General features: G+C 61.1%; 82 protein-coding genes, 1 tRNA gene and 1 pseudogene (1 of these 84 cut by a window edge). 38 read left to right on the top strand and 46 right to left on the bottom strand.

Translation table 11 applies throughout. The annotated features are described in order from the left end of the window. Both G489_RS22745 and G489_RS0108130 read right to left on the bottom strand, forming a co-directional pair. The coding region (locus tag G489_RS22745; protein WP_051332420.1) for a methyl-accepting chemotaxis protein at nucleotides 1-1,857 on the bottom strand (1,857 nt) is incomplete at its 3' end. A 480-nt stretch (nucleotides 1,858-2,337) separates the two neighbouring features. Beyond that, complete coding sequence (locus G489_RS0108130; RefSeq protein ID WP_155889340.1) at nucleotides 2,338-6,030, bottom strand: DUF7933 domain-containing protein; 3,693 nt, start codon at nucleotides 6,028-6,030, stop codon at nucleotides 2,338-2,340. A gap of 833 nt (nucleotides 6,031-6,863) precedes the next feature. Here G489_RS0108130 and G489_RS0108125 point away from each other — a divergent pair. The 5 genes from G489_RS0108125 to G489_RS0108105 all read left to right on the top strand — a co-directional run bounded on the left by G489_RS0108125 (nucleotide 6,864) and on the right by G489_RS0108105 (nucleotide 10,350). After that, nucleotides 6,864-7,376, top strand: coding sequence for a phage tail protein (locus G489_RS0108125; protein WP_029041125.1), 513 nt, complete (start codon nucleotides 6,864-6,866; stop codon nucleotides 7,374-7,376). A gap of 11 nt (nucleotides 7,377-7,387) precedes the next feature. Then, complete coding sequence (locus G489_RS0108120; protein ID WP_029041124.1) at nucleotides 7,388-7,906, top strand: phage tail protein; 519 nt, start codon at nucleotides 7,388-7,390, stop codon at nucleotides 7,904-7,906. Between the two features lie 9 nt (nucleotides 7,907-7,915). Further along, nucleotides 7,916-8,443 (top strand): phage tail protein, encoded by a 528-nt coding sequence (locus G489_RS0108115; RefSeq protein WP_029041123.1) that lies wholly within the window; start codon nucleotides 7,916-7,918, stop codon nucleotides 8,441-8,443. Between the two features lie 117 nt (nucleotides 8,444-8,560). Continuing rightward, nucleotides 8,561-9,796 (top strand): hypothetical protein, encoded by a 1,236-nt coding sequence (locus G489_RS0108110; protein ID WP_029041122.1) that lies wholly within the window; start codon nucleotides 8,561-8,563, stop codon nucleotides 9,794-9,796. A gap of 74 nt (nucleotides 9,797-9,870) precedes the next feature. Then, entirely contained in the window at nucleotides 9,871-10,350 is a 480-nt protein-coding gene (locus tag G489_RS0108105; RefSeq protein WP_245578851.1) for a GNAT family N-acetyltransferase, read from the top strand. Between the two features lie 6 nt (nucleotides 10,351-10,356). Here G489_RS0108105 and G489_RS0108100 read toward each other — a convergent pair whose 3' ends face one another. Beyond that, on the bottom strand, nucleotides 10,357-10,710 hold the full coding sequence (locus tag G489_RS0108100) for a DUF6916 family protein (protein WP_407059827.1): 354 nt from the start codon (nucleotides 10,708-10,710) through the stop codon (nucleotides 10,357-10,359). Nucleotides 10,711-10,954: 244 nt separating this feature from the next. Here G489_RS0108100 and G489_RS0108095 point away from each other — a divergent pair. Further along, a tRNA-Arg gene (locus G489_RS0108095) sits at nucleotides 10,955-11,031 on the top strand. 695 nt (nucleotides 11,032-11,726) lie between these two features. Here the strand turns inward: G489_RS0108095 and G489_RS0108090 are convergent. Both G489_RS0108090 and G489_RS22740 read right to left on the bottom strand, forming a co-directional pair. Beyond that, nucleotides 11,727-12,107, bottom strand: a complete 381-nt coding sequence (locus G489_RS0108090; protein WP_029041119.1) for a hypothetical protein — start codon at nucleotides 12,105-12,107, stop codon at nucleotides 11,727-11,729. Beyond that, the gene (locus G489_RS22740) at nucleotides 12,104-12,688 is read right to left on the bottom strand and encodes a nuclear transport factor 2 family protein (RefSeq protein WP_245578849.1); all 585 of its coding nucleotides are present in this window, start codon (nucleotides 12,686-12,688) and stop codon (nucleotides 12,104-12,106) included. The genes G489_RS0108090 and G489_RS22740 overlap by 4 nt, the downstream gene beginning before the upstream one ends. On the opposite strand from G489_RS22740, the gene G489_RS0108080 reads away from it, so the two are divergent. Beyond that, the gene (locus G489_RS0108080) at nucleotides 12,650-13,372 is read left to right on the top strand and encodes an MmyB family transcriptional regulator (protein ID WP_245578848.1); all 723 of its coding nucleotides are present in this window, start codon (nucleotides 12,650-12,652) and stop codon (nucleotides 13,370-13,372) included. The genes G489_RS22740 and G489_RS0108080 overlap by 39 nt on opposite strands. Before the next feature lie 305 nt (nucleotides 13,373-13,677). On the opposite strand, the gene G489_RS19630 is transcribed toward G489_RS0108080, so the two are convergent. From G489_RS19630 to G489_RS0108065, 3 genes are all read right to left on the bottom strand, one after another. After that, nucleotides 13,678-15,102: an MFS transporter gene (locus G489_RS19630; protein ID WP_210162593.1), complete on the bottom strand. Its 1,425-nt coding sequence runs from the start codon at nucleotides 15,100-15,102 to the stop codon at nucleotides 13,678-13,680. After that, nucleotides 15,050-15,385 carry a transcriptional regulator domain-containing protein gene (locus tag G489_RS22895; RefSeq protein ID WP_407059825.1) on the bottom strand — a complete coding sequence of 112 codons (336 nt, stop codon included), beginning with the start codon at nucleotides 15,383-15,385 and terminating at the stop codon, nucleotides 15,050-15,052. The genes G489_RS19630 and G489_RS22895 overlap by 53 nt, the downstream gene beginning before the upstream one ends. Nucleotides 15,386-15,502: 117 nt before the next feature. Further along, nucleotides 15,503-15,766, bottom strand: a complete 264-nt coding sequence (locus G489_RS0108065; RefSeq protein ID WP_029041117.1) for a DNA -binding domain-containing protein — start codon at nucleotides 15,764-15,766, stop codon at nucleotides 15,503-15,505. 172 nt (nucleotides 15,767-15,938) lie between these two features. Between G489_RS0108065 and G489_RS22225 the strand changes: the two genes are divergently transcribed. After that, nucleotides 15,939-16,157, top strand: coding sequence for a helix-turn-helix domain-containing protein (locus G489_RS22225; RefSeq protein ID WP_013500677.1), 219 nt, complete (start codon nucleotides 15,939-15,941; stop codon nucleotides 16,155-16,157). Nucleotides 16,158-16,219: 62 nt separating this feature from the next. On the opposite strand, the gene G489_RS0108055 is transcribed toward G489_RS22225, so the two are convergent. Beyond that, entirely contained in the window at nucleotides 16,220-16,540 is a 321-nt protein-coding gene (locus G489_RS0108055) for a DUF736 domain-containing protein (protein WP_029041115.1), read from the bottom strand. Nucleotides 16,541-17,263: 723 nt separating this feature from the next. On the opposite strand from G489_RS0108055, the gene G489_RS0108050 reads away from it, so the two are divergent. The 3 genes from G489_RS0108050 to G489_RS0108040 are packed head-to-tail and all read left to right on the top strand — an operon-like array spanning nucleotide 17,264 to nucleotide 20,414. Further along, on the top strand, nucleotides 17,264-19,384 hold the full coding sequence (locus tag G489_RS0108050; RefSeq protein ID WP_081691461.1) for a tetratricopeptide repeat protein: 2,121 nt from the start codon (nucleotides 17,264-17,266) through the stop codon (nucleotides 19,382-19,384). Next, nucleotides 19,353-19,865, top strand: a complete 513-nt coding sequence (locus tag G489_RS0108045) for a hypothetical protein (RefSeq protein WP_155889339.1) — start codon at nucleotides 19,353-19,355, stop codon at nucleotides 19,863-19,865. Before G489_RS0108050 ends, G489_RS0108045 begins: the two co-directional genes overlap by 32 nt. 6 nt (nucleotides 19,866-19,871) lie before the next feature. Next, nucleotides 19,872-20,414: a dCTP deaminase gene (locus G489_RS0108040; RefSeq protein WP_029041112.1), complete on the top strand. Its 543-nt coding sequence runs from the start codon at nucleotides 19,872-19,874 to the stop codon at nucleotides 20,412-20,414. 141 nt (nucleotides 20,415-20,555) lie between these two features. Here the strand turns inward: G489_RS0108040 and G489_RS0108035 are convergent, their stop codons facing one another. The 5 genes and pseudogenes from G489_RS0108035 to G489_RS0108010 all read right to left on the bottom strand — a co-directional run bounded on the left by G489_RS0108035 (nucleotide 20,556) and on the right by G489_RS0108010 (nucleotide 26,569). After that, the gene (locus tag G489_RS0108035) at nucleotides 20,556-21,476 is read right to left on the bottom strand and encodes a DUF2493 domain-containing protein (protein WP_029041111.1); all 921 of its coding nucleotides are present in this window, start codon (nucleotides 21,474-21,476) and stop codon (nucleotides 20,556-20,558) included. 324 nt (nucleotides 21,477-21,800) lie between these two features. After that, nucleotides 21,801-22,865, bottom strand: a complete 1,065-nt coding sequence (locus G489_RS0108030) for a DUF7146 domain-containing protein (RefSeq protein ID WP_029041110.1) — start codon at nucleotides 22,863-22,865, stop codon at nucleotides 21,801-21,803. A 68-nt stretch (nucleotides 22,866-22,933) separates the two neighbouring features. Then, nucleotides 22,934-25,065 (bottom strand): annotated as a pseudogene (locus G489_RS19620) (ParB/RepB/Spo0J family partition protein). Nucleotides 25,066-25,235: 170 nt separating this feature from the next. Further along, a complete protein-coding gene (locus G489_RS0108015; RefSeq protein ID WP_029041109.1) occupies nucleotides 25,236-25,607 on the bottom strand; it encodes a DUF2958 domain-containing protein in 372 nt (123 codons plus the stop codon). Then, the gene (locus G489_RS0108010; protein ID WP_029041108.1) at nucleotides 25,604-26,569 is read right to left on the bottom strand and encodes an ArdC family protein; all 966 of its coding nucleotides are present in this window, start codon (nucleotides 26,567-26,569) and stop codon (nucleotides 25,604-25,606) included. Before G489_RS0108010 ends, G489_RS0108015 begins: the two co-directional genes overlap by 4 nt. Nucleotides 26,570-26,880: 311 nt before the next feature. Between G489_RS0108010 and G489_RS0108005 the strand changes: the two genes are divergently transcribed. The 9 genes from G489_RS0108005 (at nucleotide 26,881) to G489_RS0107965 (ending at nucleotide 43,584) form a co-directional block, all read left to right on the top strand. Beyond that, nucleotides 26,881-27,498, top strand: coding sequence for a type IV toxin-antitoxin system AbiEi family antitoxin domain-containing protein (locus G489_RS0108005; protein WP_029041107.1), 618 nt, complete (start codon nucleotides 26,881-26,883; stop codon nucleotides 27,496-27,498). Beyond that, nucleotides 27,491-28,360: a nucleotidyl transferase AbiEii/AbiGii toxin family protein gene (locus G489_RS0108000; protein WP_029041106.1), complete on the top strand. Its 870-nt coding sequence runs from the start codon at nucleotides 27,491-27,493 to the stop codon at nucleotides 28,358-28,360. The genes G489_RS0108005 and G489_RS0108000 overlap by 8 nt, the downstream gene beginning before the upstream one ends. Nucleotides 28,361-28,418: 58 nt before the next feature. Continuing rightward, a complete protein-coding gene (locus G489_RS19615) occupies nucleotides 28,419-29,651 on the top strand; it encodes a Druantia anti-phage system protein DruA (RefSeq protein WP_035871991.1) in 1,233 nt (410 codons plus the stop codon). A gap of 39 nt (nucleotides 29,652-29,690) precedes the next feature. Next, complete coding sequence (locus G489_RS0107990) at nucleotides 29,691-32,519, top strand: hypothetical protein (protein WP_210162592.1); 2,829 nt, start codon at nucleotides 29,691-29,693, stop codon at nucleotides 32,517-32,519. Next, complete coding sequence (locus G489_RS0107985) at nucleotides 32,516-33,592, top strand: hypothetical protein (RefSeq protein ID WP_029041104.1); 1,077 nt, start codon at nucleotides 32,516-32,518, stop codon at nucleotides 33,590-33,592. The genes G489_RS0107990 and G489_RS0107985 overlap by 4 nt, the downstream gene beginning before the upstream one ends. 22 nt (nucleotides 33,593-33,614) lie before the next feature. Next, a complete protein-coding gene (locus tag G489_RS0107980; protein WP_029041103.1) occupies nucleotides 33,615-39,179 on the top strand; it encodes a DEAD/DEAH box helicase in 5,565 nt (1,854 codons plus the stop codon). 5 nt (nucleotides 39,180-39,184) lie between these two features. After that, the gene (locus tag G489_RS0107975; RefSeq protein WP_029041102.1) at nucleotides 39,185-41,149 is read left to right on the top strand and encodes an AAA family ATPase; all 1,965 of its coding nucleotides are present in this window, start codon (nucleotides 39,185-39,187) and stop codon (nucleotides 41,147-41,149) included. A 402-nt stretch (nucleotides 41,150-41,551) separates the two neighbouring features. Next, nucleotides 41,552-42,886 (top strand): hypothetical protein, encoded by a 1,335-nt coding sequence (locus tag G489_RS0107970; protein WP_029041101.1) that lies wholly within the window; start codon nucleotides 41,552-41,554, stop codon nucleotides 42,884-42,886. 14 nt (nucleotides 42,887-42,900) lie between these two features. Further along, the gene (locus G489_RS0107965) at nucleotides 42,901-43,584 is read left to right on the top strand and encodes a hypothetical protein (protein ID WP_029041100.1); all 684 of its coding nucleotides are present in this window, start codon (nucleotides 42,901-42,903) and stop codon (nucleotides 43,582-43,584) included. A gap of 35 nt (nucleotides 43,585-43,619) precedes the next feature. Here the strand turns inward: G489_RS0107965 and G489_RS0107960 are convergent, their stop codons facing one another. Beyond that, nucleotides 43,620-44,942, bottom strand: coding sequence for a tyrosine-type recombinase/integrase (locus G489_RS0107960; protein WP_029041099.1), 1,323 nt, complete (start codon nucleotides 44,940-44,942; stop codon nucleotides 43,620-43,622). 314 nt (nucleotides 44,943-45,256) lie between these two features. Between G489_RS0107960 and G489_RS0107955 the strand changes: the two genes are divergently transcribed. Beyond that, a complete protein-coding gene (locus G489_RS0107955; RefSeq protein ID WP_051332418.1) occupies nucleotides 45,257-45,766 on the top strand; it encodes a GNAT family N-acetyltransferase in 510 nt (169 codons plus the stop codon). Nucleotides 45,767-45,826: 60 nt separating this feature from the next. On the opposite strand, the gene G489_RS21725 is transcribed toward G489_RS0107955, so the two are convergent. After that, on the bottom strand, nucleotides 45,827-48,733 hold the full coding sequence (locus tag G489_RS21725) for a caspase family protein (RefSeq protein ID WP_051332417.1): 2,907 nt from the start codon (nucleotides 48,731-48,733) through the stop codon (nucleotides 45,827-45,829). 71 nt (nucleotides 48,734-48,804) lie between these two features. After that, the gene (locus G489_RS0107945) at nucleotides 48,805-49,491 is read right to left on the bottom strand and encodes a winged helix-turn-helix transcriptional regulator (RefSeq protein ID WP_029041097.1); all 687 of its coding nucleotides are present in this window, start codon (nucleotides 49,489-49,491) and stop codon (nucleotides 48,805-48,807) included. Between the two features lie 166 nt (nucleotides 49,492-49,657). Here G489_RS0107945 and G489_RS0107940 point away from each other — a divergent pair, with 166 nt between their 5' ends. Beyond that, nucleotides 49,658-50,488, top strand: a complete 831-nt coding sequence (locus tag G489_RS0107940; RefSeq protein WP_029041096.1) for an SAM-dependent methyltransferase — start codon at nucleotides 49,658-49,660, stop codon at nucleotides 50,486-50,488. A 33-nt stretch (nucleotides 50,489-50,521) separates the two neighbouring features. Here the strand turns inward: G489_RS0107940 and G489_RS0107935 are convergent, their stop codons facing one another. The 6 genes from G489_RS0107935 to cutA form a co-directional block, all read right to left on the bottom strand. Next, nucleotides 50,522-51,373: a metal ABC transporter permease gene (locus G489_RS0107935; protein ID WP_029041095.1), complete on the bottom strand. Its 852-nt coding sequence runs from the start codon at nucleotides 51,371-51,373 to the stop codon at nucleotides 50,522-50,524. Beyond that, a complete protein-coding gene (locus G489_RS0107930) occupies nucleotides 51,370-52,233 on the bottom strand; it encodes a metal ABC transporter permease (protein ID WP_029041094.1) in 864 nt (287 codons plus the stop codon). Before G489_RS0107930 ends, G489_RS0107935 begins: the two co-directional genes overlap by 4 nt. Further along, nucleotides 52,230-53,162 (bottom strand): manganese/iron ABC transporter ATP-binding protein, encoded by a 933-nt coding sequence (locus G489_RS19605; protein ID WP_035872038.1) that lies wholly within the window; start codon nucleotides 53,160-53,162, stop codon nucleotides 52,230-52,232. The genes G489_RS0107930 and G489_RS19605 overlap by 4 nt, the downstream gene beginning before the upstream one ends. Before the next feature lie 11 nt (nucleotides 53,163-53,173). Then, nucleotides 53,174-54,079, bottom strand: coding sequence for a metal ABC transporter substrate-binding protein (locus G489_RS0107920; RefSeq protein ID WP_407059826.1), 906 nt, complete (start codon nucleotides 54,077-54,079; stop codon nucleotides 53,174-53,176). Between the two features lie 293 nt (nucleotides 54,080-54,372). Next, nucleotides 54,373-55,158 (bottom strand): coniferyl-alcohol dehydrogenase, encoded by a 786-nt coding sequence (locus G489_RS0107915; protein WP_029041092.1) that lies wholly within the window; start codon nucleotides 55,156-55,158, stop codon nucleotides 54,373-54,375. 117 nt (nucleotides 55,159-55,275) lie between these two features. Further along, entirely contained in the window at nucleotides 55,276-55,617 is a 342-nt protein-coding gene (gene cutA, locus G489_RS0107910; protein ID WP_029041091.1) for a divalent-cation tolerance protein CutA, read from the bottom strand. A gap of 299 nt (nucleotides 55,618-55,916) precedes the next feature. Between cutA and G489_RS19600 the strand changes: the two genes are divergently transcribed. After that, entirely contained in the window at nucleotides 55,917-57,032 is a 1,116-nt protein-coding gene (locus tag G489_RS19600; protein ID WP_051332416.1) for a saccharopine dehydrogenase family protein, read from the top strand. An 86-nt stretch (nucleotides 57,033-57,118) separates the two neighbouring features. Here the strand turns inward: G489_RS19600 and G489_RS0107900 are convergent, their stop codons facing one another. The 10 genes from G489_RS0107900 to hmgA all read right to left on the bottom strand — a co-directional run bounded on the left by G489_RS0107900 (nucleotide 57,119) and on the right by hmgA (nucleotide 67,364). Continuing rightward, nucleotides 57,119-57,991: a D-amino-acid transaminase gene (locus G489_RS0107900; RefSeq protein WP_029041090.1), complete on the bottom strand. Its 873-nt coding sequence runs from the start codon at nucleotides 57,989-57,991 to the stop codon at nucleotides 57,119-57,121. A 19-nt stretch (nucleotides 57,992-58,010) separates the two neighbouring features. Beyond that, nucleotides 58,011-59,069 carry a dipeptidase gene (locus G489_RS0107895; RefSeq protein WP_035871987.1) on the bottom strand — a complete coding sequence of 353 codons (1,059 nt, stop codon included), beginning with the start codon at nucleotides 59,067-59,069 and terminating at the stop codon, nucleotides 58,011-58,013. A 125-nt stretch (nucleotides 59,070-59,194) separates the two neighbouring features. Next, nucleotides 59,195-60,577, bottom strand: a complete 1,383-nt coding sequence (locus G489_RS19595) for a sensor histidine kinase (protein WP_035871986.1) — start codon at nucleotides 60,575-60,577, stop codon at nucleotides 59,195-59,197. Beyond that, nucleotides 60,574-61,239 carry a response regulator transcription factor gene (locus G489_RS0107885; protein WP_029041088.1) on the bottom strand — a complete coding sequence of 222 codons (666 nt, stop codon included), beginning with the start codon at nucleotides 61,237-61,239 and terminating at the stop codon, nucleotides 60,574-60,576. The genes G489_RS19595 and G489_RS0107885 overlap by 4 nt, the downstream gene beginning before the upstream one ends. A 46-nt stretch (nucleotides 61,240-61,285) precedes the next feature. Continuing rightward, nucleotides 61,286-61,939, bottom strand: coding sequence for a PepSY domain-containing protein (locus G489_RS21720; RefSeq protein WP_155889337.1), 654 nt, complete (start codon nucleotides 61,937-61,939; stop codon nucleotides 61,286-61,288). Between the two features lie 242 nt (nucleotides 61,940-62,181). Then, on the bottom strand, nucleotides 62,182-62,373 hold the full coding sequence (locus tag G489_RS0107875) for a DUF2783 domain-containing protein (protein ID WP_029041086.1): 192 nt from the start codon (nucleotides 62,371-62,373) through the stop codon (nucleotides 62,182-62,184). A 31-nt stretch (nucleotides 62,374-62,404) separates the two neighbouring features. Beyond that, on the bottom strand, nucleotides 62,405-64,003 hold the full coding sequence (locus tag G489_RS0107870; RefSeq protein WP_029041085.1) for an FAD-dependent oxidoreductase: 1,599 nt from the start codon (nucleotides 64,001-64,003) through the stop codon (nucleotides 62,405-62,407). A 29-nt stretch (nucleotides 64,004-64,032) separates the two neighbouring features. Next, nucleotides 64,033-64,983, bottom strand: coding sequence for an MBL fold metallo-hydrolase (locus G489_RS0107865; protein WP_029041084.1), 951 nt, complete (start codon nucleotides 64,981-64,983; stop codon nucleotides 64,033-64,035). 2 nt (nucleotides 64,984-64,985) lie between these two features. Then, nucleotides 64,986-66,005 carry a fumarylacetoacetate hydrolase family protein gene (locus G489_RS0107860; RefSeq protein ID WP_029041083.1) on the bottom strand — a complete coding sequence of 340 codons (1,020 nt, stop codon included), beginning with the start codon at nucleotides 66,003-66,005 and terminating at the stop codon, nucleotides 64,986-64,988. Next, the gene (gene hmgA / locus G489_RS0107855; protein WP_029041082.1) at nucleotides 66,006-67,364 is read right to left on the bottom strand and encodes a homogentisate 1,2-dioxygenase; all 1,359 of its coding nucleotides are present in this window, start codon (nucleotides 67,362-67,364) and stop codon (nucleotides 66,006-66,008) included. Between the two features lie 142 nt (nucleotides 67,365-67,506). Between hmgA and G489_RS0107850 the strand changes: the two genes are divergently transcribed. Further along, nucleotides 67,507-68,022: a MarR family winged helix-turn-helix transcriptional regulator gene (locus G489_RS0107850; RefSeq protein WP_081691458.1), complete on the top strand. Its 516-nt coding sequence runs from the start codon at nucleotides 67,507-67,509 to the stop codon at nucleotides 68,020-68,022. Between the two features lie 23 nt (nucleotides 68,023-68,045). Here the strand turns inward: G489_RS0107850 and G489_RS0107845 are convergent, their stop codons facing one another. Continuing rightward, nucleotides 68,046-70,601, bottom strand: coding sequence for a hypothetical protein (locus G489_RS0107845; RefSeq protein ID WP_029041080.1), 2,556 nt, complete (start codon nucleotides 70,599-70,601; stop codon nucleotides 68,046-68,048). A 168-nt stretch (nucleotides 70,602-70,769) separates the two neighbouring features. Between G489_RS0107845 and G489_RS0107840 the strand changes: the two genes are divergently transcribed. The 3 genes from G489_RS0107840 to G489_RS0107830 all read left to right on the top strand — a co-directional run bounded on the left by G489_RS0107840 (nucleotide 70,770) and on the right by G489_RS0107830 (nucleotide 73,747). After that, nucleotides 70,770-71,369, top strand: a complete 600-nt coding sequence (locus tag G489_RS0107840) for a response regulator (protein WP_029041079.1) — start codon at nucleotides 70,770-70,772, stop codon at nucleotides 71,367-71,369. A gap of 613 nt (nucleotides 71,370-71,982) precedes the next feature. Beyond that, complete coding sequence (locus G489_RS0107835; protein ID WP_035871984.1) at nucleotides 71,983-73,143, top strand: MFS transporter; 1,161 nt, start codon at nucleotides 71,983-71,985, stop codon at nucleotides 73,141-73,143. Between the two features lie 127 nt (nucleotides 73,144-73,270). Further along, on the top strand, nucleotides 73,271-73,747 hold the full coding sequence (locus G489_RS0107830) for an MmcB family DNA repair protein (protein WP_029041077.1): 477 nt from the start codon (nucleotides 73,271-73,273) through the stop codon (nucleotides 73,745-73,747). 21 nt (nucleotides 73,748-73,768) lie between these two features. On the opposite strand, the gene G489_RS0107825 is transcribed toward G489_RS0107830, so the two are convergent. The 3 genes from G489_RS0107825 to G489_RS19585 form a co-directional block, all read right to left on the bottom strand. Continuing rightward, a complete protein-coding gene (locus G489_RS0107825) occupies nucleotides 73,769-75,373 on the bottom strand; it encodes an MBL fold metallo-hydrolase (protein ID WP_035871982.1) in 1,605 nt (534 codons plus the stop codon). Nucleotides 75,374-75,683: 310 nt separating this feature from the next. Then, nucleotides 75,684-76,235: an ActR/PrrA/RegA family redox response regulator transcription factor gene (locus G489_RS0107820; protein WP_029041075.1), complete on the bottom strand. Its 552-nt coding sequence runs from the start codon at nucleotides 76,233-76,235 to the stop codon at nucleotides 75,684-75,686. A gap of 52 nt (nucleotides 76,236-76,287) precedes the next feature. After that, a complete protein-coding gene (locus G489_RS19585; RefSeq protein ID WP_051332415.1) occupies nucleotides 76,288-77,622 on the bottom strand; it encodes an ActS/PrrB/RegB family redox-sensitive histidine kinase in 1,335 nt (444 codons plus the stop codon). A 173-nt stretch (nucleotides 77,623-77,795) separates the two neighbouring features. On the opposite strand from G489_RS19585, the gene G489_RS0107810 reads away from it, so the two are divergent. After that, on the top strand, nucleotides 77,796-78,275 hold the full coding sequence (locus G489_RS0107810; protein ID WP_029041074.1) for a DUF2852 domain-containing protein: 480 nt from the start codon (nucleotides 77,796-77,798) through the stop codon (nucleotides 78,273-78,275). Nucleotides 78,276-78,546: 271 nt separating this feature from the next. Further along, on the top strand, nucleotides 78,547-79,281 hold the full coding sequence (locus G489_RS0107805; protein WP_029041073.1) for a M48 family metallopeptidase: 735 nt from the start codon (nucleotides 78,547-78,549) through the stop codon (nucleotides 79,279-79,281). A 3-nt stretch (nucleotides 79,282-79,284) separates the two neighbouring features. Here G489_RS0107805 and G489_RS19580 read toward each other — a convergent pair whose 3' ends face one another. Beyond that, nucleotides 79,285-81,372, bottom strand: a complete 2,088-nt coding sequence (locus tag G489_RS19580) for a transglycosylase domain-containing protein (protein ID WP_051332413.1) — start codon at nucleotides 81,370-81,372, stop codon at nucleotides 79,285-79,287. A 334-nt stretch (nucleotides 81,373-81,706) separates the two neighbouring features. Between G489_RS19580 and G489_RS0107795 the strand changes: the two genes are divergently transcribed. Both G489_RS0107795 and G489_RS0107790 read left to right on the top strand, forming a co-directional pair. Beyond that, nucleotides 81,707-82,309 (top strand): TetR/AcrR family transcriptional regulator, encoded by a 603-nt coding sequence (locus G489_RS0107795; protein WP_029041072.1) that lies wholly within the window; start codon nucleotides 81,707-81,709, stop codon nucleotides 82,307-82,309. 38 nt (nucleotides 82,310-82,347) lie between these two features. Continuing rightward, nucleotides 82,348-83,037 (top strand): DUF1295 domain-containing protein, encoded by a 690-nt coding sequence (locus G489_RS0107790; RefSeq protein ID WP_029041071.1) that lies wholly within the window; start codon nucleotides 82,348-82,350, stop codon nucleotides 83,035-83,037. A gap of 109 nt (nucleotides 83,038-83,146) precedes the next feature. On the opposite strand, the gene gyrB is transcribed toward G489_RS0107790, so the two are convergent. The 6 genes from gyrB to mutM all read right to left on the bottom strand — a co-directional run bounded on the left by gyrB (nucleotide 83,147) and on the right by mutM (nucleotide 92,406). Next, on the bottom strand, nucleotides 83,147-85,606 hold the full coding sequence (gene gyrB, locus G489_RS0107785; protein WP_029041070.1) for a DNA topoisomerase (ATP-hydrolyzing) subunit B: 2,460 nt from the start codon (nucleotides 85,604-85,606) through the stop codon (nucleotides 83,147-83,149). A gap of 112 nt (nucleotides 85,607-85,718) precedes the next feature. Next, nucleotides 85,719-86,867, bottom strand: a complete 1,149-nt coding sequence (gene recF / locus G489_RS0107780; protein ID WP_029041069.1) for a DNA replication/repair protein RecF — start codon at nucleotides 86,865-86,867, stop codon at nucleotides 85,719-85,721. 34 nt (nucleotides 86,868-86,901) lie between these two features. Then, a complete protein-coding gene (gene dnaN, locus G489_RS0107775; RefSeq protein WP_029041068.1) occupies nucleotides 86,902-88,023 on the bottom strand; it encodes a DNA polymerase III subunit beta in 1,122 nt (373 codons plus the stop codon). Between the two features lie 681 nt (nucleotides 88,024-88,704). Continuing rightward, nucleotides 88,705-90,300, bottom strand: a complete 1,596-nt coding sequence (dnaA, locus tag G489_RS0107770; protein WP_245578847.1) for a chromosomal replication initiator protein DnaA — start codon at nucleotides 90,298-90,300, stop codon at nucleotides 88,705-88,707. An 822-nt stretch (nucleotides 90,301-91,122) separates the two neighbouring features. Next, nucleotides 91,123-91,389 (bottom strand): 30S ribosomal protein S20, encoded by a 267-nt coding sequence (gene rpsT, locus G489_RS0107765; RefSeq protein ID WP_029041066.1) that lies wholly within the window; start codon nucleotides 91,387-91,389, stop codon nucleotides 91,123-91,125. A gap of 144 nt (nucleotides 91,390-91,533) precedes the next feature. After that, nucleotides 91,534-92,406, bottom strand: coding sequence for a bifunctional DNA-formamidopyrimidine glycosylase/DNA-(apurinic or apyrimidinic site) lyase (mutM, locus tag G489_RS0107755; protein ID WP_029041065.1), 873 nt, complete (start codon nucleotides 92,404-92,406; stop codon nucleotides 91,534-91,536). A 134-nt stretch (nucleotides 92,407-92,540) separates the two neighbouring features. On the opposite strand from mutM, the gene ubiE reads away from it, so the two are divergent. The 7 genes from ubiE to G489_RS0107720 are packed head-to-tail and all read left to right on the top strand — an operon-like array spanning nucleotide 92,541 to nucleotide 98,653. After that, on the top strand, nucleotides 92,541-93,302 hold the full coding sequence (gene ubiE / locus G489_RS0107750) for a bifunctional demethylmenaquinone methyltransferase/2-methoxy-6-polyprenyl-1,4-benzoquinol methylase UbiE (RefSeq protein ID WP_029041064.1): 762 nt from the start codon (nucleotides 92,541-92,543) through the stop codon (nucleotides 93,300-93,302). Between the two features lie 11 nt (nucleotides 93,303-93,313). Then, nucleotides 93,314-94,858 carry a 2-polyprenylphenol 6-hydroxylase gene (gene ubiB, locus G489_RS0107745; RefSeq protein ID WP_029041063.1) on the top strand — a complete coding sequence of 515 codons (1,545 nt, stop codon included), beginning with the start codon at nucleotides 93,314-93,316 and terminating at the stop codon, nucleotides 94,856-94,858. Beyond that, nucleotides 94,855-96,069, top strand: coding sequence for a bifunctional phosphopantothenoylcysteine decarboxylase/phosphopantothenate--cysteine ligase CoaBC (gene coaBC, locus G489_RS0107740; RefSeq protein WP_029041062.1), 1,215 nt, complete (start codon nucleotides 94,855-94,857; stop codon nucleotides 96,067-96,069). The genes ubiB and coaBC overlap by 4 nt, the downstream gene beginning before the upstream one ends. A gap of 18 nt (nucleotides 96,070-96,087) precedes the next feature. After that, the gene (locus tag G489_RS0107735) at nucleotides 96,088-96,672 is read left to right on the top strand and encodes a hypothetical protein (RefSeq protein ID WP_029041061.1); all 585 of its coding nucleotides are present in this window, start codon (nucleotides 96,088-96,090) and stop codon (nucleotides 96,670-96,672) included. Between the two features lie 21 nt (nucleotides 96,673-96,693). After that, nucleotides 96,694-97,146 carry a dUTP diphosphatase gene (dut, locus tag G489_RS0107730; protein WP_035871978.1) on the top strand — a complete coding sequence of 151 codons (453 nt, stop codon included), beginning with the start codon at nucleotides 96,694-96,696 and terminating at the stop codon, nucleotides 97,144-97,146. A gap of 20 nt (nucleotides 97,147-97,166) precedes the next feature. Beyond that, the gene (locus G489_RS21715; protein WP_051332412.1) at nucleotides 97,167-97,904 is read left to right on the top strand and encodes a DUF2259 domain-containing protein; all 738 of its coding nucleotides are present in this window, start codon (nucleotides 97,167-97,169) and stop codon (nucleotides 97,902-97,904) included. Beyond that, nucleotides 97,904-98,653 (top strand): HesA/MoeB/ThiF family protein, encoded by a 750-nt coding sequence (locus G489_RS0107720; RefSeq protein ID WP_029041059.1) that lies wholly within the window; start codon nucleotides 97,904-97,906, stop codon nucleotides 98,651-98,653. The genes G489_RS21715 and G489_RS0107720 overlap by 1 nt, the downstream gene beginning before the upstream one ends. 115 nt (nucleotides 98,654-98,768) lie before the next feature. On the opposite strand, the gene fabB is transcribed toward G489_RS0107720, so the two are convergent. After that, nucleotides 98,769-99,992 carry a beta-ketoacyl-ACP synthase I gene (gene fabB / locus G489_RS0107715; protein ID WP_029041058.1) on the bottom strand — a complete coding sequence of 408 codons (1,224 nt, stop codon included), beginning with the start codon at nucleotides 99,990-99,992 and terminating at the stop codon, nucleotides 98,769-98,771. A gap of 57 nt (nucleotides 99,993-100,049) precedes the next feature. Next, nucleotides 100,050-100,194 carry the final stretch of a 3-hydroxyacyl-[acyl-carrier-protein] dehydratase FabA gene (gene fabA, locus G489_RS0107710; RefSeq protein WP_035871975.1) on the bottom strand. 383 nt of this gene lie beyond the right edge of the window, so only the last 145 of its 528 coding nucleotides appear in the window; the start codon falls outside the window, past its right edge — the gene reads right to left on this strand; it ends in the stop codon at nucleotides 100,050-100,052.

Below are 100,194 nucleotides of genomic sequence, written 5' to 3'. Positions count from 1 at the left end.
TGCCGCTTCGACCGACGCGTTGAGGGCCAGCAGATTGGTCTGGAAGGCGATGTCGTCGATCATGCCGATGATGTTGGAGATCTTGGCCGAGGAGTTGGTGATCCGCTCCATGGCTTCGGTCGCCTGCTGCATGACCTGGCCGCCGGTCTCTGCGGTTACCCGGACATTCTCTGCCCCTTCGGAGGCGTCCTGGGCTTCCTTGACGTTCTCGAGCACGGTTGCGGCGATGTTCTCCATGGCTGCCGAGGTCTCTTCGATCGTTGCCGCCTGCTTGGTGGTGCGTTCGGATAGATCGTTCGCCCCGCTCAGGATCTCTCCCGTCGCCGTCTTCAACGCACGTGAGGTGTCGCGGAGCTGGGCGACCACATCGGTCAACCGGTCCGCAACGGCGTTCGTATCGTTTTTCAGTTTGAGGAAGGCGCCCTTGAAGTCGCCTTCCACGCGGTGGGTCAGATCCGTCTGGGCCAGGGCGGCCAGCACGTCGCCGGATTCGGCGAGTCCGCTTTGAACCGAAGCCATGAGATCGTTCAGGCTATGGGCAACCGCATTGAGATTGTCGTCCTCGAATTCGCGGGTGATGCGGGCCGAGAAGTCGCCATTGGCGGCCGCGCGGACAACACGGGCCACCTCGGCCTGCATGTCATCGCTCATCTGCCGGGCGGCACGGTCGCGCTGGCGCTCGTCTTCCTTGACCGCGTTCATCGATTCGATCTCGATGGCGTTTTCGCGGAAGACCTGCAGGGCGCGGGCCATCTCGCCGATCTCGTCCTTGCGCTCTTCATGCGGGATGGCGGATTGCGAATCCCCTTCGGTCAACGCAATCATGCGGGCAGACAGTCCGCGCATGGCGCGCGACAGGGCGCGGATCACGGCAAGGCAGAGCGCGCCGATCAGGATAATCGAGCCCACGGAAAAGGCGATGTTCTGCCAAAGGGCGGTGCGCGCTTCGGCAAGCTTGCTGGCGGCGAGCTGATCGAGGGCGGTGCTCGTCTTGGCAATGGCTTCGCCGACCAGCCCGATCTTGACCCCGGCGGCCGCTTCCCAATCGGCGACCGAGTACCCGATATCGCCATCGTTCACATTGGCGAACATGGCCTGATGGACCTCTCCGAGAATTCGGCCGGGCTGAGTGTCGGGGAAATCGGTGATTGGCTTGGTGATCTCGCCGGGCAGGTATTCGCGCATGGGCGGACCGTAGAGATCCCGCAAATCCTTGGCGTGCTGGACATAGGCGAATTCGGCAGAGCCCAGCGGGCCGGTGGCGATCAGCTTGGAGCCGAGATTGAATTCGATCAGGCCGGCATCATTGACCTGCATGAGGGCGTGGAAGCCATCGATGAAACGTGCCAGCTCAAGATCGTCGATCATGGCGCCGGCGCGGCGGGTGAGGCTCAGCCCGGCCGCGGAAATCGGCTGCAGGATAAACAGGGATTCATCCGGGTTCGCCGTTCCATTGTCCTTCTTGGCCCGGTAAGGCGGGATCTTGTCGTGTCCCGCGCGGATGGTGTCGACCGCCGCGGTCATGGTGGAATCGCCCATGCCCATGGCGACCAGCGCGTCATAGGCGTCGAAGAGTTCGGCGAAGCGTGCATCGGTGTTGGCGCGCTGATCGGGCCATTCCGCCTCGGGCGCCATGTCTTCGCCTGGCAGGGCGATCGCCAGCATGGAGCCGGCATTGGCGACGCGCTGCACGGCGATGGCCTGCTGCAGCTCGGTAAAGTGCCGGTAGTGGGTGCTTGCCTGATTGATCCCGAACGCCGTCAGCGCGGCGAGCGGGACCAGCGCGAGCATGAACAACATGGTGCGAAGCGAAAGCCTCGACATGAGCGGCTTTTTGCCGAAAAGGAGCGACGCCATCTGGTGGTCCCCAAAGTCCTTGATCTTGCTGATGCGGCGACGGTGAAATCCGTGCCGGTTTTGACCAGATCATTAGGGGGCGCTGCTTAAGTATTGATTGATGGTCCGCGCGCTCGGTTGCGGCGAAAGCCCTGCTCAGCGGGCGTTTTGCCGCATCAAAGGTCAGTGGTACTGACTAAGTGTATGAAGTATCAGCAAAACTTTTCTACGTCCGGCGACAAACCCAGGAGCGACAATTGGCCGCTTTTTCGATCGGACGGATTCCCCGCCTCTCGTTGCCCTGTTGCGGCGGCTCGATATCCGTTCGAAATTCGTCGAAAATTGCGCGGGCCGGATATGGTCCGGCGCATCAATTTCGATGTTGAGTGCCGACTTGGATATCGAGAGCCTCCGGCTCCGGCCGACCTGAAAACACCAGGAGCAGCCGACGCGGTTTCGGGGCGCATCTCCCGGACGCCCGCCAGGGACGTCGATGCCCGATCAGAAAGGCACCAGCACGCTCAGATTGCCGCCATAGGCAAGGTAGTCACCGGTGCCGATACCATCATAGAACCCCTCGCCCTTGATCTGTGCATTGGAATTGGGCAGCCGGATCTCGGTATCGACGCTGAGTTTGCCGCGCAGATCCTGGTCCGATGAGGCAAGGCCCGGATTTGAGGCCGGGGCGTCGACCAGCTTGTCGAAATCGTAAATGCCGGTCAGTCCGACCCCGAGCGCCATATCAAAGTGTTGCATCGGGATGACTGTCGACAAATGCGGTCCGAACTCGATGCGGCCGAGATCGAATTCCTGGCTCGGGATCGTGTTCGACAGGGAGTCGACATAGGCGTTCTGGCGCTCCCAGTAGTAGGTGCCCTTCACGAAGGGTGCAAAGACGAAATTCCCGATGTCGAAATCGCCGGTCAGCCCGGCCTGCACCAGCATGCGCTCGGTGGTGAACTCGTCAGTGAACAACCCGAGGGGATCGACCTGGTTGTATGACCGTCCAAAGGTCGCCCGGCCATCGAGATAAAGATTGTCGCCGAGCCGGACCACCGCATAGGGGCCCGCCATCCAGCCAGTGCCGCTGGCCGAGCTATTGGTTGTCGCGTTGGATTCGGCAGCGATATCGATCTCGCCCATCACCCCGATCAGGGCCTGATCGCCGAAGCGATAGTCGACACCGCCAAAGACAATCCCGGTCAGACTGTCATTGTCGCGATTTTCGACGGCTGCGAACGACCCTTCAATCCAGAGATCGAAACCGGAGAGCTCCTGGGCGCCAGCCACAGGATCAGCCCCTGTCGACTTGGCGGGATCATTGGCCGCGTAACCCAGCGCGTGGGTCGCCTCGCCACTATCGAAGAGGTCAAAGGCGGCGAAAGGATCCTCCCCGGCCACTGTTGCCGGCGGCGCCGCGGCCTCAAGCCGGCGCTGTTCTGCATAAGCTCTGAGGCTCAACCGCAAGTCGATCGACTGGCTCGTGGGATCGAGCGAGATATTGGCACCGTTGCGCTGACCGAACGGGCCGCCGCTCAGGCGGTTGACCAGGTTCGGCTGGCTCGAGACGATCCGGTCAGCCCGGTTGGTGACAAAGGCCGCGATGACATCCTGGGTCTGGGCGATGTCCGCCGCCGCCTCCCTGGTGTTGGTCATCGAGAAGGTGGCCGTGAACGGCCCGGCAATGCTGGCAGTCACGTCATAGGGGGTATAGCTGCCGCCAGCGAAGGGCGAAGCGCTGGCATTGGCCGTGAGGGCCGAGCTGGTGGCTACCCCACCGGCGTCGGTCAGCACAGTCTCGGTATTTGTGCCGGTCAAGGCGAAGGTCAGCGAGGCTCCGCTGGCCGGCGCGGTGAACGTCACCAACTCTCCGGGTACGCCAGTGCCGTTCGTGTCGGTGACCTTGACCGCAAAGGGACTGCCAAAAGCGGTCGAAACTTCGGTCGATTGCCCATCTCCAGAATCGATGGCAACGCCGGTCGGCAGGCCGATGGTCGAGCCCAATACCGTGATGTTGAACGGGTTCTCATCCGCATCGGTGTTGGCGAAATTGAAATCGAAGCTGAAGGCGCCGCTGGCGGTCGGGGTATAGTTGACGGTCAGGGTTTGCGTTCCGCCGCCGGCTGCGATCGAGGTCGAGGACAGACTGAACGAATCGACCGAAGCATTGGTGGTGCCGGTGACGTTGGCGCCCACGGTGGGCGTCGTCACATTCAGCGGCGCAGCGCCGGTATTGGTGATGGTGTAGATCACAGACGTCGGCACACCGGCCGCGGGGGCGCCGGATATATTGTCGGTACCACCGTCGGCAACAGCACCACCGTCGGAAGACACGGAAATCTCGGGTGCGGTCACGGTCAAGGTATCGGTCGCACTGCCTGAATTGCCCATGCTCGATGTCAAATCGCCACTTGTATTCACCAGCGCTCCGGTGGTCGTGGGCTCGACGTCGAGCTGAACCGTGCAGGTCGCCCCGTCGCCGACTGTGCCTCCGGTGTACGACACGGTTCCCGAACCCGCCGTGGCGGTCAATGTTCCGCCCGTGCAGGTGGTGCTCGCATTGGCCGGCGACCCGACGATCAGACCGGCGGGCAGGTTGTCTGTGAAATCAAGGCTCGTTGCGGCGACCGCGTTGGCGGTGTTGTCGATGGTGAAGGTCAGGGTCGAGGTGCCGGACTCGGTGATGGTATCGGGCGAGAAGGCCTTGGAGAACAGCGGTGGCGTTGTCGCAACGACCTCGAATTGCGAAATGCCGAGCGGGGTTGAAATGTTGCCCAGACCGTCGGTGACCTGAAGCGTACAGTTATAGGTGCCGGGGTCGAGCGCCGAAGTGTTGTCCGGTTTGGTCAGCGTGATGGTCTGGTCGCCGGTCGACGTGATGGTCGTCGACGAGCTGGTGCCACAGCCGCTGCCCACAGAGAGTGTGCCGGTCTCACTGGTCGAGAAAGTGTAGTCCGGTGTTCCGTCGTCAGTCGGGTCTGGCACAGCTGTCTTTTCGGCCAGGACTGGGCCGGCGTTGTCGACCGTGTATGACTGGTTCGACGGTATCACTGTGTCGGTCAGTGCGTTGCCCGCCAGATCAGCGATATCCTGCCCGCCCGAGAGACCGAGGCCGACGATGCCATTGTAGCTGGCGAGATCGCCGCCCGAGACGGTGACGTCATAGGTGTTGGCGCTGCCGGTCACACCTGTCGGCGCGCCCGTGGTACCGCTCGCCGTGAAATCTGCGGTGCCGACATTGGCCACGCTTTCACTGAAGGTCACCCGAAACACCAGTGAGTCGGCACCAGTTGGGGAACTCGACGGGTTCTGGCGCGCGATCGAGGTCACGGTCGGGGCGGTGTTTTCGATGGTGAAGCTCTCATCGGCACCGGTCGGCGTGGTGTTGCTCAAGGCATTGCCAGCGGAATCGGCAATGTTCTGGACCACGGCGAAGCCGAGACTGACAGTACCATCCAGGCCAGCCAGATTGCCGCCCGAGACGGTGACGTCATAAGTGTCGCCGGTACCCGATACACCTGTCACCGTTGCCGTTGTGCCGCTGACAGCGAAGTCGACCGTGCCGACATTGACCACGCTTTCGCTAAAGGTCACGCGGAACACCAGTGAGTCGGCGTTGGTTGGCGATGTGGCGGGTGTCTGGCGCACGATCGAGGTGACGGTCGGCGCGGCATTATCGACGGTGTAGCTCTCATTGGCGCCGGTCGGCGTGGTGTTGCTCAAAGCGTTGGCAAGGGCGTCCTGAATGTTCTGCCCGCCCACAAAGCCCAGTCCGACCGTGCCGTCGAAGCCCGCGAGATCACCACCGGAGACGGTGACGTCATAGGTATCGCCGCTGCCCGAGACGCCTGTAGGCGTGCCTGTGGTGCCACTGGCGGTGAAGTCCGTCGCGTCGACATTGACCACGCTTTCGCTAAAGGTCACGCGGAACACCAGTGAGTCGGCGTTGGTTGGCGATGTGGCGGGTGTCTGGCGCGCGATCGAGGTGACGGTCGGCGGGGTGGTGTCGCCGGTGGAGACCGACCCCGAGGTGGTTCCTGAGCCGACATAGGTGAAGCTCGGAAATGGCGTTCCGCCATGAGTGCCCGAAATCGTACAGCCTGGTGCGGAGCAGTCGACGTCCCCAATCACAACGTCACCACCGTTCGACAGCGTTCCCTGTGGATCACCGTTGCGGTCTACGATTGAGAACACCAGAGCTCTGGGGTCACTTACATGATCGAAGACCCCGAAATTCGTGGCACCATCACCAGTTGGGCGAATATCGCTGGATCCGCGTATTTCGATCTGTATGAGGTCGTTGTTGATATCGGCGCCCGTCTCCAGGGTGCAGACATCGTCTGTGAGATCGAGGTAAATCGGGGTACCCAACACAGGGCTGGGGCAATCGGTGAAGGCGGCCTGGACAGGAGCCGTGGCACCGAGCACCCAGAGTATCGTGCTCAGGAGCAACCAAAGGACGAGCCCAACAGATCGTCGCGATGGACCTGTTGTTCCTCCATTGTGTTTGCCCATACCCATACGCCCACCCTCTCGGACACTGGCAGTGCCCGCCCCGCTCCGTGTCGGGTTGGCCCAGCCCATTTATGAATTGGCCCCGCGCCGATGCCGGACAGCTGCCGCGTCGCGAATCCAAACGTCCTTAACGCATCGTTAAACCGATGACCCTTAACGCATTGTTAAAGGAGGTTTTCCCGGCTTGTAGTACTGTCCCACAATCGACACAACTAAGTATTTTTACAGTACAAATTCACGGAAAATGACTTAGTCGCCGACGCAAGTTTTCATGACAGAAATTCAGGTGCAAGCATTTTTTCTTTTTTCTTCAATGATTTGATTCAATCGATCACAAGCTTGTGATCGCGTTGCCGACTCCAATGGCCCGTGTAAGGCTGACTTTCCAATTGTCGCAATTCTGTAACAATCGAAGTTTTTTAATTACAAAACAGAATCAACAAGCCCGGTAATAAGTATAAACCCGTATATATTGCTTACTGTCGACTTCACCGATGTCGACCGGAGGGGACATGTCAGAGCCATTTCTCGCTGAGATCCGCATGGTGGGTTTCAATTTTGCACCGCGCGGCTGGGCCTTCACGGACGGGCAGATCCTGCCCATCAACCAGAACCAATCGCTCTATTCGCTGTTGGGCACGACCTATGGCGGGGACGGACGCACCAGTTTCGCCCTGCCCGATCTGCGCAGCCGCACCCCGATCCACAACGGTGACGGCTATCAGCTCGGGCAAAAGAGCGGCGCCGAAACGATCACACTGACCACAGCGGAAATCCCAAACCATACCCATACAGTCAAAGCGTCCGGCCAGGATGGCGATCAAGCCAGCCCGACCGATCATCTGCTGGCAAGCGAGATTGCTCCGGACCTGGTCTACCGTGATTACGCTGTTGCCAATCAAACGGCCTTGCGCAGCGGAACCGTGACCAATGCCGGTGGCGGGCAGGCACACAACAATATGCAACCCTATTTGACCGTGAGCTTCTGCATCGCCTTGCAGGGGCTTTTCCCCTCGCGCAACTAAGGAGTATCGAGATGTCCGAACCCTTTGTGGGCGAGATCAGGATGTTCGCGGGCAATTTCGCGCCACGCGGCTGGGCGTTTTGCGATGGCCAGCTTCTTGCGGTCTCGCAAAACGATGCCTTGTTTTCGCTGCTCGGTACGATCTATGGCGGCGATGGGCGCACGACCTTCGGCCTGCCCGACATGCGAGGCCGCATTCCCCTGCAGCAGGGGACCGGGCCGGGCCTCAGCCCGCGTCGACTGGGCAGCAAGGGCGGCAGCGAACATGTAACGCTGACCACCAATCAGCTCGCCAGCCACAGCCATGATTTCAACACCAATACACAGCCGGCGTCCGAACTCGGGCCGCAGGGCCGTATCTTGGCGGAGGGCGTCAATATCCGGCCATATCGCGCCGAAACGCAAAACAGCAGCATGGCGTCCAACATGATCGCCAATACGGGCGGATCGCAGCCGCACACCAATTTGATGCCGACGCTTTGCGTGAACTTCATCATCGCCCTGTTCGGCATCTATCCGAGCCGGCACTAGGAGGCGAAAATGTCAGAACCCTTTGTTGCGGAAATCCGTATTTTCGCCGGCAATTTCGCCCCGCGCGGCTGGGCTTTTTGCGATGGTCAGCTTCTGCCGATTTCCAACAATACGGCCCTGTTCTCCCTGATCGGGACCACTTATGGCGGCGATGGGCGCACGACAACGGCCCTACCCAATCTGCAAGGCAGGGCGCCGATGCATCCAGGAAGAGGGCCGGGCCTCACCTCTCGCCGATTGGGGGAAAAGGTCGGAGTTGAAACGGTGACGCTCGTTGAAGCGCAGATGCCAAGCCACAATCATACCGCGCGGGCAACGACCAATTCGGGCGATGTCGAGGGGCCGACGAACACCGGATCGATGGCCAGCACCAGTTTCGACAGGCTTTATCACACCGATACCACAACCAACCTGGTCGACATGGCCTTCGAGACGCTTTCGGAGACGGGTGGCGGGCAGTCCCATAGCAATATGCAGCCCTATTTGACGCTGAATTTCATCATCGCGCTGGTGGGGCTCTACCCGTCGCGCGGTTGACCTCGGAATGGGCTGGCGCCTCGCCTTCAGGGCCAGTTTGGCGCCGCCACCGCAATGACCATCGCAAGCGGCCTGACCCACCGGTGGTTCGGCGCTGTCCAGGAGAGGACGACAGACATGTCCGTTGATGACACCAATCCCGAAGCCGTCGAAGAAACCATGCCTGAGACATCGTTTCTCGACACGCTGAAAACATCCTATTTCCGGCTGTTCGTGGCGACGATCGATACCAAAGGCGATCTCGCCTACAAGGATCAAGCCAGCGAGAACGGGCCGTTTGCCGCCGATTTCACCACGCTGGCGACCAATTTCGATCTCGGGCCGCTGGCTGCATCGACGACCATGGACGGCTATGTCTCGGTGATCGCACAGCAGAACGACACCCAGGACATTCTTTATTACGCCGAAAGCCCGAGCGGAGGCGAAACGCGGTTCGCCGATCCGGTCAATCTCGGCATGCCGGCACCGGTTTCCGCATTCCAGGCCGCAGCAGCGGCCCGCGGGCTCGACGGGTTGCCGAATGTGTTCGGCGTCTCGGACAATGACCAGTCGATCTGGTGGCGCTACCAGAACACCTACACGGTCGGCACCGAAACCATGGAGGTCATCCCCCCGGGCACCGACACCCCGATTTCGGTGACCGCGAATGTACCCCAGCCGCCGACCGAGGCGTGGTCCGACTGGGTACAGATCCCGGGCAATCTCGAGACAGTTTCATCGACCAACAATGCCGATGGCCGATTGGTCCTGGTCGGGCTCAATGCCGACAAGGTGCCCTATATGAATTTTCAGTCCGGCAAGGATCCATTCGACCCCGAACAATGGAAAGGCTGGACCGACATCTCGGGCGGGCTGAGCGGTTTCAACAAGATCACAATCGCCTTCGACGGCAATGACTTCGTCTATATCTTTGCCAGCATCGGCTCGAAAATCTACATGATGGCGCAGACCCGAACCGGGGCCGACGTGTTTACCGGCTGGGTGCTGCTGGCTTCATTTGCAGACACGGTGAGCGAATTCGCCGTGGGGCTTGGTGCGAATAGTGGGCTCTATGTGGCCGCGCAGGTCGGCACGGGGACCGATGCGCCGATCTACGGCATGCGGCAGACCCAGAGCGACCCTGCGATCTGGGGGGCGCCGACCATCATCGCTCACCTCACCGGCGCCCACACGCTTGACTTGCACCCGCAGGCCAATCGGCAATTGGTGCTGTTTGCGCTTGATGTGGATTCCCATGACCTGCGTTGCATCGGGCAGGTGCTGCCCGATCATTGGGACGCAAACTGGACCGTGCTGGGATCAGGCATTGCCAGCTTTGCCGTGACGACCGATATCACGCCAAACGCCGGCTGACGGGCGGCGTGGCTGACCGGGCACCCCACGACACCAGGAGTTGGCCGCCGAACAATCGGAGCCGTAGACTTGGGTTGGGCTACCGGGTTGAGACTGAGGCCGACCAGGATATTCTGATCGCGCTCTACCGTTCGACACGGGAAAGCGAATTGGCGCAAACGCCGTGGGACGAGGCCGAAAAGCAGGCCTTTGTCGCCATGCAGTTTCGTGCCCAGCACACCCATTACCGTGCCCATTATCCAGATGCGCTCTGGCTCATCATCGAGCGCGGGTGCGAGGCGATCGGCCGGCTCTATCTCGAGCGCTGGTCCGATGAACACCGGATCATCGACATCGCGCTGATACCGGCGGCGCGAGGGCATGGCTTTGGCGGTGCGATTCTTGCCGATCTGATCGAGGAGGCCGAAGCAGTGGGCAAGCCCGTCAGCATTCACGTGGAAAAGACCAATCCGGCGATGTCGCTGTACCGGCGCCTGGGATTCGCGGTGGTCGAAGACAAGGGGGTGTATGACCTGTTGCGCCGTCCGGTCGGCGCTGCGAACACTACGGCCTGAGCACGCTCAGGCGAAGACCGCCTCGTAGCGAAAACCATCCTCGAATTGGGCGACCGGCACCAGGAACAGGTCGATCTCGCCCAGCTCAGCCTGGGTTACGCGATAGGTGGCCTGGGGGAGCGCCGGCTCATTGGGCCCGCGCCAAAGCAATGAGAACGCGCCGCCTTCACGCATGCCGGATCCCATCGCCTTGACCTCGATGAGTTCGAGCGGCACTTCGGGCTCAACCGAGGTAACCGTGAAGCTCTTGTCGCCAAGGCCTTCGAAGTCGCTGGCAGAGGCGTTGAGCGGATCGAACATGGCACGGGCCTCCAGGTATTTCGCATAAGCTGGCGCATTCGGCGCGATGGCACAGGTCATCGGCAAATGGAGATCACATGACCGGACCCCCGCGGCGCGGCGCCATCTCACCATCGTTCCCAGCCAGGGGCAACCGGATTTTCGTCAGTACTTTCCGCAGGTTAGGTTCTGCTCCAACCGATCGGAGCGCGGATGCGCTGCCATCACGGCCCCGAGGTGCATTGCGCGTTGCCAGCCCGGGCCAATTCGGTTAGGTTCCGCCTCGCTTCGCGCGATCGCCATCGGGCGATCCACCGCGCTTCGGGCACCCGTAGCTCAGCTGGATAGAGCGCTGCCCTCCGAAGGCAGAGGTCATAGGTTCGAATCCTATCGGGTGCGCCATTATATAAATTAAACCAGTGACTTGCGCCGCAGCCGGCTGATGCATCAGCGGGCGACGAGCCCGAAGCTATCAGGGCGACGTTGGGATCGGGATTGGCGCTAACCAGCCGCCGACATCGCGGTACTTCTTGGCTTCGCGCACCGGCTACCTTCGGAAAAGGGGCCGTCACCGCACTGTCGGCAACTGATACAGAAATCCGGTATTCCCGCTTAGCTTGGCTTCAGTTGCTGCGACATGGACGGTATCCGCGCAGGAAATCAGGCTAGATGAGATTGTTCCGCGATGGTCGGCCTTATCCGAGCTACCTTGGCCTAGTATGGGACATACTCACCGTAGTAGGCCGATCCGTGGCCCAGGACGCGCTCTGTTGGATCCGGTCGATTAGCGCGAAAACATTCCCCCTCCCCGAGTTCAAGACTCAAAGCGGTTAAACAACCCAGGTGCGATGGAAGCGGATCCGCTGCTTGACACCGTCATGCAGAAGATTGGGCCAAGGCGGAACGCCCTGACCCAAGCCCCGACAAGACGGACACGGCAAACGCATGCTTGGTCTTCTCCTTGTCCGCCCGGTGTTTATTGGAAGCCGGGCAGCATCCAGTCACCGTGACGCATCTTACGGTTTGTCCGGCAGTCAAAGGACAAAATCACCCACAGATCAAAGACGAAGGATGACTCTACTTTTCAAGCCTCGTTCTCACGCCAAACCGCGTGTCGAACGAAGCGCCCACTCCTGCCATGCCAAGACCGCGACCGCTGCGGCCTGGACAAGAAGGAAAGTTCGTCCCAATGGCGTCAGAGCGAAGGGTACGCCGGCGGCTAGAATGACGCTGGCAACAACCCAGGCGACATTTCCGAACACGATGAGGAGCACGAGTGCCGGGTGAGGTCTCTCAGACCTCGCCGCAATCAGCATCATTGCGGCGGATGGAAAAAGAAGCAGCCCGGCCCAGAAGATCAAGGGGGCCGGCAGGCCGAGAATGCTTTCAAGCGGCGCCGCCCAGCCGAAGAGCACTGCTCCTATCAGAACGCAGCATGCGGCATCCAAATAAAGCACGCTGCGAAGAGAAAAGGTCATGCCTGTTCTCCTTCCGGAAGTCGATCCAAGAAACCGATCACGCGGGCTATCGCGCCGGAATGATCCAGTTCAATGACATCAGTTCCCGCGATCGGCGCTTCGCCTCCTTCCGGGCCCATTTCCCAAGAAAACCGGACGCAATCGCCGGAACTGTCGCTCGCCCCAGCACGTCTAAACCGAAATTCGGGGAACTGAGCCTGAATTCCTGCAACAAGCCCCGAGAGTTCGGTCCGGCCCTTCGCATGCATTAGGGGATCACGATACGCGACCTCCGCACTCCATGATCGGCGGAGCATCGCTTGACGTTGCGCTTCGTCGGTTTCGTTCCAGAGGTCGATATAGGTGTTGGCGATTGTCTCTGTATCCATCTTCATCGTCTCCTTTTCACGATGGACGAAGGATGGCGAGGACGCCGTCGCAATGCGATTACCTTCGAAGTAATAGTTTTGCTGGAGCAGCCGGTGTAGTTTTGCGACATGCAGGAGACCCGATCCTTTGGAGAACTCGTCCGGTTTTGGCGCAAAGCCAGGAACCTCAGTCAATTGAACCTTGCGGCGGATGCGGAAATTGCGCAGCGCCACCTGAGCTTTCTCGAAAGCGGACGTTCCAACCCGTCGAAAACAATGGTGCTGCGGCTGGGAGAGCACCTGCAACTGCCTCTGCGCGACCGAAATTCAATGCTACTGGCAGCTGGCTTTGCGCCGGTCTACGACGAGTTTGACTGGAACGATGGAGAGGTGCGGCCCGTTCGCGACATGATCGGGCTATTTCTGGAGCGCCATGCACCGTTTCCGTCTCTTGCATTCGACAGACACTGGAACATCCAGTTCGCAAACAGCCCGGTTCAGCCGCTCCTTGCGGGCGTCTCGAAGGAAATAATGAAGTCTCCCATCAACATCGTCGAGCTGAGCTTGTCGCCAGACGGCTTGGCGCCGAGAATCGTGAACTTCGCGGAATGGTCGGGCCACCTGCTAAGGCGCCTCGACGTTCAGATGCAGCGTACCCTGGATCCAAAAATCGCAGAGATGATCCGGCGCGCTCGGAGTCTTGGCGCGAAAAACGCGCACGCCTCCGCCTCTGGGCCTGAACTCATTCTACCGTTGCGGTTGCGCGTTGGAGACAGGACACTATCTTTCTTCTCCACGACCACGATATTCGGCAGCGCCGGAGAAGTTTTATTGTCGGAACTCACGATCGAGACCTTCGTGCCGGCGGATCAGGAGACGTCGGATCTGCTTCTGGCTCAGATGCCCGTGCCGGATTAATGAATAGTCTTTCGGCTGAGCGGATGCCCGGAACTCCCGTAAACAATCATAATATCGACTGCCGCGAAGTTGTGATGCAAACCACGGCTAGGAACGCGCGGCCGTGGGCGTCGACCAGAGCCCGGCGCTGCTTGTGCGCTTTGCGCGCCACTAGAGCGCCGCAGTCAACCAAGTCGGCACGTCTGCGAAAGCCGAAGTCAGTTTGAAGGGTTACGGAACGGCGCTGCGCAACCATATGGGGCGGTGAGAAGAGTGTTGCGAGCGTAGCCCCGTCTTGTGCAGATAGCTTATCAGCCCACGTTGTTCTAGCGGCGCACAGCAACGCGGGTTGCGACCAGCATTGCACCGACTGAAATGACAGCCAGAGCTCCGAACGCGATCTGATAGGCCTTCACCGACGCGGAGTCGCCGAACTGTTCAATGACAGCGACCATGGCAATTGCGCCCAATGCGCCTCCCAAGCGCTGACCGATATTGATCAAAGTCGCGGCGTCACCGGTTTCAGCCTCGTCAACTGCATTATAGGCGGCTGTAATCGCGGGCATCTGCGCCAAGGCCAGCGCCGCTCCGCGTGTAACGAGAAGAATGACGACCGCCGCAAAGGCGAGTGGCACTGGGGAGACGAAAGGGATTGTTGTCAAAATCAGCAATCCTCCTCCGCCGAGAGATATCCTTCTCGGTCCATATCGATCCGTCAACGCTCCCGCTACTGGCAGAATAAAGGCGGAGCCAAGCCCCATAGCCATGAGCATAAGGCCGGCTTCGGTTGGCGTTTGTCCCAGGCTGCGTTGTAAAAATAACGGCAGAAGGAGCAATCCGCCGTACATGGCGGCGCCGGTCAATCCGGCGGTCACGACTGGGGCAGAAAAACCTGACCGCAATAGAAGGGCGACATCGATCAGGGGATCGGGACTTTGGACTGCGTGGAAAACAAAGAGCGCCGTCAAGCCAATCCCGATGCCAGCACTGGCTATGGAGAGCATGCTGATAGTGCTCGATCCGATCTCCGCGGCACCGTAGAGCAGCAGAGGAAGGCCGAAGCTGATCAGGATCAATCCGCGAAAGTCGATCCGGGCCTCCGGCGTCGTTTCACCGGACGGTACGAGGCGCGCGGCACCAATCAGAGCGGCGAAGCCTACTGGCACGTTTATCAGGAACAACCACCTCCAAGAGGCTGCATCGATCAGCATGCCACCGAATGCCGGTCCCAATGCTGGTCCGAGCGCGACTGCGAAACCCACGACGCCCATGAGCCGACCCAATTGGCGTCGATCAGCGGTGGACGCCAGGACCGCCTGACCGGCGGGCACCATCAGGCCGGCGGCGACGCGGCGCATTACGGTGTCGCGCAGCGGTGCTGATTTCCACGTGATGGCGTTGACTGGAGCGGCGCCGAAGACGGCCTCGGCGATTTGCTGATAGGTGGCCCCTGCACGTCGACCGTCGATCGCGCGGAGGCTTTCGATGAGGCGTTGCCTGCGTTGCGGCGTCAATCGCGTGTCGGGCGATATTCGGTGATGGAGTACAGCATCTCGGAACCGAACAATCGCATCGACTCTATCCTGCAGGAACTGGTCGATAAGCGTAACGGCCGCGACCGGTCCGTCGGGCGCTCTGCCGTCGAGGCAGATTGCCACGAAGTGCTCTGTGTCGATCACGAAGTGAATATAGAGACCTTCATCCGATGTTCGGGCATCGGCCGGAACGACCTTGAAGTTCACGGTGGTCATGTTTGGCCCTTGCTGAGGGGCGAAGATCAGGACGCTCGGGTCGACAGCAGGGCTCCAGAAGATGTCGGCATTGGGTGCGTACAAGTTCGGCGCTATCGGGAAAGCGTAACCCCCAGTGCGCCGTCAGCGCGGTCGAGGCGTGATCGTCTGCCGGATTGGAAGCCGAGACCTCCTTTTCATACTCGGGATTGCGCCTGAGGAACTCCCAGGCGAGTTCGGAAGGGTTCAGACCGTCTAGATATCGATAGTTTGTCGGGTCTCGCCAGTTCGTTTCTGCCACCATGCCGATTTCCTCCCCGACTCTACGCGGTGGTTCGCAGGTCGTTGGAAGATCGCGTCAAAATTGAAACTTAGATAGCCGGGCAACCGGCATATGGAGATGCGTGTTGCGCATCACCTGTCAGTGATAGGCGGATCGAAGAAGATCGCGGTAGCCGTTCTCTGCCATCCAGCGCGCGCGGGCGAGATGCGTCTCGTGAACGTGCTGGGCGCGATCGGGTTGTTCGTCGGGATCGAGGCCGAAGATGACGCGGACCGCTTCGGCCCAATGGGCGGCGTCCGCCTCTGCGTCCAACAGGCGCAGATAGGTTGCGAAATGGGCGCGGTCGTAGTCGGTCAGGTGCGCACTGTCCGGGGGCTCGTCCAGAAAGTCAGCTTTGCCCATCTGCATTCCCTTGTCTCGGCGTGGTGCTGTGCAGTCTATGGTTAACGCAATGCGACTGAATTGTTGAGCCGCATTCCTAGATGCGATGCAACTTCCTCGCCATCCGTGATGGGGGCCGATTTACATACCATAGTTGATAAACTTAAAGTATGTAAATCGCGATCTTCTGCGTATGGATATGCGCAAACTGGTCGGCCGGAACTTCGCCCGCCTGCGTCGGGAGAAGGGCCTGACCCAGGAGGAAGTCGAAGCGCGTTCCGGATTTAGCCAGCAATATCTCAGCAGTTTGGAGCGCGGCCGCAGAAATCCGACCGTTATTACGCTCTACGAGCTTTCCCAGGCTTTGGGCGTCAGTCACGTCGAACTCGTTCAGCCAGATGATCAGGCGTAATCGGTCTTGATGGAGGCAAGAAAGGTCCCGCCCGGACCTGCCGGGCGGGACCGTGTCGGGCCTCATTCGCCGTTGCGACGAGTGGGACGGGACCAGATGAGGCTGTAACCGCCGTCCTCGTCGTCGAAGAGGTTGGCGTAGATCGGAGCGGTGAAGCTCGGGTCGTCGAGCTTGAGGCCGAGATAGTCGCGGCCCTCGTTCGACTGCTTGGACCAGGCTGCCCCGATTTCGGCGCGGCCGACAAGGACGCGGTGGCTGGGGGCGTTCGCGCTGGTCTGGTTGGTTTCGGGAACGATGCGGACGTTCTTGGCCTGCACGTTGAGGGTGACGATTTCGCCGGTGAATTCGTTGCCGGACTTCTTGAAGGTGCCGATGGTTGCCATGGTAGCTCTCCTTGATCACTGGTTTCGAGCCCGCACCATGCGGCCTCGATGGCGATCGGAGGGGCCGGAGGCGATCGACGGCGCATCGCTTGCGACCGCAGCGTCAGCGGAGGATGGCGATCCGGCGGGTTTGTTGCCTCGCGAGGAATGACGGCGCAGCCGGCAGGGGAAGAAACTTGGCGGGCGTCATTGCGCGCCATAGGCGATCGAGGCGCAGCCGGTCTTCGGCCAGATCAGCCCATTGAAGAGGCCGTTTGGAGCGGTCGGCTCACAGGGATCGCTCAAGGAGACAGTGGCGACACCGTGCGCTCAAGTTCCTGCCTGGCAAAGGTACGCGGATCATCCGCTACCGAGCAGTCCAGCCGGCATCGTATCCAGCACCATTAAACGCAAACCCGGAGCCAGTCCCGTGCATTGCCGGTTGCACGGAGTTCGAGGCAACTTCGACTATGCCGCCTACGAGCTCCGATCCTCGACCGAAATCGTCGGCTTGGCACTTATCCCGCTCTACGTAATCAGCCTACGATATGGGTGAGACAGCGTGGAGCGACTTTCTGCTAGCGCCGAACGCATCAGGAAAATCCGGATCGGCCGACAAGTCTTGTCGATCGGGGCCTTGTACAAGCGAGAAATAGGGTAATAGTCTTGCGTTGTTGTCCCGAGCAAATGTCGTAGATTAAGGTAAAATCTCGAGTAATCCCATTTTAGAAAGGGACCGAGGATTTGGAAGCAATCATAGCGGTATGCGCGGCAATTGCTGCTGTGACTGGTGCCATTATCGGTATCTGGCAAATCGCCGAAAGGCTTCCACGCAGCTCAAGACTTCGCCGGTCCCTGGACACCCTGCCAGTTTGGCGCAGACTGCATGCACCAGATGAACGCGTTGTGCCGCCGCCCGCCGAGCCCCTTATTGGACGCACAACTGAAATCCGTGAAATCGTCGACGCACTGCAAGGCGACACGCAAGCTGTTCTGATTGAAGGTATTGGTGGCGTTGGCAAGTCTACTCTGGCCACGAGTGTCGTCGCTGCGATGCGTGACCTGAGCAGCTTTGGCGCAATTTGCTGGGTAAGCTCCAAAGAAGAACGCATAAACAGGTCTGTCTTACTGGACCGCATATTCCTCGCGCACGGATACGCTTCATACACGCAGCTGGAATCGGACAAAAAACCGGACGCTGCCAGGAAGCTGCTGAGGGACCACGCGACCTTACTGATCGTGGATAATTTCGAGAGCATCGAATCCACGGAGCGCCAATGGACCATCGCATTTCTGAACACCGTTCAGGGAGCTTCCAAGTCTATTGTAACATCCCGACCGATACCAGGCATCGAGCGAGAATTAGGCACACACTTCCTCATCAAGCAGTTGGAAGGACTGGAACCCGCAGAAGCCCGGAAACTAGCGGGACGCGAATTGAGCCGTCTTGCCCTTTCAAGAGATTCGTCGCCGGAAGAGCGTCATTTCGGCGAACTATACGATCTCACTAAGGGTAATCCCCTTGCGATCATTATGGCGATTTCCTCTCTGCGGAGCGACGGCCTCGGTTTTGAGGAAATGCTCTCGTCTCTTCGTGCAGCGCAGGGGGAGCTGTTTGAGTTTTTATTCTCACACAAGTGGAGCGACCTGTCCGACTTCGCGAGATTGACCCTCGCCGCTGCCACCTTGTTCCCGTCCACTTTCTGCTCGGACGCGATCATGGCAACGAGCGGCCTATCGCCATCTCTTTCATCGTCTTCTTTGAAGGAACTCCTGTCTCACCGGCTTGCAGAACGGGCGAACGGCCTTTCGGAGCGGGTGACGCGTTACGCTATGCACCCCTTAACACTAGCATATGCAGGCGCTCGGCTGCATCTTTTCGAGTCGGACCACTCGTTTCACCGCAACCTCTACCAATTCTATCTGCGCCTGCTCGGCAATAGAGAGACGGGATATTGGGAGGGCCGCAGGGTTTATGATGATGTTGACTACGAACGGGCGAACATCCTGTTTCTGCTCGACTGGTGTTGGGAAGAGCAGCAGTTTGAACAATTTGCCGTGCTGGCAAAATCAATTGCAGAGTACCTGTATATGAAAGGTTATTGGGGGACCTGCCTGGAATATGGAGAGCGGGCTGCTCTTGCAGCGCAGATGGCCTCTGACCAGCGACTTGAAGCCTGGATCACGACCCACATGATCGGTCATCTGTACTCGAATCGACACGAGTTCGGGAAAGCTATCGCGGCATTTAAAAAGGCGGTGGTTTTGTATGAAGAATGCGGCGATCGGGAGGGACTGGCTGTGGCGCACCGAAACGCTGGCCGTGCATTTCGAAAGAATCGGCAGTTCGATTTGGCGGACGACGCTTATGAACGCAGCCTAGAGCTTTCCCGTGCAACTGGCATTGCACAGCATGTCGCTCTTACGCTCAATGAGATGGGCAAGCTTGAACGGGATCGAAGCGATCTAACTGCTTCTCTGAAGCGCTTTGACGAGGCGCTGGAGGAGTTGGGGGGCGAGAGCAACGCCATAGAGGCCGGTATCCAATGCAACATTGCCGGTGTGGCGACAATGATGGGAGACGCTGATCGCGCCGTAAGGGCATGCGACGCGAGCTATGAGTACTTCCAGCGCGTCGGCAATCAAGAAGGCTTGGCAACAACAAAGTGGCGCTTGGCGCAAATTAGAAAGATCTCGGAGGAGCCGGGGTGCCAGAAGCTCGCGCGCGAAGCGCATGATATTTTCGAACGGTTGGGTATGCCAGTGGAGTGCAGACTCATAAGCGATGAATTCCAAATCGGCGGTGAACCGAATGAGACAAAGACCTCACTGCTTGTCGCTGATCGGGCCAACCGGCTCGGGTAAATCAACGATAGCCAACCATCTTGTGACAAGGCTGAACGGCCGGTTGCTGAAAATCGCTGCGCCGCTTTATGAGCTTCAACGCCACTTTTACGCGACGATAGACAAGAACATCAGCGGCCAAGACGGGGAGTTGCTACAGTTCCTCGGCGGAAAAATTGAACGCGAGCAGCCGGGCTGGCTCTGCGATCAGTTCCTGAAACAGCTTCATTCGGTCGACAGAGAAATTGTCGTGAACGACGACTGCCGCCCCAACTGTTACGACGCATTGCGCCATGTGGGGACTGTCTTTGTCCATGTGCGTACAAGTGAGAAAAATAGGCATGAGCGCGCGCGTACCGACCACGTGCCGATCGATCCCAATCATCCCGTTGAGCGCGGAATAAATCGAGAAATTTGCCAGTTCGTTATCGACAACAACGGTTCGTTTGAAACAACAATAGCGCAATGTGAAGACATGATTTCAGAGCTAGAGTTGGATTAAGACAATATGGGTTGGCTGACGGGAAATGAAATTGAGCGGGAGGTGAAACGGGACCGAATCCTGATCGATGAGTATTTCGAAGGGCGACTCAACTCCAATTCTTACAACTATAGACTAGCGCCCGAACTCCGGCGCATGACCAATGAGGTCATCGACTGCGCGCTCGAAGACAGTTTTGAGGAACTGACAATCCCGGAGAGCGGCATGAGACTGGAGCCAAGCGAATGCTACTTGGGAACGACGGCAGAACGCTTTGGGTCTGAGGTCTACGCTTCTCTAATAACCGGAAGGAGCTCTGTGGGCCGCAAGTTCATAACCAATCATGTCTGTGCCGGCCTCATCGACCAAGGCTTTTTCGGCCGAGTAACCTTGGAGATCACGGTGGCCAAGCCGACTATTGTCTATCCGCTGATGCCGTTTGGTCAAATATTTTGGTTTACAACAAGCGGAGAATTTCGCCCCTATACGGGTAAGTATCAGGGGCAACATTCGCCGACTGCATCATTGCTTCACTTGGACCGTCTAAAAGGGCGGCAAGATGATGTATGAGGAGCATAGCCGTCAGAGATTGATGCCTCGCGATTGCGGATACGGGCGCCTTCGGTTGTGGTATCGGCGCTCGCTGAGGCAGCACTGATGAATCGGGAATGTGCGATACCTTCGTCTCCCAAAGTGCCCATTGGCTGCGCCTTACTGGAACCGCCAGACTGGAATGCCGAGTTTCCGAGCCTTATCGGCGAGGTTTTCCTGAATCCCCGTGCCGGGGAACACCATGACCCCGATCGGCAGGATATCGAGCATCTGGTCATTGCGCTTGAAGGGCGCGGCGCGGCCGTGCTTCGTCCAGTCGGGCGCGAAACCGATTTGGGTGACGTCGCGGTGATCGGCCCAGCGGGCGGCGATCTTCTCGGCGCCCTTCGGCGACTTGCCGTGCATCAGCACCATATCAGGGTGCTTGGCCTGCACCTGGTCGAGCTTGTCCCAGATCAGCTTGTGATCGTTGAAGTCTGCTCCACCGGAGACGGCGACCTTCGGACCTGCGGGCAACAGCACTTCGCGGTTGGCGCGTTTGCGCTCGGCGATGAAATCCCGGCTGTCGATCATCGCCGATGTCAGGGCGCGGTGGTTCACCTGCGAGCCGGTGCGCGGGGACCAGGGTGAGCCGGTGGTGCGCAGATAGTGTTCGGCGGCGCTGTCGCGGAAGACCTCAAGGCTGTCGCGGCGTTCGATGAGGTCTTGTCCGGTCTCGATGAGGCGTTCGAGCTCGACCGCCTTGATTTCGGAGCCGTCCTGCTCGCGCTGCCCGCGCTTCTGAGCCTGCTCGTTGTCGTCTAGCTTGCGTTCGAGCCGGTCGGCGGCGCGATGGAACATGTTGACCGTCGACCAGAGGAGATCGTCGAGTTCGCCATCGAGGGCGGTATCCGCCATGGTGGCGATCAGGGCGTCGAAGATGTCGGAGACGGCACCCGCGATAACGTTGTCCTCCGGGACGAGGCGGGGATCCGGGCCGTGCCCGTCGTGGCGGTAGCCGTGGAGTTCCAGTTCGCTCAGTGCGTGCTCGGTTGGCGAGGATTCGTGATGGGGTTCGAAGGTGTCGTCGTCGGGTGTCATTGGGTGGCTCCCTTTGTCGGTTGGCCGCGCCCGCCGCGGCCTTCATGGCGCCGAAAGACGGCAGGCGGGCCGGGCCTGCATCCTGGAGCGGCTGCGGAAGGACCGGAGCGTCAGCGGAGGATGGCGAAGGCCGGCGATTTTGTTTCGCGATGGAAAGGCCCGAAGGGCCGAGGGAAAATCGTTGGCCGCAGCCATTGCCGGACCGGGCCGCCTGCTGTCCGGTCGCCCTCTGAAGAAGGCCGGGGCGCGGCCCTCTCCGACATTCACTGGGAGCCGTTGAGGAAGGCTGCGACATCACCGCCATAGCCCGCACCGCTGCCCCGTTCAGGCGGACAGAACGGACTCCATGAACCTGGCGACATCCTGCGGGGCGAGTTGGACCCGGATCGAGGCCCGGAATGCATGGATGCTACGCAGGCGCAGATCCTCGTTGAGATCGCCCAGCATCGGCGAGAGTGGCAGCGCTTCGATGCCGAGCGCGTCTGCCCGTTCGACGAGCGTATCCCGTGCACCGTCGCCCGCCGGGTCGTCATCGCGCACGATATAGAGCCGGCGCAGCGTGTCAGGGAACAGGATGGCGGCGAGATGGGCTGCGGAGAGTGCGGCGGCCATCGGCATCTCGGGCAATACGCATCGCAGCGACAGCATGGTCTCGATGCCTTCGCCGGCCGCCATGACCTCGCCGGTCACGCCAAAGCGCACCGCATGGCCGAGCAGGTCGCCCATTGCCCGTCGCGGCGTCTCGATCGGCGCCTTGCCGAGCGCCGCCTCGCTGAACCCGTTCGGATCGAGCCAGGTGCGATGCGCGCCGGTCTGGTGACCGTCGAGATCGGTGACCGAGGCGATCAGCGCTGGCCAGGTCTCGGTCGCGCTGTGCTCGTCGGGGCGGTAATAGCAGCGTGGATGAAACCGCAGCGATCCGGTTCCGTGCAAAGCCGTAATGCCGCGCCTACGGAAATAAGCTTCCGCGAGCGTGCCCGTGATCGGCAGAGCCAGCGAAAACAGCCGCTTCGCCGCGAGTGGCGAACCCGTCGGTGCGGGCGCCTTCCGTCGATATGCTGATGCCGGTTCCGGTTCGGGATGCGGTAGGGCGAGGAAGCGCCTTGCCTCGTCGGCAACGTCCTTGAAATCGATCAGGCCGCAGCTCTCGCGGATGACATCGAGGAGATCGCCATGCTCTCCCGTCGCGGCGTCGGTCCATTTGCCCGCCACTCCCTTGCCGCGCTCTGATCCCTTAAGGCGCACGAACATCGATCGGCCCGGCGCGTTGCGCACATCGCCCACCATCCAGTAACGGCCTTCGCGCCGTCCGGCAGACAAGTATTCGCGACACACCGCCTCGGCCTGTCGGGCGAGACGCTGCGCCAGATCGGATGCGTTCTCCGGCATCGTGTCCTCCGAAACGAAAAAGGAGCCGCCATCGCTGGCGGCTCCTGACAGTGCGGTTGGCTCCTTGGTTATTCGGCCGCGGTCGCGAGGCGTTCGAGCGCGACCGAGTCATCCTCGGCCATGTCCTCGTCTTCGACCATGGCCGTTTCGCCGCCGTCCGCCGCCGTTTCTTCGACCGTCGTATCGGTGCCCGCTTCGACGAGATCTGTGGCGTCGGGTTCGACGGCCTCCGGCACATCGCGGCCCGGCGTGCGCAGCGGCTCCGGGAGCCAACCGGTTTCGGCCAGTAGCGCCTCGGCCTGCTCGGCCATCTCAACCTTCTTCAAGTGCTCGATCCGGTCGGCGTCGCGCTGGCCTTTGGCCTCGGCGACAGCCTGGAGAATGCGGGCCTTGGTCACGCGGCCAAGGAACGTATCGACCGTCGGCCGCCACCCCGCCGCAGCCATGTCGAGCCCGACAGCTTGCACCAGTTGGTCGGCGTGAGCGAGCGCGCGCGGCCGCCGGTGCCAGGCCTCGTGCACGGCGTTGACCGACAGGCTGACGACATGGGCAAAGAGCATCGCCTGGCTGTCGCCATCCCACTCCTGGAGCGCGTCCCAGAGGTCGGCGGAGTCTTTCGGCAGAGCCTTCGCCCAGGTCTCGTGCCGGACCCGGATCGCCACGGCCGAGGCGCTGTCGTTCAGCCCCGGTGCCTGCGTCCCAAAGCTGACGCTCTTCAGGTCCAGCTCCAGGCAACTGTCCGAGCCGTAGTGGTAGAAGACCTTGAGCGTCAGAGCGTGCAGGGCCGCGTGGAAGGCGATCTGCGGCTGCTCGCCGAGCGCGTGCCGCAAGCCGAGCGTGCGATGAGCGGTAAGTTCCGTCATCAGCCGGTCGGAGATTGGCGACAACCTCTCGTCCTCGTCCTCGGGCTCCGGCGCGGAGGCATCGGCCTCGGTCTCAGGATCCTCCTCGCCGTCATTGCGGGATTCGGCCCCAGAGCCTTGGCCACGATCGTCCTCCTCGGGATCCTTCCCGACCGGCCGTTCGTCCTCCGGGCGAACATAGCCGCGCTCGACGCGCAACCTCCCATCGGGCGCAATGCTGACGAACGCGCCGGCCCGGCCGATCTCGTCGGGATCGAACGACAGTGGCCGCTCCGCGAAGGCCTCGAGCGCCGTTTCCAGCTCGCCGAGCCGTTCATCGACATCGTCCGGCAGTTCGTCGGCGTCTTCGTGCTCGGCGACCAGGCGATCGTATTCGGTCTGAAGCGCGTCGCGCGTGGATTGCTCCTCGGCCGTGAGCGGCACGGGCTCGCCGCGTAGCTGACGAAGGCCGAAAGTATGGCCGTAGGCGAAGTCCGGGGCGACCTCGATCCACTTCCAGCCTTCCGCAGCGACCGCCTCGGATTCCGCCTTCAGCTTGGCCGCAACCATCTCGTCGACCAGCGCCACGTCCTGAAGCCATCCGCCGTCGTCGCCCTGGAACAGGTCACGAAGCATGGTGCCGCCGGCCTCGATGTAGGCATCGACGCCGATGAACTCGGCGCGCTTGTCGGACGCGCGCACCGCGCCCTCTGTCAGCATGCGGCGGATGACGTAAGGCTGCTTGTCGTAAGACGCCTTCAGCCGCTCGAACACCTGTTCCTGGCGCTCGTGGTCGCCCGAAACGGTGAAGGCCATGAGTTGGTCGAGCGTCATGCCGTCCTCGGCGTAGATGTCGAGCAGCGCCGGCGAGACTGAGGCGAGCTTCAGCCGCTGCTTGACCACGTTGACCGAGACGAAGAACGCGGCGGCGATCTCCTCCTCGGACTGGCCCTTCTCTCGAAGCGCGAGGAAGGCGCGGAACTGGTCGAGCGGATGCAGCGGCGCGCGCGCTGGACGTTCTCGGCCAGCGAGTCCTCCTCGGCGATGCCGCCTTCACGGATCACGCAGGGCACCGGCGCCGTCTTGGCGAGCCGCTTCTGTTTTACCAAGAGTTCGAGGGCGCGATAGCGTCGGCCGCCGGCGGGGATCTCGAACATGCCGGTCTCGGCGCCCCCTTCGTCGACAACGGCCCGCACGCTCAGCCCTTGCAGCAGCCCGCGCCGGGCAATATCCGCCGCCAGTTCCTCGATCGAGACGCCGGCCTTGACGCGCCGGACGTTCGACTGGCTGAGCACGAGCTTGTTGAAGGGGATGTCGCGCGAGGACGACAGGGCGATCTTCTTTGCAGCAGTAGCCATGGGGATTTACTCCGCGACGGGCGCCGAGAGCCTCTCTCTCGACCTCCAACCCGTCACGAAGCGAAGCACCGCCCTCTTACGGCGCCGCCTGCCGGCGATCCGGGGACGCGCAGAGCCGGAGACGCGGACACGCGCATCTCCGGCTTTGCGGATTTCAGGAAGAAAGGGCGTCATCCGCCATCACGAGAAGGCTGCGCCGCGCGATAGAGGATGCGTTCGGCTGCGCGGATGCTCCCGGCGTCGCGGGCCGCTTCGATCCAGACCGAGATCGGGAAATCGCCGGTGAAGAGGATGTCGCGCTCGATCCGCATGCCGAACGGCAGACGGATCGAGGTCAGTTCCTCGAGCGAGAAACAGCCCAGCTCGGGATAGCCGGTATCGGCGAGGCCGAAGAGTGTATCGCCGTCCGCGTCGAGCTCGGTCGCGAGCCAGACGCCTTCGCCCAGCGGGTTGAAGAACTTGACCACCGGCAGGTGGTCGACATCGCGCTGCCGACCATTGGCGAGCAGGAGATCGCGCTGGTCGTCGGTCAGCAGGATCATGCCACCCTCCTATCGAAAGAGAGATCTTCCTCATCGCGCCGCCGCTGCTCGTCTTCAGGCAGGAAGGCCAGAAGCCAGTCGGCGGCCTTGCTTGCCTGGCTGGCGGCGCGGACGATGGCGCGATTGTCCTCGCGCAGCATCTCCAGCCAGGACCCGATGTAGTCGGCATGCCGGACCGTAGGCTCGATGCCGAGCGAGGCGCAGCAGAAGGCGGCGTTGATCTCGGCGACGAGTTCCTCGAAGGCGTATTTCTTCGATCCGAACGATCCGGAGAGATCACGGTTGAGCCGGTGGGGCGCGCCGCTGGCGTGACCGAGCTCGTGCAGCGCCGTGCGATGCCAGTTGATCGGTTCGAAATAGGCCTGCGGCGGCGGCACCTGCACATAGTCATGCGCCGGGACATAGAAAGCCCGGTTGCCGCCGATGCGGAAGTCGACGCCGGTGGCTTCGATCAGCGCCTCGACGCGCGGTTCGATCAGCCCCGTCGGGACCGGCGGCGCTGCGGTCGCCACATCCTCGGGCAGGTTTTCGCACTGATCGGTGTTGAAGACGGTGAAGCGCTTCAGGAACGGGATCGCCTGGGCTTCGTCGCCGGTCTCGCGCGCGCGCCGCTTCTCGTCCTCCGGCACGAAGCGGTCGGCATAGACCACGGTGGTGCCGCGCTCGCCCTTCATGACATTGCCGCCGAGCGACAGAGCCTGGCGGAAGGTGAGCCAGCTCTGGCCAGTAAAGCCACGTTCGATCACCGCGCCCCACAGGAGAAGCACGTTGATCCCGGAATAGGTTCGGCCGGTCGAGGCGTTCTTCGGAAGGCCGAGCGGCGCTTTCGCCGCCGCCGTGCCCCATGGCTGGACCCAGGGCACGCGGCCCGCGTCCAACTCGGTGATGATCTTGTCGGTGATCTCGGAATAGAGACTGGTCCGGTCGCGCCTGATGCCGGACCTGCGGTTCATTCTGGACATCGCGGTTCTCCGCGACGGGCGCCAAGGGCCTCTCCCTCGGCTTTCAACCCGTCACGGCAAACCGGTCCGCACTCTCACTCTCGGGGCGTTGCGGGGTGTCCCCGCAGAAGGGGTCGGTCGAGACGACAGGCTCGGCCGCAGGGGAAGGCTTTCCCCTCCCGGGCTTTCCACGTCGCGGTTCATACGCTTCCAATCAGCGGCACGGTGGCTTCCAATCAGCCGATCCAACAACCTCGTTGGTCTTTTCCTTTACTGCTCCATATGATACAAATCCTCACACTATGGATATTGAAGTGCGAGAGTATGTATCTATGCCCCGGACCCGGTCCCAGCGCGAGATAGCCCGCGATCTCCTCGCGGCCCGTGGGATTCTGCGCCTTGCGGAACTGAGGGATACCGGCGTGACCGCCGCAACCGTCAGCCGCATGGAGAAGGATGGCGAGGTCATCCGACTGGCGCGCGGGCTCTATCAGCTTGCCGACGCAGAACTCGACGCAAACCACAGCCTTGCCGAGGCGGCCAAGCGTTTCCCCAAGGGCGTGATCTGCCTCGTTTCGGCGCTCGCCTTTCATGGAATCACGGATCAGCTCCCCAAGAAGGTGTGGATGGCGATCGGCCGGAACGACTGGACGCCGAAGCCGAGCGACATGCCGATCCGCGTGCTGCGATTCTCGGACGACCTGCTTGCCGACAGCGTCGAAACCCATGTGATCGAAGGCGTGTCGGTAAAGGTGTTCAGCGTGGCAAAGACCGTCGCGGACTGCTTCCGCCATCGCGGCAAGATCGGTCTCGCCGTCGCGCTCGAAGGTCTGCAAGAGGCTCTGCGCCAACGAAAGGCCACGCCGGCAGAGATCGCGAGGGCGGCGGATACAGGCGGGGTCGGCACGGTGATCCGCCCCTATCTGGAGGCGCTGACCGCCAATGGCTAAGGAGATCAGGAATATCGGCGCCTCGGTGCGCGCCCGGCTCCTCAACCTCTCCAAGGCGAGCGGACAGAGCTTCGATCTGGTGCTCACGCGCTTCGCGCTGGAGCGCCTCCTGTTCCGGCTCAGCCAGTCACCCCATGCCGAGCGCTTCGTGCTGAAAGGGGCCATGCTGATGATGAGCTGGTTCGACGATCCGCACCGCGGGACGCGCGATCTCGATCTGCTGGGTTTCGGCGACCCGAGCGAAGCCGCGATGCTGGCGACATTCCGGGACATCCTCGCTCAGGACGCCGAAGACGGCGTCGTGTTCGATCCGGACACGCTGCGTGTCGATCGCATTCGCGAGGAGCTCGACTATGGGGGTCTCCGGCTGCGTGCGATCGCTTCGGTCGGCGGCGCCCGGATCAACCTCACGATCGACATCGGCTTTGGCGATGCGCTGGAACCTGGGGCGGAAGTCGTCGACTACCCGGTCATGCTCGATCTCCCCGCGCCGAGACTGCGCGCCTATGCGCGGGAGACGGTCATCGCCGAGAAATTCCAGGCGATGGTGGCGCTGGGCCGGGCCAACAGCCGGATGAAGGACTTCTACGACATCTGGCTTCTCAGCCGGTCGTTCACCTTTAATGATGATAGGCTCGCCCGCGCGATTGCAGCGACCTTTGCGCGACGCGAAACGGTGATCCCGACTGAGTTGCCGGATGCCCTTACGCTGGAATTTGCGACCGATGCACAGAAGCAAAAGCAGTGGCGAGCTTTCGTTGAGGATGTAGACTTCAATGCAGTAGATTTATCGGCGGTCGTTGAAGACCTTGCCATCTTCCTCTTGCCGCATGCTTCGCGGGCTAGAAAACTGATTTCTTGAAACGTCGTAATATGTACGCGACAAAAGACATTGCAAATTTCGGGGGGCACAACTGAGAATGTCAATAAGCAAAGGAAATGTCGTTAGCATTGCTTCTCGTGAAGCCCACATTAAACGAAAACTGCGCCGACATCTGCATGCACTAGGTTTCGAGAAGTCTGAAGAAGGTGCGCTTCGCATTCAAGGGTCCGGAAAGGACATTGTTCGCACGCTACACCGCGCGCAGCGGCAAGAGCGGCTCCATCTAAACCGCGACTTCATTGCAGCCAAGGCCGAGAAGCTGTTGAGGCATTTTGCTTCTGGCAAGGAAATTGATCCCGATAGAATTTCGCCGGTACTCGAACGTGTATCAGCGGGGACTCCGCAAGGTGATCTGTTTCGCCTCGCATCGCTGACATGGTCGGTTCCAGTTTCAAATGGCTTCGGCAGGCGGCTGCGGTATCTCGTCTGGGATGAAAACAATGGCAAGCTCATGGGCCTCATTGCCATCGGAGATCCGGTCTTCAACCTCGCGGTGAGGGACAAACTCATTGGTTGGGATACCCATGACAGAAGTGCCCGCCTCGTCAACGTGATGGATGCCTACGTTCTTGGAGCCATCCCCCCCTACAACGAATTGCTGGGCGGGAAACTTGTAGCCTGCCTGCTTCGAAGCCGCGATTTATATGACGATTTTGCGCGCACCTATGGCGGTTCCACCGGAATAATCTCGAAAGAGGAGAAAAAAGCGCGTCTGCTCGCTGTTACCACATCGTCTTCAATGGGGCGATCGTCGGTCTACAATCGCCTCAAGCTCGGGGGTCAACAGTATCTGAAATCTATCGGCTATACGGGTGGATGGGGACATTTTCACATACCGGATCGGTTATTTGCGGATTTGCGCGATTATCTACGCGATATCGACCATACCTATGCAGACCAGCACCGTTTTGGCCAAGGACCAAACTGGCGTTTGCGAACGACAAGGGCAGCACTTTCGGCGCTCGGTTTCAAAGAGGACATGTTGCGACACGGAATTCAGCGCGAGGTCTTCATTTGTGAACTCGCCAAGAACGCAGCCAAGATATTGCACACCGGCAAGGGGACGCCTGACGTCGGAGAACTCCTTTCGGCCAAAGAAATATCTGAACTGGCGCTCGAGCGGTGGATGGTGCCTCGCGCCAAGCGCAGGCCTGAGTTCAAGGACTGGGATTCGAGTGACCTCATCGATCTCTTCGGAAATCAGACCCGTATGCTGCGCAACCAGTTAAAGTGCTCAGATCTGCTCAAGGACATGGCCTCAGGGTCATAGTTGGCCATGGCTGTGCCTTTGGACCAATGGCAGGAGCGAATGGAGCGGCATTTTGCGGCGCTTGCAGAGCGTCGCGCGGCGTCCGGCTTTCCTCTTTTTGCTCTGGAGCACGGTCTTGATGATGGTGAACTGGAGGAAATTGCCGAACAGCTACGGGCGCGCCTGAACACCGGACTGAGACTAGCGCCACACTGGTTGCTCTGGACAATCTACGCAGCAGAGAGAGGATACACCTATGAAGGCGGTGAATATTGGCAGTCTTTCGAAGATGTCACACCCGGCTGGGATTCCCGAGACCGGTACCGGGTTACGGCTTGGTTCTCGAAATTCCATTCAACCTACAATGGCGTAGTTCCTTCCGGACCGTGGGCGTCGCATTTCAGCATAATCGCCTGGCCGATTACCCATGCCGTTTTGCCCCGCTATTTGCAGCAGCAATTTGCCCGGACATTATATGACTTGCGCTTCACGCTCGCGCGGCTGACGACGATCGAGCCTGCGGTAATTGGCCGTTTGATCGCGAGTAATGTCTATTACGCGTCGACACGTTTCGAGCAGTTTCTTCAGCAAGAGGAACTGGTCGGCCGTATCGTCCTTGCGCTTCTCCACCAAGATCCACGTGAAGGTGAAGAGCCGCTTCTGCCCGCTACGCTCGATCGGATCGTCGCCGATCTTGAGCAGATGCGTCACGCCCGCGGTTGGCTCAGAGAGGCAAGTCGCGTTGTGGCTGACCGCTTCAAGGGCATCGGTCGGGGTGCGGCGCCTCGATCTTTCGGAGACGGCCTGGATTCCGTCGAGCGAAGGCTGCGGGAAGCCAGGCCCGATGTTCGGCCCGATCTGCGCTTGCGATATGCCGGCGACGGGCGTTGGACGCTCGTGATCGACGTTCCCAATTTCAAGCCAATTGCCGCTCTCAACCCGGAGATCCAGCAGTTTCTTCGGCGAACCCGTTCGAAGTTAAATGGCGATGATGTCAGACGGCCGGCCGGCTGGGTCCTGTCCGGTAACCGCCGTGCGGTTCTCAAAGCATGGCCTGACCCATCCAGACCGCTGGTCAGTTTTGAGTCCTCCAACGGAATCGTCGATCATCTTCTTGAGAGCGAATGCCGGATTAGCCCGGGTCCGATCTGGCTCTTCCGCATTGGCGCCGACGGCATCGCCCGCGAGATTGCCAGCCGCCTGATGCGTCCCGGTAATGATTACATCTTGGCGTCACCCGATGAATTCGAAGACCTGCAAGAAGGCATGACAGGCTGCGCCATCGAATGCAGCGATATCCGCGCCATCCGAGTTTCGGTGCCTTCCGATGTGACCGCCGCATATATTCAATGGCTGCGGATACGAAATCTCGAACTTGCCAGAACCATCCGTGTCTGGCCTGCCGGTTTGCCCGGCCGGAACTGGGATGGAGAAGGGCGAAGCGAATGGCTGACGACCGAAAAACCGTGTTTCGGGATCGTTCCCGATCATCCCGTGGACTCCTACCGGGTCACGCTCGGTGATGTCGCGACCGCTACCTTTCCGGCCGGAAAGCCGGGACAGCCAACCTTCATTCAACTACCGCAATTGGCGGCCGGGACATATCGCCTCAACGTCAAAGCGCACCGAAGTGCGGCTCTGGATGAAACCACAGCACCGCCCTCAAATGAAGGTTTCCTGGAACTCAGAATACGTGAGCCTGAGCCATGGATACCCGGAGCGACCTCGCATGTAGGCCTTGTGGTCAATAGCAATCCGCATGACGCCACGCTGGACGTGTTTTGGGAGAATCAGTTGGACCTAACGGTTTTCGGTCCCGAAGGTCGTCAGGTTACCCCGCATGTGAGCCTTGAGGATGCCAAGGGCGAGGAGATCTACAGCGCCCAGGTCTGCCCACCAGTCGACCTGCCGATTCTTCCAGAAATTTGGGAAAGGCGGTTCCAGGAATTCCTGCAGCAGCAACACGCGGAGTGGCGATACCTTGAGGCCGCTTCCGGCCTTCTCACAATCGAGGGGCAGGAACTTGGGCGGTTCGTCGTCCGGTTCGACCACGATGCGCTACCGGTCCGCTGGGTCTTGCGTCATCAAGGCGAAGCCATTGCGCTTCGGCTTGTCGACGATACAGGGCAAGAAGACGCGGAACCGAAATGCCGCTTTTTCAACATGGAGACACCAACCAGGATCGAGCGCCTCGATGCTGGAGAAGCCCTTGCGGGGTTCGATGTCCAGTCGCCAGGCGGGCTGTATATCGTCCAACACGGCAAGTTCCGGGACTTGGTGATCGTCAGCACCGGGCTGTCCGGTAGCGGCCTGGAGGGCTTGGGTGTTCATCCTGTCTACGCCAGTATTGCCGACAGCCCCAAATCCATCATCAAGCATATGAGGATATTGCGCTATTGGAGGTCAGCGCGGCTTGCGGGCTTCCTTGCCAACGCACGGCGGGGCCAGGTCGTGGTTGGCCTGACCACTCGCCTTTATGGGGCCTTGGCCGGTCGAGATTGGGGCCGAGCCGAGGCCGCTTTCATGCGAAGCAGCGATCGTGAAAAGGGTCTCGATCATCTGCAATCGTTGCTTGATCACAGGGGAGGTTTTCCGTCCGTGCTGCGTCGTGATGCCCTGAGCATCGAAGGTGGAAGGAAGGCGATTGTGGGCTGGTATGCCGATTTGGCCGCACGCTATGGCGTTTGTTCCGACCAAGCGCTTTGCTCCCTGGCAGTCGAGATAGCCAGCCGTCCGCACGAGGTGCCGCGCCTCTACCGTGACAGGCTGCCGGACCTTCTCAAACGCATTCTGGCGAAACCTCTGTTGCTGCGCGGCGCCCGGATCGTCGCGCTCAGCCATGCGTGCGTGGAAAATGGGCCCATAGAGTTGCTGCCGAGGTGGGAATGACGATCACTGAACTCACTCCGGATGAGGTTTTGGGCTGCTGCCGTACGTCGCTTGGCATCGGGATCGAGTCTTCTGGGCTTGACGACATTCTGTTGGCGGGCCTCCTGCGACGTGCAGCAGGGATACACTGTCCATGTTCAAGGACCGCGCTTCGCGCTGCCCTCATGGAAAGCCTTGCATACTTGCAGCCGGTCTTCGGAGCACTCGCCGATCGGCTGGACAATCTTACCGAGGCCATGATCGTCGCCGGTGACTTGCTAGAGCTATCCGATGTCGCGACCGATGACCCAGACGCCAAAGGAACCTGGGTTTTTGCGGCGCCGCCATCTTTTGTGGTTCGCCGTACCGGAAGCATCTTCTTGACCGGAATCGCTCCCGATCAGGACATCTTGTTGCCGGAACACCTGGCGCGGCGCGTGGTCCGCTCCCACGTGACGCAGTTTATCGCACCCGAGCCTGGCGAGGATCTGATCGAGCAGTTGATCGCGCACGGACTGCATCAGTTGTCTGAGTCCGTGTGGCTCCGATCGCCCAAGGCGCAGACCCCTGAACAGTTGATCCAACGTTTCGAAAATCAACTGGCCTCTCAGCCGACATGCGGACCGGTATCCGGTCTCGAGATCCTCGATCGAGATACCAAGGTGACCTACTATCGCGGGCGATGGGGCGCACCGCGTGGGCAGACCGGTACATTTGTCGCACGCCGGCCGCAGGAGTTCGGCGCGCCGCTCTGGAGCTTCGCAGAACTCGTCGATGGCACGTTGAAGCGGATCGTCGACTTGCCTCCCAGGCACTTTCGTTGGCGCGGATGCGATGCCGCGTGGCACTTACAGATGGCGATTGACCGCATCGCGGGACATCCGCAGCAATACAGGCGCAGCGCTACAGATGCCGGTGTCCGTTTCGATTTCTTTTCGCCGTTGCCACTCTGGGCGCAGCGCCGATTGATGGTTCTCGGTCACGAACGTCCACGTAGCCGCAGTTTGTTCGCGTACGAGATTCCCGTGGCAGAGGCTGCTGAAGAAGAAAAAAACCTTCAGGAAAACTTGTGGCTGGTGTCAACGGATGCGTAAGAATGCGGGAGGGGGGACAAGTATGCAGACAATTAAAGAAACTATAGAAAACCTGCACGGCTCGCTGAGTGACTATATCGAGGCGACATACCACATAAGTGCCCCGTCGTTGATTGCGCAGCGGCAACACCTTCTTGAACGTGACGGCATCATTCATCGCGTCCCTTATCTCGAATCGACGCCTAAATACCAAACGGGCGATACATTCGGCTCAATGGTCGGACTGCCGTCGGCCGCGCAGACGCTCTTTTCACGATTGAGTTCTCCGAGCGAAGACCTTCCGCGGTTGATTTACGATCCTCCGTACAAGCACCAGGCTGAGTCGCTTCGTCACAATCTCATCGACGGAAAGAATCTGGTCATCATGACCGGGACGGGTTCGGGAAAGACGGAATCATTCCTTCTTCCGATCCTGGGCAAGTTTGCGCAGGAGGCGCAAACGCGTCCCAGTGTCTTCGCTGAGCAGCCCGCGATGCGGGCGCTGATCATGTACCCGATGAATGCGCTCGTAAACGACCAGTTGGGGCGACTTCGCGCCTTGCTGGGCGACCCGCGCCTCGTCAGTTCCTTCAAGGAGTGGTGTGGCCGCCCACCTCGATTTGCCCGATATACAAGCCGGACCCCTTATGCAGGCATTCGCACGTCGAAGAAGGATTCGTCACGACTACAATCCTTCGACAGCTTCTACGTCGACGTGCTCAGGCGTGCGGAGAGCGAAGATGCCGAAGAGAAGGCACAGGCTGTTGAGTTGCTGACCGCCTTGAAGGATCGCGGCAAATGGCCAGCAAAACCCGATCTTGAAGCCTGGTTCGGGCAAAAGGGCAGCGCCTGGCAAGACCGGAAGACGGGAGAGTTCGTCAGGGCAGTTACGCTACCTGACGACTCCGAACTTCTGACGCGACACGAGGTCCATGCCGCACCGCCTGACCTGCTCGTCACGAACTATTCGATGCTCGAATACATGCTCATGCGACCAATCGAGCGACCTATCTTTGACAGGACACGTGAGTGGCTTGCTGACAACCCAGATGAGACCTTTCTGGTGGTGCTCGACGAAGCACACCTCTATCGCGGTGCGGCCGGCGCAGAAGTGGGATTGCTGCTAAGACGGTTGCGGGACCGGATCGGTGTCCCGGAAGACCGTTTCCGGATTATCTGCGCGACAGCGAGTTTCAAAGATGCTGATTATGCCCCGGCGTTTGGATCGCAGCTCTCCGGCATCCCGGCTGATACCTTCGTTCCAATCGAAGGCACACTCGATCTCAAGGAAGGTGCTGGGAAGGGAACGTTGGAGGACGCCGAAGCCCTTTCCGGGATTGATCTGAATGCGTTCTACGAGGCGGATACCGACGATGCCAAGCTGGCATTGATCACGCCATTGCTCGACTACCGAGGCGTCACGGGTGCGGAATCGACAGAACGTGGGCTCTTCGATGCGCTGAAATCGCTCCCTGCAATGTGCGCACTGATTAATGCGACCATGAAGGAAGCCCGGCCCATCGCCGAGCTTGGTACTTTTCTGTTTGCCGGTGATGTTCCGGCCAAAACTGCCGACGAAGCCGTTACTGTCCTGATGGCGCTCGGAAGCGTTGCGAGGCCGGAGCCGAATCTACCCGGACTGCTGCCCTGCCGCATACACAACTTCTTTCGGGGCTTGCCTGGCCTTTGGGTCTGTATGGATCCGGGCTGCAGCGAGCTCTCCGAGGATCAACGTGATGGCATCTGCGGAAAAATGTGCTCACAGCCGTCAGAAGAATGCGGCTGCGGGGCCCGGGTGCTCGAGCTGTTCACCTGCCGAAACTGCGGAACCGCCTACGCTCGCGCCTATACCGACGACGTCGATTCACCGCGTGCTCTCTGGTCCGAGCCGGGAGAGCAGTTGCGCATGGCGAGTGGCGAGACGAGCCCGTTGCTGCCTATCGATTTGCTTCTTGAGCAACCGGCGCACGACGATGGCGCCGAACCTGCCGACTACGATCTGGAAACAGGACAACTGAATCCGCTCTCTCCCGGACCGCGCATGCGAACGGTCTTCATCCGGCAGGATCGGCTCACCGATACGGCCGACGACGAGAATGAGAACGACACCGGTTTCGAGTCGCGCGGCCAGTTCACTCCGTGTGCGGTTTGCGGCAAGACCGCACGCTTTGGGCGAAGCTACGTGCAGGACCATCAAACCAAGGGCGACCAGCCCTTTCAGGCGTTACTGGCCCGACAAATTCAAATTCAGCCTCCTGGGCCAAAGGAAGCGACACCATTTGCTCCGCTGCGAGGCCGCAAAGTGCTCGCCTTCTCGGACTCCCGGCAGGTGGCAGCTCGTCTGGCACCAAATCTGCAGATGTATTCCGAACGGGATTCTCTCCGCCCCCTGATCATCAGCGGCTTCAATTGGCTCAAGGAACAGAATGCAATTCGCCCGCACCTGAATCTTGACGACCTTTATTTTGGTGTGTTGCTCGCGTCCAAACGCCTGAACGTGCGCCTGCGTCCGGAAATGCGGGGCGGGGAAAACTTTGATGCTGAAGAAGTTGTAGACGAGGCGGTCCGCCAGGATGAACTGGAAGATCCGTCGACCTTGTTGAGCTTGTTGTTGGAAATTCGGGCTCACCGTCCGCCGGAGTCGCTGCTTAGCAGCATGCTGACGACCTTGACCGACAGGTTTTGGGGGATGGAACCCCTGGCGCTCGCAACTTTGAAAGAAAGCGATCGCCACACAAAGAAGATATTGGGCCTGCCGCCGATACCGGGATTCGCTGAGAACGATGAGGCCAAACTTGCGATCGCGCGCTACTGGTTGCGGTGCTGGAACAACAACGGCTTCAGGCTTGCGCAGATGCCGGGCACCTGGATCAATCGGCCGCCATCAGAAGGATTTCGGGTCAAGCCGCGAAACCCGAAAGCCAAGATCAAGGCAATTGAATCCGTCATCGACGATAAGGCCGCCAGGAAGGTCTTTTGGGATAGCTGGTCGCCGGAACTGCTCAAGTGGTTCACGCAATCAGTGGAGAGTGGGTATCGGTGCCTGAACGGCAGCGAGCTTTCGCTCCAGTTTGATGGTGCCTGGATGCATTGCTCAAGTTGCAAATCGGTCCATCGTCCTATCCCTGGCATTGAAAGCTGCCTTGACTGCGGAAGTGATACCGTCTCCGCCCTTGATCCAGATGCCGACCCGGTCTTTCTTGCGCGCAAAGGTTTTTATCGCAAACCGGTTACGCAGGCCCTTGAGGACCCGCCGCGGCAGCCGATGGCTCTCATTGCCGCTGAACACACTGCCCAGCTAAACGCGCCGCAAAACGAGGATGTGTTCTCCAAAGCAGAAGAAAATGAGCTCTTGTTCCAGGATATCGCGCTGAGTGGGAGCGGTCTTGGAGGGCGTTCCACCGCAATCGACATTTTGTCCAGCACGACGACTATGGAAGTCGGTATCGACCTCGGAGCATTGTCAGGCGTGGCCCTGCGAAACATGCCGCCTGGGCGTGCTAACTATCAGCAGCGGGCAGGCCGTGCAGGTCGCCGCGGCAATGCTGTAGCCACAGTCGTCGCGTTTGGGAGCGCAGACACCCATGATGAGCACTATTTCTCCCAGCCCGACGAGATGATCCGGGGTGATGTCGTCGACCCGAAACTGACATTGGACAACCCTGAGATCGTGCGCCGCCACATCCGCGCGTTCCTCCTGCAGAACTATCACCAGGATCGCCTTCCGATCATCGACCCTGACCAACCACACGACCTGTTTTCTGTTCTGGGAAGTGTCTCCGGTTTTCGGAAGGCGGATTCGCTCTTGAATCGGGATGACTTCGCGGCATGGCTCGCCGACAATGAGGAGACGTTGCGTACCCGCATAGCCGGGTGGATTCCTGAGCAACTATCCGGAGACGATCGGGCTCTTCTCCTAGGTGAGTTCGTCAGTGATTGCCTTCAAGCTGTGGGCGAGGCCATCGCCCCTGGTCCCGGTGAAGAGGACGAGACCGAGGATGACGACGACGCCGATACCGCAGGTGACGAAGAAGCAGCTGAGGAAGGAGAAGAACACCCGCAGCAGGCTTCCAGCCCCGGCAAGATGCTGGACCGCCTCCTTTACTGCGGGAAGCTCCCTCGATACGCATTTCCGACTGATGTTGCGACCTTCAACGTATTCGACCGCGACCGGTCGTCCCGCCACAGGCACATCATGAAATTCGCGCCCTCACAGGGCTTGCCGATAGCGCTTTCCCAATATGCGCCGGACAAACAGGTCTGGATTGCGGGCAAGTGCTACACCTCGGGGGCCATCTATTCGGTCATGAAGGACGACCGCTTCCACGCTTGGGAGAGCAAACGTCTCTACATGGAATGCAGCGACTGTGGTTTCGCGAGGACGTTCGAAGCGGGTGAAATCGTCCGCAATGACACGACTGATTGCGAGGCATGCGGTGGCGAAAACACATTTGGGCCCGCTCGCTACTGGATGCGGCCGCCGGGGTTCGCTCACCCGATCGGCGTCGAGGAGATGACGTCTCCCGACGAAATTCCGGAAACCAGCTACGCCACCCGAGCGAAGTTGACGATGGGAACGCCGGGAGACGATGAGGGCTGGTCCGAAGCCAATGAGCGAATCCGTAGTCTGAAAACCCGGCGACACCTCCTGGTGTCGAATACGGGTCCGCAGCAAGAAGGATACAACTACTGTGTCAAATGCGGCCGAATAGAAGCGAGCAACACCCCATCGCCGATCCTGGCGGCGCCTCACCGCAAGCCGTATCCGGATGATGATGACAAACTCATGTGTGATGGCATTGGACCGACACGCCACCTGGTGCTTGGCACCGATTTCATTACGGACATCGCGCTGTTCTCAATGCGCGTGGCCGCACCGCTCAAACTGAAGCCGGGGCACTATTCAACGGATGTCGCGCTGCGAACTGTCAGCGAAGCACTTGCCAAGGCGGCATGCCAGATACTGGAGATCGAGCCTGGCGAGTTGATGGCCGAGTATCGACCTGCGCTCACTCCTGCGGGTAAAAGCGGGTTGGAAGCAGAGATCTTTCTCTATGACACGCTTCCTGGCGGCGCGGGCTTTGCGAGTCAGTTTGCAGATCGCGGACTTGAGCTGTTCCAGCGCGCACTCCAATTGCTGAAAACCTGCCCCGAGGACTGCGACGCTTCGTGCTACCGCTGTTTGCGGAGCTTCAAGAATAAGTTCGAACATCGCCTGCTCGACAGGCATGTGGGCGCTGAACTGCTGGAATATCTGCTGACAGGACTGAATCCCGGATTCAGCGCTGAACGCCTCAAGCGATCTACAGCCTTGTTGCTGAACGACCTCCTCCGGCGCGACGAGGGGATGGCGACATTCGAGGCTGGGCTAAAAATCGCCTATGGAAATGGAAAGTCAGTCACGGCTCCAATTCTTGCTGAATGCAAAGGTCGGAAGTTCGTCATTGCGCTTTCGGGGCCTTTGACGACAGGTCATCCCGCTGATCCGGCGATAGCTGAATTTCGCGACAGCGGCACTGAGTACCAGGTGATTGTCGAGAATGAACTCGTGATACGGGGTAACCTTCCAACGGCAACGCGCACCATCTACCAGCAGATCACCGGTTGAAGTAGATGATAGAACTGGTTGGCGTCGGCGAAGGGAAAGAATACGAGGCAGCCCTGCATTTGCGTAAGCAATTGCTTGCCGTCTGGCCCGACCTCAGCCAGCACCCCGACGATCATGTGAAGATTTTCGTTGGCCTCAAGCTTTACGGACATCCGATCGAAGACATCGACCTTTTTGTGGTGGGGCAGTTCTCTGAGCCACGCGAGTTTGACATTGAGTTCAAATTCTATCCGCGCGAGGGCGAGCCTTTCGTTCCGCGGCGCGCTTCGGTGCGCAACTTCGCCCTTGTCATTGAGGCCAAATCACACGATGCGACGGGTGTTAGGTTCGACGACAAGGTTGCTTCGGTAAGGTATCCCAGAGGCTGGGAGTGCGTGACCGAGAAGGCCCGGCAGCAGTTATTCGAACTCAAGAAGTACCTTGCGCGGAACGGTGTGCCGAAGATCTATCTCCAGGATCTGATTTTCTTTTCCGGACTGCGTGAGCCCGACCTCCCTAATCGGCCGCACAACTGTTTCGGCATCGATGCGAGCTTCGAACGCATTCTCAACATTTTGGGCCAAGTGTCGTCTCCGGCTAACAACGACCGCCGCGTAACGCTCAGCTTCGGCTCGGAGGACGTCTTCGATTCAATCTTTTCGTCAGAGACCGCTTTGCTTCAGACCATGGAGCCCACGCCGCTCGACCGGCGGCGCATGGATCGCATTGTCAAGGCAGCACTGCCCGAGGCCTGGCTCGATGATCTGACACATAGGCAAGTCGTAGTCCGTGGCAGAGGCGGCGTTGGGAAGACCGTCATTCTTCTTCAGATGGCGTACCGTGCTTACGACAGTAACCGGATGCGGTCGCTCGTGCTGACCTACAACAAGGCACTTGTCGCCGACATGAGACGCACGATGGCACTGCTCGGTGTCCCTCACCAGATCGAAAAAGGCGGCATTCGGATTGAAACGGTGCATGCGTTCGTCGGCCGCCTGATGCATGAACTCGGCATCATCAAGACTTACGATAGCTTTTTGGAGCGCTACGAGGAACACAAGGAAACTCTCTTAGACTACATTCGTAGCGGAGCGCTTTCCAGTGATGACCTTGAGAGCGTCCTTCAGGATAACGCCGATGATTTTGCCTGGGACGCAATCTTCGTCGATGAAGGGCAGGATTGGCCATCCAATGAAATCGAGATTTTGCGGGCAGTCTACCAACCGGAACGCATTGTTGTGGCCGACGGAGTCGATCAGTATGTGCGGGCATCCGTAGCGGATTGGTCATCGGGACTTGCACGGGAAAAGATGCGGCCGCGCCGGTTGCGGCGGTGCCTGAGAATGAAGGCTAGTCTCGCGCATTTCGTAGCCGATTGTGCTAATTCCCTCGGCCTTCAGAACTGGGACCTCGAACCAAATCCAGACGCCAATGGAGGACGGGTCATCATCGTTGAGGGTGACATGTCCGGTCAAACTGCGTTGTTGAGTCAGATTTTCGGGGAAGCCGCGGAACTCGGAAACTACCCTGTCGATCTACTTGCGTGCGTTCCGCCATCGTTGGTGGTCCGCGATGGTGAAGATACCTACTCGATACCGGGACGGACTATTCGCCAGAACGGAGGCGTCGTTTGGGACGCATCATCGTCTGACGTCCGGGAAATTTATCCAACGGAGCGCGACGCTCTGCGGATCGTGCAATACGACTCCTGCCGCGGGCTCGAAGGCTGGACCGTGATCAACTACGCCTTTGATGATTTCTATGATTACAAATACGAACAATGGCTGGCATCGCCGCCGGATCTTGGCGGGTTATTTGAAACGAAGGATGATCTTGCGGCGGCTTTTGCCGCGCAATGGATGATGATCCCACTGACCCGAGCGATGGATACACTGGTCATCAACGTGTCGAAGCGGCCCTCGGTCGTGAAAGATGCGCTCATGAGGGTGCAGAAGCGGAGATCTGATTTTGTTGAATGGGTAGGTCTGTAATTTGAGCTCCGCCCCCGCTGCGAATACTCATACCATCCAGATAAGCGTAGGTACCGCGAGAGCGAATATCTACGCGTATTACCCAAGCCTTCATCCCATTGTCGTCAATCTCGCTGAATGCGAAGATTGCGGCGGCGGCACTGCGCTTCCAACTTCTACGTGACAATGAAAAGGAAGAACTCGTAGATGTCTCTCCACATGGATCGCGGCAATCTGGTGTTTGCACGCACATCATTGGCGGCCGTTGTCGGGCGTGCTCCGGCTATAAGAACGCGTTTGCTCACAAGTTCGTGCGAGGAAATTCGTGAATGACACGAGATCGCACGGCGACCGTGACAAAAGGTAGTATACGCCTTGAATCGAGATTAACATATTGGCCAGTACTTTTGGGTCTGGCAACATATGACTGTTGATGTTGAAGCACGAGCATCCGAAATCGAAGCGGCCTACCGGTTAGCCGATGGATGTTACCTTTTGGGGAGCTTAGAGCGAGGCGTCACCGTCTATAATCAACAGGTCCGCGCTCATAATCTCGCATGGGCATTATGGGAGCGACGGAAAAGCTATCCGATTAAGAATATCGCTGTAGTAGGTGGCGGCATTGGTGGCCTCACGATGGCCGCGTGCCTTCTATCTCTGTTTGAGCCGACTACAAAAGTCACTATCTTTGAGAAACTGTGGGATTTGAGCCCGATTCAGCAAGGCGCTGACGGGCGTTGGCTACACCCCAGAATCTATGACTGGCCATATTTCGGGAGTCGGGCGCCGGGTGCGTCTCTACCCGTGCTCAACTGGTCTGAGGGGAGAGCATCAGACGTCGCCCGGACCATTTTGAACGAGTTCGGTCAGTTTTGCGATGGATTCGCAGCGGACGGTGACCGTATCTCCGTCTACCTAGGGCTCCGCAATTTCACGCTGAACGTCGGTGATAAAACCATCGATTACGTCGGCACGCGATCGAAAAGAACCGGAGCCTTTTTCGACTTAGATCAGCCCGAAGGTGGCACATCGACGTTCGACTGTATTGTTCTAGCCAGTGGCTTCGGCCTTGAAAGCGGGGCCGATGAGTTCCCTGTGTCATCTTATTGGCGAAATGATCAATTGGCACAGCCGGCGCTCAACGGAGCGCACCACCGCTACCTTATTTCTGGATTTGGTGATGGCGCTTTAGTCGACCTTTGTAGGCTGACTGTCGAACGTTATCGTCAAGATACGATCCTGTACGAGCTATTTGGGGATGATCTTGAACCCGTAGAGGAGGTTTTCAGGAATGACATCTCTAAGATTGGTGACGACGCGAACCTATATGAGCTTCTGACCGGATACGATCAAAACCGACTCGTGCGCGCGAAACAGGAAATATCCAACAGGGTGCGCAAAGACACGTCCGTCGTCCTGCACATTTCTGGCAGAGATGGGAAGATTGCGCGGTTCTCAGAGATATTTGGTCAGCGGAGTTCGGTTCTGAATCGGTTGATGACATTCCTTTTGTATCGATGTGGAGCGTTTTCGTTGAGTTTCGAAGAGCCGAGTGAATTTGCTCCGAAGAACGGTATTTCGCGTGACCATGTGCTCTGCCGCTACGGGGCGGACACCGTACAGCATCTCCGTGATATGATCGCGGATCATACTGATTTGGAGACTCGCCTGACGGAAATGAAGGACAGTCGGAAACAGGTGACTAGGCGCCTTTGGCAGCCCGGCGCGTTTCCGAACCCCCGCTCAAAAATCGATTAGAAAAGGATCTCACCATGGCGGAAAATCTCTATAAGCACCCCGAACCGGTGCCGCCTGCCTCCCAACTGGCTGTCTTGCCCTTCTTGGCAGCCGTGGACGGCTATCTCCGCGAAGAAGGCGATGTTCCCGGTCTTCGGATTACGATGCATCGCGCAGTGAGTCGTGAGGGGGATGGATATCTCCAGCAGGTTTGCGCATACCTTGAGGAATCCGGAGTCAATGCGAATGGTACCGTTGGCCGGTTTTTTCCAGTGAACGATCGTATCATGGGCGCCGCCTATGGTTCGGGAACGATCTGGCGCACACACCACTACGACAGTGTGGAGGCGCTCCACGCCGACCTTCACGACACCGAAAAAGGTGATCTCAGCAAGATTCCAGTGTCCTACCTCGCCATTCCATTCTTGGGCCCCCAAGATCAGGTGGTGCTGATCCTCTATGCGGACTGCAATCAATTGAATTTTTTTGCAGACGACGAGCGTGTGTCTCGGCTTGCTGCAATGAGCAACGGCCTTTGCAGGCTATTTGATTGGCTTCAAAGGGATCCCTTCCCCGCGCTGCGAAACTTCCCGCTTCAAAAGGGAGAACCTATTACCGGGAAAACCGGTCTCTACAACATTCATGAAGCACTGCCGAATCTGGCGGCGCCAAAGTTCGCGGAGGTCTTCTCCTTCAATTATGAGGCCGCAATCGCGTGAGTTCGATGGCTTGGTGCGCTGGAACAACCTGTTGCTCACCTCGCAGGTCGTGAATTTCTAAGCATTTGATCAATGGCGCTTTTGCGGGATTGGCGATCCAGCGTGTAGGTGTTCCGCCTGAACTCGCCGCCTTCGAGCAGGGCTTTTACGTAGCCAGACACGGTGTCTGCAGCCATGATCAGTGTGGAGTCGAGCGTATGGACGTACTTGCTCGTCACCGAACCTTTCGCGTGCCCGATCAATGCTGCGATCGTGATCTCTGTGAAGCCCAGGTCGTTGGCGATGCTCGCGAAACTGTGCCGCAGTACGTGAGGCGTCACGTCCCACAGCGGGGTTTCCTTGAACAGCTTCTTCCAACTCTGCGGGAAATTGCCGACTGCGTTGTCGATGCCTTGGCCGGGAAAGACGTACGTTCCGGTTCTGTGCGGTCGTTCCTTCTCCAGGTATTCCACGATTGGAAGGCCTACCGGGCGGACCGAAGAGCCTTCCTTGCTATCGACTAATCGCAGGGAACTACCATCAAGATCGACCTCGCTCCATTTGAGGTTGACGATTTCTCCGCGTCGGCAGCCGCTCAGCGTAATTAGCCTAAGGATCTCGGCATGTATCCTGTAGCGGTCGCTTTGCTGAGCCTGACGAAGGATGTCTCCCAAAGTACGGTACTCAGCTTCGCTGAGGCGACGGTCGCGGACCTGGTATTTCGGCTTGCGAAGGCCATGCGTAGGATTGTGCTCGATCACTCCGGCCTCGACGGCATATGAAAAGATGCCGCCGAGCAGGCCCATCGTCCGGATCGCGGTGCCGCGACCGCCGCGCACGATGGCCTTTCCGCGCAGCTTTTCGGTCTTCATGGTCACGCGTGTCTTGCCGGCGATGATGTCCTTCATCAGGTTGTTCATGTCCGGCTTGGTGATGTCCCGCACACTTCGCGTCCCGAGAAGGGGAATGATGTGCCTGCGGATACGGCCGACATCGGTGGCGATGGTGGTGTCCTTCTTTGGCCGGCCGCCTTTTCCCAGGATGAGGCCAGCTTCCATGTCGGCGATGTACTGTTCGCAGAGCTGCTTGATGGTCAGCGCCTTGCGATCTTCCTCGCGTTTTTCAGCAGGATCGCCGCCATGAGCGACCTGTCCGAGCAGGGCCTTGGCTTCGCGGCGCGCAGTCTCGGGCGCCCATACGCCGTGGAGGCCGATCGTGTAGCGGCGCGATCGGCCACGAGACCGATACTGGACGATGTAGCTGCGCTTTCCGGAGGGATAGACGCGAAGACCGAAGCCCGGCAATTCGTCGTCCCAGACGACGTGACCTTTGCTCTGCGGCTCGACAGCCTCTACAAACCTTTTGGTCAGTTTGGTCATGCTCCCGTCCCTCGGAAGCCCCGATTTCGAGTAAGCACCACGCAAGCACGCGGGCGGAAATCAAGGCGTATTCTCGGATAGAGACTTCGGAGGGCCGATACTGAAAATCAATATATTTCAGTTGGTTATCGTGCTCTGGCGTGCCCTATCGTGCAATTCGGATAGGCCCTTAGACCAGCTCCGAAGGCAGAGGTCATAGGTTCGAATCCTATCGGGTGCGCCAGTTTTTCACTTCGAGGAGTCTCCCGGGTCGCCATTGCTTGGCGAAGCGCCTAGTGTTTCACGCAACGGCCTTCTGCAAGAGGACTAGCCTCGTGATTTCCATTCCCCGGATCGAGACCGAGCGGTTTGTGCTGAGACCCTGGCAGCTCGATGATTTCGAGGCGTTTGCCGGCTTCTACGCGGATCCATTGCAGTCGCGCTATGTCGGTGGGCCAGCGGACCGGACAACGGCCTGGCGAAGATTCGCGTCGCTATTGGGACATTGGGCGCTCAAGGGTTTCGGGGAATGGGCTATCGAAGACCGGAACAACGGTGCGCTTCTGGGCGATGCCGGGCTGATGGAGCCCGATGGCTGGCCGGAAATCGAGATGGGATACTGGCTGTTGCCCGAAGCGCGCGGCAAGGGCGTTGTCAGCGAGGCGGCCGGGCGCATCCGCGATCATGCCTTCACCACGATGGGGCTCGATACGCTCGTAAGCTATATCGATCCTGCGAACGCGGCCTCAAAGCGCGTGGCAGAGGGCCTTGGCGCCCACTATGAGTGTACTATCGATCTGTCAGTGCATGGGCCGCATGAGGTCTATCGCTACGTCAAGTCCTAGCGCGCCGGGCCTCTCAACCGGCGCGCCACACCGGTCCAAAAAGCGCGCGCCACCCTCCCCTCATCCAGCCGGGCGCCAGGCGCGGGTGATCCGGAACGGCTGCGGGCTGCGGGCGTCCGAGCCGCCATCGCGGATCTCGAAGAAATAGGTGCCGGCTTTCTCGAAATCGGTGGTTGCAGTGGTGACGCCGCCGGGGCGCGGTGCGTTGATCCAGTTCATGATGATGTTGCGGTCGGGATCGAGAACACGCACCGAGATATCCAGCGCTTCGGCAACCTGATCGATGGTGAAATCGAGGCTCCCGGGGCCCGGCACCTCGATACGGAACCAGTCGCCATCGCCCTTGGGAAGGATGTGAGCAAACGTTTCGCCTTCGAGGGTCACTGGCGTGGCCGCGCCGAGCGTGTTGTTGGGTTCATGGGCGTTGAGCAACGGGGTGAAGCGGGTCGATAGTGTCGCGTGCTCAACCGAGCGGGCATCGGAGTTGCCGTCGGCGATATCGAGGAAATAGGTGCCGGCTCGCGGCAGATCGGCAATCGCCTCGGTCAGTCCGCCCGGCGCGTAAGGCGCCACCCAGTTGAGGACGATATTGCGGTCGGCGTCGAGCACGCGGACGTGAATATCGAGATCCTTTGGCCCCTCATCGATATCGATCGCCAGTTCGCCCGGCGTGTCGACGCTGACGCGGAACCAGTCGTGATCCCCGAGCGGCAGGATGGTGAAGGCGGTCGTCCCGCCCGGGGTGAGATTGCGGGCCGCGCTCATTGAATCATTGGGTTCATATTGATCCGGCGCCGGCGTGAAGGTGGTGTTGAGCTTGAACGGATCAATCGACCGCTCGTCATTGCTGCCATCGCGCACCTCGACAAAATAGGTGCCGGGGCGGGCGAAATCGGCGAAGGCATAGTTCTGGCCGCCCTTTCTGGGCGCGGTCAGCCAGTTCATGATGATGTTGCGTTCGCCATCGAGAACCCGGAAGGCGATGTCGAGATTGGCTGGCGACCGGGTCGCCTCGAGCTCCAGCATGCCGGGCTGATCGACAGTGACGGCCAGCCAGTCGACATCTCCCTTGGGGAAGATGGTCATGTCGAGCTCGGAATTCTCGGCGATCGGATAGGCCGCGCTCAACAGATTGTGGGGTTCGGATACATCGACATTCTCGGTGAAGGTGGTGCGCAGGGTGAAGGGTTCGACCGAACGCTCATTGTTGTCGCCGTCGCGCACCTCGAGGAAATAAGTGCCCGGGCGCGGCAGATCGGCCACCGCATAGGTGTCGCCGCCGGTGCGCGGACCGCGGGCCCAGTTCATGATGATATTGCGTTCGCCATCAAGCAGGCGGAAGGAGATGTCGAGATTGTCCGGCACATCGAGAGCCTCGATGATCAATTCACCGGACACCGGCGCAGACAGCGCAAACCAGTCCGCGTCGCCCTTGGGCAGGATGGTGTGGCGACGGCTATCGTTCAGCGCAGCCTCTCGCGCAGCCCCCAAAGTCTCATTGGGCTCATAGAGGTCCGGCGACGGGGTAAATTCGAGCGCCAGGTCGATGCCTTCGGGGCTCTCGGCGTCGGAGCTGCCGTCGGCCACTTCAAGCAGATAGATGCCGGGGCGCGCGATATCGGAAATCATCTCGAAATCGCCGCCGGGCCGGGGGGCCGTCGTCCAGTTGGTGATGACGTTGCGGTCCTGATCGAGCAGCCGGGCGGCCAGATCGATCTCGGCGGGCAGACCCCTCGCCCGCACTCCCAATGTGCCTGTCCGGCCAATGGGCAGACGGGCCAAGTCGCGGTCACCTCTTGGCAGAATGGCGATCCGCCAGGTGTCGTTCGGGCCCAGAAGTTGCGAGGTGGTCACATTGCCGTTTTCGCCCTGTTCTTCACGCTGCTGGCCGACGGGCGCTTCCCACGGGGCCGGGGGCAGATAGATCGGGCGAGGGTGCAAGGTGGCGTCATAGCCCCAGCGGGCGGGTGACAGCTCGTCGCTGCGGTCGAGCCTGACCGGAGAGGCAGCTTCCTCAATTGCCGGCTGGGTGGTGCGGGTTTCCGGCAGCGTTTCTGGCGTGGCCTCGGCCACCTCCGTGGTCACACTGTCATCGGTTCCGTCCGGGGCTGGCGGCGTGGCCACCTCGACCAGTTCTGGCGCGGAGAAATAGAACTCGCTTGTCAGCCGCACCAGCAATTCGGGGCGCTGATCACCGCCTGTGGTCTCGATCACCCGGCCCGCGATGCGACGGAAGATCAGCCCGACTTCGGCGCCGGGGCGGTCGATTTCTTCAAGGAACGCCTCGGTATAGGGGCTGTGCTCACCTGTTCCGTCCGAGGCGACATCACCGGCCGCCGCCGCATAGGCGATGATGGTGCCCGAGGCGGAAGGCCGCATGGGTGCCAGCCCGCGGGAGACCGCAACAGACCGCGTGTCACCGGCGGCGCGGCGCAGATCCTCGGCAAAGGGATTGTCGCGGCAGGCGTCGAGAACCACGATGGTGATGTCGGCCTGGCGCTCGATGTCGGTCAGAATGTCGGAGATGCCAATGGCCCCGTAGCGCACGGAGAGCTCGTTGCGCACATCGATATCGACCGGCAGCAGGTAGTTCTCCTGGCCGAGCTGCAAGCCGTGTCCGGAATAATAGAAGACAGCCGCCTCCGCTCCGCTCAACGCCGCGTTGAAACCGGCGAGGGTGTCGAGAAGCTGGGTCTGGGTGGCGTCAACCGCCGTGTGAACCTCAAAGCCAAGACTCTCCAGCTTGGCGCTGACGGCCATGGCGTCCGCCGCCGGATTGGCCAGCGGGGCTGCGTGTTCATAGGCACCATTGCCCACGACCAGCGCTACCTTGCCGGCCGCATGCGCAACCGGCGCAGCCAGGATCATCGACAGCAATGCTATTGCATAGGCCACCGTGCCCACCAGGCGCTGTTTGCGGCGCATGCGGGGTGCGGTGTTGGTCCAAGGCGTCCACAACGTCCACATGGGCCCGTTCCTCCTACCGTTGGGCAAGAGTGGCCGAGTTTAGTGACAATTGCAACAAACCGGGGTGTGCGTCAGTTCCGGCGCGAAGGGATTGCAGCCAGCGGGGACAGGTTGAGCCAACCGGCTAGCGCGCGCCGGGCGGTCGCACTGCCATGGGCCTCGAGGGCGCCTTGGTCGAGAGCTGCCGGAATGGCGATATCACCGCGTACGATCCGGATCATGTCCGGCAAGGAGACGGTCAGATAGATATCGACCCCGAAACCGGGATCGTCGCGGCAGACCTCGCAAGCGCCTTCCTCGTTGAGAAACCACCAATTCTCAAAGCCGTCTGGCTGATCGGTAAATGTGAGCTGCACAACTGCGGGTGACCGTTCGAAGGCGTCAGGGGCGGCACGGCGCTCGATCGACCAGAGCAGCAGACCCAGATCGACTTCGTCATCCTCGAGCTCGCGGCGCGACCAGCGCTGTCCCCAGACCCCCAGGGCATCGATTACAGGCACGAAATCCTCGCCCATTGCAGTCAGCCGATAGTGCCGGCCACGTTCGCCGGGCCGCTTGTCGACCTTGACGATGCCTTCGCGCTCAAGACGCTTGAGGCGTTGGGACAACAAAGTCGGTGACATCAGCGGCACGCCGCGCTGGAGTTCGGAGAAACGGGTCGCCCCCCATGCGAGGTCGCGAATGATGAGAGCGGTCCATCTTTCGCAAAAGATGTCCGCAGCCTTGGCGACCGGACAGAACTGGGCATAGGACTTCATAGGCCTCTCCCTCGAACGGGTTCGTCACCTTCGGGCTGTCTCCCCCTTTCACCGTTCAGCGGTGATGGTAACAAACAGCGCTGCAAGGAACACTCCATTTTCTGGACTATCCGCCCAGCGGGTGTGCTGCTTTTGTTGGGGCAGACACTCAATAGCGGAGGAGATCATGAACCACCTGATCGAACGTGATGTCGCCGCCCACTATGGCAAGGCGGGTCTGACCGAAACCATTCTCGACGGGGTGCTTGCCGCCGGTGGCGACCCCTCGCAGCCGGAAATCGAGACGCTCGCCCCGGTTGACGAATTTCATACCGGCGGACGCGAGGCGAGTCTGATGGCGCTCGACATGCTGCCGCTCGAACCGGGCATGCATGTGCTCGACGCGGGGTCAGGGCTCGGCGGCACCGCCCGGCTGATCGCGTCCAACCATGGCTGCCAGGTCACCGGGATCGACCTCACGCCGGAATTCACTGAAACGGCCAGGGCTCTGACGGCCCGGACGGGGCTTGGCGACAAATGCCGGTTCGAAACCGGCAGCGTGCTGTCCATCCCCGCCGAAAAGGGCAGCTTTGATGCGGCGATCACCTTTCATGTCGGTATGAATATTGCAGACCGGGCCGGATTCTATCGCGAGGTGTTCCGGGTGTTGAAGCCGGGTTCCCGGTTCCTGGTGTTCGACGTGATGAAGGGCTCTGCACCGGGGGTCCCCTATCCGGTGCCCTGGGCCGAGACTGCGGCGACAAGCTTTCTCAAGTCCCCGGCGGAAACCCGGGATCTGATGGCCGATGCCGGCTTTGAGGTGGAGGCGGAAAAAGACCTCACAGACTACGCGATCGGCTATTTTCACAAGGTGTTCGAGAATGCCGGCGATGGCCCGCCGCCGCTCGGACTGCATCTGTTGGTCGGCGAGAATGCCACAGAGAAATTCACCGGCTATCTCGCGGGCCTCGAGGCCGGGCAGATCGTCCCGCACATCATCGTGGCACAACGGTCCTGACCGGATGGCCAAGCACTGGCGGGGCCCCGGCGCTCAGGCAGGGGCTGCCTGCCGGCTGATGCGCGCGGTGCGGATGAGCGAATAGATGAAGGCCAGAATGAACCCGCCAGTCATCAGCAGAACGATGGTCGGAGCCGGGGCAGAATTGAGGAAGAAGCTCAAATAGACCCCGAAAAAGGCGGCTGCGACCGCGATCAGGGCGGAGGCAACAAGCATGTGCGAGAACCGCCGCGTGATCAAAAAGGCGATGGCACCGGGCGCCACCAGAAGCGCGATGGCGAGGATGATGCCGACGGCCTTGAGCGCACCGACAATGGTCAAAGACAGGATGGCCAGCAGCCCGTAGTGCAGAAGGGTAACCGGAAGGCCGACGGCCTTGGCCTGGGCCGGATCGAAGGCGTGCAGCAGGATATCGCGCCATTTGACGATCAGGATCACGGCAACGATCACCGCGATCAAGCCGGATTCGATGAGGTCTGGCAGGCCGATGCCGAGCATGTCGCCAAACAGGATGTGATCGAGATGCACATCGGTGCGGATACCGGTGTACATCACGATGCCAAGCCCGAACATGCCGGAAAAGACGACACCCATCACCGTGTCCTGCTTGATGCGTGAATTTTCGCTGAGATAGCCAGTCAGCAGTGCACAACTCATCCCGGCACCGAAAGCACCAACAGCCAGGGGCAGGCCGGCCATATAGGCCAGAACGACCCCGGGCAGCACGGCATGCGAGATGGCGTCGCCCATCAGCGACCAGCCTTTCAGCACCATGAAGGCCGACAGGAGCGCGGCAGGTAGCGCCACCAGCACCGAGATCAGCATCGCGTTGCGCATGAACTCGAACTGGAACGGCAGCAGCAGGCTGTCCATCAAGGCAGTCATTCTGCGGCCTCCAGCTGCCTCAGCGTTTCCGCGGCGCGGCGGCGGGCCGCAAACAGACCGTGCTTGGGCGCGAGGAAAAAGGCGATGAGGAAGATTACGGTCTGCAGCACGACGATGACACCACCGGTCGCGCCATCAAGGAAATAGCTGACATAGGCGCCGGTGAAGCTGGTGGCCGCACCGATCACCACCGAGATGATCAGAAGCCGTTCGAACCGGTCGGTGAGAAGGTAGGCCGTGGCGCCGGGGGTGACGACCATGGCGATGACCAGGAAGGCCCCCACGGTCTGCAAGGCGGCGACGGTACAGGCGCTCAGAAGCGTGAAGAAGATCACCTTTAAGAGATCCGGGTTGAGCCCGACCGAGCGCGCATGGCTCTCATCGAAGAAGGTGACCATCAGATCCTTCCATTTGAGCAGCAGCACCGCGAGCGAGACAAATCCGATGATGGCGAGCTGAAGCGTATCCTCGGGCGTGATGGCGAGGATATTGCCCAGGATGATGGTCTGGATATCAACCGAGACAGGATCGAGCGAGATCATGAACAGGCCCAGCCCCAGGAACGAGGTGAAGATCAGCCCGATGATCGCATCTTCCTTGAGCCGTGTGCGCTGATTGAGAAACAGCATGGCACCGGCGGCCAACCCGCCGGCGAAGAATGCGCCGACCGAGAAGGGCAGGCCGATCATGTAAGCGCCGGCGACGCCGGGAACGATCGAGTGGGAGAGCGCATCGCCGATCAGCGACCAGCCCTTGAGCATGAGATAGGCGGACAGGAAGGCACAGACCGCCCCGACCAGGGCCGACACCCACATGGCGTTGAACATATAGCCATAGGAAAAGGGCTCGAGGAGGATCATCGGGAACTGTCTTTCGCCTTATCCGTCCGGACGTTGTCCGCCGGCGCCTGATCCCCGGCCTCGCCATAGATGACGAAGGGGCGCTCATCATCGGTCAAAACAGTGACCGAACGGGTGTCGGTTGCGGCATCGTCATGCAGTTCCTCGCCACCCAGCACGAAGTGGCGCAAAACGCCGCCAAAGGTCTTTTCGAGATTGTCGTGGGTGAAGATTTCCGCAGTCGGGCCATGATCGAGAACAGTGCGGTTGAGCAGAACGGTGCGGTCGCAGAATTCGGGCACCGTGCCCAGATTGTGGGTCGAGACCAGCATCACCCTGCCCTCATCGCGCAGCGATTTGAGGAGTTTGATGATGGCCTCCTCGGTCTTGACGTCGACGCCGGTAAACGGCTCGTCGAGAAGGATCACCTTGCTGTCCTGGGCCAGGGCCCGGGCCAGGAAGACGCGCTTCTTCTGGCCGCCGGACAGTTCACCGATCTGGCGTTTGCGGTAGCCGGCCATATTGACCCGCTCAAGCGCGGATTGAACCGCGTCGCGGTCGGCCTGGCGCGGAATGCGCAGGAAGTTCATGTGGCCGTATCGGCCCATCATCACGACGTCCTCGACCAGCACCGGGAAGCTCCAGTCGACTTCTTCGGCCTGGGGGACATAAGCAACGAGGTTTTTCTTCAGCGCCTCGTTGGCGGGCATACCAAGCACGGAGACAGTGCCACGGGCGACAGGTACGAAACCCATGATCGCCTTGAACAATGTCGATTTGCCCGAGCCGTTGACCCCCACCAGCGCGGTGATGGTGCCGGCGGGAATGGAAAAGCTGGCGTCGTAGAGCGCGGTATGGCCGTTGCGATAGGTGACCGTCGCGCCTTCAACCGCAAGACCGGGGGTATCGAAACCGGACGCCTGAACGCCCGGCTTGAGTTCGGATGGCATGGTGAACCTGCTCATCGGGTCAGACCTTCGATAATGGTACGGGTGGTGACCTGCATCAGATCGATATAGGTCGGCACCGGCCCTTCGGGATCGGACAGGGAATCGACGTACAGCACGCCGCCATAGGCCGCACCGGTCTCGCGCGCCACCTGTTGGGCAGGCTTGGGTGAAATGGTGCTTTCGGCGAAAACGACCTTGATGTCGTTGTCACGCACCGCGTCGATCACCTTGCGTACCTGCTGCGGCGTGCCCTGCTGGTCGGCATTGATCGGCCACAAATAGAGTTCGCGCAGGCCAAAATCGCGGGCGAGATAGGAAAAGGCGCCCTCCGAGGTCACCAGCCAGCGGTGGTCCTCACCGACGCTGGCAAGTTCGTCGCGCAAGGGCTGCATGGCGGCGTTGAGGCGCTCGACATAGGCCGCCGCATTGGCAGTGTAAGTTCCGGCATTATCGGGATCGTGCGCGATGAAAGCATCGCGGATATTGTTGACATAGATGACGGCGTTATCCGGCGACATCCAGGCGTGGGGATTGGGTTTGCCCTCGTAAGGCCCCTCGGCGATGCTCATCGGCTCGATGCCCTCAGACACCACTACTCCGGGAACGTCCCTCAAGGTTTGAAAGAACTTTTCGAACCACAATTCGAGATTGAGCCCGTTCCACAGGATCAGCTGAGCGCCCTGTGCCTTGATGATATCGCCTGGAGTGGGCTGGTAATTGTGGATTTCGGCGCCGGGCTTGGTGATCGATTCAACGATCGCAGCGTCTCCGGCAACGTTCTGGGCCATGTCGGCGATCACGGTGAAGGTCGTCACTGCCTTGAACTTGGCAAAAGCCGGCGCAGGGCCGGCAAAGACGGCCAGCAGCGACAAGGCAAAGACCGCGCGGTAGGCGAAGCGCGGCATCAAGTCGATCAGGAGAGAAGTCTTCATCGGCGGGGTGCTCATTTGTGTCGGGCACTCATGTGCCAGGTGTCCAGTTATCGAGATTCGCAGCATCATTGTTATTGCGAACCATTCGCAACAACTCGCATATCTCAGTTCTTAATGCAACTCATTTGCATTTTCATTTTCGACACCATGGAACAGCCGGGCTCATGCGCGCAAGGGGCCGTGCCATGCGCCGGCCCGGCAGGAGGCTGACACCATCGAAACCGGATTGAGCACTTTCCGGCGGTATGGCGGCGGACCGGCGCTCGGCGATGCGCGGTCTAGAAACCGATCACATCGGCATTGATCGAGGCCTCAACCCCGCCATCGACGGGAATATTGGCACCGTTGATCCAGCGCGCGGCGTCTGAACACAGGAACAGGACCGGCGGGGCAATATCCTCGGCGATCCCCGCACGCCCGGCGCGCGCCACGTCACCGTCGACCTTCTCATCCCCCAGAACCTGGCGAAAATCGGAAAGGATCGGTGTTTCGACCGGACCCGGGCTGACTGCATTGACGCGGATACCGCGGGATTTGAACAAGGGCTGATGGGCGGCGCGCTGGGTCCACAGGATCAAGACCTGTTTGGAGACCGGATAGCTTTCGGCATCGCCAATGCCATGCCTGGCCACCAATGCCTCAACCTCGGGGAACCCTTCAGCATCGCACAAGTCCCGCGCGCGCTCGACTTCCGTGCGCCAGCCATAGCCGGCCAGCGAAGCGAGATTGACGACCGCGGCACCATCACGCAGCTTGGGCGCCAGCGCTTCGGTGAGGGCGCGAAGCCCGTAGAAATTGACGCTCAGGGTCTTCACTGCACCCGCGCGGCCGGACAGCCCCGCGATATTGCATAGCCCGTCGATCCGGTCGGGCAACGCCATGGCGATCTCCGCCACGCCTTCGGGCGAAGACAGGTCACCCTTGAGAAACCGGCCTGCGGGGATCGCCGGTTCGTTGATATCAATGCCGATGACATCGGCCCCCATCCGGGCCGCGAGCTCTGCGGTGCGCTTGCCAATGCCCGATGCGGCGCCCGTAACGACGATGGTCTTGCCGAAAATCATGATGGTCTCCCTCAACCCGTTGATCCTGTTCACTCAAATGCGTGCGCACCCTGCCCGCATTCCACCCGGCGGGGAATGGACCGAACGGTCTACTGAGTTTTTCGATTTGCGGAACGATCAATCCGCCGCGGCAGGACCTTCGAGACTGGAGGCCAGCCAGTCGGCATAATCCCGATTGATGGCCACAACCGGTGTCGCGACGATTTCGGGCACATCATAGGTGTGATGATCGGCGACGACCCTTTCGAGGCTCTCCAGAAGGCCCGATCGTGTCTTGGCGGTCAGAATCAGTTCTTCTGCTGCCTCGATCGCGCCCTGCCAGCGATAGACGCTGGTGGCTGGCAGGATTTGCACGCAGGCAGCAACGCGCTCAGAGACCAACGCGTCGGCCAAGCGGCGGGCATTGGCCAGCGTATCGATGCTGATCGTTACCAGCAGCGCATCGGGATTGGTTTGCATGGTCTTCTCCCGTTTCGTTTGGTGACCACCCCGCTACCGACTTCGGCCCAACGAGTGTGACGCAGAGCGCGGTAGCCAACAATCCCGAAAAGGCGAACTGAAAAGGTAAAGGCGCGTTAGGAATATTTCGTCTTAATGCATGATCTAATGTTGATTTCGCCGAAATAGATGCGTGTTTTCGCCCAATTCTCACCTGTTTTTCGACATCAGTCGGCGCGATAATAGGCGATGTCGACCCCTATCGCGGCCCCGGATGCGGGGCATGGGTCAGTTCACAGGGCAAAACGGGAGTGAGGCACATGAAATCAGTAGCGATTGTCGGCGCAGGTCGTATCGGAACCGCGCTCGGAGACATGCTGGGCGCGAGCGGTGACTATCGCGTCACCCTGATCGACAAGTCCGAAACCGCCTTGCTGGGCGCCGATATGGCGACGCGAGCGGAAAAGCGGGCACTCGATATCACTGACAAAACGGCTCTGGTCGATGCGCTGGAGGGCAAGTTCGCCGTGATCTCGGCGGCACCCTATCAGTTCACGACAGCGATCGCGGAAGCTGCTGCCGAAGCGCGCGTTCACTATATCGATCTGACCGAAGACGTGGCGAGCACGCGCCGGGTCAAGCAGATCGCGGAAACCGCTGATACCGCCTTCATTCCTCAATGCGGACTGGCCCCGGGCTTTATCACCATTGCCGCGCATTCCATGGCGCGCGCCTTCGATGAAATCGAGACCGTGCGCATGCGCGTCGGCGCCCTGCCGCAGTATCCGTCCAACGCGCTCAACTACAATCTGACCTGGTCTCCCGAAGGGGTGATCAACGAATATTGCGAGCCTTGCGAAGCCATTGTCGGTGGCGAGTTGCGCGAAGTACCCGCGCTCGAAGAACGCGAAGAATTTTCGATCGACGGCGTGACCTATGAGGCGTTCAACACCTCGGGTGGTCTAGGCTCGCTGTGCGAGACGCTGAAGGGCCGGGTCCGCGACCTCAACTACCGCACAATCCGCTATCCGGGTCATGCAGCGATCATGAAGACCCTGCTGCGCGATCTCCGGCTGGGCGAGCGCCGCGACCTGCTCAAGGATATTTTCGAGCATGCCCTGCCCACCACCCAGCAGGATGTGGTTGTGATCTTCGTCACGGTGACTGGCCGCAAGAACGGCCACCTGGTGCAGGAGACCTATGCCAACAAGGTCTATCCCGGCGCCATTGGCGGCAAGATGCGCTCGGCCATCCAGCGCACCACATCGGCGGGCGCCTCTACCGTGCTGGATATGCTGGCCAAGGGGCAATTGCCGCAAAAAGGCTATGTGCAGCAAGAAGACATCGCGCTCGATGATTTCCTCGCCAACCGGTTCGGCCAGGTCTTTGATCGTGGTGCCGAGGTTGGCGAACACTCGGAGCGCAGCGTCGCCTGAACCGGCGGTTCTGCCGCTTCAACCAACAAATCAGCCCTCACTCTCCGACACGTTCGGGGTGGGGGCTTTTTTTTCGTTCCGGAGCCTTACCCGCCTGCCTGTTCGGCGGCCTGCCTGCGCGCCTGCTCGATATAAAGTGTGCGCAGCCTTCTGGTGACCGGTCCGGGCTTGCCATCGCCCAGGGTCACGTCATCGATCCCGACCACCGGCATCACCAGCGCGCCGGCGCCGGTGATGAAGGCTTCGCTGGCCTGTTTGGCCTCATCAAGGGTGAAGGGGCGCTCCTCAAGCGTCGCACCGCCTTCCGCGATGAGCGCCAGAAGAGCCGCCCGGGTGCAGCCGGGCAGGACCTTTTGCGAGAGCGGACGCGTGATCAGCCGCTTGTCGGCGGTTACGATATAGGCCGTCGACGAGCCGCCTTCGGTGACGGTGTCGCCTTCAAGCATCCAGGCCTCCCCGCATCCCTCGGCGCGGGCAGCCTGTTTGGCCAGAACCTGGGCCAGCAGAGCGGTCGATTTGATGTCGCGCCGCGCCCAACGCAGATCCGGCACCGATTTCACCCTGATACCGGTCTCAGCGACGGGATCGTTGGCGAGGTCCTTCTCGACGGTGAACATCACCAGCGATTGCGGTGTGTCCCTGGCCGGAAACGGGAAGTCGCGTTCCACCGCCCCCCGCGTGACCTGCAGGTAGATCATCCCATTGGTCAGCCCGTTCTTTTCCATCAGCACCCGCTCGATGGCGACAATTTCGCTGGCCGGCACAGGCATGGGCATGCCGATTTCGCCGAGCGAGCGCTCGAGCCGCGCCATATGCAGATCGGAATCGATCAGCCCGCCATCGATGACGGCGGTGACCTCATAGATTGAATCGGCGAAAATGAAGCCGCGATCGAGAATCGAGATTTTCGCCTCGTCGAGCGGAACATATTCTCCATTCACATAGGCAATACGTGCCATGGCGTTATTCTCCAATGACCTATCCGATAACCTGGCCGATGACGCGCCGCCAGTTGCCGCGACACAGCTTTTCGAGATCGGGGCCGGTAATGCCGTGCGTCTCGAGCCCGCGCACCAGCGACGGCAGCCCTGCCGCGCTGCCGATCACCGCCGGGATCATGGCGCCGTCGAAATCTGAGCCGAGCGCCACGCCGTCAATTCCGACCCGCTCGACGAGATAATCGATATGGCGCAGCATATCATCGATTGAGGTGTCGGGATTCTCGGCGCCATCCTCGCGCAGCATCGAGACCGCATAATTGAGGCCGACAATGCCTTTGCGCTCGCGCACGGCGTCGAGTTGTCGGTCGGTGAGATTGCGGGCCACCGGGGTGAGCGCATGCGCGTTGGAATGGCTGACAATCAGGGGGTTTTCCGATGTCTCGGCGATGTCCCAGAAGCCTTTCTCGGTGATATGCGCGCAATCGACGAGAATGCCGAGGCGATCGCATTCCCTGACCAGCGCCTTGCCGAGATCGGTGAGGCCGGGACCGGTGTCGGGACACTTGGGGAAGGCGAAAGGCACGCCATGGGCGAAGATATTGTTGCGGCTCCACACCGGACCGAGCGAGCGCAAGCCCGCCGCGTGAAGCACGGACAGGGCTGACAGATCGGCGCCGATGGGTTCGCAGCCTTCGAGATGCAGCACCGCGGCGAACACGCCGTCGGCCATGGCGGTGTCGATATCCGCTCCGCTGCGGCACAGCCGCCAGCCGCCTGCCCGCTCGATCTCGAGCGCGATATGCGCCATCTGCAAGGCGATATCCAGCGAGGGTCCGCGCTCGAGCGGCCCGGCCAGCGGGGTGTCGTAGTGCCCGTCGGCGTTGCGGGTGGCCCGTTTCTGGTCGTTGGAGGGCACATAAATCGCGCAAAGACCACCGGCGAGCCCGCCTTTCCTGGCCTTGATCGCATCGATATGGCCGTCAGCGGCGCCTTCGGTGAAGATCTTCACGGCCTTGTCGAGACCGCCGGCACTGGACCACAGGCGCCACAACACATCGTTGTGGCCGTCAAAAACAGGGATAGGCGCTTCTGTCATTATTCAGGATACTTTGAAATCCGGGATTTCGGTCGGAATGAGAGGGCTTTGCCGCAGGAATCGGCGTTAGCTCCATAGCAGCACAGCAGCCGCGCGCCGCCAAGGGTCGATGTTGGTGTCCCGCTTCAGCGGGCACACGGGCCCGGTTCACGTTGCGGTGAATTGGGCAGTTCGATGCGGACCAGCAGTCCACCGATCGAGGAGGCGGAAAAGGCGATCCGGCCGCGATTCATTTCGATGATCTCGGTGGCAATCGCCAGCCCCAGCCCTGTGCCGGGGCGTGTCTCGTCCAGGCGCTGGCCGCGTTCGGTGATCTGCCGGATCTTTTCGGGCGCAAGGCCCGGCCCGTCATCGGCAATTTCAAGGATCGCCATCGGCCCTTCGCTGTGCACGGCGACCACGATCAGGCTGTCGGCCCATTTCACCGCGTTTTCAAGGACCACACCGACCAGCTCGATCAGATCGTGCGGATCGATATCGACAATCAGATCCGCGCCAATATCGAGCGAGAAGGCGATTCTTTCGCCGGCCCGCGTCTTGCTCAGCACATTGATCGAGCGATTGAGCGCTTCGGACAGGTCCGCAGAAAAGATCTGATTGTGGGATCTGAGGCTGAGACGCGACAGGCGGAGCTGGTAGTCGATCCGGTCGGTCATGTCCGCGGCCAGTTCCTCGAGGGTCGCAGCGATTTCGGTTTCGCCTCGTGCCGCCAGGTCCGAGGCGGAATTGGAAAGCACGGCCAGCGGGGTCTTGAGGCCATGGGCAAGATCGGCAGCACGGGCGCGGGCGAATTCGAGCGATGTTGTCTGGCTGTCGAGCAGATCATTGACCTCGGCGACGAGCGGCAGCACTTCCTCGGGATAGCTTTCATCGAGCCTTGCGGCCCGGCCCCGGCGGATCCGTTCCACCCCTTCGCGCAAGGATTTGAGAGGCCGCAAGCCCAGTTCGACCTGCAGGAAGGCGGCAATCAGCAGGGCGAGCCCCAGAACCATCAGGGCCAATACGAGATCAAGCCCGAAGCGGGCGATCGAGGCATCGATCACCGCCCTGTCCTCAGCCAGGATCACGGAGAAACGGCGGTCTTCATTTTCAGCGGCGAAACGCAAGGACCGCTGGATGGCGGTCAGGGACTGACCATCCGGCCCTTCGATGACGCCAAAGCGAATGTTTCCATCTGCTGCGGCGCCGGATATGGGCGAAAGCGTGGAGTCCCAAAGCGAACGCGAGCGCAGGGCAGAGCCATCCTCGCCGGTAATCTGCCAATAGAGGCCCGAAAACGGCGTTTCGTAGCGCGGATCGGGCATGCTCGCGGTCAGTTCGGGCTTGACCGGCAAGGGGTCGATCAGGGCGGCAAGCCGGCTCAGTTCGGCTTCAAGGTCACGGCGAGCGGTTGCTTCGACATTGGCGACAAACAGCCAGGCGATCGCGCTGCCGGCGATGACCAGCGCCAGCGTGACCCAGATCGCTGCGCCCAGGAATAACCTGAATCGCAGGCCCCGCGCAGTCACGAGGGCTCGCCGCCGATGAAATAGCCAAAGCCGCGTCGGGTGTTAATGACCCCGGCTCCGAGCTTGCGCCGGACGCGGCCGACCAGCACCTCGATGGCATTGGAATCGCGCTCATAATCCTGAGCGTATAGGTGTTCGGTGATCTCGAGCTGGGAAATGACGCGTCCGCGGTTATGCATCAAAAAGGCGATCAGCCGATACTCCTGCGGGGTGAGCGGCACCGGCACTCCCTTGCGCGAAACCTGCATGGTGCGGGTGTCGAGCGAGATCTCGCCCGCCTCGATGCGGCCAGAGGAATGCCCCGAAGCGCGCCGGATCAGCGCCTTGATTCGGGCAACGACTTCCTCCATGCGGAACGGCTTGACGACATAGTCGTCTGCGCCTGCCTCGATGCCCTCGACACGCTCCTCCCAGTCTCCACGCGCGGTCAGGATCAGGACCGGCGTGTCGCGGCCCTGGCGGCGCCAGCGCTTGAGAATGGTCAACCCATCAAGGGTGGGCAGCCCGAGATCGAGAATAATGGCATCGAAGGGTTCGGTGTCGCCGCGAAACCAGACATTCTCGCCATCGCTTTCGCATTCGGCGACAAGACCGGCCATTTCGAGCGCGGTGGCAATGGAATCGGCGATGCGTTTGTCGTCTTCGGCAACGAGCACCTTCATCTGCGCTGCGAATCCTTCCCCGGGCCGTCAGTCTGTCCGGTATTGCTCAGCGCCGGCGGACCGGCGCACCTGAGCTGGCATAGAAATACCACAGGCTGACTTCACCGTCATTTTCGAGCGATTTAAGCTCATACAGCAGGAAGGAATCCACGGTCACCAGGTGCACATCAATGATCCGGCCCGAGGTGTAATTGCGGGCAATCGACAGAACCCGGCCAAGCGGGAGGGCGCGCTCGTCCTCGACTGCCTTAAGCGCCTGCTCCAGGTCGAGCTCAGCGTTATCGTTGCCATTCCCTGGCGTTTCGCCCTGATTGCCGTTGCCGATTTCAAGGCCCAGAGCGAGGCCGTTGCCATTGCCACCGGCATTGGAATTGTTGCCAGAATTGCCCGGCCCGACGCTCACACCAACGCTGACGGAATCGCCGATTGACAGTCCGACGCCGAGCCCGCCGCTATTGGAGTTTCCGTTGCCATTGCTGCCGGAATTGCTGTTTCCACCGGCATTGTTCGATTTCTGCCCGTTGGAATTGCCCTTGTCCGATTTGCTCTTGTCGGCATTGCCCTTGTCCGATTTGCCCTTGTCCGATTTGCCCTTGCCGATCGAGATGTCGAGGCCAAGCTGGGCGTGGGCCGGCGCAACCGCAGCCAGTAGCGCCGCGCCCAAAAAGGCGGTGATGATAAGGTGTCGGGTGAGCTTCATCGCGGGCGCGATCATAAGGTTAAAATGCTGACAATCCCCTGACAGGGAGATCACGCCGCAGTCAGGCAGACCATGTTACGTCTCGGATCATGGGCCCAGGGCGGTATTGCACAGCCGCCGAAAACGGGAACCGATGCTTGTTGCGGTGGGCCTGACTGCCAAGGACGATCCGGACACACCCCGCTGGATTGTTTGCCTGGCCTCCGGAGGGTGCGGTCGAGGCCACGGCCGCACCCGCTTTTCTAGCCCTGTCGGGCTTTTTCCATCAGCCTTTTGAGTGTCTGCAGATCGCCGATCTGGTTGGCGAAATAAAGGATCAGCCGGGCATTGAGCTTTTGGCTCTCCTCGGTCGTGAGCCCTTCATGCGCGTTCATCAGCGCTTCGTAAAATTCGTCACGGTCGGCACCAAGGCCATCAGGTTCATAGTCGGGCATTACTGCCTCCCATCATCGTCTCGCTCTGGCGCTAGGCCTTGCCAAGGGCCCGGTCGCGCGCGGCCTTCACGGTTTCAGCATCAGGCTCGGCAAATACGGCCGCCACATGCTGGTCGGGACGGAACAGATAGGCGAGGCCCTCACCATAGCGCTCGAAGGCGAGCCCGTCCGCATCGGCATAGTCGCCCCCCTCTCCGACATTGCGGATGGTGAGGGTGCGTACACCTTCGACTTCGGGCAGGGCGACATCGCCAAAGCCCACAAGGGTGAAGTCTCCGCCGATGACATTGAGAAGCCAGGCGCTGCCCGCCGGTCCTTCGAGCGGGGCATCGAGAGGCGGACTGCCGACCGGCAGAACCGCGTCCGAAGAGGGTGTGCCGAGCGGGAAGCCCTCAAGCGAACAGGGGACGGACAGGCGCCCGGAATTGATCAGCTTACGGGCAAAAGGCTCGGTGTGAGCCAGCCGCAGCACCTCGTTGCGGAACAGCATTTCGGTGTCCGAACGCGGCGACATGAAGTTGGTCGAGCGCGACGAGTTCATGATGTTCTCATCCGCGCCGTGAACGCGCTCGTCATTATAGGTCTCGATGAGAGTTTGTGGTGCATCACCCTCGATGATCGCGGCGAGTTTCCAGCCGAGGTTGTCGACATCCTGAATGCCGCCATTGCCGCCCCGTGCGCCGAAGGGCGAAACGATGTGGGCGCTGTCGCCGACAAAGATCACCCGGTCATGCACGAAGCGTTCGAGGCGGCGGCATTGGAAAGTGTAGATCGACACCCAGTCGAGCTCGAAAGGCCGCCCGCCCACCGCCTTTTCGATGCGGGGGATGACGTTTTCGGGCTTTTTTTCCTCTTCGGTATCCGCATCCCAGCCAAGCTGGAGATCGATGCGATAGATATCGTCGGGCTGCTTGTGCAGAAGCGCCGACTGGCCGGGATGGAAATCGGGCTCAAACCAGAACCAGCGCTCGGATGGGGTGTCGGATTTCATCTCGACATCGGCGATGAGGAAATGTTCCTCGAACAGGCGTCCGAGGAAATCGAGCCCCAGCATGCCCCGGATTGGCGATTTGGCGCCATCGCAGGCGATGACATAGTCAGCGGTGAGGCGGTAGTCGCCCTCCGGCGTCTCAATGGCGAGGGTTGCGCCATCCGGCCCGTTCTCGACACCGGTGACCTTGTTCTTGAACCTCAGGTCAATGAGATCGGGGAAATCGCGGCAGCGGGTGACCAGATATTCCTCGACGTAATATTGCTGGAGGTTGATGAAGGCCGGCATCTTGTGCCCCGGCTCGGGCAAGAGGTCGAAGGAATAGAGCTCCTCGCCCTTGTGATAGAGCCGCCCGACCTTCCAGGTGACGCCCTTGTCGACCATGCGTTCGCCGACCCCGAGCCTATCGAAGACTTCAAGGGTGCGTTTCGACCAGCAGATGGCGCGCGAGCCGACCGAGACGACATTATTGTCGTCGAGCACGACGACGGGCACGCCGTGCAGCGCCAGGTCGATGGCCATGGCAAGGCCGACCGGCCCTGCCCCGACGATTGCGACCTTGTAGCGGGCCGGCACATCCCCTCCCGACAGTTCGGGCGGCGTATGGGTTTCAAACGGCTCGTACTGATATCGGCCCATGGCCTCACTGTCCTCCCAAACGCCCGGGCTCAGCCCTGAAGCTGGTTCCACATCTCGATATCGCGCTCGGCGGTCCAGATGCGCGGTGTATCGATATCGCGGGCCTCGTCATAGGCGCGCGCGACATTGAAGGGCAGGCAGTGTTCATAGATCGCATAGTCGGCGAATTTCGGATCGCACTCGGCCCGGCAGGCATCCCAGGCGTCTTTCAGCGAACCACCGCCAAGGGCCACCCTGGCGACCGGGCGATAGGTCGAGGTGACAAAATCGCTGGTCAAATCGAGCGCCTCATTGACCATTTTCTTGCCGACAAGCGCGTCGCCGCGGCCCGGCGCGATGGCATCGACGTCCCAGGCGCGGATCTTTTCAAGCGTGCCCGGCCAATCGTGGAAATGCCCGTCTCCGCAATAGCAAGCCGAGTGGTATTCAACGATATCGCCGGTGAACATGACATTGGCGTCGGGCACATATGCAACGATGTCGCCGGCGGTGTGGGCGCGGCCAAGATGCATGAGGTCGACCCGGCGATTGCCGAGATAGATCGACATGCGGGACTTGAAGGTCTGCGACGGCCAGGTGAGACCGGGAATGCTCTCATGGCCTTCGAAAAGGCGCGGGAAGCGCTGGAACTCGGAATCCCAGTCTTCCTGGCCGCGCTCGACAACCATGGCGCGGGCCTTTTCCGACATCACGATCTCGGAGGCATGATAGGCCGAAGCGCCGAGCACACGCACAGCGTGATAATGGCTCAAGACCACATGCTTGATCGGCTTGTCAGTGACCTCGCGGATCTTCTCGATCACCTTGTTGGCGAGGCGCGGGGTGGCCTGCGCATCGACGATCATCACCGAATCGTCGCCAATGATGACGCCGGTATTGGGATCGCCCTCGGCGGTGAAAGCCCAAAGGCCCTTGCCGATCTCGGTGAAAGAGACCTTCTTCTCGGTCATGTCGCCCTGGGAGGCGAAGGGTTTGGCCATGGTCAGGCTCCCTTTTTGTACTGTTCGACGGTCTGCTCGATGGCGCCGAAGATCGAATGGCCGGCCTTGTCGTGCATTTCGATGCGGATCTGGTCGCCGAACTGCATGAAGGGGGTGACCGGCTTGCCGGTATTGATGGTCTCGATCATGCGGATTTCGGCAATGCAGGAATAGCCGACGCCGCCCTCGGCAACCGGCTTGCCCGGCCCGCCATCGAGCTTGTTGGAGACAGTGCCCGATCCGATGATGGTGCCCGCGCCCAAGGGGCGGGTCTTCGCCGCGTGGGCGATCAGGGTCGGAAAATCAAAGGTCATGTCGATGCCCGCTTCAGCGCGGCCGAAGGGCTTCTCATTATAGTCGACCATCAGGGGCAGGCTCAGTTTGCCGCCATCCCAGGCATCGCCCAGCGCGTCGGGTGTAACCGCTACCGGCGAGAAGGCCGAGGAGGGTTTGCCCTGGAAAAAGCCGAAGCCCTTGGCCAGTTCACCAGGGATAAGCCCGCGCAAAGACACATCATTGACCAGCATGACGAGGCGGATCGCCTCGCGCGCCTCATCGACGCTGGCGCCCATGGGCACCTCGTCGGTAATCACCGCGACCTCGGCCTCGAAATCGATGCCCCAGGCCGTGTCGGCAAGCGCGATCGGCGCGCGCGGGGGAATGAACTTGTCCGAACCGCCCTGATACATCAGCGGGTCGGTCCAGAAGGTCTCGGGCATTTCGGCGCCCCGCGCCTTGCGCACGAGTTCGACGTGATTCACATAGGCCGAACCGTCCGCCCACTGATAGGCGCGCGGCAGTGGCGAATGGGCATCGTGCTCGCGGAACCGCTCATCGGGCACCGCGCCGGCCTCAAGGCTTTCGGCAAGGCGCATGAGCGCCGGCCCGGCATGAGCCCAATCGTCGAGCGCGGCCTGAAGGGTAGGAGCGATGGTGGTGGCGTCTGTGTAGCGAGTGAGGTCTTTGGAGACGACGACGAGTTTGCCGTCGCGGCTGCCATTGTCGAGGCTGGCGAGCTTCATCTAGGACCAATCTCCTTGCGGGGTGCCGTTGAAGCGCTTTTTGAGCCCGGACCAGCAGTCGAGATAATCCTCCTGCAGGGTTTCAAGCTCCATGGCGTAGCGCGTCACGTGTTGCGGGAAGCGGGTTTCGAACATGAAGGCCATGGTCTTGTCCAGCTTGTGCGGCTTCAGTTCGGTTGTCGATGCCTTATCGAAGCCCATGGCGTCGGGCCCGTGCGGCAGCATCATATTGTGCAGGCTCATGCCGCCGGGCACAAAGCCTTCTTCCTTGGCATCATACTGGCCGTAGATCAGGCCCATGAACTCGGACATGATGTTCCGGTGATACCAGGGCGGGCGGAAGGTGTTCTCGGCCACCATCCAGCGCGGCGGGAAGATGACGAAGTCGATGTTCGCCGTGCCTTCCTCCCCGCTGGGTGCGGTCAGCACGGTGAAGATCGAGGGGTCCGGGTGGTCGAACAGGATCGCGCCGACCGGGGAGAAAGTCCTCAGATCATATTTGTAGGGCGCGTAATTGCCGTGCCAGGCGACGACGTCTAGCGGGGAATGCCCGATCTCGGTGACATAGAAGCGGCCGCACCATTTGACGATCACCTTCGAGGGGGTTTCCTTGTCCTCGTAAGCGGCGACCGGGGTCTTGAAATCGCGCGGATTGGCCAGGCAGTTCGCACCGATCGGGCCGCGATTGGGCAGGGTGAACTTGGCGCCGTAGTTCTCGCAGATATAGCCGCGGATCTCCCTGGCCCGCGGTTCGACGCGGATAATCATGCCGCGCGGGACGATGCAGATCTCGGAGGGCTCGAGATCGATACGGCCCATTTCAGTATGGATGGTGAGTTCGCCCATTTCGGGGACGACCATCATCTCGGCATCGGCATTGTAGAAATATTCGTCTTCCATCGCGGCATTGGCGACATAGACATGGGTGGCCATGCCGACCTGGGTGTGTACATCGCCGGCGGTCGTGACCGTGCGTATCCCCTCAAGGAAGGTCGTGCGGCCTTGAGGCGAAGGGGTGGGGTTCCAGCGCAATTGCGCGATCGGCGCATCGGTATCGAAAGGTGCCGGCGCCGTTCGCCAATAAGGCAGATCCATATTGGCAAAGGCGGTGTTGTGCTTGACCGAGGGGCGAATGCGGTAAAGCCAGGAGCGCTCATTGGTGCCGCGCGGGGCGGTGAAGGGCGAGCCGGAGAGCTGCTCGGCATAGAGCCCATAGGCGCATTTTTGCGGTGAGTTCTGGCCTTGGGGCAGCGCGCCAGGCAGGCACTCGGTTTCAAAGTCGTTCCCGAAGCCGGGCATATAGCCCTCGACCATCGCGCTGACGGGTGTGCCGGTGGGGTTGAGGTCAGTCTTGTCCATGGATCGCCTCCTGGTGCATGCGAAAGGCAAGGCGGAACGCGGAAATTCCCGTGTGCCTTGTCTCCGGCGGCCAAACTGATATTGGTTGTGGTTGTAACAATTGATTTTGTAACTATCAAACACAATACAGGGCACAGGGCAGATGACGGACAGGGTGGAGGACAAAGCCGGATCGGGCGCGAGCGAGCGGCAGCAAGAACCATCGGAAGGCGCGGCCGGCGGGCGGCTCGATCTCTCGGCATTCCTGCCTTATCGGCTCAACCAGGCCGCAGAACGCGTCAGCCAGCGCTTTGCAAGACTCTATCGCGCCGAGGCGGGCCTGACCCGCCCCGAATGGCGGGTGCTGGCGACGCTCGGGCAGTTCGGCACCATGACCGCGACCGAGATCGGCCGGCATTCGGCCATGCACAAGACCAAGGTCAGCCGGGCGGTCTACTCCCTCGAATCACGGCACTGGCTCACCCGGACGCCATCAAGCGCCGACCGGCGAGTCGAAATGCTCGCGCTGAGCCCGAAGGGCCGGCAGAACTATAATGACCTGGTCACGATTGCGCGGGACTTCGAGGCGGCGCTCGTCGCGACACTTGGCGAAGAGGCCGCCGCCCGGCTCAGGGACGGGCTGACGGCTATCGAAGACAAGCTCGGCCCGGCGAGATAGCCGGGCTCGAGATCCTGGGTGGCTCAGGTGCCAGGCACCTTGCGGCAGTTGAGCAGTTCACGGCCACCCTGGGTAAGCACCATGTCGCGACCAGAGAAACTGGCGGTCTTGAGCCCCCAGCGCCATTCGCCTGCATCGGTACGCTGCAAGACGTGTCCGCCCTCGATGAAGAGCTTGCCGCGGGTCGGCTCCGTCACCACAGCGACGGTCTCGTCGACCCCGCAGCGATAAAGCGAGATCTCGACCGCCGGGTCGGGCCGTTCGACCACCGGCCGGATGGTGAGGGCGGTCTCCTCGCGCGGGGCGCGATAGGCCGTCAGGCACTCATCCCGCATTGAAGCGATCTCGTAGCCGAGCAGGGCGTTGCCATTGTCGGCATAGCGGTCACCCGGGCCGAGAACGGTCAGCTGACGCTTGCCGCCGCGATCATAGGCATAGAGCCGGACCGGAACACGGCGATCATTGGTGAAAGTAGTGCGGACCGGACGCGGGCCCGGAGGGCTGAATTCGCCGGTCATGCCGCAGGCCTTGTTGGGATTGGCGTTGTAGTCGGTGCGGGCCGCCGCGATCAGCCGGTCCCGCTCGCGGTCGGCATCGCCGCCAGGACGACCGCCACCCCCATCACCGCCGGATCCGGCGTTCTGGATCGTCGCAAAAATGTCGATCAGCGTCTTGAAGGCATCGAGCGCTTCCTGCCCGCCTGAACCGCCGCTGCCGCCTGAACCGCCGGATCCACCGGATCCGCCCGTGTCGCCGTCGGCGAAATCGTCATAGACGATCCGCGGGCGGCAGACGGCAACGAATTGACGGGTCGGCCCGGCACTGCCGCGCAGGGAATAGCGGGCCATCTGGCGCCCATCGACCGACAAGGTGAGCGCATTGCCCGCTGCGACGGCGCGGTAGAAGGCATGCTCGGCGTCCATGCGGATGAAGCCGAGCGCGCCCCAGTCCACCGAACTGCGTGAGACGGTCTGACCGGGCAGCGAACCGCCCGATCCGTCGACTGACCAACCGAGATTGAAGTTCCGGCCCGAAGGCAGGCCCGTGGGCATGGAATGGGTCACGAGCTCGACGATTCCGGCCTCAGGCGAACAACTCGCCTCAAGCCCGATGCGTTCGCCAGAGGCGTCCGAGAAGCGCAGGCGCGCCTTGCCGCCACCCGAGGGCGGCAGATAACGCCAGCCGAGGCTGGTATCACCCGTTACGTCTCCGATCACATTCGGGCCGAAGGGCCGTGGCGTGGTCCTGCAGTTCTGAATGAAATCGCGGACCGGGCCAGCGCTGCCGCGCAGCGAGTAGGAGATCGACTGGCGGCCGTCGGCAGTCACCGAGAATGTCAGCCCCGCGATCATGCCGCTCCACAGCCCCGAATCGGCCCTCAGATCGACCGCCGGATAACGGCCCGAGCCGCCCGGAACGGTGTCGATCCGACCCGTCGCCCGACTGGCATAGTCGCCGGCTTCAAAGACAAGGCTTGGGGATGAACCGGTGACGCGATTATTGCCGAAGCCCGGAAAATAGGCACTGACGACTGCCGTTCCCGGCATGCAATAGGCAGCGAAGACCGGGTCGGCGCCGGAACGCTGGTAGACGAGCCGAGCAGGTGTCGCCGTGTCGTTGGAAACAATATGCCGCCAGGCATGGGGCGATGCATAATCCGTGCCGCCGCCCGAAGAGCCGCCGCCGGATGACCCGCCCGAAGGCTGACTGACAGTGACCTCAAAACCGCCGGTGCACAGATTGGTCGTCGTCCGGGCCGAGGGGCCGGTGGCGAAGCTGACATCGACGCGGGCCGAACAGGGCAGTCCGTCCGCCCCATAGGTCAGCCGCGCACGCACACCATTGGGTACAAGCGAGATGATGGTGGCGGCGCTGCCGTTGATCGATACCGAGGTAATGCGCGGGGCGCCCGGCGCCAGGATGGTCAGTATTTCGCTCGCGCCGCTATCTGCACCCAGCACATAGGAGAAGTCATTGGCACACAGATTGCCGGTGCGGTCATAGGTGGTGCCATCCGACAACAGCGCGGTAATGCGCTGATTGCAGTCATAGCCCGAGGAGCCGCGCCGCAATGTGAATTCGATCCGGTTAGTGTCGGAGAAAGCGGTGAATGCCTTGGGGGCGCCGTTCAAGGAGAGGGTGAGAATGCGCAGGTCGCTGTCGGCGGGCCTGATGGAGAAGGTCTGCGTGGCCGAGCCACCACTGCTGCCCGAGCCGGATCCCCCAGACGATCCGCCGCCCGGTGCCACGCCGACAAAACTGATTGCGACCTTCCAGTCTGTCGAGCACGTGTTTGCCCGCACCGATTTGTTGCGGCCGGCGCTGTCGGTAGCACTGATGGTGTTATCGCAACCGAAGCCGGCGCCGCCATCATCGACACTGACAAAGACGAGATTGCCGGCGCGAGACAACAGCCTCGCAGGCCGATCGTTGAACCGGACGCTGGCGAGGTCGGCATCCGATGGCGTGACCGCGATCGTGAGAATGCGTGTCGCCGCCGATGCACCGGTGGCCGCAAGGGCCAGTGCTGCAAACAATACGAGCGCACCCATAGCCGCCCGCTGGAAGATGATGCGCATGATAATCCCTCTTTTCCGACACCCCGCCCTTTCTTCATTACATCCGATTTGGGCAATTTGTGGAAACGCTTAACTGAATTTCCGGTACTGAACGGATTCGCTAACTACCTCGTAACATTCCGAGCGTAAAAATACGGGGACAGCCGTCTGCGGGAGGGCAGATGACCCATGTCCATGAGCGCTTGCGCCATCAATATGGGGCCGGACGAGGCCGTACGCGCGCGGATCAGCGAGCTGATCGCGCCATGCGGGTTCGAAGTTGAACGCCGCCATACGCATATCGAGGGTGCCGTCCATCAATCGCGGCTGACCCCGCTTTGCTATTTCGTGTTTCACCTCACAAGCGACTTCGCGCCGATCCATGACCAGGTCGAAGAGATCCGGCATGCGAGCGATAATCGCATCCGGTTTGCACCATTGATCTGCTTTGCCGCCAATCCATCGCGCGCCGATATCCTGCGCTCGATCGCTTGCGGGTTTGACGATGTGGTGATTCTGCCCACCAGCCCCGACCAGCTGGCACGCCGGCTGCAGTTCCAGACCGGCCGCAAGATCGTCTATTTCGCCACCGAGAATTATGTCGGCCCGGATCGCCGTGCCCGGCTGGCGGCTCTGGGCGCGGGCTCCAAGTCCCCCCAGAACGGACGTGAGGAAGGCGGCCACGCCTATCGGCGCTACGAGATCCTGCGCGACAGCATGTCCGGGGTTCAGGTGCTGAAGGAAGACGTTGTCGATCCCGAGGCCGATGCCGAGCTGATTGCCCTCTAGCGATCGGCTTTCCTGAGGACCCCAGCCCCCCCCCCGAAATGACCTCTATCGTTTCCGGTATTGGCGAAATTCAGCCTAATGGGTTTCCGCCGCCGCCCGCCAGCGCCAACCAGGGACCATGGATTACGGTCCACAATTCTCGGCGATTTTATTGAACATATTCAGTATTGTGGTCCATCTATCGCAATATTGCGCAATTTTCGTAGCTGTTTTACCGGCGGAAGAATTAAAGACACAGTTAACCTGTTGAGCGCATGCTTTGCCTGTGTCCGGCCGGTCCACCCCTCAACCCCCCGGTACCGGGCGCCACGCTACCTCTTGTGGCATGGTGGCGAATGAGGCGGCCTGATCCCCTCCCTCCCCTCAGGCCGGTGGGGCGCCTGCAAAAGGCGCCCCTTTTTACGTTCACACTTCACCCAAAGTAACCGCAGCACGCCAGCCAATACGCAGACCTGGCTGGATTTTTATGGCAACATGTGTAGACATAAAACCAGTACCGCCCTCCTTGGTCCGGTGCTATGCGAACGGCAGGCCCGACGGTTTCCGCCCTTCGCGGATGGACGCCAATCCCGGAAGTTCCCGCCTGAACCTTGCGGGCCAAGGATTTGAACACATGATCGCACCACAACACCGCGTTTACGCCGCCTTCTATCTTTTTGCCCTGACGATCGGGGGACTGTTGTCCCGCTTTGCCGATCTGCAGGTGGAACTCGGCCTCTCGGAGGGTCCGTTCGGGATGGTGGTGATCGGCTGGTCGGTGGGCATGCTGTTTGCGATGACCTTCTGCACGCCGATCATCGAATGGCTTGGCGTCAAACGCACCGTCATCATCACCATCACGGTAAGCGCACTTTGCCAGTTGCTGGCTGCGGCTTCGGGCATGCCAGTTGCCGTGTTCGGCATCATGGTGTTTGGCGGGGTGATGGTCGGGATGCTTGAGATCGTCCTCAATGTCGAGGCGGACCGCACCGAGGCCGCCATCGGTCGCCGGATCATGAATCGCGCTCACAGTTTCTGGAGCCTTGGCTTTTTCTCCTCCGCCGTGATCGGGGGGCTGATGCGCCAGTTCGAGGTGTCGATGGTCATCCACCTCGCTTTGATGCTGCCGGTCCTGGCCGGAGGCGCCTTTATCGCCATGCGGGGGTTCACGCCTGCGCCGCGCCGTCATCCCAAGGGTTCCAAGCAAAAGACCCCGGTTTTCGCGATACCGACACCCGGCATTCTGGCGCTTTGTGCGGTGGCGTTGTCGGCTTCCCTGGTCGAGGGGGCCGGATTTGACTGGTCGGTGATCTATATGCGCGACGTTTTCGAGAGCGAACCCTTCGTCTCTTCGATGAGCCTGATCGCGATCTCGGCCTCGATCTGGCTCGCGCGGGTCGGCGCCGACAGTGTTGTCGACCGGTTCGGGGCACGGCAAGTGACCTATTTCCTGCTTTGCATTGCCACGGCCGGGCTGTTGCTGGTCGGCTTCGCGCCGACCCCGGAGCTAGCGATCCTGGGCTTTGCGCTGATGGGCGTCGGTGCTTCGGCGATCTACCCGCTTGTGGTTTCGGAAGCCGCGGGGCGGACCGACCGACCGGCGGAAATCAATGTCGCCGCGCTCGGGCAGACCGCGTTTCTGGTCTTCTTCCTCGGACCGCCGCTGCTCGGTTTCGTCGCCGAGCATTTCGGGAACCGCGCCAGCTTCCTCGTCATCCTGCCGATGGTATTGCTGAGCTTCGTGTTCACTCACCGCATGTCCACCAGGCCCGCAGCCAAGCCGGCCGAAGCCTGATCGCGCTTGCCGCACCGGGCCTGGCTTTCTAGGCTCGGTCTTCCGGCAAACCTGGATTCGGGCAAACTTGGATTCGGGCAAACTTGGATTCGGGCCAACTTGGATTCGGGCAGATTTGGATTCGGTCATGAGCGAGACTTCGGGCGAAACCGGCCCGCTGATCACCGACGGGCGGCAATCGGACACTGCGCTGATGATTCAGCGCGGGGTGATGCGCATGCTGCGCGGGCGTTTCGATTTTTGCTGTTTCGCGGAGGTGGCGCTGGCCAACAGCCGCCGGGCCGACGTGCTGGCGGTCGGGCCCAGGGGAGAGATCTGGATCGTCGAGATCAAATCTTCGCTTGCCGATTTCCGGGCCGACGGCAAATGGCACCATTACCGGGATTTCTGCGACCGGTTCTATTTCGCCAAGCCGCCAGAGCTTGACGCGGACATTTTCCCCGAAACTGAAGGGCTGCTGGTCGCCGACGGGCATGGTGCGGAAGTGCTGCGCGATGCGCCGGCAGACAATCTGGCCCCGGCGCGGCGCAAGGCGATGATGCTCAAACTGGTGCGGCTGGGCGCCGACCGGGTGCACGGGCTGATGGATCCGGGCCCCCGGTAGGCCGCTTTCCTGGAGAAATCGCTATTCGGTGGCTCTCGCCTTTTCGAGTGCGGATTTGACCGCCTTCATGATCTCCAGCCGTTCATGGTCGTTCTCGGCGGCAGTGATCACCTCTGACAGATCGAGCGAGAAGCGGGCATATTCATTGTGCCAGTCGTCGGTCATCTGCGCCTTTTCGATCCGCCGTTTCTCGGGCTTGTGGACGTCACCGATACCAGAAGCGCGCAGGTCGAACTGATCATCAAGTTCGGGCGAGATCACCTTGTCGGGGCCGAGCCCCTTGTCGCGCTCCAGCGCCTGGGTCATGGCCTCGCGGCCCTCATCCTCGCCATGAGTGAGGAAAATGGCACCATGGGCCGGCAGCCGTTCGGAGATCCAATCCATCAGCTCCGAGTGATCGCCATGGGCGGAATAGTTGGAGATGGTGCGAATGGCGGCGCGGATCTTGACCTCGCGGCCATGGATTCGGACCTCGTCTGCGCCGGACTGAATGATGTTTCCCAACGTTCCGGGGGCCTGATAGCCGACAAACAGAACGGTCGCATCATGACGGAAGAGATTGTTGCGCAAATGGTGCTTGATGCGCCCGGCATCACACATGCCCGAGGCGGACATGATGATCGCGCCGCCTTTGATGTTGTTGATGTCCTTTGATTCCTGCACCGATTCAACGATCCGAAAGCGTTCGTCTGCGAACAGCTCTTCAGGCGGCAACTCGATATCCTGCATGGTCGGGGCGAACTGCTTGAACACGCGGGTAACCCGGCGGGCGAGCGGGGAATCAAGGAAGACCAGCGAAGGGTTGATCTCGCCGCGCTTGATCAGCACTCCGATGTCATGCAGCAGCTCCTGACTGCGCTCGACGGCAAAGGTCGGCATGACCAGATTGCCGCCGCGCTCCATCGCGTCATTGATTTCCTTGGCGAGCACCCTGCGACGCTCATCGAGCGAATAATCGGCGCGTTCGCGGCCGCCATAGGTCGATTCGCAAAGGATGTAGTCAAAGCCGGCCGGGGCGTCGGGCTCGAGATAGAAGACCTTTTCATCGGGTCCCAGATCGCCAGAAAACAGGATATGGACGGGATCGCCATTCTCGTCCTCGACTCGGACTTCGATCGAGGCCGAGCCGAGAATGTGACCGGCATTCCAGAACCGGCATTTCACACCCGGTCCCGGCTCGATCCACTCCTCATAGTCGTGGGCCTTGAAGCGCTTGAGCGCCTCTTCGGCGTGTTCGAGATTGTAAAGCGGTTCGACAGGCTTCTGCCCGCGGCGCTCGCGCTTGCGGTTTTCGCGTTCAGCCTCGCTTTCCTGAATTCCGGCGCTGTCGGCGAGCATGAACTCGAGGAGACCAGCGGTTGGCCCGGTGGCGTGGATCGGTCCCTTGAAGCCGTATTTGACCAGTTTCGGGATCAGCCCCGAATGGTCGATATGGGCGTGGGTCAGCAGCAGAAAGTCGATCCCCGACGCATCGAAGGGAAACGACTTATTGTTGAGCGCCCGGACCGTCTTGTTGCCCTGGAACATGCCGCAATCGATCAGAAAGCGGCCCTTGGGATGGGTAATACGGTAACAAGAGCCGGTGACGGTGCCGGCGGCGCCATGAAAGGAAAGAGTGACGGTCATAGGGATCCTGGGCCGGTCGAAGGGGTTGGCCTGAGGCTAGGCCGTGCCCTTCACAAACTCAAGACATGTCGGCCCTGACAGAGCGAAAACCCAGCGCCGCCAGATGGATGGCTCAGCGCGGCACGCGGGTTACCTGCCGCTTCGCCTTGTCCGAAAAGTCTGCAACTGTTCGCTGACGCGGACCTCCGGTTCGGGGCTCGCTTTGCTTCCCGCTTCGCCTTGTCCGAAAAGTCTGCAACTTTTCGGGGCTCGCTTTGCTTCCCGTTTCGCCTTGTCCGAAAAGTCTGCAACTTTTCGGGGCTCGCGGTAATCAGCGCGGTGCGCGCTTGGCCAGAATCCGCTGCAAGGTACGCCGGTGCATGTTCAGCCGGCGGGCGGTCTCGGAGACATTGCGGTCGCACAGCTCGTAGACCCGCTGGATATGTTCCCAACGCACGCGATCGGCGGACATGGGATTGTCAGGCGGGTCCGGCTTGTCATCGCCTTCAGCGATGAGGGCCTTGAAGACATCGTCGCCATCAACCGGCTTGGCGAGATAGTCGACCGCGCCGAGCTTCACTGCGAGCACTGCGGTGGCGATGTTGCCATAGCCCGTGAGCACGACGACGCGCGCATCCTCGCGCACCGATTTGAGAGCCTCAACCACATCGAGGCCGTTGCCATCGCCGAGCCGCATGTCGACGACCGCAAAGGCGGGCGGATCGGATTTGACCGCCGCAAGCCCCGCGGCGACGCAATCGGCGGTGCGCACGTCGAAGCCGCGCTTGGCCATCGCCCGCTCGAGGCGGGTGAGGAAGGGCTTGTCGTCATCGACAAGCAGCAGGGAACGGTCCTGATCCATGAGGTCCTGAACGGTCGTCATTGTGTTGTCATCCAGTTTCGCGCCTCCTTTTAAGCCAAGCCTTGTCGTGGCGTCAAAGCGCGGGATCCGATTGTTGCGCGACTTCCTTGTATTCAACGGCAGGGCGGGGCCAGCGGATGACCACCTGGGCCCGGCCATCAAGGCTTTTATTGCCGAATGAGAGCGTGGCGCCGGACCGCTCGAGCAGGGTCTTGGCGATGAAGATTCCCAGTCCAAGGCCGCCGGGTTCGGTGGGGTCGCTGTCCGAACGGTCGGAAGGACGGGTGGTCAGGTAGGGCTCGCCGAGCTTGGTGACAAGATCGGGCGGGAAACCGGGCCCGTCGTCGGTGATGACGATGCGTACCGTCTCCGCGGTCCATTCAAGGGTGATATCCGTCGCGGTCTTGGCATAGTCGATGGCGTTCTCGATGAGATTCCCGAGGCCATATAACAGCCCTGCGTTGCGGCGGATGCGCGGTTCCTCCCCTGACGTGCGGCCCTTTTCAATGGAAATGACAACGCCGAAATCGCGATGCGGCTCGATCACCTCGGCCACAAGGTCGGTCAGCGAAATCGAGCCGAACATGGTTTCGTCATGGGCATCGAGGCTGCGCAGCTTGGTGAGGATGGCGCGGCAACGCGCCGCCTGTTCGGCAATGAGGTCGACATCCTCCTTGAGCGCCTCGGTGTCGGAGAGATCGGTCTGCATCTCCCGTGCCGCCAGCGCGATGGTGGCAAGCGGGGTGCCGAGCTCATGGGCGGCGGCCGCAGCAAGCCCGTCGAGGACGGAAAGGTGCTGTTCTCGAGCCAGCACCAGTTCGGTCGCGGTCAGCGCATCGGCGAGCTGACGCGCTTCGTGGGCAACGCGGTTGGTATAGACGGCGGTGAACAGGATGCCACTGACGATCCCGACCCAGATGCCGCCGACATAAAGCGGCTCGAGTTGAATCGGCTGACCGGCAAACCACGGCAAAGGCATGTGAAAGACGGTGAGAATGGTCGCAAGGCCCACCGCAAGAATAGCCAGCGTGGTGGTCCAGCGCTGCGGCAGGGTGGTTGCAGAGACCGAAACCGGGGCGAGCAGCAGAATCGAGAACGGGTTCTGCAACCCTCCGGTCAGATAGAGGAGCGCCGCGAGCTGGGCGCTGTCATAGGCCAGAAGCACCGCTGCAAAATGTGAACGCAGGCGCAACGTGGCCGGGAACCGCAGCAACAAGACGAGATTGAGTCCCGCAGACAGGGCGATGAGCGCGAGGCAGGGGGTCAGCGGCAGGTCGAATCCCAGCCCGAAGGCCACGAAAACCACGCCAGCGGTCTGCCCGACCACCGCCAGCCAGCGCAATCGGATCAGGGTTTCGAGCCGTAATCGGTGATGCGCGACGGTTGGCAGGGCGGGTTGCAGGGCCATTTCGGGGGCCTTTTCACGGTTTTTTGGGCGGGTTTTGTGCCCTTATTGCCCCAAAAACCGGGCGGGTGGGAGTATCTGCCGCGTTTTTCAAGACCCTCAAATTCGAAAAAGACCGGTTGACCGGGCGCAAACACCCCCCAAATCCAAGCCGTCGATGAGAAAGAGGTGTTTGGATGACAACGTCTATTATCAAACCGCAATGGTCGCCGCTGACCATCGCCCTGATGGTTCTTGGCTTCATTTTCTTCTGGCCGCTCGGCCTCGGCGTACTCGCCTATATCCTTTGGGGTGAGTATTTCGGCGGGTCGCGCGAACAGGCAGAAGCCTGGGTTGACCGGCAGCGCTCCAACTGGCGTGACATGAAGTCCCGCAAGCATGGCCGCCGCCACAGCCACTTCCGGACCGGAAATGCCGCCTTCGATTCCTACCGCGAATCGGAAATGAAGCGGCTCGACGAAGAACGTCGCCGGCTCGAAGAGGAACGCCAGGAATTCGAAGACTTCCTGCGCAATCTGCACGCTGCCCGTGACCGCGAGGAATTCGACCGGTTCATGGCAGAACGTGAACGCCGCCATCACAACGACCCCAATGGCGAGCACAGCAACGGTCACGATGATAACCATCGCGACGAAGACCGCCGGGACCGCGACTAGGTCCTGGCAACCAGCCGGCTCTCCTCCCGCCGGCACGACTCTCCCCAATCAGACTGCACGCCTTGCCTTTTGGCCCGGTTTTCTTTTGTTTGCACGCCTTCGGCTTTTGCCTTTTGGCCCGGTTTTCTTTTGTTTGAACGCCTTCGGCTTTCGCCTTTTGGCCGGGTTTTCTTTTGTTTGGACGCCTTCGGCTGTTGCCTTCTCGCCCGGTTTCCTTTTTGGCGGACAGCGCCATACTGGTGCCGACCGAATCATTGCACGCTGCCGCTTCATGAACCGCCTGTTCCGCCGCCGCGAGACATTTCCCGACACCACCAGCGTCATCCTTGAAACCGGTGAGACCACTGTCATCGTGCGGGTCAATGCAAGGGCACGGCATTACCGGCTGACCATGGATCTCAAGCGCGGCCCGATCCTGACCGTGCCCGCCCATGGCCACTGGGATGATGCGCGGGCCTTTCTCGAGCGGCACAAGGGTTGGCTCGACGGGCAGATCGGGCACCGGATCGTGCCGGTCGCCTTTGTCCCGGGTGCCGAAATCCCGATCCGGGGCGTTCTGCATAAAATCGCGGATTCGGGCCGCATTCGCGGCCAGGTCGAGGTCATTCCGGGCGACCCGCTCCAGGTCGTGGTGCCGGGGGGCGAGCATCTGGCACGCCGCCTTACCGATTGGCTGAAAGCCGAGGCACGCAACGACCTCTCCGTCTCAGTCCAGCACCACGCGGCCAGACTCGAGGTGAAGCCGACCGGCATCAAATTGCGTGACCAGTCGAGCCGCTGGGGCTCCTGTTCCAGTTCGGGTGCGCTCAATTTCAACTGGCGGCTCGTCCTGGCTCCGGCCTTTGTTCTCGACTATGTCGCCGCCCATGAAGTGGCGCATCTAATCGAGATGAACCATTCGCGGGCCTTCTGGCGGACCGTGGAACGAACCTTGCCGGACATGGAACGGGGCCGCGCCTGGCTGAAGGCCCATGGGCGCACGCTCCACCGCTACGGTGCGGACTAGGCGTCAGCCGCCGAACAGATCACGCAGAAAATCACCGATGTTGCGGCGCTGGCGCTGCGGCTGCTCGGCCTGTTGCACTTGCTGTGGAATGTACTGGCCGGGCAGGTCTGCCGGCGCGAGACCCTCATGGGCCTTGGCCATGAACTGGGTCCACAGCTGAGCCGGGAACGAGCCCCCGCCGACGCGCTGGGTCGGACTTGAATCGTCATTGCCCAGCCAGATGCCAGTCACCATGCGGGCCGAATAACCGACAAAGACCGCATCGCGGTATTCCTGGGACGTGCCGGTCTTGCCCGCGATCTGCCAGCCGGGCAGGTGCGCGTTCTTGCCGGTGCCGGCTTCAAGCGCATAGGACAGCATCGAATTCATCATGCCCAGCTTGTCGGGTGCAACGACCTGGCCCGGACCGGCGGGTATGTGGTCGTAAAGCACTTCACCGTCGGCGGTTTCGATCCGCGATATGACATGGGCGATCACGCCGGCACCGCCATTCGAGAAGGGCGCATAGGCGGCAGTGAGCTCCAGAAGAGAAATCTCCGGGGTACCCAGCGCAATCGAGGGCACGGGATCGATCTGGGTGGAAATACCGAGGCGATAGGCGGTGTTGACCACCGCCTGCGGCCCGACATGGATCGCCAGCCGCGCGGCAACCGTATTGAGCGAGTTGGCCAGCCCTTCCCGCATGGTCACGGGGCCGTAATACTTGCCGGAGGCATTTTCGGGCGACCAGCCATTATAGTCGAGCGGCCCGGAATCGATCACGGTTTCGGGGCTGAGACCGGCTTCGAGCGCGGTGAGATAGACAATCGGCTTGAAGGCGGAGCCCATCTGCCGCCGGGCGGTGACGGCACGGTTGTACTGGCTCTTGGCATAATCTGTTCCACCGACAATCGCCTTGACCGTCCCGTCCGGTTCCATCGCCACCAGCGCCCCCTGAGAGAAGCCACGCTCCTCACCGTGCTGGTCAACCATTTCACGCACCAGGAACTCGGCCTGTTTCTGCAGGTCCCAATCAATCGAGGTGTGGACGATGACGTCCTCATCGACCTCGCCGATATAGGACTGCATGAGCGTTTCGACCCAGTCGGCAACATAGTATTCGGCGCCAGCCACGCGGGTACGGATGCGCTTGTTGGGATCGATGGCGGCGGCCTCGGCTTCGTCCTTCGATATATAGCCTTCCTCGGCCATCGCATTGAGGACGACGCGCGCACGCGCGGCTGCGGCTTCCGGATGGGTGTCGGGAGACAGGCGGGACGGCGCCTGCAGGACCCCGGCAAGAATCGCGGCCTCGCCCAGATTGAGGTTGGAGGCGGACTTGCCGAAATAGGTCTGCGCGGCAGCTTCGATGCCATAGGCGCCGCCGCCGAAATAGACCCGGTTGAGGTAGAGCTCGAGGATCTGGTCCTTGTTGTAGTTCTGCTCGAGCCAGATCGCGATCAGGGCTTCCTGGATCTTGCGCTTGATCGACTGCTCGGGGGTGAGGAACAGATTCTTGGCGACCTGCTGGGTAATGGTCGACCCGCCGTGACCGTTGAGCGGATTGCGGCCCTCGCTCACATTGATGCGCATGGCCCCGAGAATGCCGATGGGATCGAGCCCGAAATGTCCGAAAAACCGCCGGTCTTCGATCGCGACGACGGCTGCGGGTACGTAGTGGGGCAGTTCATGAATGGCAACGGCCTCTCCGCCCATTTTGCCGCGATTGGAGATCAGTTTTCCATTGGTGGCGACGATGCGGATATTGGCGGGCCGTTCGGGAACCGCCCAGCTATCGGAATCGGGCAGCTGAAAACCGTAATAGGCCACGATGCCGGCAACGATGATCCCGGCCCACACGCCAAGCACCACGCCCCAGTAGAACAGCTTGCCGATAACGCGCCCGAGGGTGAGCGGCTTTTTCTCGCGCCCTTTGCGGGTTTTCTTGCGGGTGCCGGTTTTGCCCCGCGGGGGTTTCGCGGCGCCTTTTCCCGAGCCTTTGGCTGGCTTGGCGGGCTTTGCGCTCTTGCCGCCTCGGCGTGATTTGCCGCCGGCGATGCGATCGTCGGCGGTCAGACCGATATCCAGCGCGCTGCGCGATTGTCCTGCCAAGGCCTGTGTCTCCGGCGATGATGAGAAGGCGGCGCGCCTGCCGGCGCCGCGGTGGACCCGGTCATAACGTTAAATGTGGCTGGTTTAAGGGCAGGTTACGGGCCGGATTTGCAGATCGGCCGCATTTGCCCCCGGTGTCGGGGTCAGCACATCAGAACACCGGCCCACTGAGGATTTGGGGCCACAGGATCATGTCTCACCCCCCCTTGAACTCCCTGTCATCCAATGTTACATACAGACCGGTCGGTCGGTCTGGGGGTTGAACGCTATCTCACCCCACCGGCCTTCAGCGCTGCCCGGGCCATTTGGCAGCCAGACGTGAAAGGAATGCGGCATGACGACTGAAAAGGACACGGAACGGCCTCCACGGGAGAAGCTGCTCGAGGCAGCAGCCGAGTTGTTCGTTGCCCATGGCTATGACGGCACGGGGCTGAGCGAGATCCTCAAACAGGCCGGGGTCTCCAAGGGCGGATTCTACCATCACTTCCCCACCAAGCTGGCGCTGTATGACGAAGTCATCCAGCGGTTTTTTCCGTTCCCGTTTTCCGATTTCGATTGGGAGGCGCATACCGACCTCACCGTGCGGGAACAGAAGCGCGCGATCGATGGCTATTACGCCCAGGTCGTCGTCAGCGCCAGCACGCTGAGTGGCGGACCGACGCGCGCACTTTCACTGTTCTTCGACAGTCTCGACCGGTTGCCCGCCTATCGCGAAAGCGCCCGGGATGCCTATCGCAAGCTTGTCCATGCGCTGGCGGTTGCCGTGGAACGCGAGGGGACGGCGTGGCCCTCCGCCTGGGCTGAGGCGGTGCGGTTTATCGCCGAACAGGAAGGCGGGCTTTACCTCTGGGCCGTGACCGGCGGGCTGGCGCGTCCTGAAGATCCTGCCCGCCCCGAAGACCCGGCCCGTCCAGAAGATCCTGCCACTTATTCCTAGGCAAACGACAAAACCAAGTGTGACGAAAGACTACACCCATGGACCTTTACGCAGACAAATCCGCTTCGGTGCCGCAAAAGCTGTCGATCACCGCCATCGAGGCGGCAATCCTGCTGCTCTCTGGCTATGTGCTGTTCGGGCCGGGTGGCGAGATGATTTCGGGTTGGTTCGGCTGGCCGCAATTCGAAACCATTCCCGCCCGGCGCTATGTGATCTTCGGGTTCTCCGTGGTCATCCTTTTGCGCATGGCCTTCACCATGTTCTACCTCATGAAGCGGACCATGCCCTGGGCCGAAGTGTTCTCCGTCCCGGCGGCCTTCTCGCTCTATTATCTCGGCTTCGCCATTGCCGTCTTGCCCTCGGATGCGCCGCTCGGGTGGATCGATTATGCCGGCATCGCACTGTTCGCACTGGGCTGTTATCTCAACACGGCCTCAGAACTTGACCGCGACCGGTTCAAGAAAGACCCGGCCAACAAAGGCAAGATCTATTCCGGCGGGTTGTGGGGGCTCTCCATGCATATCAACTTCTTCGGCGATATCGTGTGGATCACCGCCTATGCGGTCGTCGCGCAGTCGCTTTGGGCCTGTGCGATCCCGCTCCTGGCTGTGGGCTTCTTCGCATTTTACAATGTGCCCATGCTCGATGCGCATCTGGCGAAACGCTATGGCGACCAGTTCACGGCCTATGCAGCCCGCACCAAGAAGCTCGTGCCCTTCGTCTGGTGAGGGCCAGCCATGACAGTAAAACGCCGCGCGGGCGATAGCCGGCGCGGCGTTTGTATCTGCCGGGTGGAGACCTGTTGTGGTCGGGTGCCCACGCCGCCTCGAAACGCTTCTAGATATCGAGGTTGGCGACGTTGAGGGCGTTTTCCTGGATGAATTCGCGGCGCGGTTCGACAAGATCGCCCATCAGCTGGGTGAAGGTCTCATCGGCCACGTCGGTTTCGCGCACATGCACCTGCAACAGCGTGCGGGCGTCGGGATCCATGGTGGTTTCCCAAAGCTGGCCGGGGTTCATTTCGCCCAGGCCTTTATAGCGCTGGAGATAGATGCCCTTGCGGCCGAACTTGGTCAGTCCCTCGAACAGGGAGAACGGGCCGAAGACACTTTCGGTCGTGTCCTTGCGCGCAAGCTTTGGCACACCGGCATAGATTTCCTCAAGGGACGCGGCGAGCTGGCGCAGCTTGCGCGCATCCGCCGAGGCAATCAGCGCGGCGTCGATCTTATGGGTCTCGGTGACCCCGCGAATAGTGCGCGAGAAGACGAAACCGCCCTCGCCATCGCTTTCCCCGATCCAGCCCTGTTCGGTCTCCGCCGAGACCCGGTCGAGCCGGCTGGCAATGCGCTCGGCCATGGCCGTCACCGCCTTGTCATCGGCCAGCTTTTCCGGATCGAGCCCACCCACGATCAGCGCCTGTTCGACGATCGAGCGGTTATATTTGAGATTGAGCAGTTCGATCTGGTGCACCAGATCGCGCGCCTGGCCGACAATGGCGCGCAAATCGGCGCCCGCATGGGCCACGCCTTCGCGGGTGGTCAGCACCGCATCTTCCGTGCCGAGATCGAGGAGATAATCCTCGAGCGCCCGCTCGTCCTTCAGATAGCGCTCGGAATTGCCGCGCCGCGACTTATAGAGCGGCGGCTGGGCGATGTAGAGATGGCCGCGCTCGATGATCTCGGGCATCTGCCGATAGAAGAAGGTCAGCAGGAGCGTGCGGATATGGGCGCCGTCGACATCGGCGTCCGTCATGATGATGATCTTGTGATAGCGCAGCTTGGAAATATCGAACTCGTCGCGCCCGATGCCGGTGCCCATGGCCATCACCAGATTGCCGATCTGGTCGGAGGTCAGCATTCGGTCGAAACGCGCGCGCTCGACATTGAGGATCTTGCCGCGCAGGGGCAGCACGGCCTGGGTGCCGCGGTCACGGCCCTGGGTGGCGGAGCCACCGGCCGAATCACCCTCGACCAGGAACAGTTCGGACTTGGCCGGATCCTTTTCCGAGCAGTCCTTCAACTTGCCGGCGAGATAGGTGACATCGAGCGCGGTCTTGCGCCTTGTCAGCTCGCGCGCCTTGCGCGCCGCCTCGCGGGCTGCGGCAGCCTCTGCGACCTTGGAGACGATCTGCTTGGCTTCGTTGGGATGCTCCTCGAACCACTGGTTGAGCCGCTCATTAACGACGCTTTCCACCACCGGACGCACTTCAGAGGAAACCAGCTTGTCCTTGGTCTGGGAGGAGAATTTGGGGTCCGGCACCTTGACCGAAAGCACACAGGTCAGCCCCTCACGGCAGTCCTCACCGGTCATCGAGACCTTTTCACGCTTGGTGATGCCGCTAGATTCAGCATATCCCGACACCTGGCGGGTCAAAGCGCCACGCAAGCCGGCGAGATGGGTTCCGCCATCACGCTGGGGAATGTTGTTGGTGAAGCACAGGACATTCTCATGGTAACTGTCGTTCCACCAAAGAGCCAGTTCGACGGTGATACCGTCGCGTTCCGCGTTGATCGCGATCGGGGTTTCGATCAGCGGGGCCTTGGCCTTGTCGAGGAAGCGCACAAAGGCTTCCAGCCCGCCCTCATAATAAAGATCGACTGAACGCGCCTCGGCATGGCGATTGTCGGTCAAAAGGATGTGCACGCCGGAATTCAGAAAGGCCAGTTCGCGCAGCCGGTGCTCGAGGGTGCCGTAGTCGAATTCGGTCATGGTGAAGGTTTCGGACGAGGGCATGAAGCTGACCGTCGTGCCGGTTTCGTCCCCGGCATCCCCAACTTCCTTGAGTGGGGCGTCGGCATTGCCGTGGGTGAAGGTCATTTCGTTGACCTTGCCCGCGCGCTTGATCGAGAGCTTGAGCCAGCTTGAAAGCGCGTTGACCACCGACACGCCCACCCCGTGCAGGCCGCCGGAAACCTTGTAGGAATTCTGATCGAATTTTCCGCCCGCATGCAGTTGGGTCATGATCACTTCAGCCGCCGAAATCCCCTCGCCTTCGTGGATTTCGGTAGGGATGCCGCGGCCATTGTCGGTCACGGTCGCCGACCCATCGGCGTTGAGGGTTACCGTGACGAGGTCCGCATGGCCCGCCAATGCCTCGTCAATGGCATTATCGACCACTTCATAGACCATGTGGTGCAAGCCCGAGCCGTCATCGGTATCCCCGATATACATGCCAGGCCGCTTTCTCACCGCATCGAGGCCCTTGAGAACCTTGATGCTTTGCGCGCCATACTCGCCGTCGGCTGGGGCCTGGTCGGGGGTCTTTTCCGGGGTGTCTTGGCTGGTGTTCTGGCTCATGCTCGAATCAGTCGGTTAAACACGGTTTCAACCTATCCCTTTTGGCCCGCAAACCAAAGCGCGGCCGGGCTTTTTCATTCGGTTTCGACAAGGTTTGGCAAGGGTGTCGCCCTCACGGCATCGGAGTGAGCCGCGCATCCTCAACCCGGACCCGCAATGCACGGTCGCCCAGTGCCTCGAACAGGATCGCATCGGTGCCCGTCATCACGCATTGAACACCCAGTTCGTCGAGCCTGTCGAACAGGCCGGCGCGACGGTTTTCGTCGAGATGGGCGGCGATTTCGTCCAGCAGCAGGATCGGCGGCAGACCCGACATATCGGCGACCAATTGGGCATGAGCAAGGACAAGCCCGATCAGCAGTGCCTTTTGTTCGCCGGTCGAGCACAATCTGGCCGGCACGCCCTTGCCCAGATGCCCAACCTCAAGGTCCGCCCGGTGCGGGCCAATGGTCGTGCGCCCGGCAGCGCGATCAATGGGCCGCGCGGCGCGCCAGGCCTCGATATAGCCGGTTTCGAGCGCACCCGACTGAATGGCATCGGTTTCGAACGGCTCGAGCCCGGAGAGATCGACCGTGGCGGCAGGAAACGGACCCGCATCCCCGGCAGCAGCCAGGAGCGCCGCGAGATGCCCCAGCGTATCGGCCCGTGCAAAGGTGACGGCCGTTGCATGAGCCGCCATCTCGGTTTCAATCGCATCGAGCCAGGCGCGGTCAGGGTTTTCGTTCAAAAGCCGATTGCGCTGGCGCATGGCGCGTTCATAAGCGTTGAGAGAGGCGGTGTGGCCGGGAATGAGAGTGAGGACCAACCGGTCGAGGAACCGCCGCCTGTCGCCGGCAGGACCGGTGAACAGCCCATCCATAGCCGGGGTCAGCCACATGACCCGGATATGCTCGCCCAATGCCTCGACGGCGCGCGCATCGGCACCGTTGATGCGCACCCGGCGCGGTTTGCCGAGACCATCAGGGCTTTGCCCGGTCCCCAGATCCACCGGACCCGCCGGCGTCTCAAGGGTTGCGGCCACGGCCCAGCCGCCATCGGAGCCCGCCTGTGTCAGGTCTTCGAAGGCGGCGCGCCGGAGCCCCCGGCCTGGCGCCAGCAGCGAGATCGCTTCCATCAGATTGGTCTTGCCGGCACCATTGTGCCCGACCAGCACCAGATGGCGCGCGTCGAGATCGAGCGCGGCGCTCGTATAGTTGCGGAAACCGGTCAGCCGCAGCCGGGTCAGATAGCGGCTCGGCGGCGTGCGGGCGGGTGCGGACATCTATGGACCGTTGAACGGTCCTTCAGCGTGCGGGCTAAACCCGCATGGGCATCAGGACGTAAAGCGCGTTGGTTTCGGTGTCGGCCTCCACAAGGGTGGGCGAGCCGGCATCGGAGAAGCGGAAGACCGCGGAATCGGTGTGGATCTGGTCGATGATGTCGAGGAGATAGCGGGCATTGAACCCGATCTCGAAGCCTTCGGCCTCGAACTCGACCGGCAGCTCCTCGCGCGCAGTGCCGTGATCGGGATTGGTGACGGTGAGTTCCAGCAGGCCTTCGCTGAGCCCGAGCTTGACCGCGCGCCCGCCACGATCCGACGCGATGGTCGACACACGGTCGACCGCCTGTTTGAAGCTGGCCGTGTCGACGACCATGCGCTTGTCATTATGCGCCGGGATGACGCTCTCATAATCGGGGAAATTGCCCTCGATGAGCTTCGAAAGCAGCACCACGCCGCCGACAGCAAAGCGGATCTTGGTCTCGGAGACCTCGATGGCGACCTCGGCATCCTTGTCGTCGAGGAGCTTCTGGGCCTCGGCGACGGTCTTGCGCGGCACGATGATCGAAGGCATGCCCTCGGCCCCGGCGGGGGCCTCGGCCTCGGCACGGGCGAGGCGGTGACCATCGGTCGCGACGGCCCGCAGCAAATTGCCGTCGTCCCCCGACATGGTGTGGAAGAAGATACCATTGAGATAATAGCGGGTCTCTTCGGAAGAGATCGCAAACTGGGTGCGTTCGATCAACTCGCCCAGAAGCCCGGCCTTGATGGCAAAGGAGTGGGTGAATTCGCCGGATTTGAGATCGGGGAAACCGTCCGCCGAGAGGCAGGCCAGGTTGAAGCGCGAGCGCCCCGAGGTCAAAACCATCTGCTCGCCGCCACCCTCGGTTTCGAGGCTCACTTCGGCGCCGTCAGAAAGCTTGCGCACGATTTCATAAAGCGTATGCGCGGGCACAGTCGTGGTGCCGGCGACCGAGACCATGGCCGGCACGGATTCGGTCATTTCAACGTCGAGATCGGTCGCGCGCAGATCGAGCTGACCGTCATGAGCGGACAGCAATACGTTCGACAGAATGGGATAGGTATTCCGCCGCTCGACAACGCGGTGCACATGCCCCAGCGACTTCAACAGGTGGTTGCGCTCCAGCGTGACCTTCATGATGGACTCCGACGTTAAGGCATGTCCGGGGACCCACGCAGACGCCTGCCGCGCGAGGTCCCGACGACCGGGTGAGGGAAGTTACCCCAGAACAGCCAAATTACAAGGGTCAGCGCCCGGCTGGCCACAAAATCTCTGGGTATCGGGTGGAATGGCGCCGGAGGTGGCGGCAATTGACGGTCTGACGGCCTTCCCGCGGGCCGCCCGCCGTATGAAGACCGGGGCACAGCGCCCCCAATTTCGTGCTGCACCCCGGCCCGGCCTGCCAGCGGACTAAGCCGCACCAACAGCAGGCGCGACCGAAAACAGGGCCTGTGGCCCCTCAACGTTGTGCCGCAGCTTATGGATGCCGCGTTGCTGGCGGTTCCCTCAACAATGGAAGGCGCCTCTTCCCCTGCTCCCGATCCGGGAGAGCGCCGGGCCCGCGTCGATCCCGACCCGGCCCGGTATTCTTGAATTTCGATCCTTCGAGCGGCCTTGCGAGCATGGCCGTCAAGGCATCGTTCGTCGGTTCGCGTCCGACCCTTCGAGCATAGCTCTCAGGGTTTCGAACCTAGAAAGACTCCATCGGAGCCTTTCTGCCTGTCGGTTCGGGCCCGACCCTTCGAGCATAGCTCTCAGGGTGTTCGTCGCTGCCAAGGGGCCACCGGACCCTTGGCTCAGGCTACGCCCGAACGCTCCTCACTCCTCGATCATTCTTCTGAGGAGTTCGACTTCCTGGGCGAACCCGGTGTCCTCGCCCATGAGCTGTTCGATCTTGCGCACGGCATGCAGGACCGTTGTGTGATCCCGATTGCCGAAGCGGCGACCGATCTCGGGCAGCGACCGCGAGGTCAGTACCTTCGACAGATACATCGCGATCTGGCGGGGCCGGACCACCGAACGCGAGCGGCGCGCAGAAAGCAGGTCGGGCTTTGACACCTTGAAATGCTTGGCAACCGCGATCTGGATATCGTCGATCTTGATGCGGCGGCTCTCACGCGACCGGATGAGATCATGCAGGGCCTTTTCCGCCAGTTCGATGGTCACCGGCTGGCCGGTAAGCTGATTGGCGGCCACCAGCCGGTTGATGGCGCCATCGAGATCGCGGCCATGGCTGGTGATCTTGCGGGCCACATAGTCAAGCACCACCGGGGGAATGAAGAGGCCCGGGAAACGCTGGGCCGCCTGTTCGGCGCGCTTTTGAACGATGGCGCGGCGCAAATCGGCGTCGAAGCCCTGAATGGGCACGACCAGCCCGCAGGAGAGACGCGAGCGCAGGCGCTCATCGAGAAGTTCGAGATCGGCCGGGGCACTATCGCCGGCAACGACCACCTGCTTGGCACCGGTCAGCAGCGCAGAGAGCGTGTGCCCGAATTCGGTGACCACAGACTTGCCTTGCAGGAACTGCATGTCGTCGATCAGCAAAAGATCGATGCCGCGCAGCCATTCCTTTAGCCCGATAGCGGACTGGCGCTGCAGCGCGCTGACGAAGTGGTACATGAAGTGATCGGCGGTCAGATAGACGATGTTGCGCGACCGGTCGGCGGCACCGGCCGCCCAGGCGACGGCGTTGAGCAGGTGGGATTTGCCCATGCCAACGCTCGAATGGATATAGAGCGGATTGAACGCGACGGTATTGTTGAGCGAAGCGTGGGCAACCTGCCGGGCCGCGGCGAGCGCCATCTGGTTGCCTTCGCCGGCGACAAAGCTCTCAAAGGTCATCTTGGGCTCGAGTGCAGAGCCGGAAAGCGCATCCTCGGCAGTCGCGGGAGCGGGCTTGGCCTGGGCCTTGAGCGGGGTGACCTCAGCGGGTCGCGGCGCGGTCGCGGTGCGTTCTTCAGCCGGCTGGCTGAGGCGCTGGACCGGCTGGCCGTTGACCCTCACGGTCACATGCAGGCGGGTAACGGCATCGGTTTCGGCGGTGAAGGCATCGAGGATCTTGTCGCGATAGTTCGACATGATCCATGAGCACAGAAAGCGTGTGGGCACGGAGAGGTGCGCGATGTCGTCGTGGATCTCTTCGAGCTCGAGCCGCGCAAACCAGGAATTGAACACATCTTCACCAACGGCGACCCAGAGGCGCTTGCGCACCCGGGTCCAGAGCGTCTTGTGATCGCCTGCGCCGCGGCCGCCCGGCGCTTTCTTGGATGCCGGCCTTGATGCCTTGCCAGATCCATTGCCGGATCCATTGCCGGCCGCGTTCTGGGACGGTTTTTCAGACGGGGAACCGGACCCGCCAGCCTTATCCGCCGACACTGTTGCCCCCATGTGGGTTACCACCTGATTTTCGATCATTGCGTTCTTCATCATTTGCCCCTTTTGCCGCCTCAAACGGGTCTTGATGCCCGCCTTTTCGACCAGCGTTGATGTTGCCCCCGGAACACCGGACACGACACATCCACGCGCAGCCGTAACCACGCCACATTTATTGAATTATTGTAAGAAGATGTGCCGCTTGATTGGACCCGGAAAGCATAACTCCCCGGTTCGGATAGTTCTTATTTACAATGCATGAAGACGGGTTGGGTCAAGACTGTTATTCGAATACTTGCTATCCGGAACAGACGCCTTGAGCGACCGCATATCTTCATCCCCCAACTGAATTTGCGGACCGTTTTTAGTGGTGGACCGCTGCTCTCTTGTTGCTTTCAGCCCGGCCATATTAGGGCGCTCAGAATGGCCTTGGCAACCGCGGAATCGCGCAAAATGGGGCTTGACTCTGACGGGGCTTTTTGCGCCCGGGGCTGCCGGTTAAACCTTCAAAAAATAACGGTATGTGAATCCTTTCAGAATCGGTTCGGAGTGAGATTGAGGGCCATCGAAAAAAATTTTACCCGGACCCCGATTCCGGCTCTGGCAAGGACCCGCGACCGCGGCCTGGCGGTGCCCAGTTTCTATAATTGCCCGAAAGCACTTTCGAATTGCCGCCTGTGACTAAACTGCGACAGTTTTGCGACAGGGCTGAAACAAGGCATGCGACAATCGGCGCAGCCTGATCTGCGGTCTTTGCTGGAACCGGTCCGCAGGCAACCGGACACAAAAATCCCCGCGCGGCGGGCGGCCTGCGCGGGGATTGAAACGCTTGGAGCTGTTGCCCCCGTACTGAAGTTCTGGCCCTCAGGCGCTGATGGTCTTCAGACGGCGATTGAGGCGCGAGATCTTGCGGGCAGCGGTGTTCTTGTGAACCACGCCCTTGGTCGCAGCGCGCATGATCTCGGGCTGGGCTTCCAGGAAAGCTGTGCGAGCGCCATCGGCATCACCCTTGGCCACCGCTTCTTCAACGCGGCGGATAAAGGTGCGCATACGCGACCGACGGGCCTTGTTGACGTCGGTACGGCGCTGGAGCTTGCGAACGGCCTTTTTCGCCGAAGGTGTGTTGGCCATCTTAGTCCTCGTGACACTGAAGGGGCGGCGCGGGGTGGATCCCGGGGCGCTCGGCCCAAACAAAAGCGGCGGCACCGGTGCCGCCCAAAAGCTGGCGCGCTTTATAGTCGGGCGTCCCCAAGGCGTCAACCGCAATATGCGCGCTCATTTCTGGCAGCGCGGGCAATAGAAGGTCGAGCGGCCCGATTGCACGATCCGTCGGATGGTACCGCCGCACCCTTCGCGCCGGCAGGGCTCCCCCTCTCGATCATAGACCGAGAAGGAATGCTGGAAATAGCCAAGCTCCCCATCGGCATGACGAAAGTCGCGCAGCGTCGAGCCGCCGGCGACAATGGCCTCGCCGATCACCTCGCGGATGGCGGTGACCAGCCGCTCAAGGGCCAACCTCGGCTGGCCGGCCTTCGTAACAAGAGTGTGTGCCTGTCTCCGCGGATCGATGCCGGCCCGCCAAAGCGCCTCGCAGACATAGATATTGCCGAGCCCGGCGATATGGCGCTGGTCGAGAAGAGCTGCCTTGATCGGTGTACGGCGCCCGGCGAAACGCAGGGCGAGATGGGGGGCGGACAGCGCATTGCCCAAGGGCTCGGGGCCGAGGTTCTTCAAATGCCGGCTGGTCTCTGGATCATCCAACAAATCCATATAGCCAAAGCGCCGCGGATCGGAATAGGCGAGGGACACCATGCCGTGGGCCGGGTGTTCGAGGACCATCTCGACATGACGGTGGGCGCCTGCCGGCGGATGGTAGCGGGCAATGTCGAGATCGATGGCGGCAGTCAAAAAACTCCCCGTCATGCCCAGATGAGTCAGCCAGGTCTCCCCTGAAGAGAGCGGGAACAGAAGGTATTTCGCACGTCGCCGCGGCAGGCCGATGGTCTGACCTTCGAGCCGATGGGCAAAATGCTGCGGAAAGGGGAATCTGAGATCGGGCCGATTGAGGGTCACCGCGCGGATCACTGCCCCCTCGAGGAAGGGGGTAAGACCGGCGCGTACCGTTTCCACTTCGGGCAGCTCAGGCATGGTATCGCGCTCCCTTATGCGCGTGTTTACCGGTCAGAAATTGCCGCAGTCCGCGCGCATGGATTTGCACTGCAGCTTGCAGTAAGGTGCCGGCGCGCCGGCCCAACCGGCGGCAATCACCCCATAAAGGCGCCATGACAGAGACTGAAACCACCCATTTCGGCAACAAGGATGTTGCGCTAGAGGACAAGCAGGGCCTTGTCAACGCGGTCTTCCACTCGGTCGCAAACCGCTATGATCTGATGAACGATCTGATGAGCGGCATGGTGCACCGGCTCTGGAAAGACGCCATGGTCGCCCGGCTGGCGCCGCCCCGCAGCGGCTCGCGCGAATACCGCGTTCTCGATATGGCGGGCGGCACCGGGGATATCGCCGAACGCATCCTCAACGCCTCGCACGGCTTCGCCAAGGTCACGGTGTCCGACATCAATTCGGGCATGCTGGCAGTGGGGCGCGAGCGGGCAAAGGAGTGGCGCTTCGGCGCAGGGGCCGAGTTCGTCGAGGCCAATGCCGAGGAACTGCCTTTCGAAGACGAAAGCTTCGACGCCTATACGATTGCCTTCGGGATCCGGAACGTGCCGCGCATCGACAAGGCACTCGCCGAAGCCCATCGGGTTCTCAAGCGCGGAGGCCGGTTCCTCTGCCTTGAGTTTTCCAAGCCCGACATGCCGGTGCTCGATGAGGTCTACAAGGTCTTTTCCGATGAGGTGATCCCGCGGATCGGCCAGACGGTGACCGGCGACAAGGAGAGCTATGTCTATCTCGTCGAGAGCATCCGCAAATTTCCTGAGCCCGCGGCCTTTACCGCAATGATCGAGAAGGCCGGGTTCAAGCGGGTGACGCATACACCCATGTCGGGAAACATCGCCGCGCTGCATGCGGGCTGGAAACTCTAAGGACGCTGGGCGTGGGTTTGTCTGCCATCTGGCGCATCGCAAGGGCCGGCTATGTGCTCGCCCGCGAAGGCGCATTCGCCATCACCGAAGGTCAGGATTTGCCGGCGGGCGCTCGCCGGATGATCGGTTTTGCCCGCCTCATCGAACGGCGCAGCGTGAGAAAGACCGGTCGGGTCGAAAGGCTCGCCCGAGCACTTGAGCGGCTCGGACCGACTTATGTGAAGCTGGGGCAATTGCTGGGCACGCGGCCCGATATTGTCGGGCCCGCCATCGCCGAAGACCTTAGCGGCCTGCAGGACCGGATGCCGCCCTTCGACCCGAAACTGGTGCCCGGCATGCTCAACAAGGCGCTGGGCGAAACCGCTGCCGCTCAGCTCACCGAGATTTCCGAGCCGATTGCCGCTGCCTCGATTGCCCAGGTGCACAAGGCGGTGCTGGTCAATGGCGATGGCGCATCCGTCACAGTGGCGGTCAAATTGTTGCGGCCTGACATCGAAGATCGGTTCCGGCGTGACCTCGAGGCGGTGATGACGCTGGCCAAACTGGCCGAACGGTTTTCCAAGCCCTCGCGGCGGTTGCGGCCTGTCGATACCGCTCTGACCCTCGAACGCACGGCCGTGCTTGAAATGGACCTCCGGCTCGAGGCCGCCGCGATGTCGCAAATGGCCGAGAATATCGAAGGGCATGACGGGTTCGCCGTGCCCAAACCCTTTTGGCAGCACACGGCACGCAATGTGCTGGTGACCGAATGGTTCGACGGCATTCCGATCCGCGATAATGACGCGCTCGATGCCGCGGCCATCGACCGGCCGGAGCTGGCGCGCGAATTGCTGCAGCATTTCCTGCGCCATGCCATCGAGGACGGATTCTTTCACGCCGACATGCATCCGGGGAACCTGTTCGTCGAAGCGAGCACAGGCACCATCAGGGCGGTGGATTTCGGGATCATGGGGCGGATCGGCAAGACCGAGCAGCGCTTTCTCGCCGAAGTGCTTTACGGCTTCATCACCCGCTCCTATCGCCGCATCGCGCAACTGCACATCGATATCGGCTATGTGCCCGACCACCACGATGTCGAGGATTTCGCCCAGGCGCTGAGGGCCATCGGTGAGCCGCTGCATGGCCGCAAGGCAAGCGAGATCTCGATGGCACGGGTGCTGGCGCAGCTCTTCGAAGTCACCGAGCTGTTCGACATGAAGACGCGCACCGAGCTTGTCCTTCTGCAAAAGACCATGGTGCTGGTCGAAGGCGTTGCCCGGCATATCGACCCCAATGTCGATTTCTGGACCACCGCGGAACCCGTGGTCGGCCCCTGGGTGCGGCGTCAGCTCGGGCCCGCCGGCATGATCGAGAAGGCCGCAGACACGCTGCGCGATGTCGGCGAGGCGGCGCGCAAGCTGCCACAGCTCATTTCGCGCTACGAGGCCATGCTCGAAGAAGCCGAAGCCCAGCGCCGGGCGCCGCCGCCGGTCTATCTGCGTGGCTGGTTCGCCGGGCTGACCGTTATCACACTTGTCCTATTGCTTCTGGCCGCACTCAAGACGGTGCTGACATGACAGGCATTGCGGGCAAGCATGTGCTTTTGATCGTGACGGGCGGGATCGCCGCCTACAAGGCGCTCGAGCTGACCCGGCTGATCCAGAAGGCTGGCGGCACCGTGCAACCCATCCTGACCCGGGCCGCGACCGAATTCGTCACCCCCTTGTCGATCGGCACGCTGGCCGGTCACGCGGCGCTGACCGAGTTGTTCGACCTGACCCGCGAGGCCGAGATCGGGCATATCGAGTTGTCGCGCTCGGCGGACCTGATCGTCGTCGCACCGGCAAGCGCCGACTTTCTCGCCAAGATGGCGCAGGGCCATGCCGACGACCTGGCATCGACCACGGTGCTCGCCACCGACACCGAGATTATGATCGCCCCTGCGATGAATGTGCGCATGTGGGAGGCCCCGGCGACCCGGCGCAATGTTGCGCAGCTGCGATCCGATGGCGTGCATGTTGTGGGACCGGATGAAGGCGATATGGCCTGTGGCGAATTCGGCCCCGGTCGCATGGCGGAACCGCAGGCGATTCTTGAGGCGATTACCGCGCATTTCGATGCCAAGGCCGCACGGGGCCGGCTCAAGGGCCTCAAGGCCGTGGTGACGTCTGGGCCGACCCGCGAATGGATTGATCCGGTCCGCTATATCTCCAACGAGTCGTCAGGCCGGCAGGGCACGGCCATTGCCAAGGCTCTCATCGCCGAAGGGGCCGAGGTCGTGTTCGTCACCGGTCCCGCCAAGGCGCCGCGGCCCGCAGGCTGCCGAATCATCGAGGTCGAGACGGCGCTGGAGATGGATGCGGCGGTGCAAGACGCCTTGCCTGCGGATTTTGCCGTCTGCGTGGCAGCGGTCGCCGACTGGCGCATGGCCGAAGCCCATGACCAGAAGCTCAAGAAGACGCCCGATGGCACCCCGCCGACGCTCGAGCTCACCGCCAATCCCGATATCCTGGCCGGGCTGAGCCAAGGCGATCAGCGGCCCCGCCTCGTGATCGGGTTTGCCGCAGAGACCGAGAATCTTGAAGCCAATGCCGCCCGCAAGCGGAAAACCAAGGGGTGCGACTGGATCCTTGCCAATGATGTGAGCGCGCAAAGCGGCACCTTTGGCGGGCCCGAGAACAGTGTGATTCTCTTAACCGAAAGCGGCGCGGAGCCCTGGCCGAGCTTGCCGAAATCGAAGGTCGGCCATAGACTTGCGGCCAGAATAGCGAGCCATTTCGGGCGCTAGAGAAGAGGACTGCAACCGATGAAATTCTCACATCTCGCCCGGCTCGCCGGGATCACGCTCCTGGCCGGCACACTTGCGGCCTGTATGGATGTCGACATGGATATCGAGATCCTGACGGCGGAGACCGGCAAGGCGACCATGACCATGACGGTCGATTCCCAGACCTACCAGATGATCTCGTCCCAGGATGACAGCGATTTCTGCGACGAGGGCGAAATCGTTGAGAATGAAGACAACGTCCAGTGCGTCGATGTGAAGGAAGGCACCTTCGCCGAGATCTTCGAATCGAGCGATCCTGAAGAAGAGACCCCGAGCATCGAAGACCTGGGCGGCGGCAAGGTCCGCGTCAACTTCCCAACCGGCGACCTGGCCGCCTCGATGGGTGAAGACGCCGGCGACGACCCCCAGATGCAGGCGATGATGGCCTCGATGTTCGAAGGCAAGAACCTGTCAATCTCGGTTTCGGGTGGGGAAATCCTCGAGACCAATATGGAGCTTTCCGAGGACGGATCCCGGGCCACGCTGACCATTCCGTTCGTCGACATGATGAATGGCGAAGTCGATGTGCCGGAAGACGCCTACGCTGTCATCCAGCTTCCTTAACGCGACAAGGGGATCGCAAGAATGGGTCTGACGGTCCCCTTCATCACGCTTGAACACGGGCGGGGCCTCACCCCGCCCGCACAGGCTTCGAGCGGCGCTGCCGGGCTCGACCTGCGGGCCGCGGTGGGCGAAGACACTCCGCTTACCCTGCAGCCGGGCGGTTACGCGCTCATCCCCACAGGGATCGCGATTGCCCTGCCCGAGGGTTATGAAGCGCAGGTGCGGCCCCGCTCCGGGCTCGCCGCCAAGCACGGGGTGACGGTACTCAATTCACCCGGAACGATCGACGCGGATTATCGCGGCGAGATCAAGGTGATCCTGATCAATCACGGCGCGGCGCCATTCACCGTCCAGCGTGGCGAGCGCATTGCACAGATGGTGATCGCCCCGGTCATGGCGGTGACACTATCGCCGGTCACAGATCTTGAAGACACGGCGCGCGGCGCGGGCGGGTTTGGCTCGACTGGCGTCTAATCCATTGAAGGTACTCAAACATGCTCCGCTTGATCACCGGCCTTCTTGCTTTCGTCCTTGCCACATCCCAGGCCTTCGCCGCCGAGCGCGCGCTGTTCGAGGCGCTGGGCTATTCCGATGACGGGCGCTATTTCGCCTTCGAGGAATTCGGAACCCAGGACGGCACCGGCTCGCCCTATTCCTCGATCTATGTGATCGATCTGAAACTGGATATCTGGGCCGACGGCCCTTTCCGTACCCAGGCCAGCGAAGAGGAATGGGAAACGCCGCTGCATGTCATCCGCACCGAGAACCGGGACAAGGCCGCCGATGCGCTCGATGCGCGCGGGATCGTGCGCCCCGCCTTCACGATTGCGATGAATGGCGATGGGGAACCCGAAGTCAACGAGATGACGCTCGATTTCGGCGTGCCGACATTTTCCTCACCGGGCGCCATGCATGGTGACTACCAGATTTCTCTCGAGATCTTCCCGGCCCCGGGAGCAGAGTTCTGTGAGGACATTCTTGGCGAACTGCCCAAGGGCTTCGCACTTCTGATCGATGACGGGCAAGGCGATCTCGAAGTGAGCCGCGACGCCAGCGTGCCCAAATCGCGCGGCTGCGTACGCGATTACCGACCCTACGCGGTCCTGGTGCCATTCGAGAATTATGACCTTGCCCATGGCGTCGCCATCGTCTCGGTCTATGCCTTCGGTTTCGAGGGGGTCGACCGGCGGTTCATTGCCGTGCCTCTGGGCGCGGTATTTGCTGAAGACTGATGGCCCTCTCGACAGAGGAAACCCGGCGCTATGCCCGCCATATCGTCCTCAAGGGCATAGGCGGGGCCGGCCAGCAAAAGCTCAGATCCGCGCGCATCGCGCTTGTCGGCGCGGGCGGGCTCGGCAGTCCGGCGCTAGCCTACCTCACCGCCGCCGGGATCGGGCATATCCGGCTGATCGACGATGACACGGTCAGTCTCTCCAATCTTCAGCGGCAGGTGATCCACCGCAGCCGGGACACCGGCACAGGCAAGGCCGAATCAGGCGCTCGTTTTGCCAGCGACCTCAATGACCATGTCGAGGTCGAGCCGGTTACGAAGCGGCTCGATCGGTCCAATGCGCAAGCGCTGCTGGGCCGTGTCGACCTGGTGCTCGATGGTTCGGACAGTTTCGAGACCCGTGAGGCGGTGGCCCAGGCCTGTGAGACGTTGAAGGTCCCGCTGATCTCGGGCGCCATCACGCTTTATGACGGCACGCTGACCGTCCTGGCCCCATACTCGACCGATGCTCAGGGCAGACTCTTGCCGCGTTTCACGGACCTTTACCCCGAGACCCCCTCGCCCGACAGCCTGCCGGCCTGCGAAGAGGTCGGCGTGCTCGGTCCGGTCGCGGGTGTGATCGGCACGCTGATGGCGATGGAGGCGATCAAGCTCATCACCGGCACGGGCGAACCACTGTTTGGCCGGCTCATGGTCTATGACGGGCTGTCGGCCCGGTTCTCCGAGTTTCGCTACGCCCGCAAAGGCTAACGTCCCCAGTCATGCCCGGGGACAAGATTTCCGGGCTCAGAACTCTTTTTCGCCTGAGCTTTTCCGGAAACCGGTATCCACCCCCGGGTCAAGCCCGAGGGCATGCTTTCCGGGCTCAGGCGTCGGGGTTCTTGAACACCAGGGTCGCATTGGTGCCGCCAAAGCCGAAGGAGTTCGTCAGCACCGCTCCGAGATCCACATCGTCCCGGCGTTCACGCAGGATCGGCATATCGGCGAAATCGGGATCGATCTCGGTGATATGCGCGCTTTCGCACATGAAACGGTTGCGCATCATCAGGATCGAATAGATCGATTCTTGCACCCCGGTCGCGCCCAGCGAATGTCCGGTGAGGGACTTGGTGGCCGAAAGCGGCGGGCATTTGTCCTCATTGCCGAAGACCTCGCGCAACGCCTGGATCTCGGCCCGGTCGCCGACGGGGGTCGAAGTCGCATGCGGATTCACATAGTCGATGGGCATCGACACGGTGTCGAGGGCCTGGCGCATGCAGCGCGCGGCGCCTTCGCCCGAGGGGGCGACCATGTCATAGCCATCGGAGGTGGCACCATAGCCGATGATCTCGGCATAGATGGTGGCGCCGCGGGCCTTGGCGTGTTCGAGTTCCTCGACCACCAGAACCCCGGCACCGCCGGCGATCACGAAACCGTCGCGGGTGGCGTCATAGGCGCGCGAGGCCGTGTCGGGGGTGTCGTTATATTTGGTCGACATGGCGCCCATGGCGTCGAACAGGTTCGACAGGGTCCAGTCGAGCTCTTCCGAGCCGCCTGCGAAAACCACATCCTGCTTGCCGAGCTGGATCTGCTCATAGGCATTGCCGATGCAGTGGACCGAGGTCGCACAGGCCGAGGAGATGGAATAGTTGACGCCCAGAATGCCGTAATGGGTGGCCAGGGTCGCCGAGGCAGTCGAGCACATGGCCTTGGGCACCGCAAAGGGACCGATGCGCTTGGGGCCTTTTTCGCGGGTGATGTCGGCCGCGGCCACGATCGCCGAGGTCGAGGGGCCGCCCGAGCCCATCACGATCCCGGTGCGCGGGTTCTTGATGTCTTTTTCCTCGAGTCCCGAATCGGCAATCGCCTGTTCCATGGCGGTGTAGTTCCAGGCGGTACCCGGCCCCATGAACCGCACCGCGCGGCGATCTATGCCCTCGAAGGGGTCGAGATCGGGTTTGCCGTGCACCTGGCAGCGGAAGCCGAGCTCGGCATATTCGGGGGCAAAGGATATGCCCGATTTAGCGTTTTTGAGGCTTTCGGTGACCTCGTCGACCGTATTGCCGATCGAGGAAACGATGCCCATACCCGTAACGACAGCGCGTCTCATATGGCGCCCCTTGTTCGGTTATATCGTGAACTCAAAACGTGTCCGCCTGTGCCGGCATTACACATCGGTGAACAGGCCAACCCGCAATCCATGCGCTTCATAGACGGTTTCTCCGTCGGCCTTGACCCAACCATCAGCGATGCCGAGCACCAGGCGGGCACGCATGACCCGTTTCAGATCGATCCCGTATTCGACGCGCTTG

The organism is Cucumibacter marinus DSM 18995 (genome assembly GCF_000429865.1).
Lineage (GTDB): Bacteria > Pseudomonadota > Alphaproteobacteria > Rhizobiales > Devosiaceae > Cucumibacter > Cucumibacter marinus.
The sequence above is the reverse complement of the archived record's forward strand: the minus strand, read 5'-3'. Positions and strand labels throughout refer to the sequence as shown.

What these genes read in the sequence shown, in the direction of transcription:
- G489_RS0108115 (WP_029041123.1), top strand. Translation starts at nt 7,916, where the DNA reads ATGTCAGAACCCTTTGTTGCGGAAATCCGTATTTTCGCCGGCAATTTC.
- G489_RS0108100 (WP_407059827.1), bottom strand. Translation starts at nt 10,710, where the DNA reads ATGACCTGTGCCATCGCGCCGAATGCGCCAGCTTATGCGAAATACCTG.
- G489_RS0108010 (WP_029041108.1), bottom strand. Translation starts at nt 26,569, where the DNA reads ATGTCCAGAATGAACCGCAGGTCCGGCATCAGGCGCGACCGGACCAGT.
- G489_RS0107860 (WP_029041083.1), bottom strand. Translation starts at nt 66,005, where the DNA reads ATGAAGCTCGCCAGCCTCGACAATGGCAGCCGCGACGGCAAACTCGTC.
- G489_RS0107975 (WP_029041102.1), top strand. Translation starts at nt 39,185, where the DNA reads ATGATAGAACTGGTTGGCGTCGGCGAAGGGAAAGAATACGAGGCAGCC.
- dnaA (WP_245578847.1), bottom strand. Translation starts at nt 90,300, where the DNA reads ATGATCGAAAATCAGGTGGTAACCCACATGGGGGCAACAGTGTCGGCG.
- G489_RS0107720 (WP_029041059.1), top strand. Translation starts at nt 97,904, where the DNA reads ATGGCCCTCTCGACAGAGGAAACCCGGCGCTATGCCCGCCATATCGTC.
- G489_RS0107835 (WP_035871984.1), top strand. Translation starts at nt 71,983, where the DNA reads ATGATCGCACCACAACACCGCGTTTACGCCGCCTTCTATCTTTTTGCC.
- coaBC (WP_029041062.1), top strand. Translation starts at nt 94,855, where the DNA reads ATGACAGGCATTGCGGGCAAGCATGTGCTTTTGATCGTGACGGGCGGG.
- dnaN (WP_029041068.1), bottom strand. Translation starts at nt 88,023, where the DNA reads ATGAAGGTCACGCTGGAGCGCAACCACCTGTTGAAGTCGCTGGGGCAT.
- G489_RS0108120 (WP_029041124.1), top strand. Translation starts at nt 7,388, where the DNA reads ATGTCCGAACCCTTTGTGGGCGAGATCAGGATGTTCGCGGGCAATTTC.
- recF (WP_029041069.1), bottom strand. Translation starts at nt 86,867, where the DNA reads ATGTCCGCACCCGCCCGCACGCCGCCGAGCCGCTATCTGACCCGGCTG.
- G489_RS0107820 (WP_029041075.1), bottom strand. Translation starts at nt 76,235, where the DNA reads ATGACGACCGTTCAGGACCTCATGGATCAGGACCGTTCCCTGCTGCTT.
- G489_RS0107825 (WP_035871982.1), bottom strand. Translation starts at nt 75,373, where the DNA reads ATGACCGTCACTCTTTCCTTTCATGGCGCCGCCGGCACCGTCACCGGC.
- G489_RS0107790 (WP_029041071.1), top strand. Translation starts at nt 82,348, where the DNA reads ATGGACCTTTACGCAGACAAATCCGCTTCGGTGCCGCAAAAGCTGTCG.
- G489_RS0108065 (WP_029041117.1), bottom strand. Translation starts at nt 15,766, where the DNA reads ATGGGCAAAGCTGACTTTCTGGACGAGCCCCCGGACAGTGCGCACCTG.
- G489_RS0107810 (WP_029041074.1), top strand. Translation starts at nt 77,796, where the DNA reads ATGACAACGTCTATTATCAAACCGCAATGGTCGCCGCTGACCATCGCC.
- G489_RS21725 (WP_051332417.1), bottom strand. Translation starts at nt 48,733, where the DNA reads ATGTGGACGTTGTGGACGCCTTGGACCAACACCGCACCCCGCATGCGC.
- G489_RS0108000 (WP_029041106.1), top strand. Translation starts at nt 27,491, where the DNA reads ATGGCTAAGGAGATCAGGAATATCGGCGCCTCGGTGCGCGCCCGGCTC.
- G489_RS0107735 (WP_029041061.1), top strand. Translation starts at nt 96,088, where the DNA reads ATGAAATTCTCACATCTCGCCCGGCTCGCCGGGATCACGCTCCTGGCC.
- G489_RS19630 (WP_210162593.1), bottom strand. Translation starts at nt 15,102, where the DNA reads ATGACCACCGTGAACTTCAAGGTCGTTCCGGCCGATGCCCGAACATCG.
- G489_RS0107845 (WP_029041080.1), bottom strand. Translation starts at nt 70,601, where the DNA reads ATGCGCATCATCTTCCAGCGGGCGGCTATGGGTGCGCTCGTATTGTTT.
- G489_RS0107865 (WP_029041084.1), bottom strand. Translation starts at nt 64,983, where the DNA reads ATGGCCAAACCCTTCGCCTCCCAGGGCGACATGACCGAGAAGAAGGTC.
- G489_RS19600 (WP_051332416.1), top strand. Translation starts at nt 55,917, where the DNA reads ATGAAATCAGTAGCGATTGTCGGCGCAGGTCGTATCGGAACCGCGCTC.
- G489_RS0108030 (WP_029041110.1), bottom strand. Translation starts at nt 22,865, where the DNA reads ATGCCGGAGAACGCATCCGATCTGGCGCAGCGTCTCGCCCGACAGGCC.
- G489_RS0107990 (WP_210162592.1), top strand. Translation starts at nt 29,691, where the DNA reads ATGGAGCGGCATTTTGCGGCGCTTGCAGAGCGTCGCGCGGCGTCCGGC.
- G489_RS0108110 (WP_029041122.1), top strand. Translation starts at nt 8,561, where the DNA reads ATGTCCGTTGATGACACCAATCCCGAAGCCGTCGAAGAAACCATGCCT.
- dut (WP_035871978.1), top strand. Translation starts at nt 96,694, where the DNA reads ATGGGTCTGACGGTCCCCTTCATCACGCTTGAACACGGGCGGGGCCTC.
- G489_RS21720 (WP_155889337.1), bottom strand. Translation starts at nt 61,939, where the DNA reads ATGAAGCTCACCCGACACCTTATCATCACCGCCTTTTTGGGCGCGGCG.
- G489_RS19615 (WP_035871991.1), top strand. Translation starts at nt 28,419, where the DNA reads ATGTCAATAAGCAAAGGAAATGTCGTTAGCATTGCTTCTCGTGAAGCC.
- G489_RS0108040 (WP_029041112.1), top strand. Translation starts at nt 19,872, where the DNA reads ATGGGTTGGCTGACGGGAAATGAAATTGAGCGGGAGGTGAAACGGGAC.
- G489_RS0108015 (WP_029041109.1), bottom strand. Translation starts at nt 25,607, where the DNA reads ATGATCCTGCTGACCGACGACCAGCGCGATCTCCTGCTCGCCAATGGT.
- G489_RS0107930 (WP_029041094.1), bottom strand. Translation starts at nt 52,233, where the DNA reads ATGATCCTCCTCGAGCCCTTTTCCTATGGCTATATGTTCAACGCCATG.
- ubiE (WP_029041064.1), top strand. Translation starts at nt 92,541, where the DNA reads ATGACAGAGACTGAAACCACCCATTTCGGCAACAAGGATGTTGCGCTA.
- G489_RS0108090 (WP_029041119.1), bottom strand. Translation starts at nt 12,107, where the DNA reads ATGACCTTTTCTCTTCGCAGCGTGCTTTATTTGGATGCCGCATGCTGC.
- G489_RS22225 (WP_013500677.1), top strand. Translation starts at nt 15,939, where the DNA reads ATGGATATGCGCAAACTGGTCGGCCGGAACTTCGCCCGCCTGCGTCGG.
- G489_RS0107915 (WP_029041092.1), bottom strand. Translation starts at nt 55,158, where the DNA reads ATGATTTTCGGCAAGACCATCGTCGTTACGGGCGCCGCATCGGGCATT.
- G489_RS0107830 (WP_029041077.1), top strand. Translation starts at nt 73,271, where the DNA reads ATGAGCGAGACTTCGGGCGAAACCGGCCCGCTGATCACCGACGGGCGG.
- G489_RS0108035 (WP_029041111.1), bottom strand. Translation starts at nt 21,476, where the DNA reads ATGACACCCGACGACGACACCTTCGAACCCCATCACGAATCCTCGCCA.
- mutM (WP_029041065.1), bottom strand. Translation starts at nt 92,406, where the DNA reads ATGCCTGAGCTGCCCGAAGTGGAAACGGTACGCGCCGGTCTTACCCCC.
- G489_RS0108005 (WP_029041107.1), top strand. Translation starts at nt 26,881, where the DNA reads ATGCCCCGGACCCGGTCCCAGCGCGAGATAGCCCGCGATCTCCTCGCG.
- cutA (WP_029041091.1), bottom strand. Translation starts at nt 55,617, where the DNA reads ATGCAAACCAATCCCGATGCGCTGCTGGTAACGATCAGCATCGATACG.
- G489_RS0107945 (WP_029041097.1), bottom strand. Translation starts at nt 49,491, where the DNA reads ATGAAGTCCTATGCCCAGTTCTGTCCGGTCGCCAAGGCTGCGGACATC.
- rpsT (WP_029041066.1), bottom strand. Translation starts at nt 91,389, where the DNA reads ATGGCCAACACACCTTCGGCGAAAAAGGCCGTTCGCAAGCTCCAGCGC.
- G489_RS21715 (WP_051332412.1), top strand. Translation starts at nt 97,167, where the DNA reads ATGCTCCGCTTGATCACCGGCCTTCTTGCTTTCGTCCTTGCCACATCC.
- G489_RS0107980 (WP_029041103.1), top strand. Translation starts at nt 33,615, where the DNA reads ATGCAGACAATTAAAGAAACTATAGAAAACCTGCACGGCTCGCTGAGT.
- G489_RS0107960 (WP_029041099.1), bottom strand. Translation starts at nt 44,942, where the DNA reads ATGACCAAACTGACCAAAAGGTTTGTAGAGGCTGTCGAGCCGCAGAGC.
- fabB (WP_029041058.1), bottom strand. Translation starts at nt 99,992, where the DNA reads ATGAGACGCGCTGTCGTTACGGGTATGGGCATCGTTTCCTCGATCGGC.
- G489_RS0107935 (WP_029041095.1), bottom strand. Translation starts at nt 51,373, where the DNA reads ATGACTGCCTTGATGGACAGCCTGCTGCTGCCGTTCCAGTTCGAGTTC.
- G489_RS0107840 (WP_029041079.1), top strand. Translation starts at nt 70,770, where the DNA reads ATGTCCATGAGCGCTTGCGCCATCAATATGGGGCCGGACGAGGCCGTA.
- G489_RS0108055 (WP_029041115.1), bottom strand. Translation starts at nt 16,540, where the DNA reads ATGGCAACCATCGGCACCTTCAAGAAGTCCGGCAACGAATTCACCGGC.
- G489_RS0107970 (WP_029041101.1), top strand. Translation starts at nt 41,552, where the DNA reads ATGACTGTTGATGTTGAAGCACGAGCATCCGAAATCGAAGCGGCCTAC.
- G489_RS0107885 (WP_029041088.1), bottom strand. Translation starts at nt 61,239, where the DNA reads ATGAAGGTGCTCGTTGCCGAAGACGACAAACGCATCGCCGATTCCATT.
- gyrB (WP_029041070.1), bottom strand. Translation starts at nt 85,606, where the DNA reads ATGAGCCAGAACACCAGCCAAGACACCCCGGAAAAGACCCCCGACCAG.
- G489_RS0107795 (WP_029041072.1), top strand. Translation starts at nt 81,707, where the DNA reads ATGACGACTGAAAAGGACACGGAACGGCCTCCACGGGAGAAGCTGCTC.
- G489_RS0107895 (WP_035871987.1), bottom strand. Translation starts at nt 59,069, where the DNA reads ATGACAGAAGCGCCTATCCCTGTTTTTGACGGCCACAACGATGTGTTG.
- G489_RS22895 (WP_407059825.1), bottom strand. Translation starts at nt 15,385, where the DNA reads ATGGTGGCAGAAACGAACTGGCGAGACCCGACAAACTATCGATATCTA.
- G489_RS0107805 (WP_029041073.1), top strand. Translation starts at nt 78,547, where the DNA reads ATGAACCGCCTGTTCCGCCGCCGCGAGACATTTCCCGACACCACCAGC.
- G489_RS0107940 (WP_029041096.1), top strand. Translation starts at nt 49,658, where the DNA reads ATGAACCACCTGATCGAACGTGATGTCGCCGCCCACTATGGCAAGGCG.
- G489_RS0107875 (WP_029041086.1), bottom strand. Translation starts at nt 62,373, where the DNA reads ATGCCCGACTATGAACCTGATGGCCTTGGTGCCGACCGTGACGAATTT.
- G489_RS0107985 (WP_029041104.1), top strand. Translation starts at nt 32,516, where the DNA reads ATGACGATCACTGAACTCACTCCGGATGAGGTTTTGGGCTGCTGCCGT.
- G489_RS0107900 (WP_029041090.1), bottom strand. Translation starts at nt 57,991, where the DNA reads ATGGCACGTATTGCCTATGTGAATGGAGAATATGTTCCGCTCGACGAG.
- G489_RS0107870 (WP_029041085.1), bottom strand. Translation starts at nt 64,003, where the DNA reads ATGGGCCGATATCAGTACGAGCCGTTTGAAACCCATACGCCGCCCGAA.
- G489_RS19605 (WP_035872038.1), bottom strand. Translation starts at nt 53,162, where the DNA reads ATGCCATCCGAACTCAAGCCGGGCGTTCAGGCGTCCGGTTTCGATACC.
- G489_RS0107850 (WP_081691458.1), top strand. Translation starts at nt 67,507, where the DNA reads ATGACGGACAGGGTGGAGGACAAAGCCGGATCGGGCGCGAGCGAGCGG.
- hmgA (WP_029041082.1), bottom strand. Translation starts at nt 67,364, where the DNA reads ATGGACAAGACTGACCTCAACCCCACCGGCACACCCGTCAGCGCGATG.
- G489_RS0108125 (WP_029041125.1), top strand. Translation starts at nt 6,864, where the DNA reads ATGTCAGAGCCATTTCTCGCTGAGATCCGCATGGTGGGTTTCAATTTT.
- G489_RS19585 (WP_051332415.1), bottom strand. Translation starts at nt 77,622, where the DNA reads ATGGCCCTGCAACCCGCCCTGCCAACCGTCGCGCATCACCGATTACGG.
- G489_RS0107965 (WP_029041100.1), top strand. Translation starts at nt 42,901, where the DNA reads ATGGCGGAAAATCTCTATAAGCACCCCGAACCGGTGCCGCCTGCCTCC.